The organism is Roseovarius indicus, from assembly GCF_008728195.1.
GTDB classification, from domain to species: domain Bacteria; phylum Pseudomonadota; class Alphaproteobacteria; order Rhodobacterales; family Rhodobacteraceae; genus Roseovarius; species Roseovarius indicus.
The window spans coordinates 2,748,018-2,858,483 of record NZ_CP031598.1; the positions used below are offsets into that span (position 1 = coordinate 2,748,018).

Consider the following 110,466-nt stretch of genomic DNA (forward strand, 5'->3'; position numbering starts at 1 on the left):
GATCGGGCAGGGGCTCGACCGGATGGGCGGTGGCGTTGCCGAAGGGGTCGAACCGGCCCCGGGCGAGCTGGAAGCCCTGCAACAGGAGCTTGAGGAAGAGCGCATCGCCAACGGGCAGCTGCGCGAACGCACCAAGAAGCTGCAGGTCCGCCGGCAACGGCTGGAGGGAGAGCTTCAATCCGCCCGCGAGAACATCGCCGAGCAACTTCGGGAATTCGACGCCGAGCTGCAGGGGCTGCGCGAGGCGAACGAGAGCCTGCGCGAGATCAACAGCAAGCTGCGCGAGGCCAACGAGGCCGGCGTAGGTGACCCCGACCTGATCAACAGGGCGCTGCAGGCCGAGCTGGAAGGTCTGCGCGCGACCCGCGCCGCGGACCGGGCCGAGACGACGCTGGTCTATTCCGAGCTGTTCGATGCCGTCGAAAACGTGCGCGTCGCGCATAACCAGGAGGATTGACCATGCCCGAGATCGAGGTCGAGATCGGCGGCCGCACCTTCGAGGTCGCCTGCCAGGAAGGCGAGGAGCATTACCTCAAGTTCGCCGCGAAGATGCTGGACGAGGAGGCGTCGGTTCTGACGTCGCAGATCGGACGCATTCCCGAGGCGCGGATGCTGCTGATGGCGGGGCTGATGCTGGCGGACAAGACCGCCGGGATGCAGGACAAGCTGCGCGAGGCGGAAGACAAGCTGATGGAGAAGGACGCCGAGCTGGACCAGATGCGCAACGCGCAGGCCGAGCCGAAGCGGGTCGAGGTGCCGGTGCTTCCCGATAACGTGACCGACGCCATGGCCGAACTGGCCGCCCGCGCCGAGGCGCTGGCCGACCAGGTCGAAGGCGGGGCCGGAGACTGGGAAGAGGAAGAGGAAAACGCCTGACGTCCCTCTTCCCGGGCGGCGCGGGCGTTACTTCATGCGCAGCGCGCCGTCGATCCGGATCACGTCGCCGTTCAGGTAATCGCATTCCACGATGAACCGCGCCAGCGCGGCGTATTCCGCCGGGTCGCCCAGGCGGCGCGGGCAGGTGACGTCGGCGGCAAGCTGGTCCTGAACCTCCTGCGGGAGGCCGCGCAGCATCGGCGTCAGCATCAGGCCCGGCGCGATGGCCATCACGCGGATGCCCTCGCGCGCGAGGTCGCGCGCCATGGGCAGCGACAGCCCGACGATCCCGCCTTTCGAGGCCGCATAGGCCGCCTGACCCTTCTGGCCCTCGAAGGCGGCGATGGAGGCGGTGTTGATGATGACGCCGCGCAGCCCGTCGTCGGAGGGGTCTTCCATGGCCATCTCGGCGGCGGCCACGCGGGCGACGTTGAAGCTGCCGACGAGGTTGATGTTGATGGTCTGCTGGAAGGTGCCAAGGTCGTGCGGGCCGTCCTTGCCGAGCGTCTTGGCCGCCGGCGCGATGCCCGCACAGTTGACGGCACAGGTGATCTTGCCCATCGCCGTCTTGGCGGCGGCAACCGCGGCCTTGACGGATTCTTCGTCGGTGACGTCAGTCTTGACGAAGGTCGCGCCGATCTCGTCCGCCACGGCGGTGCCGCGCTCTTCGTCGCGGTCGAACAGGGTGACCTGGGCGCCGAGCTCGCGGAAATGGCGCGCGGTGGCTTCTCCGAGGCCCGAGGCGCCTCCGGTGATGATGGCTGCGGTGTCTTCGATGCGCATTGGCGGCTCTCCTGTCAGGAAATGAACATGCGTTCAGATAACCCGCCTGGCGGGTGGTGTCAAAGTATCAGAAATTGCGCCGCACCCAGGGGGCCGAGGCCATCAGCCAGACCACCGTCATCAGGATGCGGAAGATATGGTGCAGGGTCACGAAGGCGGGGTTGGCCTGAAGGCTGAGCGCGACGAGCGACATCTCGGTCACCCCGCCCGGTGCGAAGCTGATCAGGAGCACGTCGAGCGGCTCCTCGACGAATTGTACCACGCCCACGGCGAAGACCATGGCCAGCGCCAGCATGCCGCCCACCGAAAGCAGGGACAGGCCCGCGCCACGCAGGATCAGCCCGCGCGAGAGGCCGGTGAACCGCATGCCGAGGGCGCAACCGACGACGATCTGCGCGATGTTGACCAGCCAGATGGGGATATCGACATGAAAGATGCCGGTGACGGAAAGAATGGCCGCCGCGGCCATCGGCCCGGTCAGCTGGGCCGCGGGGAAGCGCATGAGCTTGCCGCCGAAATACCCGGCCGCCCCGGCCATGACGATGAAGGGCAGATCGGTCCAGGGCACGTCGTCGCGCGCCAGCGTCACGCCGCCCGCGCTGCCCACGGGCTCGCCCAGCCAGAGCGAGAGGCCTATGGGCAGGGCGGTGACGACGATGATCACGCGCAGGAACTGTTGCAGGGTCAGGCGGGCGACGTTGCCGCCCGCCGCCTCGCCCAGGGCGAGCGACTCGTAAAGCCCGCCGGGCGAGCTGGAATAGAAGGCGGTGACGCGGTCATAGCCGCCGAGAATGCGGAAGACCCAGAAGTTGTAGACGAGGCACACGCCGATGAAGAGCGCCAGGGCGGTGAAGGTCACCGCGAATTCGGGAGCGGAGGCGAAAAGCTCGGGCGTGACCTGTGCGCCGATCATCAGGCCGATCACGCCGATGAAGACCTGCCGCAGGCGGTGGGAGAAGGCGTATCCCTCGGGCAGGTGGTGCGGCAGGGCCGTCGCGATCAGGGCGCAGATCACCAGCGGCCCGATCAGGTACGGCAGCGGCAGGCCGAAGAGCGATGCCCCCCAGCCGGTCAGCGCGCCAAGACAGATGAGGCCGAAGGTGACAAAGATGTGCGCCATGGTCACCATCAACCACCGGAACGCGGGAGGTGCAAGCGGCTGTCGACAGGTTCAGGGAATCCAGACCGGATCGTGCCGGGTCAGCCGGTCGAACGCCTGGGCATGCAGCGCCGGGGTGGCGGCCGCGAGAATGGCGCCTTCGGAGGCCAGCGTCAGGGGGCGCCCTTCCCAGTCGGTGATGGTGCCGCCAGCCTGTTCCACGACCGGCACAACGGCACAGATGTCATGGGGGTCGAGATCGGGCCCGTTGAGGCAGAGGTCGATCTGGCCCCGGGCCAGAGCGCCGTAGGCCAGGCAGCCGCCGTCATAGACCGTCATGCGCGCCGCCTGGGCAATGGCGTCGGCGGGCTCGCGCATCTCTTCAGGGAAGGAGGCGGGGTTGGCGATGGCGACCGTGGCCTGTGACAGGGCGGTGGTCTGGCGTGCCGCGATGGCCGTGCCGTTGAGCGTGACGCCGAGGCCTTCGGCCGCGGCATAACGGGCCCCGGCGAGGGGCTGGTCGATGATCCCCAGCACGGGCCGGCCCCGGTGGCAGAGCGCGATCAGCACGCCGAAATTCATCAGCCGCGCACCGAACTGCCGTGTGCCGTCGATCGGGTCGATGACCCAGACGAATTCGCGGTCGAGCGCCGCGCCGCCGAATTCCTCGCCGAGGATGCCGTGGTCGGGGTGGCGGGACTCCAAAACCTCGCGCAGGCGGGTCTCGATACGGGTATCGGCCTCGGTCAGGGCCGAGCCGTCGGCTTTGAAATCTGTCACGGCCGGGCCGAACCAGACCTCGCGCGCGATGGCCCCGGCGATGTCGGCGAGGTGATGCGCGGTGTCCAGGCAGGTGTCGAGCGGCGGCGCGCTCATTTCCACGCGAATTCCGGCTGATCGAAATGGGCGACGCGGGTGGCGAGCCCGCGCATGGCAACCTCGCGGAACTGGTAGAGCACGGCCGCCGTGGGCGCGTACATTGTGTGGCCGAGCGTGGGAAAGAACGCCGACAGGACCGGATGCTCGCTGTGCGGGCGCAGGTCGAGCAGGGGGATCTTGTCGCTGTCGACCTCGCGGAGGGGCAGGGTGTGAACCTCGGCCACTTCCGACGGGTCGGGCGTCATGCCCGAGATATCCTCGCACCAGAAGACATGCGGGATCATGGCGAAGCCGGAGCGCGTGGGATAATCGTCGAGCCGGCCGATGAGGTCGGTTTCGGCGATGTCGAGGCCAAGCTCTTCCTGCGTTTCGCGGATCGCGGCCTGAAGGGGCGTTTCACCCGGGTCGAGGCGGCCGCCGGGCAGGGCGTATTGCCCGCCATGTCTGTTCAGCCGGGGCGGGCGCAGGGTGACCAGCACGCCGGCCTCTCCGGGCGGTTCGGCCGGGGCGACGATGATGGCGACGGAGGCGAGCCGCAGATCGCCGGTGCGGGCGCTGGCCTGGGTGAAGCGGGCGAGGTGGGTCTCCATGTCTGACCGAAGCGCCCGGGTGAAGGCGTAATCGGGCTCTGTCGGCATGTCTGTCATTGGCTGCTTTTCCTGTTGGCTTCCGCATAGTGGAACAGGTCTGCCCGCCGGTGTCGAGCCTATAGGCCGGACTGGCGGATCACACGAACCAGGTCGGGCCGCCCGGCGCTTCGCCATGCTGAAGCCAGAGGTTGAGGGCAGGGTGGTCATGCGTGGTCAGGGCATGGGGTTCGGACGGGCCGTGGGTGATCGGCGTGCCGGGGGTGGCACGGGTGTCGGTATCCGTGGTCGCCTGCCAGAAGACCGCGCGGCTGTCGCTTACGGGCAGGTAGATCTCGTCGGCGAGATGGGCGTGCGGCGGGTAGGCGACGTGCGGCCCGAGCAGGTTGCAGCCGACGAGGGCCCCGTCGCTGCGGGCGATGACGGCGTGCGCGAACCTGTCCTTGAGGATCGGATGAGAAGGGTAGTCGGCGGTCCATGACAGGTGATGGACGAGGGCGGTCAGGCGGTCGGCGATCGCGGCGATGGACCCGGTGGCCGGGCAGAGGGCTATGGCGGCAGGCAGATGGGCGCAGGCGGGCGCGGGTGTGAAGACCTGCGGCGTGGCGTGCCAGCGTTGCGCTTCGAGAGCGGCTACGAGATCGGGGTGGCTGGATCGGAGAAGGCGCAGGATAAGGAACAGAAGGTCTTTGCCAGGGTCAACTGTCATGGGGGTTCCACATTGGCCGTTGGGGTGCCGCTCGGGCGTCGAAAGCCGACGCATCAGCGCCCTTTGTCCGGCACACCATCCTGCGTCGTCAACATGTTGTAGGGGGGAAGTGGCGGACCGAGGAGGATTCGAACCCCCGACCCCCTGATTCGTAGTCAGGTACTCTATCCAGCTGAGCTATCGGTCCGTGGAGACGAGCATCTAGACGGTGCGGGAAGTCATTGCAAGGGGGTGCGTTACAAAATTGTCAGGCGGATTTCGGGGCGTGGGGCAGGCGGATCTCGAAGGTCGTGCCGGTCTCGTCGGTGCGGGTCAGCGCGAGATCGCCGCCATGGCCGCGCACCAGTTCCTGTGCGATCGACAGGCCAAGCCCGGTGCCGCCCTTGGTGGCCCCGCCATGGAAGGGCTGGAACAGGTGCTCGCGCGCCTTGGGCGGCAGGCCAGGGCCGGTATCGGTGACGGTGATGAGACAGGCGCCGTCCTCGTCATAGGCGGCGATTCCGATCTCGCCGGGCTTGCCGGTGTCGATGATCGCCTGCCGCGCATTGCGCACGAGGTTCGACAGCACCCGGTGCAGCTGTTCGCCATCGGCCCGCACGGTAAGGCGCGACGGCACGTCGGCCGAGAAGCTGATTCCCGACTCGCCCACCGCGAGGCGTTCGCTTTCGATGACATCGTTCACGAGGTTGTCGAGGTCGATGTCTTCCAGCTTGGGCGCCGGTTCCTCGGCCCGGCCGTAGGCGAGGGTGGACTCGCACAGGTGCACCGCGCGGGTGATCGAGTTCACCAGCTTGGGTGCCATGCGCTTGACCTTGGGGTCGTCGCTCATCTCGATCCGGTCGGTGAAAAGCTGGGCCGAGGTCAGGATGTTGCGCAAATCGTGGCTGACCTTGGCCACCGCACCGCCAAGCTGGGCCAGCCGCTCGCGCTGTTTCAGCGCATGGGTCAGCTGGGTCTGCAGCGTCTGCAGCGCCTCTTCGGCCTCGCGCAGCTCGGTGACACCGGCGGAGGGGGCGATGATCTGGCGCGCGTCCTCGGGGGCGGCGGCATAGGATTGCATGTGGCCCACCACCCGGCGGATGGGTTTGACCAGCAGGCCGCGCACCGCGAGGAACAGAAGCGAGGCGGTGAAGACCGAGATCACCGCGGACAGCAGCAGGATTCGCAGGCCATAATCGATCATGGCGCTGCGCAGGGGCTCGGATTCGAGCGTGACCTCGATCAGCAGGCCGGCCATCTGCGACGGCTCGCCGATCACGCGGATCACCCGCGGCGTCGGGTCGGCCAGCGCGGCGAGCGCATCGCCGATCAGCTCGAACGGAGCCGGGTTGCGCAGGTCATAGGTGGCATAGATCGGCGAGGGGATGGGCGAGCTCAGCACCAGCTGCCGGGCCGCATCGCGCCGCAGCACCACGTTGAAGACGCCTGCGTTGAGCAGCAGCTCCTCCTGAAGTTCGTCGGTGATATCCTCGTTCGCCAGCAGCGCCAGCGAGGCGATCTGCGCCCGCTCCAGCCGGGACATCAGGAAATCCTCGCGGAACCGGGCGACGGACGGCACGAAGATCAGGATCTCCGCCAGCATGACGAAGATCGCCGTCAGTACAAGGAAACGCCCCGATAGGGTCTTGAAAAACCGCATATGCCGTCCGGTTCAGGGGAGCCAGCGCTGCACCAGCCCCACGATTTTCTTCACCAAAGGATTATCAAACAGTCGCGGAGAGAAATAGGCCCCGGCGCCAGCTTTGTTGATCTCGCCAAGAGTGGGGTAGGGCGCGACCATCCCGGCGATCTGGCTCATTTTCAGCTTGTTGGCAATGGCAAGCGCCCAGAGGCCGATCTGCTCGCCCGCCTGCGCGCCCACGATCGACGCCCCGACCGGCCGGCCGCGCACCACCATCACCTTGAGAAAGCCCGTGGTCTTGCGCTCGGCGATGGCGCGGTCGTTGCCGGCATAGTCGACGCGGAACACCTCGAGATTGCCGCCATGGGCCTTGCGGGCCTCGGCCTCGGACAGCCCGACCTGCGCAAGCTCGGGGTCGGTATAGGTGGCGTGGGGGATATGGGTGGTCCTGGCTTTCGAGGGGATCCCGAACAGGATCGACCGGATGACGACGTTGGCGTGGTAGCTGGCCACGTGGGTGAATTGCAGCCCGCCCGCGACGTCGCCGATGGCATAGACCCGGCGGTTGGTGGTTCTCAGTGCGCTGTCGGTCTTGATGCCGCGCTTGGTGGTCTCGATACCGGCAGTGTCGAGCGCGAGACGGTCGATATTGGGCTTGCGGCCCACGGCCAGCAAAAGGTGCGAGCCCTTGAAGCTGCGGCCATCCTCGGTTTTCACCTCGATGGCGCCGGCTTTGCCGCCGATCTCCGAGGCCTGCGCGTCTTCGGCGATCTCGACGCCCTCGTCGCGCAACTGGTCAAGGACGATGGCGGCAAGCTCGGGGTCGTCCTGCCCCATGGCCTTCGCGCCTTCGATCACGGTGACCTTGCAGCCCAGCCGCACATGCGCCTGCGCCATTTCCATGCCGATCGGCCCGCCGCCGATGATCAGCAGGTGCTCGGGCTTCTCGCGCCGGTCGAAGAGGGTTTCGTTGGTGTCGTAAGGCACCGTGTCGAGCCCCGGAATGGGCGGCACCAGCGGCGAGGAGCCGGTGGCGATGACGATCCGGCGGGGCTTGATGATCGTGTCGCCGGCTTTCACCTCCCGGTCCGAGATGAACGTGCCGTAGTCCCGGATCACCGTGACGCCGAGCTTCTCGAAGCGCTCCTGGCTGTCATGGGGTTCGATCGTGGCGATGGCATGGGCCACGTGCTCCATCGCGGCGGCATAGTCGACCTTGGGGGTGACGCTGGCCACGCCGAAAGGCTCGGAATGCGCCTGTTGATAGGCCGCCTTGGCGCTGGCGATGAGGGCTTTCGAGGGGACGCAGCCGAAATTCAGGCAGTCGCCCCCCATTTCGTGGCCTTCGAGCAGAACCACTGAGGCGCCCATCTGCACGGCCCCCGACGCCATGACAAGGCCGCCGGACCCGGCGCCGATGACAAGAAGGTCGGGCGTCAAGCGCTTGGTTTCAGACATCTTTCTTCCCTCGTATCGTTTTTATGATTATGGGCAGTGCCGCCAGAACACACAGGCCGAGGATCGGCCCGATCACCTGCGGCTCCCACAGAAGCGAGAGATCGGGGCTTTCGCCGCGGTCGAACACCTCGCCGACCCCCACGCCGATCCATGTGAAGACCAGTGCACCGGGGATGATCCCCAGCACGGTGGTATAGACGAAATTCACGAACCGCACCCCCACCAGCGCCGGCAGCAGGTTGGCCACGAAGAACGGCACCACCGGCACGAGGCGCATCAGGAACAGCACGCTGACCTCGTTGTCGTGAAGGCCCGTCTTGATCTTCTTCAGCGTGCCTTCGGAGGTTTCGATCTTCTGCGCCAGCATCCGGCCCAGCCCCCAGCGCGCGGCGAGGAAGATGGCGACGGCGCCAAGGCTGGCGGCGGTGACGTTGAACACGGTGCCGAGCGCCAGCCCGAAGAGAAACCCGCCGGTGACCGAAGCCACCGCCGCCCCGGGCAGCGAGAAGGCGACGATTCCCACGTAGACCGCCATGAAAGCCAGCGCGAGGCCGGTGAAATTGGCGTCGCGGAACGCCAGCAGTGCCTCGCGGTGCTCGCGCAGGGTGTCGAAACTGAGCAAATCGCCCAACGTGAAATACCCGATCACCGCCGCTACCGCGATGACCGCAAGCGGAATATGACGCGAGAGGGGCCGCCGGGCCCCCTGGCTGACCTGTTCCATATCCTTGTCCGGTTTGATGTGCGTTACCCTTTTCCTGTATCCTAGATGCGCGATGGCGGCCGCGCGCGAAAGAGGCATCACGCGGGGGTGATCCCGGGTGAGGGAAATCCGGGCGCTTCCCGTGCAAATGCCGGAAAAACCGGGTTTTTGTAACAGCCGGGCACGCAGAGTCGCGCTTTTTGTTGCAAAACCGCCCGGGCGGGTTTGACTTGGCTCCGATGCCCGACTATAGACCGGGCTTCGAAGCATTCCCCGGGCTGCGCCGATTCCGGCTGACGGCCCCGCAAGACCGGAGACCGGAGCGATGAAACGCACCTTTCAACCCTCGAACCTGGTTCGCAAGCGCCGGCACGGCTTCCGTGCGCGCATGGCCACCAAAGCGGGCCGCAAGATCCTGAACGCGCGCCGCGCCCGTGGCCGCAAGTCGCTGAGCGCGTAAGCCTCAGCCTTCAGGTTCACGAGATCATGGCACCGCCGGAGGCCCCCGTCGACACAACGGGGAATTCGCCCCCGGCGGTGTCTCTTTGCGTCCAGCGTCTGCGCAAGCGGCCCGATTTCCTGGCCCTGAACCGCGCCCGTCGTCAGGGCACCGGCACCATGCTGGTGCAGGGGCGCGACCGGGGCGATGGCGATGCCACGGTGCGCGTGGGCTTCACCTGTTCCAAGAAGGTCGGCAACGCCGTGGCCCGCAACCGGGCCAAGCGGCGCCTGCGCGAGGTGGCGCGGCTTCTGCTGCCCGAGCACGGGCGGCCCGGTTGGGATTACGCGCTGATCGGGCGGGCGGAGGTGACGGCGTCGCGCGATTTCCAGGACCTGCAGCGCGATTTCCTCTATGCGCTGCGCAAGCTGCACGGGCCCGCATGAGCCCGTTTGCCTATATTCTCTCTCTGCCGGTCAAGGCGTACCGGCTGGTGTTTTCCCCATGGGTGGGCTGGCATTGCCGCTATCAGCCGACCTGCAGCGCCTATGCGTTGGAGGCCCTGGAAAAGCACGGAGCGATCAAGGGCGGCTGGCTCGCGCTGCGGCGGATTGCGCGGTGCAACCGGTGGGGCAGGTGCGGCTATGACCCGGTGCCCGAGCGGCGGAACCGAATTCTTTGAAAGAATTCGGGACGTTTTCTTTTCAAGAAAACGGCGCCGCGCCGGACGGTTGACCATGGCACCATCCGGAAAATTGAAATTTTCCGGGCCGTTTTCTTCAAAGAAAACGGGCGCGTAGATAGCTTGGCCTCAACCGGTGGAGGCTTTCGGTTCGGCATGGCCAATCGTCCTCGGCTCGGGACAGGCGTGCCGGGCACATTCCAGCTCCAGCGTACAATGCCCGATCCCGAACGCATCCGATAGCATCGCACGACAACGCTCCTTGATGGCGTCAGCCTGAGACCATTGCCCCTCGAGGATGATGACATGGCAGTCGAGCGCCGGTTGATGCTCCTGCATCTGCCAGAGATGCACATGATGGACATCGCTCACCCCCTCGACCTTCCGGATATGATCGATCACCGCCTCTGTCTCGATCCCCGGCGGGCTGCCCAGCATCAGAACCCGGATCACGCCGCCGATCTCGGCCAGAGAATGCCACAGGATATAAGCCGCGATCAGCAGGGTGACCGCCGGGTCGATCAGCCGCCAGTCGTAGAGCAAGATCAGCGTGCCCGCCACGATCACCGCGACGGAGCCCATCGCGTCGGCCAGGTTGTGCAGAAAGGCCGCCCGGATATTGGCGCTGTCCTTCGACATGGCATAGGTCAGCAAAGCGGTGACCGCATCGACGACAAGCGCGATGCCCGCGATGATGACGATCAGCCAGCCATCGACCGGCTGCGGGTCGAAGAAGCGGAACGCGGCCTCGTAGGCCAGGTAGAGACCGATCATGATCAGCGTGGTATAGTTGATCAGCGCCGCCACCATCTCGGCCCGGCCATAGCCGAAGGTCATCGCCGCATCCGCCGGCCGCCGTGCGATCTTGCGCGCGACGAAGGCGATGATGAGCGAGATGGCGTCGGAGAAATTGTGCAGCGCGTCGGCAATCAAGGCGAGGCTGCCGGCGAAGATACCGCCGATGACCTGCGCCAGTGTCAGGCCGAGGTTGACGGCGATGGCCCAGAAGACGCGGGCATCGCCGGCCTCGGGGTCGACATGGTGATGGTGGTGGTGGCCGTGATTGTGGTGATGACCGGACATCGCGGACGGATCCTTTCGGCCGGAAAACTTTCACACTCCCCCGGGGAGTGCAATGAGCGGACGCGGGCGGGTCTAGCCTTGCGCCCGGGCGTGGAAGATGAAGCCAAGCAGGTTCAGCAGCACCTGCGCCGCGAGAATCGAGGTGCCGCCCGTCGGGTCATAGTCCGGCGCCACCTCGACAAGGTCGATGCCCACCACCTCGTGCCGTTGCGCCACCTGCTGCAGGATCTCCAGCACGTCGTAATAGAGAAACCCGCCATGGCTGGGCGTGCCCGTGCCCGGCGCGATCGAGGGGCAGAAGGCGTCGATATCGAGGGTGATGTAAACGCGGGCGCCCTCCGGGATGCGGTTCGCCGTCGCCTCGGGCCCCAGCTTGCGGACCTGCCGCACCGACAGGATGTCCGATCCCATGGCGCGGGCGTCTTCATAGCCTTCCTTCGCCGTGGAACTCACGTTGCGGATGCCGATCTGGGTGAGGCCGGTGACATAGGCCTTCTCGGCCGCACGGCGCATCGGGTTGCCGTGACCGAAGCGGACGCCGTGACGCTCGTCGACGAAATCGAGATGGGCGTCGATCTGAAGGATGTGGATATCGCCCTGATCGTCGAAGGCGTTGATGCAGGGGATATTGACTGAATGATCGCCGCCGATCACCACCGGCAAAGCGCCCGCCTTGAGGATCGCCCGCACGCCCGCCTCGATATTGGCGTGGCTCTTCATCGTATCGGTATGCACGATATCGGCGTCGCCGATATCGACGATCCGCACGTCGCCGGGCAGGTAGGTCACGTCGTCCTCGTGGTCATAGGCCCCGGCATGGCCGAAGCTGAACAGCGTCGAGGCCTCGCGCACGCCCCTTGGCCCGAACCGTGCTCCCGCCCGCCATTGCGTGCCGAAATCGAAGGGCGCGCCGAGAATGGCGGCATCGGCCTCGATCGCCGTCCAATCGGCCACGTAGGGCCGCTTGCCGAAGGTGGAAATCCCCACGAAGGGCAGGTCGAGCCGCCCCGCCTCGTAACCGTGTGTCGTCATGTTGCTGTCCCCGTGAACGTGGCGTGTCCGGTCAGGGTGGCGGCAAATCCGGCCCCCGGCAAGGGCGGACGGCACGGCGCCCGCTGCAACCCGGCCTTGTCCCGGCGCCGACGAATTGGCCTTTCACCTTCCAGCGATCCATGCAATAGGGAAGCGCCAAACGATCCCGGCCATGGAGACCCCCAATGGAGATTCGTGAGGCGCTGACCTTCGATGACGTTCTGCTCGTACCCGCCAAGTCCAGCGTGCTGCCCAGCACCGCCGACACCCGGACGCGCGTCACCAAGTCGATCCACCTGAACATTCCGCTGCTGAGCTCGGCCATGGATACCGTGACCGAATCGCGCATGGCGATCACCATGGCGCAGGCCGGGGGCATCGGGGTGATCCACCGCAACCTGACCGTCGAGGAGCAATCGCGCGAAGTCCGGCGGGTGAAGCGGTTCGAATCCGGCATCGTCTACAACCCGGTGACGCTGACCCCGAACCAGACGCTGGCCGATGCCAAGGCCCTGACCGAGCGCTACGGCTTCACCGGCTTCCCGGTGGTCGACGAGAAACGCCGGGTCGTGGGCATCGTCACCAACCGCGACATGCGCTTTGCCACTTCCGACGACACACCGGTGCACGTGATGATGACCTCGGACGACCTGGCCATCCTGCGCGAGCCAGCCGACCGGGAAGAAGCCAAGAACCTGATGCGCGCCCGCCGGATCGAGAAGCTTCTCGTCACCGACAAGGATGGCAAGCTGACCGGGCTTCTGACGCTGAAGGATACCGAACAGGCCGTTCTGAACCCCACCGCCTGCAAGGATGACCTCGGCCGCCTGCGCTGTGCCGCGGCCTCGACCGTGGGCGATGCCGGGTTTGAACGCTCGGCCGCGCTGGTCGATGCCGGGGTCGACATGATCGTGATCGACACCGCGCATGGCCATTCCGAGGGCGTGGCCCAGGCCGTGGAACGGGCCAAGAGCCTGTCGAACGAGGTGCAGATCGTCGCCGGCAACGTGGCGACCGGAGAGGCCACCCGCGCGCTGATCGACGCGGGCGCGGATGCCATCAAGGTCGGCATCGGCCCGGGCAGCATCTGCACCACGCGGATGGTCGCGGGCGTGGGCGTGCCCCAGCTGACCGCGATCATGGATTGCGTCGCCGCGGCCAACGGCACCCCGATCATCGCCGATGGCGGTATCAAGTTCTCGGGCGATTTCGCCAAGGCCATCGCCGCCGGCGCCTCCTGCGCCATGGTGGGCTCGATGCTGGCGGGCACCGATGAAAGCCCGGGCGAGGTGATCCTCTACCAGGGGCGCACCTTCAAGGCCTATCGCGGAATGGGCAGCCTTGGCGCCATGGCCCGCGGCAGCGCCGACCGCTATTTCCAGAAGGATGCCGCCAGCGACAAGCTGGTCCCGGAAGGGATCGAGGGGCAGGTGGCCTACAAGGGCACCGCTTCGGCCGTCGTGCACCAGCTGGTGGGTGGCCTGCGCGCGGCGATGGGGTACACCGGCTGCGCCACGGTCGAGGAGATGCGGAGCAACTGCAACTTCGTCCGCATCACCGGCGCCGGGCTGAAGGAGAGCCATGTGCACGACGTGCAGATTACCCGGGAAAGCCCGAACTATCGGATCGGGTAAACACATATTTTCCAAAGTGTTGTGCGACGTTTCTAAGGTAACGATATGACCCCCGGCGCCCGCGTTGCGGCGGCAATCGAGATTCTCGACCAGGTGCTTGACGGCCAGCCCGCCGAGCAAAGCCTGACGCGATGGGCGCGCGGCGCACGCTATGCCGGCTCCAAGGATAGGGCCGCCGTGCGCGACCACGTCTTCCAGGCGCTGCGCTGCCTGCGGTCATTCGCTTGTCTCGGTGGCGCCCGCACCGGGCGGGGGCTGATGATCGGCGCGCTGAGGGACGAGGGTGCAGACCCGGATACGGTGTTCACCGGCGAAGGACATGCCCCGACGCCCCTGAGCGACGCGGAACGCACCGCCGGATCGGCGCCGGAGTCGGAGGGCGACCGGCTCGACCTGCCTGACTGGCTGGTCACGGCCTTCGGCGCGTCGCTGGGCGAAGCGGCGGAGCCGGCTGCCCTGGCGCTCCGGGCCCGGGCCCCGATCACGCTCCGGGTCAATCAAAGCCTGAAGAACAGGTCACAAGCTATTGCAATGCTTTCAGAAGATGGCATACAGGCAACTCCCCTCGACATTGCCAGCACGGCCCTGATCGTGCATGACGGCGCCCGCCGGATCAACGGCTCCACGGCCTATCGCGACGGGTTTGTCGAGTTGCAGGACGGCAGCAGCCAGGCCGCGATGGAGGCGCTGGACATGCCGGACGGTGCCAGGGTGCTCGACTACTGCGCGGGTGGCGGCGGCAAGATCCTCGCCCTCGCGGCCCGGCAATCCGGCACGTGGTTTGCCCACGACGCCGACCCCCGGCGGATGAAGGATCTGCCTGCCCGGGCCGAAAGGGCAGGCTGCACCGTCAGTTGCCTTTCCACCCCGGATACCGTGGCGCAGGCGCCCTATCATCTCGTTCTGTGCGATGTGCCCTGTTCCGGCAGCGGTACATGGCGGCGCGCGCCAGAAGCCAAGTGGCGCCTGACGCCCGAGCGGCTCGCGGAACTGACGGGCCTTCAGGCCGCAATCCTGTCGGAGGCCGCGACGCTGGTACGTCCGGGCGGTGTTCTGGCCTATACGACCTGCTCCGTCCTGGCCTGCGAGAATGCGGACGTGATCGCGGAATTCCTTTCGAATTCAGAATGCTGGACACTGGAGTTCGACCGCTCATGGCCGATTTCCGATGACGGTGACGGCTTCTATCTGGCCCATCTTCGCAAGCCCGCGTGACAGGTGGCGCAACCTTGACGTGTGAGCCGCTCTGTCGTTAAGTCAAGTTTAAGTATTTTGCGAAAAACAGAAGAGGACACTGTTTTTCTTGCGGGGCTGAAACTTGCACTTCGACACGGCCGACGGGCCCACCACGCATCGCGCTGCCGCCCAGCTTCGCCCCAGGGGCAAGGCCATTCTCGGGGCAGCGCTGCTCTTTGCCGCGGCGGGTCTTCTGGTGGGCGGCGGGCTGGTGCAGCTGACATTCATCCTGACCGCGGTGCTGCTTGCGCTGGTGTCGGCATGTATCGGGGTCGTGGCGCAGCGCGCCGATCGGGCGGTCCGCTCGTCCGTGCGGCAGATCTCCGATCTTGCCGGGCACGACCCGATGCCGGTGGCACTCACCGGTCCCGACCTGGTTCTGCTCTACGCCAACGACGCGGCAACGAGCTGCTTCGGCGGCGAGGGGCAAACCACGCTGACCGGGCTGATCGACGCGGAAATCGCCAATGTCTCGGCCTTTCTGTTCGAAATGGAGCGGGATGCGCGCACGCGCGGATCGGCCCGGCGCGAGGTCTTGCGGCCCGACGGCCGGCTTTCGGTCACCGCGCTTCGCACGGGTCCCGGGCTCTGCCTCTGGCGCATCGACCTCGAGACAGGCGGTCAAGGGCAGGCCGCGCTGGCCGGGGCTGTGCCTGTCATCCATCTCGGGCCGGATGACGAGGTTCTTTCGGCCAATGCGGCGGCCCATGCGCTGCTGGGTGCACATGTGGACAAGGTTGACCGGTTCTGCCCCCGCGCACAGCTTCGCACGGGGCATATCAACGAAATCGTTACGGAAAGCGGCACGACGGACTGCCTGGCGGCCGACTGGCCACGCGACGATGGCTCGCGCGACGTCTACCTCTTCCCGGCGACCGGCCCGGCGGAAAAGGCGCCCGATGGCTGGGCGTTCTTCGATTCGCTGCCCGTACCGCTCCTCAAGCTCTCGCGTGACGGGCGGCTGCTGATGTCGAACCGGCCGTCGCGCGCCCTTCTCGGCATCGATAGCGGAGAAGGGCGGCGCCTGACCGATGTCCTGGAAAGCCCGGGCCGGCCGTTGCCCGACTGGCTCGACGATGCGGCGGCGGGCCGCGGCACGGTGCAGGCCGAGATTGTCCGGGTCCGTCGCGAAGATCGCGAAGTGTTCGTGCAGGTGGCACTGACGCCGGCGGTGGATAACGGCGAGTCGGTCCTGATCGCGGTGCTGCATGACGCGACCAAGTTCAAATCCCTCGAAGCGCAATTCGTGCAAAGCCAGAAAATGCAGGCGATTGGCCAGCTTGCCGGTGGCGTGGCGCATGATTTCAACAACCTCCTCACCGCGATTTCCGGGCATTGCGACCTGCTTCTCCTGCGCCACGATCAGGATGACGGCGATTATGCCGATCTCGTGCAGATCAGCCAGAATGCCAACCGTGCCGCGGCGCTGGTCAGTCAGCTGTTGGCCTATTCCCGGAAGCAGACCCTGCGCCCCAAGATCATGGACCTGCGCGAGATCCTGTCCGACCTGACGCACCTGCTCAACCGGCTGGTGGGGGAGAGGGTGACGCTCGAGGTGATCCACGACCCCGATCTGTGGGCGGTGCGGGCCGACAAGCGTCAGCTCGAGCAGGTGCTGATGAACCTCGTGGTCAATGCCCGCGATGCGATGCCGGATGGCGGCGACATCATCATCAGGACCTGCAATCGCGTCCTGAAAGAGCCGCTCAAGCGCGACCGCGCCGTGGTTGCGCCGGGCCGTTACGTGGGCGTCACGGTGGAGGATTGCGGAAACGGCATCGCGGCCGATCACCTCGGCAAGGTGTTCGACCCGTTTTTCACCACCAAGCGCCCCGGCGACGGCACCGGGCTGGGCCTTTCGACGGTCTACGGAATCATGAAACAGACCGGCGGGTTCATCTTCGTCGACAGCACGCCGGGCGAGGGGACACGCTTCATGATGCTCTTCCCGGCCCATGACGTTCTGGTGCAGAAATCACTGCCCGTCGAAATTCCCGGACTGCGCGAGCCCCGGGGGCAGGGCATGGTTCTTCTGGTCGAGGACGAGGCGCCAGTGCGGGCCTTCGCGAGCCGGGCGCTCAAGATGCGGGGCTTCACGGTGATCGAGGCCGACTCCGCCGAAACCGCGCTTGAACTGCTGAAAGACGAAAGCCTGCATATCGACGTCTTCGTCACGGATGTGATCATGCCGGGCATGGACGGGCCGACATGGGTGCGGGAGGCGCTCACGGCGCGCCCGGAGACGCAAGTCGTCTTCATCTCGGGTTACGCGCCCGAGACCTTTGCCGATACCCAGACCGAGATTCCGCACTCGGTCTTTCTGCCGAAGCCGTTCTCTCTGTCCGAACTCACGGAAACCGTTCAGACGCAGATGCGCGCCTGAAACGTCGGTCCTTCATGACAGCGGGGGCGGTGGCGTGTAGGCGCCATTCTCACCGATGCTGTCATAGAGGTCGAATTCGCCTGCGCATTTCCGGCGGAGCTTTTCGGCGGTACCGGCTGACAGCTCCAAAGCCATGGCCGGCGAGGCATTCCGGCGATCGGTCTCGATCACGGCTCCCAGCCGCTCTTCGAGGAAACGCCGCAGCCCGGCCTGGTCTTCGTAGCGGAACAGATGCGTCGCCGCCGTTCCATTGCGCTGGGGTTCCAGGAATTTCGCCTGCGAGCCGACATTTGCAAACGCCGGCGGGTTACCCTTGGCATAGGCCTGCACGAAGTCGTCGAAGCTGATCCCCTGGGTGCTGGTCGGCCGCCCGGCAAGAAAGTCGCGCTGCCGGTAGCGGTACCAGCTGCCAAGCCAGTCGACGGGTTCGCGCATCACCGCCAGAACCGTGAGCCCTTCGCCCACGAATTTCTCGAGCATCGGGCGGAAGAACCGATTGTAACGAAAGACCGGCGCGTGCTTCAGTTCGGGCGGATCGCGGACCATCATGGTCGCCAATGGCTCGAGCGCGGCCTGCCAGGCGGTCGTCCCGGTTTTCGGAACCGACAGGAAGACAAGCTTTTCCCGTGCAAAAACAAGCATTTTTCCGCTTTTTCCCCGCATTCCACCAAGTGATCGAGACTTGTAAACTACTTCTTAACCTCATTGGACAAAAGTCGATTTGACAACAATTTTCTTGATATGTTCTGCTTTTGTCTGCATAACGGCGAGAACAAGAGGTGAACGAAGGCAGCGATTGCCGCCCGGAACAGGGTGTGAAATAAGGATGAAAACCACATGGCAACGGCAGATCTTTTGACGATGGATTCCAAGAAGAACGCGGACAAGCAGAAAGCCCTCGACAGCGCGCTGGCACAGATCGAACGCCAGTTCGGCAAGGGCTCGATCATGAAGCTCGGCGCCGACAACCCGGTGCAGGACATCGAGTCGACCTCCACGGGCTCGCTCGGCCTCGACATCGCGCTCGGCATCGGCGGCCTGCCGAAAGGGCGGATCGTCGAGATCTACGGGCCGGAAAGCTCGGGGAAAACCACGCTGACCCTGCATTGCGTGGCCGAGGAACAGAAAAAGGGCGGCGTCTGTGCCTTCGTCGATGCGGAGCACGCGCTCGACCCGATCTACGCCAGGAAGCTGGGCGTCGACCTCGACGAACTGCTGATTTCGCAGCCCGACACAGGCGAGCAATCGCTGGAAATCGTCGACACGCTGGTGCGCTCGGGGGCGGTCAGCATGGTCGTTGTCGATTCGGTGGCCGCCCTGACCCCGAAGTCGGAACTTGAAGGCGACATGGGCGACAGCAGCGTCGGTGTGCAGGCCCGCCTGATGAGCCAGGCGATGCGCAAGCTGACCGGCTCGATCAGCCGCTCGAAATGCACCGTCATCTTCATCAACCAGATCCGCATGAAGATCGGCGTGATGTTCGGCTCGCCCGAAACCACCACGGGCGGCAACGCGCTGAAATTCTACAGCTCGGTCCGGATGGATATCCGCCGCATCGGCTCGGTCAAGGACCGTGACGAGGTGGTTGGCAACCAGACCCGGGTGAAAGTGGTCAAGAACAAGGTGGCACCGCCGTTCAAGCAGGTGGAATTCGACATCATGTATGGCGAAGGCATTTCGAAAACCGGCGAGTTGCTCGACCTTGGCGTCAAGGCCGGCGTGGTCGAGAAGTCGGGCAGCTGGTTCAGCTACGGCGACGAGCGGATCGGCCAGGGCCGCGAAAACGCCAAGAACTTCCTCAAGGAAAACAAGCAGATCGCGCTTGATATCGAGGACAAGATTCGCGCCGCTCATGGGCTCGACTTCGATATGTCGGCCGCCGATGACGATGACGGCAGCGGCGCCTCGGACGACATTCTCGAAGCCTGATTTTCCGCAAACCGCGGGGCAGGGGCCCGGGCCATCATGGCCCGGGCCCTTTTGTCATGACCGCTAGCTGTGGACATGGGGTTGGCGCACGGCTAAATCAGCGGGACGCCCGCGAAAATCCGCCACCGGAAGAGACCCCGATGCCGACGCTCAACGAAATCCGATCCACCTTCCTGAACTTCTTCGAGCGCAACGATCACCAGATCGTGCCCAGCTCGCCGCTCGTGCCGCGCAACGACCCGACGCTGATGTTCACCAATTCCGGCATGGTTCAGTTCAAGAACCTGTTCACCGGGGTCGAACACCGCGACTACAGCCGCGCCTCGACCTCCCAGAAATGCGTGCGCGCCGGGGGCAAGCACAACGACCTCGACAATGTGGGCTATACCGCGCGGCACCACACGTTCTTCGAGATGCTGGGGAATTTCAGCTTCGGCGACTATTTCAAGGAACAGGCGATTCCCTACGCCTGGGACCTGCTGACCAAGGATTTCGGTCTCGACAAGGAGAAGCTGCTCGTCACCATCTACCATACCGATGACGAGGCGGCGGAGATCTGGAAGAAATACGCGGGCCTGCCGGATGACAGGATCATCCGGATCGCCACGGATGACAATTTCTGGTCGATGGGCGCCACCGGCCCCTGCGGCCCCTGCACCGAGATCTTCTATGACCACGGGCCCGAGATTTGGGGCGGCCCCCCGGGCAGCCCGGAGGAAGACGGCGACCGGTTCATCGAGATCTGGAACCTCGTCTTCATGCAGAACGAGCGTTTCGAAGACGGCACCATGCGCGAGCTCGACATGCAGTCGATCGACACCGGCATGGGGCTGGAACGGATCGGCGCGCTTCTGCAGGGCAAGCACGACAATTATGACACCGACCTGATGCGCAGCCTGATCGAGGCCTCGGCCAACATCACCGACGGCGCGCCCGATGGCCCCGGTAACGTGCATCACCGGGTGATCGCCGACCACCTGCGCTCGACCTCCTTCCTGATCGCCGACGGCGTGATGCCCTCGAACGAGGGGCGCGGCTACGTGCTGCGCAGGATCATGCGGCGGGCGATGCGGCACGCGCACCTGCTGGGTGCCAAGGATCCGGTGATGTTCCGCCTGGTGCCCAACCTGGTGGGCCTGATGGGGCAGGCCTTCCCGGAACTGGGCCGCGCGCAGGCGCTCATCGAGGAGACGCTGAAGCTGGAGGAAACCCGCTTCAAGCAGACGCTCGACCGCGGCCTCAGCCTGCTCGATGCCGAGTTGAAGGGGCTGCCCGAAGGCCAGAACCTGCCCGGCGAAACGGCGTTCAAGCTTTACGACACGTTCGGCTTCCCGCTCGACCTGACGCAGGATGCCCTGCGCGAGATGGGCCGCGCGGTCGATATCGACGGGTTCGACGCCGCCATGGCCGAGCAGAAGGCCAAGGCCCGCGCCGCGTGGTCCGGTTCGGGCGAGGCCGCGGATTCCACCGTCTGGTTCGACATCGCCGAAGAGAAGGGCACGACCGATTTCCTCGGCTACGACACCGAGTTGGCCGAGGCCCAGATCATGGCCGTGGTGAAAGACGGCGACCGGGTCGACACCGCCAAGGCGGGCGACACCGTGCAATTCGTCCTGAACCAGACGCCGTTCTACGCCGAGGCCGGCGGGCAGGTGGGGGACACCGGCACGCTGGAAACCGACAGCGGCACCGCCCGGATCACCGACACGAAAAAGGTGGCCGGCGTCTTCATCCATTTCGGCGAAGTGACCAAGGGCGAGATCGCCAACGCGCAGGCCGCGAAACTCGAGGTCGACCACGCCCGCCGCACCAGCATCCGCGCCAACCACTCGGCCACGCACCTTCTGCACGAGGCGCTGCGCAAGGCGTTGGGCGACCAAGTGGCCCAACGCGGCAGTCTAAACGCGCCCGACCGACTGCGCTTTGACTTCAGCCATGCCAAGGGGCTCACGGCCGAGGAACTGGCGCAGGTCGAGACGGAAGTGAACAGCTTCATCCGCCAGAATTCACCCGTCGAAACCCGGATCATGACGCCGGACGACGCCCGCGAGATCGGCGCACAGGCGCTCTTCGGCGAGAAATACGGCGACGAGGTGCGCGTGGTGTCGATGGGCACCGAGGATGGCTCGGGCAAGGGGCTCGACGGGCAGACCTATTCGATCGAGCTGTGCGGTGGCACCCATGTGCGCCAAACCGGCGATATCGGCGTCTTCGTCACCATCGCCGAAGGCGCGTCGAGCGCCGGCGTGCGGCGGATCGAGGCCCTCACTGGTGCGGACGCGTTCCGCTACCTGTCGGAACAGGATCACCGGCTGGCCGCCGTCGCCTCCGAGCTGAAATCACGGCCCGAGGATACGGTCGACCGGGTGCGCGCGCTGCTCGATGAGCGCAAGGCGCTGACGGCCGAAGTCGCCCAGTTGCGGCGCGAGCTTGCCATGGGCGGCGGCGCGTCGAAAGGCGAGGGGGCCGAGGCCAAGGATGTGGGCGGGGTCAAATTCCTCGCTCAGGTGCTCAACGGCGTGTCGGGCAAGGACCTGCCGCCGCTCATCGACGAGATGAAGGCGCGGCTGGGTTCGGGCGCGGTGCTGCTGATCGCCGATGCGGGCGGCAAGGCTGCCGTCGCCGCCGGGGTCACGCCGGACTTGACGGATCGCGTCTCGGCGGTTGATCTGGTCAAGGCGGCAGTGCCGCATCTGGGCGGAAAGGGTGGCGGTGGCCGCCCCGACATGGCCCAGGGCGGCGGCAAGGACGTGGAAAACGCCCAGTCCGCGATCGAGGCGGCCGAGCAGGTGCTGACCGGCTGAAGGAGACATCCATGAGCGCCTATCTGATCGCACGGATCACCGTGACCGACCCCGACGACTATCAGGCCTATGCCAGCCAGACGGTGGCCCTGGCCGAGAAATTCGGGGGCGCTTTCTGGTGAAGGGCGGCGCGCAGGAGGGGCTCGAGGGGAACTGCCCCGACCGGCATGTCATCATCGAATTCCCCGACCGGGCGACCGCGCTGGACTGGTACAATTCCGACGCCTATCAGCGCATCCTGCCCATCGCGCTGTCGAGCAGCGAGCGCGATATCGTCGTTGTCGACGGAATATGACCAGGACCACAGGAGAGAAACAATGCCCGCACTCTGGATCGCCCACGTAAACGTCACCGACGAGGAAGCCTATGGCAAATACGCCAAGCTCGCCGGCCCCGCGATCGAAAAGCACGGCGGGTACTTCATTGCCCGAGGCGGGCGGTATGTGCAGCTCGAGGGCAATGACCGGCCGCGCAACGTGGTGGCGAAATTTCCCTCCGTCGAGGCCGCAGAGGCGTGCTATCACTCTCCCGAATACCAGGAGGCGCTCGACCATGCGCGCGACGCCTCGGAACGCGATCTTCTGATCGTCGAGACGAGCGAATAACGGCCCCTGCGGCCGCTGTTGGCAGGGTTCAGCCGACGGCCGCCGCCACCCCCTTGCAATTGACACATGATTTCCGGGATCAGCCAGTGATTCGCCGATCGTTCACGGTATCGGCGATAAACCCCTGAAAATTATTGGTTTGTTTCCAGAATACAAACAGTAAGCATTTCAAACACTTATCCAAGTGTGGCCGAAATATGGCGAAAACGCCACAATTTCGCCGCATTTGGAAAGGGTAGGCGAAAATTTCGGCGACTCGGTGCAAAATAGGTGCTCGCACCTGTGCGAGAAATTGCCGACGTGCGGTACAAAAGTTCTACTGCTAACCCTTAGGGAGACTTTTACAATGAAGACTATGTTTACTGTTGCTGCCACCGCGATGCTTTTCGCTGCCCCCGCGGTTGCATGGGAAGGGAAGAAGGTCGCGTGCTATGACAAGCACTGGGTGCCCGCCACGTATTACACCACCAAGCATCTCGAGATGGACGCCAAGTACCAGTGGGAGCATGTCGACGGCCAGTACGTGAAAGTGTACTACCCGCCGGTCTACATGGAAAAAACCCACCTGAAGAAAGCCGGCCATTACGTGCTGCGCAAGGCGCCCTGCAACTAAGCTTTCGCCATATCCAATCCGAAGAAAGGCCCGGGCGTACGACCGGGCCTTTTTAGTTTTCCGAAGATTGTTTCCGATCCCGGCACGAAGCCGGCCCTGGAAAGCGCAGGGGCAGGCCGTGCGGCTAGGCTGTCTTCGACTGGCGCTTGCGCTCATGCGGGTCAAGATACCGCTTGCGCAGGCGCAGGGCGTTCGGCGTCACCTCGACCAGCTCGTCATCGTTGATATAGGCGATTGCCTCTTCGAGGCTGAACTGGATATGCGGCGTCAGGCGCACGGCATCGTCGGTCCCCGAGGCCCGCACGTTGGTCAGCTTCTTGCCCTTCAGCGGGTTCACCTCGAGATCGTTCTCGCGGCTGTGCTCGCCGATGATCATGCCCTGGTAGATCTTCTCCTGCGGGCCGATGAACATGCGGCCGCGATCCTCGAGGTTCCACAGCGCATAGGCCACCGCGTCACCCGATTCCATCGAGATCAGCACGCCCGCCCGGCGGCCGGGGATCGGCCCCTTGTGCGGGGTCCAGCCGTGGAAGACGCGGTTCAGAACGCCGGTGCCGCGCGTGTCGGTCAGGAACTCGCCGTGATACCCGATCAACCCGCGCGAGGGCACGTGGGCCACGATCCGGGTCTTGCCGGTGCCGGCGGGTTTCATCTCGGTCATCTCGCCCTTGCGCGCGCCGGTGATCTTCTCGATCACCGCGCCGGAATAGTCGTCGTCGACATCGATGGTGACTTCTTCCACCGGTTCCAGCGTCTGGCCGTTCTCGTCCTCGCGCATCAGCACGCGGGGCCGCGAGATCGACAGCTCGAACCCCTCGCGGCGCATGTTCTCGATCAGCACGCCCATCTGCAATTCGCCGCGGCCCGACACGTCGAACGCCTCGCCGCCGGGCGTGTCTGTCACGCGGATGGCGACGTTCTGCTCGGCTTCCTTCATCAGCCGTTCGCGGATGACGCGCGATTGCACCTTCTTGCCGTCACGGCCCGCCAGCGGCGAGTCGTTGATGCCGAAGGTGACAGAGATGGTCGGCGGGTCGATCGGCTGGGCAGAGAGCGGCTCGTCCACGGCCAGCGCACAGATCGTGTCGGCCACGGTTGCCTTCGACATGCCCGCCAGCGTGACGATATCGCCCGCCTGCGCCTCGGGGATGTCCTGCAGGGTCAGGCCGCGGAAGGCCTGGATCTTGGTCACGCGGAACTGTTCGATCTTCTGGCCGATGCGCGACAGGGCCTGAACGGTCGCACCGACCTTCAGATGACCCGATTCGACCCGACCGGTCAGGATACGGCCCACGAACGGGTCGGAACCCAGCGTGGTGGCCAGCATGCGGAAATCCTCGTCCGCGCGCTTGAGCTGCTTCGGCGCGGGCACATGGTTCACGATCAGGTCGAACATCGCCGACAGGTCCTTGCGCGGCCCGTCGAGCTCGTGATCGGCCCAGCCGGAGCGCCCGCTGGCATACATGTGCGGGAAATCCAGCTGGTCTTCATTGGCGTCGAGATTGGCGAAAAGGTCGAAACACTCGTCGAGCGCGCGGTCGGGCTCGGCATCGGGCTTGTCGACCTTGTTGAGCACCACGATCGGGCGCAGCCCCAGCGCAAGTGCCTTCGACGTCACGAATTTCGTCTGCGGCATCGGGCCTTCGGCGGCATCTACCAACAGGACGACACCGTCGACCATGCTGAGAATCCGCTCGACCTCACCGCCGAAATCGGCGTGGCCGGGCGTGTCGACGATGTTGATCCGCGTGCCTTTCCATTCGACGCTCGTCGCCTTGGCAAGGATGGTGATCCCCCGCTCGCGTTCGAGGTCGTTGCTGTCCATGGCGCGCTCGGCCACGGCCTGGTTGGCGCGAAAGGCGCCGGATTGCTTCAGCAATTCGTCGACAAGCGTGGTCTTGCCGTGGTCCACGTGTGCGATGATCGCGATGTTGCGCAGGTCCATTCGGGTGTCCTTGGGATGTTTGCGCGGGGCTTAACCGTGGTTCCGGCGAATGGCCAGAGGGAAAGCGCGGACAACCGCCGAGGGGTGACGCAAAAACCGCGGCAAAGGCAGAAGCGTGGGCCCGAGGGCGCGGATTTGGGCACCGCTGCCGATCTTGAACCGGGCCAGGCCGGGGGTGGTAGCGGTGTCGACCGTGCCAAGGTCGAGCCGCGAGAAGCCCCGGTCGGCCAGCCAGTTCGAGGCGGTCCACAAGAGCAGGTGATGGGCCGAGGCGTCACGACCCGCGGCGCCGGACCAGCCGACATGATAGGTCGCCACCGGCGCGTGCAGCAGGAAAACCATGAAGGCCACGACTTCGCCGTTCAGGTGAGCCGTGAAAATGCGGGTGGCATGCCGGTACTGCCCGGCCCATTCGCGCAGGAAGGCCGGGGGCAGGGCGGTATAGCCCCGCCGCTTCCGTTGCGCCGCCTCCTTCGCCAGAAGCGCGGCATCCGCATCGCCGTTCACCGGCCGCTGGCGGATCGTCAGCCCCGCCGCCTGTGCCTTGCGCAGCCGGTTGCGCCATTTGCCGTGCTGGCGGGCCATCCGGCCCTCGGCGGACAGGGTCAGGTCGATCTCGGCCACGCTCGGCGCTGTCATCAGGGCCGTTGCGCGCATCCAGCCGGCCTCGGCCACCGTGTCGGGCTGAACCAGTGCCAGGCCCGGCAAGCACGTCGCGATCTTTGCCAGGGCATCGCGGCGGGCGGCTTCGGCGACCCAGGGCATCCAGACCGGCCCGCGCCCGACCCAGGCCAGCCGCAGCGGGCCCATGCGCCGGTAAAGAACCTGCACGCGCCCGACCTCGCCGCCGCCGGTGCACAGGCGGTACGTCTTCACCCCAGCGCCCAAGCCGCGCACCGTTTGCCCGTAATACGGATGTTGTTGCAGCGCGCAGGGCAGGGCGGGCCAGTCGCCCGCATGGGTCATTTCGAGTCGCATCGGGGATATTAACCGCCCGATTACCTAAGGCGTGGTTAACTGCGCGCCATGAAAGAGAGAAAACACACCGTTCTGGGCCATGCCGCGCCACCGCCGCGCCCCACGCTCATTGCGGCGCTGCTCTTGGCCGCGCTGCTGAGCTGCGTCTTCCTGGCCCCGCTCGGACTCGTTCAGCTGTGGCTCAACTAGAAAGGGCCGCGCATCGCACGGCCCTTTTGAAAAGCTTCCTGGTCTGACAGCTCAGAACGGGATCTCGTCGTCGTAATCGCGCGACGGGCCGGGCGACGAAGGCTGCCCCCCCTGTGACGGGCCGCTGTCATAGCCGCTCCCGTAATCGCTGCCGCCGCCACCGTAATTGCCGCCCTGGCTGCCACCGCCGCCATCGCGACCGTCAAGCATCACCAGCGTGCCGTCGAACCCTTGCAGGACAACCTCGGTCGAATACCGGTCCTGGCCGGACTGGTCCTGCCATTTGCGTGTCTGCAGCTTGCCTTCCAGGTAGACCTTCGAGCCCTTGCGCAGATATTGCTCGCACACCCGTACAAGACCTTCCTGGAAGATCGCCACGCTGTGCCATTCCGTCCGCTCGCGGCGCTCGCCGGTGTTGCGGTCTTTCCACTGCTCCGAAGTCGCCACGCGCAGGTTGCACACCTTGCCGCCGTTCTGGAACGTGCGCACCTCGGGGTCGCGGCCCAGGTTGCCGATAATGATTACCTTGTTGACCGATCCGGCCATCGCGCCCTCCTGCGTTGCATCTCGTGTTCTGCTGGTTACACCATCGCAGAAGGGTGAAGGAAAGCCTAAAATTCTAAACAAATGACGGGAATCCGCCTGTTCCGGCCGCTCATGCCATGCCGATCTGGAAATCCCCGACAGAATCCGTATTATGCCCCCATTATTTGACCTGGGGACAAATTGGGGACAGTGACGGGGATGCGCACATACACGACGGTTATGCTATGCGCGGCGTTGTCATTTCCGGCAGCGGCGCAGGCCGATATTTTCGGCAGCAAGGGAAAGAAGAACTTCAGCAACCAGACCAAGGTGCTCGATAACCGGGCCAGCCAGCAATACAAGGCGTCGGTCCGGTTGCAGCCCACGCAGGTGGTGACACCGACGAAATGGGGCACGGCCAAGGCCTATGACGGCCGCTACAAGGGGCAGTTTCTCGACATGGCGAAATCGGCGGCGCTGCGCCACGGCGTGCCGGCCGACCTCTTCCTGCGGCTGGTGCAGCAGGAATCGGGCTGGAACGCCAAGGCGCTCTCGCACAAGGGTGCCATCGGTCTGGCCCAGCTGATGCCGGGCACGGCGGCGGTGCTGGGCGTCGACCCGCATGACCCCTACCAGAACCTCGATGGCGGCGCGCGCTACCTCGCGCAGCAATACCGCGCCTTCCGCTCGTGGCGGCTGGCGCTGGCGGCCTACAATGCCGGGCCGAAGGCGGTCGAGAAATACGGCGGCGTACCGCCCTACAAGGAAACCACGAATTACGTGAAGGTGATCTGGGGCAGCTGAGGCGCTCGTCACCACAAACAGCCCCGGTCCGCACGGTCCGGGGCTTTTTCATGCCCTATTCCGCGAAGCCGATCTTGTAGAGATGGATCTCGTGCGCCGGGTGTTTCTCGGCGTTCACAAGCTGCCCGTTGTGATGGCTGAAAAGCGCCCGCCAGAAGGGTTGGATGATCACCCCATCATCGCGCAGCAATGTCTCGATCTTCTCCATCACCGCCCGCCGCTCGCCCGCATCGGCGATCGACATCGCCTCGTCGAGCAGCGCGTCGAACTCGGGGTTGGCATAGCCGGTCTCGTTCCACACCGCCCCCGAGCGATAGGCCAGCGCCAGAACCTGCACGTCCAGCGGTCGGTGATTCCATTGCGTCGCCGAGAACGGGTAATCCTTCCAGTTGTCCCAGAAGATCGACCCGGGCAGGATCGTCCGCCGTACGCCAAGGCCCGCATCCCGCAAGAGCGCCGCCACCGCGTCGCCTGTGTTGCGCTGCCACTCGTCGTCGATGGTGATGAGCTCGTGCTCGAAGCCGGCCATCTCCAGCTCGCGCATCTGCGCCAGCGCGGCGGCCGGGTCATACTCCGCCGGGCCGATATCGGCATAGGCGGGGTGAATCGGGCTGACATGGTGGTTCGCGGCCACCGTGCCGCGCCCGCCATAGCCCAGCTCCAGACAGATCGCGTTGTCCACTGCCAGCGCCAGCGCCCGGCGCACCGCCGCGTCCTCGTAAGGCCGTTGCCCGTCGACCTCGGCCTGCTGGTTGCCGCGGATCACCGTCGTCGCGGCCGTCTCGGTGCGGGTCCGTGTCCAGCCCAGCCCGTCCATCACGTCAACGAAATCGCCCACTGTTTCATAGAGCAGGTCGACCTCGCCCTCGCGCGCGGCCCTGACCCAGCTCGCCGGGTCGGTGCCATAGTCATGAAACTCAACCCGGTCGACATACGGCCCGCCGAACACCTCGGTTCCCCACCACGCATGGTCGGTGTTCCGCTCGAGGATGCAGCTTTCGTTCGGCGTCAGGCTCACCGGCCGGAACGGGCCTGTGCCGATCCCGTGCGCGAAAGGGTCGCCGCCCTCGTAGCTCTCATGCACCACCGCCGCCGGGTAATCCGAGAAGTTGGCGATGATCGCGATATCCGGCGCGCTGAGCGACAGCTCGACCGTGTGATCGCCGGTCACCGTCACCGCACCCTCGCGCGGCTGGCCGGTCTCGGTGTCGATCAGACCCGCCAGCCGGCCTGCCATTGAATTGCCCGGCAGCGAGGTATCGCACCACCGGGCAATGTTGCGCGCCACGTCCTCGGCGGTAAACGCATCCCCGTTGTTCCAGCGCACGCCCTGCCGGACGTTCAGGATGTAGCCGGTGGCGTCGTCATTCACCTCCCAGCTTTCCAGAAGCATCCCCCGGAAGGATCCGTCGCCCTCGTATTCCACGAGATATTCGAGAAAGCCGCGCGTCTGGTTGCCAAGCTCGCTCCAGTCGTAAAGCCTGGGGTCCTTCATCTCCCGCACGCTCTGCTGGATGCGCAGCGTGCCGCCCTGCGCGATCTGCGCGGCGGCGGCCGAGGGCAGGGCAAACCCGCCAAGCGCACAGGCGGCGGCGGTGCTGGCCCCGAGGCCGGTGACACGGGCCAGGAACTCCCGCCGCCCGATCAGCCCGGCACGCAACTCCCGCGCCAACCCCTCGGCCGCAGGATGCACGGGGGGTTCGGCACGTTTGGTCAGCGACATGGGACACACCTGCAGTGGGAACGGGAAAAAGCCTTCCCTTGATTACATAGAACCCCGGCGGATTGTGCAAGCTTTCCGGCGCTTCGTCTCAGGTGTCCGGCGTTTTCATCGAGGCCGGACGGCGCGAGGGCATCGGCGCCTCTTCCTGTTTCGGCTCGGGCGCAGGGGCGGGGGCGGGCGCAGGCTCGGCCTTGCGCGGCTGGGGCGGCGTGGGCGCCGGTGCCGCGGGAGAGGCCGCCGCCCGGCTCGGCGCAGCGACACGGCTCGGCGGCGGTACCGGCCGCGTCGGCGTCGCCGGGCCGGTGGGCGCCTTTTCGCCCTTCCTGGCCTTGCGCAGCGCCGTCGGCGACATGCCGGTATGCTGCAGCACGAAACGCGAGAAATAGGCCGCGCTGCGGAACCCCAGCATCGCCGCCACCCGGTTGGCCGGATGATCCGTGTTCTCCAGCAGGTCGCGCACCGCGTGCACCGTCCGCCGTGTCAGCAGCTCCGACGCGGTCATCCCCGCGCTCGCCCGGCAGGCCCGGGTCAGGTGCGTGGGCGTCACCCCAAGCGTGCGGGCATAATCCGACATCGGCTTGCCGGTGCTGTAATCCCGCTCGACCAGCGCCGAATAGGCCATCACCAGCCGTTGCGCGGCGGTGAAATCCGGCGGGTCGTCCGGCTGGTCGATGATCGCCCGCCTCAGCCACACCGTCAGCAGCGAGGCATGCGCCATCATCGCCTCGTCGGCGAAGGGGCGCGCGTTGTTCTGTTCGCGCTGCATGGTTTCGAGGATCGTGGTCAGCTCGGCCTGCGCCAGCACGTCGCGAATCCGCAGCAGCACCGGCTGGTCGGGCATCAGCACCGCGCTGCGGGGCGGGATGGTACAGACCGTGCCGAAGCCCTGCTTGCCCATTTCCAGCGCGAAAAGCGTGTGTGCCGGAACGCACAGCGCCGAATGCACGCTCAGACCGCGCAGAACACCTTCGACAAGGCACCGGCCTTGCCCCCGGGTGACCCAGATCAGCGCATGATGGTCGTTGGAGTGGGGCAATTCCGCCCGCCACGTGCCCGCGCCGGCCCACTGGGCGATGCTCATGATCTGTGCGTGCTTCGTCAATTGCGGGCCTGCCTTCCGCGACCTGTCGCCTTTGTGACAGTTTTCACGAGGTAGCGGCGTATTAAAAGGAAAAAATGTCCGAATTCCTACATGTTGCCGGCGGAAAGGCGCTGCCAGCCCCTCATCCGGGCACGAAACCACGTGCGTTGCCGTTTCGCGAACTGGCGTGTGCCGACGATCGCCGCCTCGCGCGCCTGGGCGAGCGATATTTCGCCGTTGAGATGGGCGATCAGCTCGGGCGCGCCGATGGCCTTGGCCGACAGGTGTGCCGGGTTCCAACCGGGCAGATTCGCCCTTGCCTCGTCCAGCGCGCCGGCCTCCAGCATCTGGTCGAACCGCCGCTCGATCCGCGGATTGAGCCAGTCTTTCGGCGCATCCACCACCAGACGGGCGCAGGCCTCGGGCGGCAGAAGGGGCGGCGGCGTGTCGTCCTGCCACGCGGCGATGCCGCGCCCGGTGGCGCGCTGCACCTCCCACGCGCGCTGCACCCGCATCGGGTTCATCTGGTCGATCCGCGACAGCGTCTCGTCATCCAGATCGGCCAGCAGGGCGGCCAGCCCGCCGGCCTCCAGCCGCGCGGTCGCCTCGGCCCGCACCTCCGACGGCGTCGCCGGGATCTCGGCCAGCCCCTCGGTCAGCGCGGTAAAGTAAAGCCCCGTGCCCCCCACGACGATCGGCCGCGCCTCGCCCTGAAAAATCCCGGCCACATCGCGCAGCCAGTCCCCCACCGAATAGGTCGCGTCATGGGCCACGTGCCCGTAAAGACGATGCGGCGCGCGCGCCTCTTCCGCGGGCGAGGGGCGCGCCGTCAGCACGCGCCAGTTGTCATAGACCTGAATCGCATCCGCATTCACGATCGCACCGCCCCGCGTCTCGGCAATCTCCAGCGCCAGCGCCGATTTTCCCGACGCCGTCGGCCCGGCGATCAGCACCGGCATTTCTGCGGGAATATCGGGGGGTTGCATCATCGAAGGGCAGGGGGCTCGCGGGCTCGTGGCCTCCCGGCGGGGCGCATTTGCGCTTTATCCGCGGGAAAGCGGGTTTCTTGGATTGAACCTGCCCGCCTTTTCCGACATTTTGCGCGCGATTGCCAGCCCGGCGCAGACGGAGCCCCAGCCAATGCCTGACTCAGAACCCCACAAGACCGCCTTTCGCCGTGTCCTTCTGAAGATTTCCGGCGAAGCGTTGATGGGGGATCAGGGATACGGGCTGCACCCGCCGACGGTCGAGCGCATCGCGCAGGAAGTCAAATCGGTGCACGACATGGGCGTCGAGGTCTGCATGGTGATCGGCGGCGGCAACATCTTCCGCGGGCTCCAGGGCTCGGCGCAGGGGATGGAACGGACCACGGCCGATTACATGGGCATGCTCGCCACCGTCATGAACGCGCTCGCCATGCAAAGCGCGCTCGAGGGGCTCGGCGTCTTCTGCCGCGTCATCTCGGCCATCCGGATGGACGAGGTGGCGGAACCCTACATTCGCCGCCGCGCCGTGCGCCACCTCGAGAAGAAGCGCGTCTGCATCTTCGCCGCCGGCACCGGCAACCCCTATTTCACCACCGACACCGCGGCCACCCTGCGCGCCAGCGAAATGGCCTGCGAGGCCATCTTCAAGGGCACCAAGGTCGATGGCGTCTATGACAAGGACCCGGTCAAGCACGATGACGCGGTCCGTTTCGACAACGTCTCCTATGACGAAGTGCTGGCCAAGCACCTCAAGGTGATGGATGCCAGCGCCATCGCGCTCGCCCGCGACAACAACCTGCCCATCATCGTCTTCTCTCTCGACGATCCGGGCGGCTTCCAGAGCATCCTGTCGGGCAAGGGCACCTATACAACGGTGCACGCCTGAGGATAAAAGGGGTCGCAAGACCAAGGACCGCAAGTAAGGATATCCACGATATGGCGGATGATTTCGAGCTCGATACAAAGGATCTGGAACGCCGGATGGACGGGGCGATGGCCTCGCTCAGAACCGAGTTCGCCTCGCTCAGAACCGGCCGCGCCTCGGCCAGCATGCTCGAGCCCGTTCAGGTCGAGGCCTATGGCCAGATGACCCCGATCAACCAGGTCGGCACGGTGAACGTGCCCGAACCCCGAATGGTGACGATCAACGTCTGGGACAAGTCTCTCGTCAACAAGGTCGAGAAGGCGATCCGCGAAAGCGGGCTGGGCATCAACCCCCAGATGAACGGCACCATCATCATGCTGCCGATCCCCGAGCTGAACGAGGAACGCCGCAAGGAGCTGGGCAAGGTCGCCGGCCAATATGCCGAACACGCCCGCGTCGCGGTGCGCAACGTCCGCCGCGACGGAATGGACCAGATCAAGAAGGCCAAGGCCGACGGCATGTCGGAAGACGACCAGAAATTCTGGGAAGCCGAGGTGCAGGAGCTGACCAACCAGTATATCGCGGCGGTCGACGAGGCGCTCGAGACCAAACAAGCCGAGATCATGCAGGTCTGATATGGCAAAGGCACGCGACACGCGGAACAACGACGCCCCGAACGGCCCCCGCCATGTCGCGATCATCATGGACGGCAACGGCCGCTGGGCACAGGCCCGTGGCCGGCCGCGGCTCTTCGGGCACCATGCCGGCGCCCGGCGGGTGCGCGAGATCGTCACCGCTTGCCCCGACCTGGGCGTCAAGTACCTGACGATCTTCGCCTTCTCGACCGAGAACTGGAAGCGCACCCAGACCGAGGTGGCCGGGCTCATGAGCCTCTTCCGCCGCTACATCATGAAAGAGATGCAGGAGTTCGTGAAAGAGAACGTCCGCGTCCGCTTCATCGGTGACCGGCCCCGGCTCGACGCCAAGCTGCGCGCCCTGATGGACGAGGCCGAGGCGATGACCAGCCACTGCACCGGCACCAACCTGACCATCGCGCTCAACTACGGCGGCCGCGACGAGGTGTCCCGCGCCACGAAACGGCTGGCCGCCGACGTCGCCTCGGGTCGGCTCAAGCCCGACGACGTGGATGAAGAAACGCTGCCAAAGTACCTTGATACCTACGTTTTGCCCGATCCCGACCTGGTGATCCGCACCAGCGGCGAGGCCCGGATTTCCAACTTCCTGCTCTGGCAGTCGGCCTATGCCGAATATGAATTCATCGACACGCTCTGGCCCGACTTCACCAAGGACGTCTTCACCGAACTGCTGAAGGGCTACGGCGCCCGCGACCGGCGCTTCGGGGCCGTCACGGCATGAGCGACGCGCGGCAGTGGCATGACCTCGTGCCGCGCGTTCTGTCGGGCGTGGCGATCGGCATTGCCGGCACCCTCGCGATCTGGATCGGCGGCTGGGTCTTCACCATCGTGGCCTGCATCACCTGTGGCCTGATGGCCTGGGAAAGCGCCCGCATGTTCGACGCGCCCGCCCCGATGCAGGATGGCGCGCTGGCGGGCGGCGCGCTTGTCCTCGCGGCCGTTCTGCCCGCCTTCGCCCTCCCGCTCATCGCCGCCTCGGGCGTCGTCACCGCGGCACGGGCCGGGCGCGACAAGCCGCTCTGCTTCGGCTTCCACATCTGGATCCTGCTGGCCTGCTTCGCTCTCATTGTTCTGCGCGGTCAGGCCGGGCTGTCGGCTATCCTGTGGCTCGTCGCGGTGGTCGTGGCCACCGATGTCGCCGGCTATTTCGCCGGGCGCAGCCTGGGCGGGCCGAAATTCTGGCCCTCGATCAGCCCCAAGAAGACATGGAGCGGCACCGTCGCGGGCTGGGTCGCCGCCGCCATCGTCGGCGCGCTCTTCGCCGGGCCCACCGGGGCAGGGGCCGCGCTCGTTCTCGTATCCGTCCTTGTCTCCTTCGCCGGCCAGATCGGCGATATCGCCGAAAGCGCGGTCAAGCGGCGCACCGGCATCAAGGACAGCTCCAACCTCATTCCCGGCCACGGCGGCGTGCTCGACCGGTTCGACGCGCTGCTCGGCGCATCTGCCGTGGCCATCCTGCTTTGGACCTTCAACGTGTTTTCTCAGGGCGCATGAAACGCATTTCGATTCTCGGGTCGACCGGCTCGATCGGCCAGAACACCATAGACCTCGTCCGCCGCGACCCGGCGGCGTTCCAGGTCGTGGCCCTGACCGGCGGGCAGAACATCGACCAGCTGGCCCGCGACGCGAAGGAGCTCAAGGCCGAGGTCGCTGTCACCGCCGACGACGCACGCCTCGACGACCTGCGCACCGCCCTGAAAGGCACGAAGATCGAGGCCGCCGCCGGGGCCGAGGCGCTGATCGAGGCCGCGCAACGCCCGGCGCATTGGGTGATGTCGGCCATCGTCGGCTCGGCCGGCCTGCGCCCGGGCCTGGCCGCGCTGGAACAGGGCGCGACGCTCGCGCTCGCCAACAAGGAGTCGCTCGTCGCCGCCGGGCCGCTGGTCATGAAGACCGCCCGCACCAACGGCGCCCGCATCCTGCCCGTCGACAGCGAACACTCCGCCATCTTCCAGGCCCTCCGGGGCGAGGATTCGGCCGCCGTCACCCGCATCATCATCACCGCCAGCGGCGGTGCCTTCCGCGACTGGCCGCTCGAGGATCTCGAGCGCGCCACCCCCGAACAGGCCGCCACGCACCCCAACTGGGACATGGGCCAGCGCATCACCATCGACAGCGCCTCGATGTTCAACAAGGCGCTGGAAATGATTGAAGCGAGAGAGTTTTTCGGCTTCGCCCCCAACCAGATCGAGGTGCTGATCCACCCCGAATCCCTCGTGCACGCCATGGTCGCCTATTGCGACGGCGGGATCATCGCCCATGTCGGCCCGCACGACATGCGCCACGCCATCGGCCACGCCATGTACTGGCCCGAACGCTACCCGCTGCCGGTCGAGCAACTGAACCTCGCGGCCGTCGGCCAGCTCAACTTCCACGAGCCCGACCTGCGCCGCTACCCCGTCCTGCGGCTGGCGCGCGAGGTGATGGACGAGCGCGGCTTCTCCGGCGCCATCTTCAACGCCGCCAAGGAACGGGCGCTCGACCACTTCATCGCTGGACATATCGGATTCTGCGATATGTGTGACATAGTCGAAGAGGTGCTTGCCCGGCTGTCGTCAGAGGACAGTCTCAATTCCGCCGGTTTCACGCTTGAAACCGTTCTCGAGGCAGACCAACTCGCAAGAGCCCGCGCCGATGACGTGGTGAAGGAAAGAACAAGGTAGGAGCAGCGCGTGGACCCGATGGCAATCATCCCCCAGTTCGGCGGAGTTTTCATGACCGTGGTGGCGTTCATCGTCGCCCTTTCGATCATCGTGGCGATCCACGAATACGGCCATTACATCGTCGGGCGCTGGTGCGGGATCAAGGCCGAGGTCTTCTCGCTGGGCTTCGGCCCGGTGATCTGGTCGCGCGTCGACAAGCACGGCACCCGCTGGCAATTCGCGGCGCTGCCCTTCGGCGGCTACGTCAAGTTCATGGGCGACGCCAACGCCGCCAGCGGCACCGCCAGCGACGACTACGACACCATGAACGCCGAGCAGAAACGCCATACCATGCTGGGCGCGCCGCTCTGGGCGCGGGCGGCCACCGTGGCCGCAGGCCCGGTCTTCAACTTCGTCCTGTCGATCGTCGTCTTCTCCGCCGTGATGATGGCCCAGGGCAAGGTCGCCGAACCGCTCACCGTGGGCGAGCTGACCGACCTGCCGGTCGAGGGCATCACCCTGCAACCCGGCGACGAGCTGGTTCGAATCGAGGGGCAGGCGGTGCCCACCCGCGAAGACGAAGGCAGCGACGAGTTCGAGGACTTCATCGATGCCCTGCCGAAGGAGGCGCTGCTCGACTACGAGGTCCGCCGCGATGGCGAGCTGATCACGGTGCAGGGCCCGTACCCGATGCCGCCCCACGTGGTGCAGCTTTCTCCGCAATCCGCGGCCTACGACATCGACATGAAACAGGGCGATGTGATCACCGCCGTCGAAGATCAGCCGATCGTGGCTTTTTCGCAACTCAAGGACATCGTCGAATCGTCCGAGGGCCGCGTGCTTCAGCTTGACGTCTGGCGCGATGGCGAGATGCTCGAGTTCGCCCTCGCGCCGCGCCGCGTGGACGAGCCGCAGGAAGAGGGCGGCTTCAAGACCGAGTGGCGCATCGGCATCGCCGGCGGCCTGGCCTTCGAACCCGCGACCGAGCGGCTCGGCCCGGTGGCGGCCTTCGGCAACGGCGTGTCGCAGGTCGGGCGCGTGATCGCGGGCTCGGTCTCGGGGCTCTACCACATGGTCACCGGCGCCATCAGCAGCTGCAACATGTCCGGCCCGCTCGGCATCGCCGAGGTCTCGGGCGCGATGGCAAGCCAGGGCATCTCGAACTACATCTGGTTCATCGCGGTCCTGTCGACCGCCGTCGGCCTGCTCAACCTGTTCCCGATTCCCGTGCTCGATGGCGGTCACCTGGTTTTCTATGCATATGAGGCGGTTGCGGGCCGGCCGCCGAGCGACAAGGTGCTGCGCGTCATCATGACGGTCGGCCTTGTCTTCGTGCTCTCGGTCATGGCCTTCGCGCTCGGCAACGACATCTTCTGCCCCTGACGCAACGGCAGGCAGGGCCGCCACGGATTCGCCATATTCCGGTACGGATTCGCGTCACATTGGGCGGGCAATGTGCAGCCGAACTGAACGCAGGGCAGGACCATGCAACAACTCGTCAGCGGATACCGCGGGATCAGCCTTCTGGTGAACGTCAACTGGGACCGGATTCTCTATCTGGCCACGATTGCCGTCGCGCTGCTCGCAGGGGCCTTCGTCGGCTCCCTCTGAGCGACCCCGCCACGCACCGGAAAGGTGCCGTGCAACACCCCGATTCCAATCATTTTCACGGCTCTTGACAGGGCCGTGCTCTCGCGTGGGTTGCCCTTGGGTGGGGCGCTTCTTGTCTGCCGTCGCGGGACATACACAAAATCTGCCCACACGCGCTTTGACAAGCCCAATGAGAGAGGTTACTGACATCTCTATACTGGGATGTCTGACTGGGTTTGCAAATGAATGTCTTGATCGCGTTGCGAGACGTGCAGAAAGCACGCTTTTCTTTTAAGAGCTTCGTGGCACAGAGTCTGATCGTTTTCGCGGTCGTTCTGGCCTGTTTCGCGGCTCCGCGTGACGCCTCCGCGCAAACGTACCGCTTCACCGACGTGACGATCGAAGGCAATCAGCGCATCGAGCCGGGCACGATCCTGACCTATGCGGGCATCGCCCGGGGCCAGACCGTGTCGGCCGGGCAGCTCAACGAAGCCTACCAGCGCATTCTCGACAGCGGCCTGTTCGAAACCGTCGAGATCGAGCCGCGCGGCAGCCGGCTGGTCATCAAGGTCCGCGAATACCCGACGATCAACCGGATCGCCTTCGAGGGGAACCGCAAGATCAAGGACGACGACCTTTCCGGCCTCGTCGAAAGCAAATCCCGTCAGGTGTTCAGCCCCAGCACGGCCGAGCGTGACGCCGCCTCGATCTCCGAGGCCTACGTACAGAACGGCCGCGTGGCCGCCCGCGTGACCCCCAAGATCATCCGCCGCAGCGAGAACCGCGTCGACCTCGTCTTCGAGATCTTCGAGGGCCGCGGCATCGAGATCCAGCGTGTCAGCTTCGTCGGCAACAAGGTCTACTCCGACCGCCGCCTGCGCCGCGTCGTCGGCAGCAAGCAGGCCGGCCTGCTGCGCGCCATCATCAACCGCGACACCTTCGTCGAGGACCGTCTCGAATTCGACGAGCAGGTCCTGACCGACTTCTACCAGTCGCGCGGCTATGTCGACTTCCGCGTCACCGGCACCAACGCCGAGCTGGCCCGCGAGCGCGACGCCTATTTCGTAACCTTCAACATCCAGGAAGGGCAGCAGTTCCGCTTCGGCCGCATCACCACCACCAGCGAAGTGCCCGAGGCCACCCCGGCCCACTTCCAGAACGTGCTGCGCATCAAGCCGGGCGTCGTCTATTCGCCCTCGCTGGTCGAGAACTCCATCGCCCGGATGGAACGCCTCGCCATCAAGAAGGGCATCGACTTCCTGCGCGTCGAACCCCGCATCACCCGCAACGACCGTGACCTGACGCTCGATGTCGAGTTCCAGCTGGTCCGCGGCCCGCGCGTCTTCGTCGAGCGGATCGATATCGAGGGCAACACCACCACCCTCGACCGCGTCATCCGCCGCCAGTTCGACACCGTCGAGGGCGACCCGTTCAACCCGCGCCAGATTCGCGAAACGGCCGAGCGCATCCGTGCCCTGGGTTACTTCAGCGATGCCGACGTGAACGCCCGCGAAGGCTCGCGCCCCGATCAGGTCGTCGTCGATGTCGATGTCGAGGAAACCACCACCGGCTCGCTGACCTTCGGCGGCAGCTATTCGACCGACGCCGGTCTCGGCATCTCGGTCGGCTTCCGCGAGCGCAACTTCCTCGGCCGGGGCCAGACCCTCGCGGCCAACCTCTCGCTGTCCGGCAACACGTCGAACTACGCGATCAACTTCATCGAACCGGCCTTCCTCGGCCGTGACGTGGCCTTCGCCTTCTCGTCCTCCTATGTCGAGACCGACGGCGACAACAGCCTCTACGACACCACCTACGCCAACCTCCGGCCCGGCATCACCTTCCCGGTGGCCGAGCGCTCGCGGCTGACGCTGTACTACAGCGGCTCCTACTCGGATCAGGGCAACTACGCCGGCGCCTCGCCGACGCTTGCGGCCGAAGCGGCCCTGGGCGGCCAGTTCGCCAGCGCCGTGGGTTACCGCTACGTGTTCGACAGCCGCGACAACGGCCTCAACCCCAATGCCGGTGTCCTGATCGACACGGGCATGGAATTCGGCGGCCTCGGCGGCGATCAGGACTACGTGAAATCGACCTTGCGCGTCGTCGGCGAAACCCGCGTCCTGAACGAGGAAGTCACCCTGCGCGGCATCCTCGAAGCGGGCTCCATCGACTTCAAGGGCAGCACCCGCGGCCGCGCCGTCGACCGGTTCACCCAGAAGGTCATCCGCGGTTTCGAGCCCAACGGCATGGGCCCGGTTCAGGCCGGCGAACATCTCGGCGGCAACCTCTTTGCCGCGGCCAAGTTCGAGGCGGAATTCCCGCTGGGTCTCCCGGCCGAATTCGGCATCACCGGCGGCGCCTTCTACGACATCGGCTCGATCTGGAACGTCGACACGATCGTGCCCCCGGTGGCACAGTCGGTCGGGTTCGAGGCCCGCCACGTGATCGGCCTGTCGCTGTTCTGGGAATCGCCCTTCGGCCCGATCCGGATGGACTTCTCGAAAGCCCTCCAGAAAGAGCCGGGCGACATCGAGCGCCAGTTCGACTTCTCGGTCAGAACGGACTTCTGAACTTGACCTGCCTGCGCGGCCTTGCAATTGCGGCTGTAGCTCTGATCTGCCTCGGACCGCCACAGGCGCAGGCACAGGACGTGGGTGTCGTCCAGAACGACATCCTCGTCCTCGATCCCGAGCGTCTCTTCGAACAGACCGAGCTGGGCCAGCGCATGGTGGCCGACCACCAGGCCGAGCGCGAGAAACTCGCCGCCCGCAACCGCAAGCTCGAGGCCGAGCTGGAAGCCGAGGAAAAACGCCTGACCGAGCTGCGCGCCGAAACCTCGCCCGAGGAATTCCGCGACCTCGCCGACGCCTTCGACGCCAAGGTCCAGGAAATCCGCCGCGACAGCGAACGCCGCGTGGTCGACCTCGAACGCGACCGCGAGCGCCTGCCGCTGCAATTCCTGCGCGCCGTCGAACCGATCGTGACCGAGGTCATGCGCGAGGCCGGCGGCGTGGTGGTGCTCGACGCACGCACCGTGCTCTTCCGGTCGGAAAGCATCGACGTGACCGACACCGCCATCACCCGGATCGACCGCGCCCTCGGCGACGGCCGCCCCGGCAGCGACAGCGCGCCCGAGACCACGCCCGAGCCCGGCGCCGACAGCGGCAGCGAATAACCCCCGCGCTTGCCCAGACCGGTCGCGCTTGATAGGGAAACCGCACGCGACCTACCGAAAGGACAGACGATGACCGAGCCGCTGACAACCGCGGATATCAACATGATCCAGCGGCTGATTCCGCATCGCTACCCGTTCCTGCTCGTCGACAAGGTCGTGGACATGAACGGCTATCAATCGGCCCGTGGCATCAAGAACGTCACCATGAACGAGCCCCATTTCCAGGGCCACTTCCCGCAGAAGCCCATCATGCCCGGCGTCACCATGGTCGAGGCGATGGCCCAGACCGCGGCCGTCATGGTCGGTGCCCATCTCGGCCTGCAGGACAAGAACGTCCTGATCTATTTCATGTCGATCGAAAGCTGCAAGTTCCGCCGCATGGTCGAACCCGGCGACGTGCTGGCGCTCGACATCGAAACCCTGCGCGGCCGCCCCGGCGGCAAGGTCTGGAAGTTCCGCGGCAAGGCCTCGGTCGAGGGGGACATGGCCTGCGAGGCCGAGTTCACCGCCATGGTCGACATGCCCAAGGAGTGACCCGCATGAGCGAACGCGGTGAAACCGAGGTCCACCCGAGCGCGGTGGTCGAACCCGGCGCCCAGCTGGGGCAGGGGTGCCAGGTCGGCCCCTTCTGCCATGTCGGACCGGACGCGAAGCTGGGCGATGGCGTCATCCTGAAAAGCCACGTCGTCATCAGCGGCGACACCGAGGTCGGCGAAGACTCCACCCTTTTCCCCTTCGCCTGCATCGGCGAGATCCCCCAGGATCTCAAGTTCCGCGGCGAGAAGACCAGGCTGGTCATCGGCGCCCGCAACCGCATCCGCGAACACGTGACCATGAACACCGGCACCGAGGGCGGCGGCGGCATCACCCGTGTCGGCGATGACGGGCTTTTCATGGCCGGCTGCCACGTGGCCCATGACGTGCAGGTCGGCAACCGGGTCATCATCGTCAACAACGCCGCGCTGGCCGGCCATTGCCTGATCGAGGACGACGTGATCATCGGCGGCCTCTCCGGCGTCCACCAATGGGTGCGCATCGGGCAGGGGGCCATCATCGGCGCCGTCACCATGGTCACCAACGACGTCATCCCCCACGGCCTCGTTCAGGCGCCAAGGGGCGAGCTTGACGGGCTCAACCTCGTCGGCCTCAAGCGCCGCGGCGTCGCCCGCTCCGACATCACCGCGCTCCGTGCCGCCTTCCAGATGCTGGCCCAGGGCGAGGGCAGCTTCCAGGAACGCGCCCGCCGCCTCGGCGACGAGACCGAAAGCGACTATGTCCGCCAGATCGTGAACTTCATCACCGCCGGCTCCGACCGCTCCTTCCTGACCCCGGGCTCGATCTGACCATGTCCGGAAAGCTTGCCATCCTTGCCTGCGCCGGCGCGCTGCCCGTGGCCATTGCCCGCGCCAACCCCGACGCCATGATCATCACGCTCGAGGGCATCCCGAGCGAGCTGGAAGGGCAATCCCACCGCCACCGCCTCGAACAGATCGGCACGCTCTTCGCCGCGATGAAAGAGGCGGGCGTCGACCGCATGGTCTTCGCCGGCTCCCTCGTGCGCCCCGCGCTCGACCCCTCGGCCTTCGACGCCGAGATGGCGGCGCTGGCCCCGCGCCTGATGGCGGCGCTGCAAATGGGCGACGATGGCCTCTTGCGAACCGTGATCGAGGTCTTCGAGGAACAGGGCTTCTCCGTCGTCGGCGCCCACCAGGTTCTGCCCTCGCTCACCGCCGAGGCGGGCCTGCATGTCGGCCCCGATCCCGACGAGACGACTAAGGCCGATATCACCCGCGCCACCGAAATCCTGCAAGGCATCGCGCCGCTCGACGTGGGGCAGGGCTGCGTCGTCGCCGGTGGCCAGTGCCTCGGCATCGAAACCGTCCAGGGCACCGACGCGCTGCTGCAATTCGTGGCCGGCACTCCCCCGCAGTTCCGCCGCGACTATCGCGGCGTGCTGGTCAAGGCCGCCAAGGCCGGGCAGGACCTGCGCATCGACATGCCCACCATCGGCCCCCGCACCATCGAGTCCGCCGCAGGCGCCGGGCTTGCGGGCCTCGTCATCGAGGCCGAAAAGGTCATGATCCTAGACCGCGACACCACACTTCAGGCCGCCCGCGACAGCGGCCTCTTCCTTCTCGCAGCGGATATCTAGATGCGCATCTTCCTCATCGCGGGCGAGGCCTCGGGCGACCGGCTCGGCGCCGCGCTCATGGCCGGGCTGAAACAGCTTTCCGCCGATGTCGAGTTCATCGGCATCGGCGGCCCGATGATGGCGGGCGAAGGGTTCAACTCGATCTTCCCGATGGACGACCTCAGCGTGCACGGGCTGGTCGAGGTGCTCAAGCAATACCCCCACCTCCGCCGCCGCCTGCACGAGGCCGCCGATGCGGTGCTCGCCGCGAATCCCGACGTGCTGATCACCATCGACAGCCCCGATTTCTGCCTCCGCGTCACCAAGATCGTGAAGGCGAAAAGCTCCATCAGAACAGTGCATTACGTGGCGCCCTCCGTGTGGGCCTGGCGCCCCAAGCGCGCCCAACGCATGGCCAGCCACATCGACCAGGTGCTCGCCCTCCTGCCGTTCGAGCCGCCCTACATGGAAGCCGCCGGGATGGAGTGCGATTTCGTCGGCCACCCGGTCGTCAGCGAACCACAGGCCACCCCCGGCCAGATCGCCGCCTTCCGGGAAAACCGCGGCCTCGGCGACGCGCCGCTCCTCATGGTCCTTCCCGGCTCCCGCCGCAGCGAGGTGGCCCAGCTCGCGCCCATCTTCGGCGAGGCGCTGCGCGAGGTCTGCCGTGCGCGCCCCGACCTGCGCATCGTCGTCCCGGCCACCGAGGCCCGCGCCGACCAGATCCGCGAGCTCACCGCCGACTGGCCCGGCGAGCCGCTCGTCATCGCACCCGATGGCCGCAGCTCCCAGGTCTATACCATTGAAAAGGCGGCTGCTTTCGGCGCCGCCGACCGCGCGCTCGCAGCCTCCGGCACGGTCTCGCTCGAACTGGCCGCGGCCGGCACGCCGATGCTCATCGCCTATGACGTTCACCCGATCAGCCGGATGATCCTGCAACGCATGCTGAAGATCGACACGCTGACTTTGGTCAATCTCGTCACCGACACCCGCGCCGTGCCCGAACTCAACGGCGCCCGGTGCCGACCAGAGCTTATCGCCCCCAAGCTATTGGAATTGCTCGACGATCCCGGCGACCAACCCGACGCGATGAAGCTCACCATGGAACGCCTCGGCAAAGACGGCGAGGCCCCCGGCCTCCGCGCCGCGAAGGCCGTGCTGAAGCACCTTCAGTAGAACCGCAGCCGCTGCCCCACGCCCATGTCCTTCGCCTTGGCCAGCATCGCATGCCCCAGCGCGATATCCGACAGCGACAGTCCACGATGCCAGAAGAGGATCGTCTCCTCGGCACTCTCGCGCCCCGGCTTCACCCCGGCCACGATCTGTCCCAACTCCGCATGCAGCGTCTCCGCCGTCAGCTTGCCCTGATCGACGTGTTCGCGCAGCGCGCCGAACACCCCATGCGCCTGGCCCCAGTCATCCATCACTACCTTGTCCATGATATCCGTCAGGTTCAGCTCCACCGCCGACATGGTGCCATACGGCACCACCAGCGCGCCGGGCTTGATCCACTCGGTCTTCAGAAGCGGCTGCGGTTCCGACAGGCGTGACGCTTCCACAACGATATCAGCATCTTGCAGGCAGGACTTCCAGTCATTCGTCACGGTGATCTCGCGCCCCAGGTCGGCCCGCAACTGCTCCGCAAACGCCTCCTGGCTCTCCGGCCGCCGCGAATGCACCCGCACCTCCTCGAAATCGAAGAGGTGACACAGCAGCCGCACGTTCCAATAAGCCGTCCCGCGCGCCCCGATATGGCCCAGCACCTTCGGCTTCTCCGGCGCCAGGTACTTGGCCCCCAGCGCGGTGATCGCCCCGGTGCGCATCTCGGTAATCCCCGTCGCGTCGATCAGCGCCTTGGGCGCCCCCATCCGCGGGTCGAACAGCGTCAACAGCCCGTATTCCGAGGGCCGCCCCGATTTGTAGTTGTCGACGAAATCGCCCACCACCTTGGTCCCGGCGCTGTCGATCTCGCCACCAATCCAGCCGCGCAGCACGTTGAAATGCCCCTCGACCCCGGCCCGCGGCCGGATATGCATCCGCGGCTCGATCGACGTCTCGCCCTTGCCCTGCATCCTCAGCGAATCCTCGATCGCCGACAGGATCTCGGCATCGGTGAACCCCAGCGCCTCGATATCGAAGCGGTTCAGGTAATCGAGGTAAACGGGCGGCGTGGAGGCAGGGGAACTCATGAGGCAGGGCCTTTTATTATGTATGGACAAAAAGACACTGGCAGCGGCGGCCCGCCGCGGCAACCCGGAAATGCACAGTTTTCCCGTCCGGCGCGCCGAATGCCTATTCGCCGCGCTCCTGCAACGTGATCCAGACGGTTTTGTCGGTATAAGCCCACCGATCCCGCGCATCGGCCACCCCGGCCGACACCATGGCCGCCGCAACCCCGGCCAGCGATGGTCCGATCACGATCGTCCCGCTGAGCCCCGGATACATCACGCCCTCGGCCATGTAATCCTCGCTCAGGCACCGCACCTGCATCGGCGAGGCGCGGCCCCGCGTGATCGGAAACGCCACCTTCGCCGGCGTCACCAGCGTCGCCTTCAACTCCTTCGATTCCAGGACGCAGGTCACCCCGTCTTCCTGCCGGATGAAGCTGCCCTCGGCATCGGTCACCTGCGTTCGGAAGGGCTTGGTCGTGGTCGTGGCGATGAACGCCGGGTCGACGCCGGGCTTCAGCGCAAACTGCACCGGTTCAGAGGAGATATCGGCGCCACAGGCGGTCAGAACCAGGGCAAAGGGCAGGCAGGCAAGAAAGCGGATGCGCACGGAAAACACCTATCAGGAAAGTATCTATGTGAGACTTTCCCTTGTAAGCTGTTCTTCATGTCCGGCAAGCGCGGCGGCGTCTCGGGCCCGGCTAACGTCACGGAACCCTCTCAGCCCCGCCAGATCCACCCGCCGCCCAGGATACGGCTGCCGCCCGTCTCGTAGAACACGCAGGCCTGGCCCGGCGACACGCCTTCCTCGGCGGTCAGCAGCTCCACCTCCGCTTCCGTCTCAGAGAGCGGCCGGATGATCGCCTCCCGCGGCGGCCGGGTCGAGCGGACCTTGACCGACACATGCCATTCGTCCCGCGACGTGAACGCCTCGTCCCCCAGCCAGTTGATCTCGCGCACCGGCACCACGCGGGTCGCCAGCATCTCCTTCGGCCCCACGATCACCTGCTTGGCGTCCACATCGAGCTTCACCACGTACAAAGGCTCCGACAGCCCGCCGATACCCAAGCCCCGGCGCTGCCCGATCGTATAATGAATCACGCCCTCATGCTCGCCCAGCACCCGGCCATCCACATGCACGATCTGCCCCGGCTCGGCCGCACCGGGCCGCAGCTTCTCGATGACGGACGCGTAATTCCCGTTCGGCACGAAGCAGATATCCTGGCTGTCCGGCTTGTCCGCCACCGCCAGCCCGTACCGCGCCGCGAGCTTCCGCGTCGCATCCTTCGAGGGCAGGTGCCCCAGCGGGAAACGCAGATACTCGAGCTGGTCCGGCGTAGTCGAGAACAGAAAATAGCTCTGGTCGCGGTTCGCATCCTCGGCGCAATGCAGCTCCGCCCCGGCATCGCCGAGCTTGCGCTGGATGTAATGCCCCGTCGCCATGCAATCGGCATCGAGGTCCTTCGCCGTCTCCAGCAGGTCCTTGAACTTCACCCGTTCATTGCAGCGGATGCACGGCACCGGCGTCGCCCCGGCAAGATAGCTGTCGGCAAACTCGTCGATCACCGCGTCCTTGAAGATGTTCTCGTAATCCAGAACGTAATGCGGAAAGCCCATCTCCTCGGCCACCCGGCGGGCGTCGTGAATGTCGACCCCGGCACAGCACGCGCCCTTCTTCGCCAGCGCCGCCCCGTGGTCATACAATTGCAGCGTCACACCGACCACGTCATAGCCTTCCTCGGCCAGCATCGCCGCCACGACCGATGAATCCACGCCGCCCGACATCGCCACGACGACGCGCGTGTCGGCAGGGGCCTTGGGCAGGCCCAGCGAATTCAATTCAGTGTCGAGCGCCATGTCTCTCTCCGGTCCGGTTCCGCGGAATATAGGAAAATGCAACACACTCTCAAGTCCCGGTTTCACCGCGCGTTAAGCGGCTGCGGCAACACTCCGGCCCATGAAAGGTAAGGGTGAGAGTGATGTATCTGAAGAAAGTGCCGGGGCCAAGGGCCGTGAAACTGCCTGATGGAACGATGATGACACGGGCCGACCTGCCGCCGCCCGACACGCGCCGCTGGGTCGCCTCGCGCAAGCACGCGGTGGTGCGCGGCGTCCTTCACGGCCTGCTGAGCCGCGAGGAGGCCCTCGCGCGCTATGGTCTCAGCCAGGAAGAATTCCTCGAATGGGAGAGCGCGCTTTCGACCCATGGCGAGGCCGGTCTGAAAGCGACAAATCGTCTTTCGGGGCACAAAGCCGTGGACAACCAAAAGTAGAGACCGGTACTATTTCATTCTCGGTAACCTGTAGTTAACCATTCTTAGTCACTACTCGTCTCCGGAAAAGAAGTTATTACGGAGACCGTCATGCGTGTGCTGTTGGTGGAAGACGACCCGACCACGTCGAAGAGTATCGAATTGATGCTCACCCACGCCAATCTCAACGTCTACACGACCGATCTTGGCGAAGAGGGCATCGACCTCGCCAAGCTCTACGATTATGACCTGATCCTCCTCGATCTCGGCCTGCCCGACATGGACGGGCACGACGTGCTGCGACAGCTGCGCATGGCCCGTGTCGACACGCCGATCCTGATCCTGACGGGCGCCGACGACACCGAAAGCAAGATCAAGGGCTTCGGATTCGGCGCCGACGATTACCTGACGAAACCCTTTCACCGCGAGGAACTCGTGGCGCGCATCCACGCCATCATCCGCCGCTCCAAGGGGCATTCGCAATCGGTCATCCGCACCGGCAAGGTCAACGTCAACCTCGACGCCAAGACGGTCGAAGTCGAAGGCAAGACGGTGCATCTCACCGGCAAGGAATACCAGATGCTCGAGCTTCTGAGCCTGCGCAAGGGCACGACGCTCACCAAGGAAATGTTCCTCAACCACCTCTATGGCGGCATGGACGAGCCCGAGCTCAAGATCATCGACGTGTTCATCTGCAAACTTCGCAAGAAACTGGCCGAGGCGACGGGCGGGGCCAACTATATCGAGACGGTCTGGGGCAGGGGCTACGTGCTCCGCGATCCCGATCCCGCCTCCGACGGGGACAGGCCGATCGCCATAGGCGCCTGACCTCTCTGGACGCGCCCGCCGCGTCGCCCTATCACTTGCATCGAAAGTCCGGGGCGCGCGGGTTGGCCGGCCGCGCCCCATGCATGCGGAGGGGCAGAATGGCGCAGAAACCCGAGGTCGACGACCTGAGCGAGGAACAGGCCACGAAAGAACTGGCCGACCTGGCGCAGCAACTGGCCGAGGCGAACACCGCCTACCACACCGAAGACGCGCCCCGCATCAGCGATGCGGAATATGACGCCCTCAAGGCCCGCAATGCGGCCATCGAAGACCGTTTCCCCCATCTCAAACGCGCCGACAGCCCGTCAGACCAGGTCGGCGCCGCGCCCTCCGAAGCCTTCGCCAAGGTCACCCACGCGGTGCGCATGCTCAGCCTCGGCAACGCCTTCGACGACGCCGACATCACCGAATTCGACACCCGCATCCGCCGCTACCTCGGCCTCGGCGACGACGCGAAACTCACCTACACCGCCGAGCCCAAGATCGACGGGCTCAGCCTTTCGCTGCGCTACGAGTCCGGCAAGCTCGTGCAGGCCGCCACCCGCGGCGACGGCGCGGTGGGCGAGAACGTCACCGCCAACGCCCGCACCATCGACGACATCCCCGTCAAGATCGACGGCGCCCCCGACGTGCTCGAAATCCGCGGCGAGGTCTACATGAGCCACGCCGATTTCGAGGCGCTCAACGCGCGGCAGGCCGAAAGGTCTGACAAGCAATTCGCCAACCCCCGCAACGCCGCCGCCGGCTCCCTCCGCCAGCTCGACTCCTCCATCACCCGCAGCCGCCCGCTGCGCTTCTTCGCCTATGCCTGGGGCGAGGTCAGCGAACCGCTCGCCGACACCCAGATGGCCGCCATCAACCGGCTCTCCGACCTCGGCTTCCAGACCAATCCGCTCACCGAACTCTGCGACGGGCCATCCGAAATGCTCGTCCAATACGCCAAGATCGAGCAACTCCGCGCCGAGCTCGGCTACGATATCGACGGCGTCGTCTACAAAATCGACGACCTCGCCCTGCAGAGCCGCCTCGGCTTCCGCAGCACCACCCCCCGCTGGGCCATCGCCCATAAATTCCCCGCCGAGCTCGCCTGGACCCGGCTTGAGGCCATCGACATCCAGGTCGGCCGCACCGGCGCCCTCAGCCCCGTCGCCCGCCTGACCCCCGTCACCGTCGGCGGCGTCGTCGTCTCCAACGCCACGCTCCATAACGAGGATTACATCGCCGGCCGCGACAGCAAGGGCAACGAAATCCGCGGCGGCAAGGATATCCGCGAAGGCGACTGGGTGCAGGTCTACCGCGCCGGCGACGTCATCCCGAAAGTCGCCGATGTCGACCTCTCGAAACGCCCCGACGACGCGCAACCCTATACCTTCCCCGAAACCTGCCCCGAATGCGGCTCCGAGGCCATCCGCGAGGAAGGCGACGCCGTCCGCCGCTGCACCGGCGGCCTCATCTGCCCGGCGCAAGCGGTTGAAAAACTGAAACATTTCGTCTCCCGCGCCGCCTTCGACATCGAAGGGCTCGGCGCCAAACAGGTCGAACAATTCTACCGCGACGGCTGGATCAAGGAACCCGCCGACATCTTCACACTGGAAGAGCGCTACGGCTCGGGCCCACGCCAACTCAAGAACCGCGAAGGCTGGGGTGAGAAAAGCGCGAAGAACCTCTTCGAAGCCATTGAAGAAAAACGAAACATCCCCTTCGGCCGCCTCCTCTTCGCCTTGGGCATCCGCCATGTCGGCGAACAGGCCAGCAACCTTCTCGCCCGCTTCTACGGCAATTGGGACGATTTCACCGCCGCCATGGACAGCGCCGCCGATTGCGACGGCCCCGAATGGGAACGCCTCCTCGGCATAGACGGGGTGGGCGAGGTCATGGCGCGCTCCCTCGTCACCGCCTTCGCGCAGGACAACGAGCGCGACAGCATCGACCGCCTGACCCGACACCTCACCGTCGAGGAAACCGCCCGCCCGGCAACGGAGGGCAGCCCCGTCGCCGGCAAGACCATCGTCTTCACCGGCACGCTCGAGAAAATGACCCGGGCCGAGGCCAAGGCCCGCGCCGAGGCCTTGGGCGCCAAGGTCTCGGGCAGCGTCAGCGCGAAAACCGACCTCGTCGTCGCGGGCCCCGGTGCCGGCAGCAAGGGCAAGAAAGCCGAGGAACTGGGCGTCGAGATCATCGACGAAGACGGCTGGCTCGACCTCGTAGGCGCCTCATGAGCACCCGCCCTCCCATCCTTTTCCCGCTCTTCGCCGAGCTGGAAACCCTGGAAGGGGTCGGCCCCAAGACCGCCAAGACCCTCGCCGCGATCGACATCACCCGCCCCCGCGACGTGCTCTTCACGCTGCCTTATTCCGGCATCGACCGCCGCCGCCGCGAAACGGTGCAGGGCGCCAACTACCCCGAAACCGTCACCGTCGAGGTCACCGTCGGCGACCACCGCGCGCCCCAGCGCCGCGGCGGCCCGTACCGCGTCAATGTCGAGGACGCCGCAACCAGTTTCCAGCTCGTCTTCTTCCACGCCCGCGACGACTACCTCCGCCGCATCCTGCCCACCGGCCAGCGTGTCGTGGTCTCCGGCAAGGTCGAGCTGTTCGACGGCATGGCCCAGATGGTTCACCCCGACCACATCCTGCCGCCGAACGAGGCCGGCGACATCCCCGATTTCGAGCCGGTCTACCCGCTCACCGCCGGCGTCACCCAGAAAACCATGGGCAAGGCCGCCCATTCCGCCGTCACCCGCGCGCCCGAGCTGCCCGAATGGATCGACCCGGCGCAAAAGGCCAGCGCCGGCTGGCCCGACTGGCACGAGGCCATCGCCCGCGCCCACGCGCCCAAGGACATGGCCGATCTCAGCCCCTCCGACGCCCCCCGCGAACGCCTCGCCTATGACGAGTTCATGGCCCATCAGCTCACCCTCGGCCTCGCCCGCGCCAAGCTGCGCCGCACCAAGGGCCGGGCCACCGTCGGCACCGGCAAACTCCAGGCCAAGGTGCTCGACGCGCTGCCCTACACCCCCACCGGCGCCCAGACCCGCGCCATCGCCGAAATCGCCGCCGACATGGCCCAGGACCGGCGGATGAACCGCCTCCTGCAAGGCGACGTGGGCGCCGGCAAGACCCTCGTCGCGCTGAAAGCCCTGCTCATCGCGGTCGAGGCGGGCGGGCAGGGGGTGATGATGGCCCCCACCGAAATCCTCGCCCGCCAGCATCTCGAAGGGCTCACCCCATTGGCCGAGGCCGCGGGCGTCGTCATCGAAATCCTCACCGGCCGCGACAAGGGGGCCGAGCGCCGCCGCAAGCTCGCCGCCCTCAAGGCCGGCGATATCCAGATCCTCGTCGGCACCCATGCCGTCTTCCAGAAAGACGTGGAATTCCAGGATCTTCGCCTCGCCATCGTCGACGAACAGCACCGCTTCGGTGTCCGCCAGCGCCTTGAACTCGGCCGCAAGGGGGCCCAGGCCGACGTGCTGGTGATGACTGCCACGCCCATCCCCCGCAGCCTGTCGCTCGCGCAATACGGCGATATGGATGTCTCGATCCTCGACGAGAAACCGCCGGGCCGCAAACCCATCACCACCGCGCTGGTCAGCCAGGGCCGTATGGACGAGGTCGTCGACTACCTCCGCCGCGCCATCGCCGAGGGGCGACAGGCCTACTGGGTCTGCCCGCTGGTCGAGGAAAGCGAACTCATCGACCTCTCCAGCGCGGGCGAGCGGTTCAAACGCCTCCGCGCCGCGCTTGGCGAGGGCGTCGTCGGCCTCGTCCACGGCCAGATGCCCCCCGAGGAGAAGGATGCCGCCATGGCCGCCTTCCAGCGGGGCGACACCTCCGTTCTCGTCTCCACCACCGTGATCGAGGTGGGGGTCGACGTGCCCAACGCCTCGATCATGGTGATCGAACGCGCCGAAAGCTTCGGCCTCGCGCAACTCCACCAGCTCCGCGGCCGGGTCGGGCGGGGCGAGGCCGCCTCGACCTGTCTGCTCATGTACCAGCCGCCGCTTTCCGAAACCGGCGAAAAACGCCTCACCACCATGCGCGAAACCGAAGACGGGTTCCGCATCGCCGAGGTCGATCTCGAAATGCGCGGCGCCGGCGACCTGATCGGCACCGCCCAATCCGGCCTGCCACGCTTCCGCATCGCCGACCTCGAAGGGCAGGCGGCCCTGATGGCGGTGGCCCAGTCCGACGCCCGCAAGCTGCTCAACGACGACCCCGACCTGACAGGCGCCCGGGGGCAGGCGGCCCGCATCCTCCTGTGGCTGATGGAACAGGACCAGGCGATCCGCCTCATCAGCGTCGGGTAAGACTTATCCACAGGCAGGAACGGAAAAGGAACAAAAAGTTTCGTTCCATACCAAAGCCTTACCCGCATTTATCCACAGATGTTCCGGTATGTTCTCATAAAGTTCTTTACAAACCCTTTCCAAAATGAGAACAAATAAGCAACAAAGCCACACCGGAAAGGAGCCACCCAATGCTCAGCCAGTTCAAGACAGCCGCCTACCGCTCCCGCGACACGCTTATCGGCGATCTCGTCGGCGGCGCGGCCCTGATGGTCACGCTTCTGGGCGGTCTCTACCTTCCGGGGCTTCTGTAACTCTTCTGCCTGCGACGTTCCTGGCCTGTCGCGCTATCCGCATCGCCTGTCCCCATAGTTTCGATGCGCCGCGCCTGATCACTGTCCCCGGGGGTCCTGCCTCCCCCCAGATCACCGGACAGGCCGCAACCGGAACCGAGCTTCCTTCCGCCGCCGCTTGACCCCCAAGCGTGCGGCGGTTTTTTTATGTCAGGGCAAAGGGTTGCGCGTCAATCTTCCGTCTTGGAAGGCCGGTGAATCCACACCGGCACGATGAAGCAGATGCACGCGATCAGGAAGGCAAGGCTGGCAATCAGCCCCACCGTGTCGCCCGCCGTCCAGGTCGTCCAGGTGAAGGCAATCGCCGACACGGTGAACAGGATCCAGCCGGTGAAATTGAAGGTCCAGACAGTGCGGGGGGCCATGGCAGTCAGTCAGGTCTTGTCGTGAAAGTCAGGCGCAGGAACTCGACGCCTGCGCCGTCTCCAGCGCCTCCACCGTCGCCTCGAGCGTCAACATGATCGACGCATGCCGGTTCTTGTAATCCTGCGCCGGGCGCAGAACCTCCAGCCCGTCGAACGGAGCAGGGGGCGTCGGCCCGTCCTGCTTGAGCATCGCCTTGAGCGCATCGCGCGCCTCGGTCACCTGCTGCAGGTCACAGCCGATGATATGCGCGCCCACGATACTGGCAGAAGCCTGCCCCAGCGCACAGGCCTTCACCTCGGCCGCGTAATCGGTGATCTTCGTGCCGTCGGTCTTGATATCGACCGTCACGGTCGACCCGCACAGCGGCGCCCGGCGTTTCACCGTCGCATCCGGATCTTCCAGCCGGCCATGATGCGGAATATCCGCCGCCAGCTCCAGAATCCGGGCCGAGTACAATTTGATCAGGTCGGTTTCGCCGCTCATGGCTTTCCCTTTCCGCGTTCCCCCCATAGATAGAGGCGCATGAGGCAGACGGAAAGGGTTTTCCGACATGGCATTCGACGCAAAGACGCTGAAATTCAACGATGACGGCCTGTTACCGGCCATCGCACAAGACGCCGAGACCGGCGAGGTGCTGATGCTCGCCTGGATGAACGCCGAAGCGGTCGAGCGCACCCTCGACACCGGCCGCGTCACCTATTGGAGCCGCTCGCGCCAGTCCTTCTGGGTCAAGGGCGAAACCAGCGGCCACGTCCAGGAACTGGCGGAGCTTCGCGTCGATTGCGACCGCGACTGCATCCTCGTCCGGGTCCACCAATACGGGCCCGCCTGCCACACCAACCGGCGCACCTGCTTCTACACCGCCATCGAAGACGGCGAAGAGGTCGAGCTGATGACGCCGATGGTCGGCTGATCAGCCGGCGTGCGTGCGGTGCCGCTCGGCGGCCGCGGCAATCACGTCTTCCTTCAGCGTGAACCCCAGCCCCGGCTTGGCCTCCAATGCCAGCCGGCCCTTCTTGGGCGCTAGGTCGGGCGCCTCGACGATATCCTCGGCCAGCAGCTGCCACATGATCTGGTTGCCGTCGTCGAGGTTCGGAATGGCGCGCGCCGCGTGATGCTCGGCACAGGTGGTGATGCCCGTCGTCATCGAGGAGTGGATGCACAACGGCACCCCCGCCGCCTCGGCCACCGCCGCCGCCTTCATCAGCGGCCGCAAGCCCCCGATTTCGCGCGGCCCCACGGCAATCATGTCGGCCCGATGCACGGCGGCCGCCGTATAGACCTCCTGCAACGTAAACACGCTCTGATCCGCCCCGATCGCGATGGGAGAGCGCGCCGCCACATGCGCCAGCGCCGCCTGAGAGGTGCTGGCGGTCGGCTGCTCGATATACTCGATGTCATAGGGGGCCAGCCGCGCGATCATCCGCAGCGCCACCGACTGATCCCATGCCTCGTTCGCATCGAGCCGCAGCCGGGCCTCCGGCGCCACCTCCCGCACGGCACGCACCGCGGCCATGTCATGCTCGGCCCCAACACCCACCTTCAGGTACAATATCGGCTGTCCCTCGGCCACCGCGGCGGCGGCATCCTCGGCCAGCGCCTCGGGCGTCTTGCCTTGCAGGAAGTGGAAATACCCCACGTCTTTGCGCACCGCCCCGCCAAGCAGATCCCACACCGGCCGGCCCAGAACCTTGCCCTGCGCATCCAGCGCGGCCGTCTCAAGAGCGTTCCGCAACTGGTTGAAATATCTCGGCATATTGCCACCGAACACAAGGAAATGCGCGCGATAGGCGTCCTGCAACCCCTCGGCGATATCGAACACCGACCGCCCCACCAGGCCCCGGCCCAGCTTCTCCAGCACGATCTTCTGCGCATCGGCATCCGGCGCGGCGGGCGTCTCGCCATAGCCCACCGTGCCATCCTCGCAGGTCATGGTGATCAGGTTGATGGTGAACGCATCCTCGACCCCCTGCGACCAGATGTAGGGCTGGCGCAACGGAAGGCGCAACGGGGTGGCGGTAACGGAAGAGACAAGGGCCATGGGGCGCATCCTGAAGCAAAGGAATTTCGCCGCAGGCTAGGCCGCGCACGTCGCCCCCGAAAGCCCGAAAACGCGCAGACCTGTCGGGTTTGCGACAAAACGAGTCGCTAGTTGCTCGTCACCAGCCGCAGATGCGGCGGGCCCCGCTTCACGGGAACGGGCCGCGGCGCCGGCTCGGGCCGCCTCACCTCGACCGGGCCGCCATCCACCGGCGCCACCCGCATGCGGGCCACATCGAACCGCCGCGGCACACGGCCCGGCCGGCCATCGGCCACCAGGCAGCCGATCGCCCGGCTCACGTCGCCAAGGTCGCTGCGCAGCGGCAGCAACAGCATCCGGCCCGTCAGCTTGGGCTGACCGAAACCCGAGGCCGACACCAGGTCAAGCTGCACCGTCGCCGGCTCTTCGAACAGCCGCGCCAGCGCCCCGGCAAAAGCCTCGCGCCCCTCGGGGTTGATGAAACTGCTCACCGGCATACCCCGCACATCCATGCCCATCAGCTCGGCCAGGTTCGCCCCGGCCACCCGGAACCGCGCCAGCCCCGGCGCGATCCGCTCCAGGATGAACGTATCCGACAGCAACCCCTCGATTCGCCTCGGGTCGATATCGGCCCGCTTCGGCACGGTCCGCCCGTCCTGCAGGCCCAACCAGTATGCAAGCAGCTTCCTCGTATCCCGACCGTCGCCAGGGCGGCTCGCCGAAAGCTCGATCACGTCGTCGGATGTGTCTGTCTCGTCACTCATCGTCTTGCCCTCTTGCGGGTCTTCGCCCAGCTATGACCGGTGCGGCGCTGGCATGATGGCTTGCGTATGCATACGATTTTACATGATTTCCCCGAGAAGGCGCCTGAAATATTAATAAATGGTTAACGCTTTCCGGGGCCCGGCAACGTTTCGCTGCCCCGCCGCCGCGCTTGCCCTCGTCCAAGCGAATGGCTAGGACGAACCCGGAAACGCGCCCGGCAGGGGCATGGCAGGAGGACCCGCGTGCTCAGATCAATGACGGCTTTCGCTGCGGCCAAGGGCGCGCAGGACGGCTTTTCCTGGACATGGGAAATGCGCAGCGTCAACGGCAAGGGGCTCGACCTGCGCCTGCGCGTGCCCGACTGGGTCGACGGGCTCGAAGCGGGGCTGCGCGCCCGCGCGGGCAAGGCCCTCGGGCGCGGCAATGTCAGCCTCAACCTCCGGCTCGTGCGCGACGACGGGGCAGGGGCGCTCGCCGTCAACGCGGCCCAGCTCGAAGATGTGCTCACCGCCATGGCCGAGGTGGAAAACCGGGCGATGGCCCGCGGCGTCACCCTGGCCCCGGCCACGGCGGCCGATCTCCTCGGCCTGCGTGGCGTGCTCGACACCGGCGCGGGCGAGGACGACACCACCGCCCTCTGCAAGACGCTGCTGGCCGATTTCGAAACCGTCCTCGCCGCCTTCCTCGACATGCGCGCGACCGAAGGCCGGGCACTCGCGGCCGTCCTCACCGCCCAGCTCGACGATATCGAACGGCTCACCGACGCGGCCGCGCAAGCCGCCGAGGCCCGCAAACCGGAAATGGAACAGGCCTTCAAAGCCGCGCTCGCCCGCGTCATGGAAACGGCGGACACCGCCGACGAGGCCCGCATCGCCCAGGAAATGGCGCTGATCGCGGTCAAGGCCGACGTCACCGAGGAACTCGACCGCCTGCGCGCCCATGTCGCCGCCGCCCGCGACCTCCTCGCCGCCGGCAGCCCGGTGGGCCGCAAGCTCGATTTCCTGTCGCAGGAATTCAACCGCGAGGCCAACACGCTGTGTTCCAAGGCGCAGAACAAGGCGCTCACCGCCACGGGGCTCGAACTCAAGACCGTGATCGACCAGATGCGCGAGCAGGTGCAGAATGTCGAATGACGGCCCGCAACCGCACATGTCGGATGTGAGTATTTTCAGAACAATGAAAGGGCAGGGTGCACATGGCTGAACGGCGCGGGCTTCTGATCATCCTGTCCTCGCCCTCTGGCGCGGGCAAATCCACCCTGTCGCGGCGCCTGCGCGACTGGGACGACACGATCTCCTTCTCGGTCTCCGCCACCACCCGCACCCCGCGCGAGGGCGAGGTCGACGGGCAGGATTACCACTTCATGACCGAGACCAATTTCAAGCGCGCGGTCAACGCCGGCCAGATGCTCGAACATGCCCACGTCTTCGGCAATTTCTACGGCTCGCCGCGCGGGCCCGTCGAAGAGGCCATAGGGCAGGGGCGCGACGTGCTCTTCGACATCGACTGGCAGGGCGCCCAGCAGATCCAGAACTCGGCCCTCGGCCAGCATACGCTCTCGATCTTCATCCTGCCCCCCTCCATCGCCGAGCTGCGCGCCCGCCTCGTCAAGCGCGGCCAGGACGCGCCCGACGTGGTCGCCAAGCGGATGCAGAAAAGCTGGGACGAGATCAGCCACTGGGGCGAATACAGCTACGTGCTCATCAACGACGATCTCGACGCCACCGACGAAAAGCTCAAGAGCATCGTCACGGCGGCCCGGCTCAAGCGCATCCAGCAGCCGGGCCTCAACGCCCATGTGCAGAAACTCCAACAGGAATTCGAGGACAACACATGACCATCTATTCGCTCGACGGCCACACCCCGCAACTGGCAGATGACACCTGGGTCGCCCCCGATGCCAACCTGATCGGGCAGGTGATCCTCGAGGAAGGCGCCTCCGTCTGGTTCGGCGCCACGCTCCGCGGCGACAACGAGCCCATCACCATCGGCCGCGGCTCGAACGTGCAGGAAAACTGCGTCATGCATACCGACATGGGCTACCCCCTGACCGTGGGCGAGAACTGCACCATCGGCCACAAGGTCATGCTGCATGGCTGCACGCTCGGTAACAACACCCTCATCGGCATGGGCGCCACCATCCTCAACGGCGCGAAGATCGGCAACAACTGCCTGATCGGCGCCGGCGCGCTGGTGACCGAGGGCAAGGAAATCCCCGATGGCAGCCTCGTCATGGGCGCGCCGGGCAAGGTCGTCCGCCAGCTCGACGACAAGGCCCTCGAAGCGGTCACCTACGGCGCGGTCCACTACCAGGAAAACATGCGCCGCTACCGCGACGGTCTCAAGGAAGTCTGACGGGGGCAGCGACAGGCGATGAACGCCGACAACATCTCGTCGCTCCTGGGCGCCATCCCGCTCCCCTCGGTCCTGATCGGCCGGGGCGAGCGCATCCTCGGCGCCAATGACCGCGCGCTTCAGCTGCTGGGGCCGACCATCACCGGCCGCCACTTCATCACCGCCCTGCGCCAGCCCGCCATCCTCGACGCGATCGAGGCCTGCCTGCGCGACAGCCAGCCGCGCACCACCCGCTACCTCTCCTCCGACGGCACCCAGGACACCACCTTCGTCGTCACCTGCTCGGCGGTCGACACCGAGGCCGGCCGCGGCGTGCTGGTCTGCTTCGAGGATGTCACACACATGGAGCAGGCCGGCCAGATGCGCCGCGACTTCGTCGCCAATGTCAGCCACGAACTCCGCAGCCCCCTGACGGCGCTGCTGGGCTTCATCGAAACCCTGCGCGGCCCCGCCAAAGGCGACGCGGCGGCCTCCGAACGCTTTCTCGGCACCATGCAGGACGAGGCCCAGCGGATGGAACGGCTCGTCCGCGACCTCCTCTCGCTCAGCCGGGTCGAGGAACAGGAACGCGTCCGCCCCACCGACCCGGTCGACCTCTGCCGCCTGATCGGCAGCGTCCGCCACGCCCTCACGCCGGTCGCCGAGGAAAACGGCGTTACCCTCACCACCGACCTGCCGGAAACCCCGATCATCGTGCCCGGTGACACCGACCAGCTTCAGCAGGTGATCACCAACCTGACCGAGAACGCCATCAAGTATGGCGGGCAGGGCAAGACGGTGCATGTCTCCCTGACCACCACCGAGCAGGAGCCGCTGGTGCGCGGGCCCGCCGCCGTCATCTCGGTGCGCGACGATGGGCCGGGCATCGACCCGGTCCACATCCCCCGCCTGACCGAACGCTTCTACCGCGTCGACAGCCACCGCTCGCGCGCCATGGGCGGCACCGGGCTCGGCCTCGCCATCGTCAAGCACATCGTCGGCCGCCACCGCGGCCGCCTGCGAATCGAATCGCGCCCCGGCGAGGGCAGCGATTTCCGGGTCGTCCTGCCGCGTGACCACGCGCAACAGCCGCGCTGAGCCCGATCTGAAAAGGCCGACCCCGCGTCAGTACGGCGAATTTCCCTAACAACTTCTGAACCGTCATAAAACCGTTACAAACCTGTAACAAAAGCGTCGCGGGCGGGGTCTAGCAGAACGCCCAAGGCCATCTGCTGTTGTGGCCTCGCAAACCGAAATCAGGAGCTATCTATGTCCTTTGTGAAACTGACCGCCTCCTCGCTGGCGATCGCTGCCGTTTCCGCCACCGCTGCCGCCGCACGTGACAACGTGCAGGTCGCCGGGTCCTCGACCGTTCTGCCGTATGCCTCGATCGTCGCCGAACTCTTCGGCGAAAACACCGACTTCCCGACCCCGGTCGTGGAATCGGGCGGCTCGTCGGCCGGCCTCAAGCGCTTCTGCGAAGGCGTGGGCGAAAACACCATCGACGTCGCCAACGCCTCGCGCGCCATCCGCGAAAAGGAAATCAAGGCCTGCGCCGAAAACGGCGTCACCGACATCATCGAAGTCCGCATCGGCTATGACGGCATCGTCTTCGCCAGCCAGCAGTCGGGCCCCGAATTCACCGCGTTCGAGCCTTCCGACATCTTCAACGCCATCGGCGCCAAGGTCATGGTTGACGGCAAAGTCGTCGACAACCCGCACACCAACTGGGCCGACTTCAACAGCGATCTGCCCGACGCCGAGATCGCCATGTTCATCCCGGGCACCAAGCACGGCACCCGCGAAGTCTTCGAAGACAAGGTCCTCCTGAAGGGCTGCGAAGACACCGGCGCCATGAAAGCCATGATGGATGGCGGCATGAACGAGGACGACGCCGAGGATGCCTGCCTCGACGTGCGCACCGACGGCAAATCGGTCGACATCGACGGTGACTACACCGAAACCCTCGCCCGCATCGACGCCAACACCAACGGCATCGGCGTGTTCGGCCTGGCGTTCTACGAGAACAACACCGACAAGCTCAAAGTTGCCACCATGGGCGGCATCTCGCCCTCGACCGAGACCATCGCCTCGGGCGAATACCCGGTCTCGCGCCCGCTGTTCTTCTACGTGAAGAAAGCCCATATCGGCGTGATCCCCGGCCTGAAAGAATACGCCCAGTTCTTCGTCGCCGACGAGATCGCCGGCCCGGGCGGCCCGCTCTCCAACTACGGCCTCGTCGCCGATCCGGAACTGGCCGACACCCAGGCCGTGGTCGAAGAAGAAAAGACCATGGGCGGCAGCATGTAATCAGGCTCTGCCTGACCTGGGGGCGGCGCATTTCGCCGCCCCCCGAACCTCTTTTAGACCCTTTTCAGAGACAAGAAGGATGGGGGGCACATGCCTTTACTCTGGCTCATCTTGATCGTGCTTGCGATCGCGGTGGCGGGCTACGTTCTGGGCCGGCAGCGCGCCGTCGCCAGCGCCGGGGGCGACAGCCGCCAGCTGCACTCGCTGCCATCCTATTACGGCTCGAACGTCGCGCTGAAGGCCATCGTTCCGGCCTTCCTGCTGCTGATCGCCTGGCTGCTGATCCAGCCGCTCTACGTCAACAACGCGGTCTCGGGGATGATCCCCGAAAACTCGGTCAGGGAAGGCTCATCGCTCGGGCTGGTCATGGCCGAGGTGCGCCGCGCCGCCGACGGGCTCGACGTCATCGTGGGGCAGGGCATGATCACCGAGGATTACGCCCGCAGCGACGAGGCAGACCCCGCCCAGATCGGCGAGCAGCTCCGCGAAGCCGGGCAGGTCGTCACCTCCGAGCTCACCCAGCCCATTCTGCGCGCCGCGCAAAGCTACCGGGTGATGAACGCCACCGGCAACACGATCATGACCGTCGCGGTGCTGATCCTGTCGGTGCTGGGCTTCCTCTACGGCCTCAAGGAAAGCCAGGCCGACTTCCGCGCCCGCAACGTGGTGGAACATGGCGTTCGCGCCATCCTCGTCGGCGCGGCCTCCATCGCCATCCTGACCACCGTCGGCATCGTCCTGTCGCTCGTCTTCAACACCATCGAGTTCTTCCGCCTCTACCCGGCCGCCGATTTCTTCTTCGGCCTCAACTGGGCGCCCAGCTTCTCGGGCCGCGGCGGCAGCTCCGAACTCGGCGTTCTGCCGCTCCTCTGGGGCACGTTCTACATCTCCATCGTGGCGCTCGCCGTGGCGGTCCCCATCGGCCTCTTCGCCGCCATCTATCTCTCGGAATACGCCAGCCCGCGCGTCCGCGCCTTCGCCAAGCCGATGCTCGAGGTTCTGGCTGGCATCCCCACCATCGTCTACGGCCTCTTCGCCCTGCTGACGGTCGGCCCGCTGCTGCTGAAATTCTTCGGCGATGACGGGCTGGGCTGGATGCAGGCCGGCACCGCGGTGATGACGGCGGGGCTCGTCATGGGCATCATGCTCATCCCCTTCGTCTCCTCGCTCAGCGATGACATCATCAACTCGGTCCCGCAGGCCATGCGCGACGGCTCCTACGGCCTCGGCGCCACCAAGTCGGAAACCATCCGCCAGGTGGTGCTGCCGGCGGCACTGCCGGGCATCGTCGGCGCCATCCTTCTGGCCGCCTCGCGCGCCATCGGCGAGACCATGATCGTGGTGCTCGGGGCAGGGGCCGCGGCCCGGCTCTCGCTCAACCCCTTCGAGGCGATGACCACCGTCACCGCCAAGATCGTCAGCCAGCTCACCGGCGACGCCGACTTCGCCTCTCCCGAGGCGCTCGTCGCCTTCGCCCTCGGCATGACGCTCTTCGTCATCACGCTCTGCCTCAACATCTTCGCGCTCTACATCGTGCGCAAATACCGGGAGCAATACGAATGACCGACGCGACCCTGAACGGCGACGGCGCCGGCAAGAGCAACTCGCTCACCGCCCGGGATGCCCGTACCAAACGCCGCAACGCCGCCGAGAAGCGCTTCCAGGCCTACGGCATGATCGCCATCGGCATCGGCCTCTTCTTCCTCGTCGTGCTGGCGATCGCCATCGTCCGCTCCGGCGCCCCGGCCTTCACCAAGACGGTGGTCGACGTCGAATTCACCCTCTCGCAAGAGGAAATCGACAGCGCCGAAAGCGAGCTCTTCAAGACCAAGGCCTACCAGGACCTGTTCATTTCCAAGCTCGAAGCCCAGCTCAACGAACGCGGCCTCGAGGTGGATTTCGACGCCGACGCCATCGAGCGCCTGCTCGGCAAGACCGGCGGCACGATCCGCGAATACTACCAGGGCAATTCGAACATGATCGGCGAACCGGTCCGCTTCGAACTCGCCGCCTCCTCGCGCGTCGACGGCTATTTCAACGGCCGCGTGACCCGCGAAGGCATGCAGGACAGCCGCTTCCTGATGAAGACCGATCTCGACATCGTCGACGCGCTGCACGAGGCCGGCATCATGAAGTCCGCCTTCAACTGGACCTTCATCACCGGTACCGACTCCGGCGTCGACAACCCCGGCGGGGCCGGCATCGGCGCCTCAGTGGTGGGCTCGTTCTTCATGATGCTGGTGGTGCTGGCACTGTCGCTGCCCATCGGCGTCGCGGCCTCGATCTACCTCGAGGAATTCGCCCCCCAGAACAAGTTCACCGACCTGATCGAGGTGAACATCTCCAACCTCGCCGCGGTGCCCTCGATCGTCTTCGGCATCCTCGGCCTCGCGGTCTTCATCCAGTTCATGCACCTGCCGCAATCGGCCCCGCTGGTGGGCGGCCTGGTGCTGACCCTGATGACCCTGCCGACGATCATCATCTCGACCCGCGCCTCGCTCAAGGCGGTCCCGCCGTCCATCCGCGACGCGGCTCTCGGCGTCGGCGCCTCCAAGATGCAGGCGGTGTTCCACCACGTCCTGCCGCTGGCCATGCCGGGGATCCTGACGGGCACCATCATCGGCCTCGCCCAGGCCCTGGGCGAAACCGCGCCGCTCCTGCTGATCGGCATGGTGGGCTTCGTCGCCCGCGGCTATCCCGAGGGCATCGTGTCGGGCTTCACCGACCCGAACTCGGCCATGCCGGCCCAGATCTACACCTGGGCGGCCCGCGCCGACGTGGCCTTCTACGAAAAGGCCTGGGGCGGGATCATCATCCTCCTGATCTTCCTGCTCACGATGAACATTCTCGCCATCATTCTGCGCCGCCGCTTCGAGCGCCGCTGGTAATCAAGGACAGACCTCATGTATGACACCCCAAATACGGAGAGAACCGTGACCAAGAACGAAACCAAGTTCTCCGCCCGCAAGGTGCAGGTCTATTACGGCGACACCCACGCCATCAAGGACGTGGATGTCGATATCGAGGACAAGACCGTCACGGCCTTCATCGGTCCGTCGGGCTGCGGCAAATCCACCTTCCTGCGCTGCCTGAACCGGATGAACGACACCATCGACGTCTGCCGCGTCGAGGGCGACATCCTGCTCGACGGCCAGGACATCTACGACAAGAAGGTCGACCCGGTGCAGCTGCGCGCCAAGGTGGGCATGGTGTTCCAGAAGCCCAACCCGTTCCCCAAGTCGATCTACGACAACATCGCCTACGGCCCCCGCATCCACGGGCTCGCCAAGAACAAGGCCGACCTCGACGAGATCGTCGAGAAGTCGCTCCGCCGCGGCGCCATCTGGAACGAGGTCAAGGACAGGCTTCACGCCCCCGGCACCGGCCTCTCCGGCGGCCAGCAACAGCGCCTCTGCATCGCCCGCGCCGTGGCGACCGAGCCCGAAGTGCTGCTGATGGACGAGCCCTGCTCGGCCCTCGACCCCATCGCCACCAGCCAGGTCGAGGAACTCATCGACGAGCTGCGCACCAACTACTCGGTCATCATCGTCACCCACTCGATGCAGCAGGCCGCCCGCGTCAGCCAGAAGACGGCATTCTTCCACCTCGGAAATCTGGTAGAATTCGGCGAGACCGGCCAGATCTTCACCAACCCCCAGGACGAGCGGACGGAAAGCTACATCACCGGCCGTATCGGGTAAGGAGCAGACATGATCGATACACATATCGCCTCGGCCTTCGACCGGGATCTCGAAACGATCCAGGCGCTGATCATGAAGATGGGCGGTCTGGTCGAAGACGCCATCCTCAAGGCCGCCACCTCGCTCGAAACCCGCGACGAGGAGCTCGCCGAGGAGGTGCGCGACAACGACCGCGCCATCGACGAGCTCGAGGAACAGATCAACGAGGAAGCCGCCCGCATCATCGCCATCCGCCAGCCGGCGGCGGTCGACCTGCGCGTGATCCTCTGCGTCATGAAGATCGCCGCCAATCTCGAGCGCATCGGCGACTACGCCAAGAACATGGCCAAGCGCACCACCGTGCTCAGCCAGATGGCCCAGATCCACGGCGCCACCGCCTCGATCCGCCGCATGGCGAAAGAGGTCGAGCGCATGCTCAAGGACGTGCTCGACGCCTTCGTCCAGCGCGATGCCGCCACCGCCAACGCGGTCATCCACCGCGATGAAGACGTCGACCAGATGTACAATGCGCTCTTCCGCGAATTCCTCACCTTCATGATGGAAGACCCGCGCAACATCACCGCCTGCATGCATCTGCATTTCATCGCCAAGAACACCGAGCGGATGGGCGACCATGCCACCAACATCGCCGAACAGGTCATCTACCTGGTGACCGGCGAAGTTCCCGACGACAAACGCCCCAAGGATGACCGCACCTCGACCGATCCCAATGTCGCACCGGCATGAGGCAGTGAACAGGACCCGAAAAGATGGCCTCTGAACAACCCAGCGTTCTTCTGGTCGAAGACGAACCCGCACAGCGCGAAGTGCTGGCCTACAACCTCGAAGCCGACGGCTTCGCCGTCACCCGCGCCGAGAACGGCGAGGAGGCGCTGATGCTCGTCGACGAGGCGGCGCCCGACATCATCCTGCTCGACTGGATGCTGCCGAACGTCTCCGGCATCGAGGTTTGCCGCCAGCTGAAAACCCGCGCCTCCACCCGCGGCGTGCCGATCATCATGATCTCGGCCCGCTCGGAAGAGGTCGACCGTGTCCGCGGGCTCGAGACCGGCGCCGACGATTATGTCGTCAAACCCTACTCGGTCATCGAACTGATGGCCCGCGTGCGCGCGCAACTGCGCCGCACGCGGCCCTCGACCGTGGGCGAGCGGCTGGAATACGAGGATATCCTGCTCGATTCAGAGACCCACCGCGTCACCCGCGACGGCAACCTCCTGAAGCTGGGGCCGACGGAATTCCGCCTGCTGTCGACTTTCATGGAGAAGCCGGGCCGGGTCTGGAGCCGCGAGCAACTGCTCGACCGCGTCTGGGGCCGCGACATCTATGTCGACACCCGCACCGTCGACGTCCATATCGGTCGCCTGCGCAAGGCGCTCTGCCAGCACGGCGGCCAGGATCCCCTGCGCACGGTCCGCGGGGCAGGCTACGCCCTCGGCTGACCGGCCCCGAATTCTTCAAAAGAATTCGGACCGAAATCTTTTCAAGATTTCGGCACCCTTTGCGCACAGACCCCAACCCGATTTCTTGAAAAGAAATCGGATCGAAATCTTTTCAAGATTTCGCACCTTATCCGAGCCCGGAGCACCGCTTTACAGTGAAAAAATCCGACACACTGAAAGCCACCATGCCCCACCGCGCCACCGTGACCTTCCATACCCATGCCAAGACCAAGGCGAGTTTGAAAGAACGCCCTCTCGGCAACGAGACCCTCGTACACTGCCCTGCCGAGGAAGAGGCGGTCATCGCCTCCGTCAAACGCGGACAGGAAGACGCAAGGGCAGGGCGGGTCCACAACACCGACGCCGCCCGCCGGCGCGTGCCCCCCTCCGCCCCGTAATCCTCACCGCGGCAGCCGCTCGTCATCCTCGGTCTGCGTCGCCAGCCAGTCGCGGAACTTGAGCAGCGCCCGGTCGCCCGATTTCTCGACTGGCCAGACAAGGTGATACGCCCCGGGCGAGGGGGTGGGCCCGCCCCAGGCCTTGCATAAACGTCCCGTCGCAAGATCCTGTTCTGCAAGGTAATCCGGCAACAGCGCCACCCCCAGACCGTGCAGCGCCGCCTGCGTGATCGTGGAAAACTGGTCATAGATCTGCCCCGTCACCTGCGCCGCCTCGACGCCGTGCTCGGCAAACCACGCCGCCCACGCCTCGGGCCGCGTCTCGATATGCAGAAGCGGCAACCGCAACAGATCCTCCGCCCGTTGGGGATGTGACCCCGCCAAAACCTCCGGCGCACACACCGCCACCACCGCCTCCGGTCTGAGCTTCATCGATGCCGCCCCGGGCCAGTCCGCTTTCCCGAAATGTATCGCCGCATCAAAGGGTTCCGAGGCAAAGTTGAACGGCCGCAACCGCGTTGTAAGGTTGATCGTCACCTCCGGATGCCGCCTTGCGAAATCCGACAGCCTTGGCACCAGCCAGCGCATCCCGAAGGTCGGCAAGATCGCCAGGTCCAAGCTCCCGCCCGTCGGGTTCACCGTCAGCCGGAGCGACGCCTGCGTGATCTTCTGCAACGCCCCGCGAATGTCGCTGGCGTAATGCGCGGCCTCGGGCGTCAGCACCACCCGGCGCCCCTGGCGGATCACCAGCGGCACACCCAACTGCTCCTCCAGCGCCTGCAATTGCCGGCTCACCGCGCCCTGCGTCAGGTTCAGATCCTCCGCCGCCGCCGTGACGCTGCCCAGCCGGTCCAGCGCCTCCAGCGCGCGCAGCGCGGCGGTCGAGGGCAGAAAACGGCGCGGGGCAGGGGGCATATATGCGATTCACTCATATATTGATGCGGAATACTCGCTGTTTCTTACCCCGATCCTGCGATACATTACAATTAAGTTGAGAAACACGCATAAGGAGCCCGCCATGAGCCTCGACGCCCCCAAGATCCGCGCCAAGGACAAGCCCAACCTTTCCAGCTTCGACTGGGAAGACCCGTTCTACCTCACCAAGCAGCTGGAAGAAGACGAACGGATGATCGCCGAAAGCGGCCGTACCTTCGCGCAGGAGGTCCTCCAGCCCCGCGTCATGGAGGCCTTCGAGAACGAAACCGTCGATCCGGGCATCTTCCGCGAAATGGGCGAAATGGGCCTGCTGGGCACCACCATCCCCGAGGAATATGGCGGGCTCGGCGCCGGATACGTCAGCTACGGCCTCGTCGCCCGCGAAATCGAACGCGTCGACAGCGGCTACCGCTCGATGATGTCGGTGCAATCCAGCCTCGTCATGTACCCGATCTACGCCTACGGCACCGAGGAACAGCGCCAGAAATACCTCCCCGGCCTCGCCTCGGGCGAACTCATCGGCTGTTTCGGCCTGACCGAACCCGACGCCGGCTCCGACCCGGCGGGCATGAAGACCCGCGCCGTCAAAACCGAGGGCGGCTACCGCCTGACCGGCACCAAGATGTGGATCTCGAACAGCCCCATCGCCGACGTCTTCGTCGTCTGGGCCAAGTCCGAGGCGCATGACGGCAAGATCCGCGGTTTCGTCCTCGAAAAGGGCATGAAGGGGCTGTCGGCCCCGAAAATCGAGAAGAAACTCTCGCTCCGCGCCTCCGTCACCGGTGAAATCGTCATGGAAGGCGTCGAGGTTGGCGAAGACGCGCTCCTGCCCAACGTGGAAGGGCTCAAGGGCCCCTTCGGCTGTCTCAACCGCGCCCGCTATGGCATCGCCTGGGGCGTCATGGGCTCGGCCGAGTTCTGCTGGCACGCCGCCCGCCAATACGGGCTCGACCGCCAGCAATTCGGCCGCCCGCTCGCCAACACCCAGCTCTTCCAGAAGAAACTGGCCGACATGCAGACCGAAATCACCCTCGGCCTGCAGGCCGCCCTCCGCGTCGGCCGCCTGATGGACGAGGCCAGCGCCGCCCCCGAGATGATCTCGCTCATCAAGCGCAACAACTGCGGCAAGGCGCTCGACATCGCCCGCCAGGCCCGCGACATGCATGGCGGCAACGGCATCTCGGGCGAGTTCCACGTCATCCGCCACGCGGTCAACCTCGAGACGGTGAACACCTACGAGGGCACCCATGATGTGCACGCTCTCATCCTCGGGCGCGCCCAGACCGGCCTCCAGGCGTTCTTCTGATCTAAACAACACCTTTTACACCGCTGAAAACGCATGGAATTCCAGTTCCGTGCGTTTTCGCACATTCTATTCGCCATTTCACCCAATACCCACGCGCCCGCGCGCGCCCTAAATCCCGATGACCAACAGGATCAGGGGGCGCCGTCATGGCCCACACAGCAGACGCCATATTCACCCAAGGCAGCCTCATGCGGCATGTCTCGGCCATGTCCTTCACCACCTCCATCGGCCTGATGGCGATCTTCGCCGTCGACCTGATCGACATCCTCTTCATCTCCATGCTGGGCTACGAACCCCTCGCGGCGGCGGCCGGTTATGCCAGCGCGCTGATGTTCTTCGCCAGCGCCATCAATATCGGCCTCTCCATCGCCGCCGGCGCGCTGGTCTCGCGCTCGATCGGCGCGGACCGCGTGGAAGAGGGCAGGGAATACGCCACCTCGGTTGCGGTTTTCTCCGTGATTACAGGCATCTTGCTGCCGCTCTTCATGCTGCCGAACCTGTCCTTCCTGCTGGGCCTCGTCGGCGCCACGGGCGAGGCGGCGCGGCTCGCGGAATCCTATCTCTGGATCATCCTGCCCACGACCATGTTCTCGGGCCTGTCGATGACCGCCGTCGCCGTCATCCGCGCCCATGGCGACGGGCGCACCGCCATGTACCCCTCGCTCGCCGGCGCCGGCGTCAACGCGGTGATGGACCCGATCCTGATCTTCTCCCTCGGCCTCGGCCTCGAAGGCGCGGCCTGGGCCACCGTCCTGGCACGCTTCGCCACCATGGTCTGGGCCATGTACCCGGCAATCCTCCGCTTCGACGGCTTCGCCAAACCGCGCCTCGAAACCGTCATCCGCGACTGGTCAGAGGCCACGCGCATCGCCATTCCCGCCGTGCTCGCCACCATCGCCACGCCCGTGGGCTCGGCCATCGTCACCCGTGAAATGGCCAAGTACGGCACCGAGGCGGTGGTCGGCATGGCCATCATCAGCCGCATGATCCCGGTGGTCTTCGCGGTCGTCATGGCGCTCTCGGGCGCCATCGGGCCGATCATCGGGCAGAATTTCGGGGCAGGGCGCCTCGACCGGGTCCGCGAAACCTTCCTCGACGGGCTCGTCTTCGTCGCGGTCTACGTGGTCGCCGTCGCGGCCTTGCTCTTCCTCCTGCGCGACCCGATCGCAGACCTTTTCGGTGCCACCGGCCAGGCCCGCGCGCTGCTCTATCTCTTCTGTGGCCCGCTGGCGCTCGCATCCTTCTTCAACGGCGCGATCTTCGTCGCCAACGCCACGTTCAACAACCTCGGCCATCCGGGCTATTCCACCTGGGTCAACTGGGGCCGGCACACGCTGGGCACATGGCCGCTGGCGGTTCTGGGCGGCATGCATTTCGGCGCCGAGGGCGTTCTCATCGGCCAGGCGCTCGGCGGCGTGATCTTTGCCGCCATCGCCACCTGGGTCAGCCTGCGCACCATTAGGAACCCGACCGACACACCGGTCTTCGCGCATTTCCTGTACCAACCGCTGCGGATGCAGGTCATGTGCCACCGCTGCTGCCGATAGGCGGGGCGCTCGGGGCGGCCCAGTGTCGTCCCGCTCTACCTCCATCCATTTGGCGCATAATAAGTATTATGTTAAGTTTAACGGACTTCAATCTCCGAACAAGTTTTGAAAGTTTTCGACCATTGGCGGAACTATTACAAAAAGCGGTTCATCTTCTGTAATGCCAAACTTTGCTCGGACTTCTTCCCACTTCGCAAAACTAAACTCAGACGGTGTTAAGTCACCAGCATAAGCCATTGCTTTTATGTCTATCCCCGCGTCCTGGACTGCCTGTTCGACGCGACTCAAGTCTCGCCGAATATATGCAATCTCCGTGATTTGCGTGGATGACTCTGTTTCGAGATTACCAATAGCACCCCGAATTTGAGAAAGTTCTGAATTGGTTGTCTGCAAGCTTTCGTTTATTTGCGAAAGTGTACTTTGGGTGGCATCCGCGCTTTGCTTGTCCGCCTCCATCATAGCTCGCAGCGTCGTTTCAATGCTGTTTGTGTTAGCTTTCACTACATAATCGGCGACTTTGAACGATATGCCCCATGCTATTAGTCCCGTCAAAAGCGTACTTACGACCAAGCGGACAAGCCAAATTCCCCAAGACACTTCCTTCATTGAAGTACTTCCTCTCTAGGCGCATTCTCTGCCTATTGGTAATATTCACCTACATATCGTGCATTCAAAACAAAATAGAGCGTTTTACATCAGAGCGCTTGGTTTATACTTCGTCAATGGTCGTTCATCGAAGCGCGTACTAGTAGCGCTCATGACAAGTATTCATTGCAGCGTTGTTTCGCCGACCACCCAAGCATCAATTCCATCGTCCCCCATCCTAGGCACCGCCCTAACAAACACCACCAGACCGGGCAACTTCGCCACACCTTTCGCGCGTACTGCCACGTACCGCACGTGATCCCTCGACAGCTTTCCCGTCTTCCGCTTTAAATACGCCGAAGATTGGATGCATAATCAATGACTTCGTTGCTAATACTCAACGGCCCGAACCTCAACCTGCTGGGACAGCGGCAACCGCACGTCTATGGCGCCACCACCCTTGCCGAGATCGAAGCCATCTGCCGCGCCAAGGCGCAGGCCATGGGGCTCGGTCTCGACTTCGCGCAAAGCAATTCCGAAGGCGCGCTGGTCGATGCGATCCACGCCGCCAAGGGAACCCATGACGGCATCATCCTCAACGCCGGCGCCTATACCCACACCTCCATCGCCCTGATGGACGCGATCAGCTCGGTCGAGCTGCCCGCCATCGAGCTGCATCTCTCGAACGTCCACGCCCGCGAGGAATTTCGCCACGTCTCCTATATCGCGCGGGTCGCCGTCGGCGTGATCTGCGGCTTCGGCCCGGCCGGCTACGAGCTGGCGATCGACGCCATGGCCCGCCACCTGGAGGCGCGAAAATGATTCCGGCGGACGAGCTGAACGCACTGATCACCGCGCACAGCATCGAAACCCTCTGGGACAGGCACACGCGCCACATGGCCGAATACGGGTTCGACCGGCTGATCTATGGCTTCACCCGCTACATGACGCCCAATTCGCTGGGCGATCCCGATGATTTCATCCTGCTCAGCAACCACGACCCGGCCTACATGGACAGGTTCATCGGCGAAGGCCTCTATTTCCACGCCCCCATGGTTCGCTGGGCGCTGGAAAACGACGGCGCGCGCTCGTGGTCGCTGCTGCAGGACATGATCGAGATCGGCGCGCTCACCGCCGACGAACGCAAGGTGATCGAGTTCAATCGCTCCATGGGCGTCGTCGCGGGCTATTCGATCAGCTTCAAGCCGGTCTCGAGCCGCGCCAAGGGCGCCATCGCGCTCACCGCCCGCCAGGGCATGACACAGGCGGAGGTCGAAGAGATCTGGGCCCAGCACGGCGAAGACATCCTGCTGCTCAACAACCTCACGCATCTGCGTATCATGACCCTGCCCTATACCGGCCCCGCCCGCACGCTCACCAGCCGCCAGCGCGAAGTGCTCGAATGGGTCGGCGACGGCAAGACGGTCCAGGACACCGCGGTGATCATGGGGCTGACGCCGCCAACGGTGGAAAAACACCTCCGGCTGGCCCGCCAGGCCCTCAATGTCGAGACCACGGCCCAGGCGGTTCTGAAAGCGGCCTTCCAGAACCAGATCTTTGTCCTTGAACGATAATTTCGTACGCTAACGAACAGTTTTTACCATATGGTAAGGAATTCCGTACTTTCGTGACGTGACGTAACATAGCAATGTGTCCGTGTTCCGTGAGTGGTGGCTTAAAGCCTGGAACGTGAGATCGGAAATCCCTTGCGATTACAGGGCTCTTCGGTCTCCCGGTTTATCGCCGGATGCCGGCTGTCGCGCTTTTTTGTTCGGGCGTGCAGCCGGCGCTTTCCTTTCGCAGATCATCCCCATGTGACGCGGCGGGGCCAAGGCGGCGCTGTGCTTACCCCATAGGCCAGCGCCGCTTAATCTTCCTGCACAAGCCCCCTGCCCCTGCAAACCGGCTGTCCGAAACATGAAAAGGGCGCCATAAGGCGCCCTGATCAAACAACTTTTCCGGATCGGAAGGCTCAGCCGCCAGCCGCCGTCTTGGCGACTTCCGCGGCGAAATCCTCGTCCTTCTTCTCGATGCCTTCGCCCACTTCCAGGCGCACGTAACCGACGATCTCGGCCCCGGCTTCCTTGGCGGCCTGCGCGACGGTCAGGTCGGGGTTGATCACGAAGGCCTGGCCCAGAAGCGTGACCTCGGCCATGAACTTGCGCATCCGGCCTTCGATCATCTTCTCGATCACCTGCTCCGGCTTGCCGGATTCGCGGGCGATATCGATCTGGATCTGGCGTTCCTTCTCCACGATCGCCGGGTCGAGCGAGGCTTCGTCAAGCGCGGCCGGGTTGGTGGCGGCGATGTGCATCGCGACCTGGCGGCCGAACGCCTCGTCCCCGCCGTTCAGCGCGACCAGCACGCCGATCTTGCCCATGCCGTCGGTGGCGGCATTGTGGATGTACGAAACGACGGTCTGGCCGTCGACCTTGGCCATCCGGCGCACCGACATGTTCTCGCCGATGGTGGCGACCTTGTCGGTGATCACGTCGTTGACCTTCTTGCCGCCCATGTCGGCCTCTTTCAGTGCCTCCACGTCCGACACGGTCAGCGCCACGCCGGCAATGTCCGACACCATCTTCTGGAAGTCGGCGTTCTTGGCGACGAAGTCGGTTTCCGAGTTCACCTCGACAGCCACGCCCGTGCCACCGTCGACCTTGACGGCGACGAGGCCCTCGGCCGCGGTGCGGCCCGATTTCTTGGCGGCTTTCGCCAGGCCCTTGGTGCGCAGCCAGTCAACGGCGGCGTCCATGTCGCCATCGGTCTCGGTCAGCGCCTTCTTCGCGTCCATCATGCCTGCGCCCGTCGAATCGCGCAGTTCTTTCACCATCGCTGCAGTGATAGCCATCTTGGCTCTCCTCAAATCTTCAGATCGTGTGGCGGCGGACTACCCCGCCGCCCGTGTCAGTTTCGTGAAAGCGGATCAGCTTTCGGCCTTCTCTTCGGCCTCTTTCTTGACCTCTTCGGCCGACTCGATGTCGAGCGGCGCGCCCTTGGCGACGGAATCGTCATGCGCGGTCTCTTCGCTCACATCGCCGGTCTCGACGCCGGTCGACTCGGGCCGGGAAACCTCTTCCTCGACCGGGGCCTCTTCCATGGCGCCGATATCGACACCGGCGGCGCCCATCTGCGCCGACATGCCGTCGAGCGCGGCCCGCGAAACCAGGTCGCAGTACAGCGAGATGGCGCGCGCGGCGTCGTCGTTGCCGGGGATGATGTAATCGATGCCGTCGGGCGAGCAGTTTGTGTCGACCACGGCCACGACCGGGATACCCAGCTTCTTGGCCTCGGCAATCGCCAGCGCTTCCTTCTTGACGTCGATGACGAACAGCAGGTCGGGTAGGCCGCCCATTTCACGGATACCGCCCAGCGACGCCTGCAGTTTCTCCTGCTCGCGCTCCATGCCAAGGCGTTCCTTCTTGGTCATGCCCTCGGCCCCGCTGCCCAGAACCTCGTCGATATGCGCCAGGCGCTGGATCGACTTGGAAACGGTCTGCCAGTTGGTCAGCGTGCCGCCCAGCCAGCGGTGGTTCATGTAATACTGCGCGCATTTCTCGGCGGCTTCCGCCACCGGGGCGCTGGCCTGGCGCTTGGTGCCGACGAACAGCACGCGGCCGTTCTTGGCAACGGTTTCGCGGATCACGTTCAGCGCCGCGTCGAGCATCGGAACCGATTGCGTCAGGTCGATGATGTGGATGCCGTTGCGCGCGCCATAGATGAACTCGCCCATGCGGGGGTTCCAGCGCTGCGTCTGGTGGCCGAAGTGAACGCCAGCTTCCAGCAGCTGACGCATGGAGAACTCGGGAAGAGCCATGGTCTTTTTCCTTTCCGGTTTACGCCTCGGCACGGGATGAGAAGCGGGATGCTTCAACCGGTGGACCGCCGGGGATGTCTCCCCCGATCAGCCCGCCCATGCCTGCGGGATTGAATGGCGCGCATATAAACGGGCTTTCCGTACAGCGCAAGCCCTTACATGAAAGACGTGATCGCGCCCGGCCCCGCGCCAGCCCCCTCCCGCGGCCGCCCCGCTTTCTTTGCCATAAACCGTACCAAACATGCTACCGTGACCCTCGCCAGCGCCTGCCAGCCAAAGGACAGCCCGATGCCCTTTCCGAAATTCTTCGCCGACCTGCCCGAACTCGACGCGCCCTTCGACCCGGCCGCCGTCACCGCCCGCGCCATCGCCGGGCCCGAGGCGCTGGCGGTCTTCTTCGAAATCCACCAGGACACCAGCATCGCGCCGCACAGCCACGGCGACCAGTGGGGCATGGTGATCGACGGCGAACTGCACCTGAAGCTCGAGGGCGAGCCGCGCATCTTCCACCCCGGCGAAAGCTACGACATCCCCGCCGGCACGGTGCACAGCGCCTTCATCCCCGCCGGCACGCGCCTCCTCGACGTCTTCGCCGAACCCGACCGCTACAAGGTCAAGCGCGGCTGACCGGCCCGCGCCCGAAATCTTCAAAAGATTTCGGCCCGCTTTCTTTCAAAGAAAGCGCCCCCGCCCCCGTCAGCAGCGGTCCACACCCTCCGGCGCCACGCCCGCCAGCTCCGGCACCGCCTCGGCCAGCGGCGCGTTCAGCTCCGCACTGCCCACCGGCGCATAGAACCACTCCGTCTCGGTCCAGAACACCAGCCAGATGCCACAGCCGCCCATCTCCAGCCCCGGCTCCGTCACCTCGTCCTCGGCCTCGCTGCGCACCAGCCCCCAGTGCCACGGGTCCGCCGCCCCGTAGTCGATATCGTCCACATGCCCGAACTCGAACCCCGAAAGCTCGAACGGGTCCGCGCGCTCCGCATCGGTCAGAACCTCGCGCAAGGCCGGTTCCGTCATCTCCATCCGCGCCGCATAGGCCGCCAGCAAGGCGGGCGGCACATGCTCCAGCCGTTCCTCCCGCCGCTCCCGCAACTGCCGCGACTGCACCAGCCAGTCCATCCGCACCCCCGCCATGCCGCCCGCCCCGGGGTCGACCGACAGGTTCAGGAACTCCGAGATCACCTCGCTCCGCCGCGCCTCGCCGCTCTGGCCGATCAGCCAGCTTTCCGGCAGGTTCGCCGCCAGCCCGGCCGCCGCGAGCAGGGCAAGAAGATAGTAGCGGTATTTCCGCAGAAGCTGTTTCACGCGCGTGGCTCCGAACATCCGATACATCCCCGTATCCACCAGCGGCCCGCCCGCCTCAAGCCCCGCCGTCGACACCGACAAAATACCGACGTTATACCGACGTGAAACCGACACCGGGCTTCGGCCCCGTTTCAACGCTTTCCCCAGCGTCGCGCCCCCTGCCCCGGAATCCGCCTTGCACCCGGCCGACCGACACGCAACATGGGGCCCATGACAGATATCCTCTGCATCGGCTCCGTCCTGTGGGACGTGATCGGCCGCTCCGCCAGCGTCATGCGGCAGGGCTCCGACGTGCCGGGCCGTATCACCCGGATCCCGGGCGGCGTCGCGCTCAACATCGCCATGACGCTCCTGCGTTTCGGCCTCCGCCCCGTGCTCCTCAGCGCCGTCGGCCGCGACCGGCAGGGCGAGGAACTCCTCGCCCGCTGCACCGCGATGGGCATGGAAACCGCCCATGTCTACCGATCCGCCGACCTGCCCACCGATCGCTACATGGCCGTCGAGGGCGCCAACGGCCTCATCGCCGCCATCGCCGACGCCCACACGCTCGAAGCCGCCGGCGCCCGCATCCTCGAGCCCCTGCGCGACGGGCGCTTGGCCCAGGAAAACAAGCCCTTCTCCGGCCCCGTGGCGCTTGACGGCAACCTCACGCCCGAGCTTCTGGCCGAGATCGCCCAAAGCCCCCTTCTCGCCACGGCCGACCTCCGCGTCGCCCCCGCCTCGCCGGGCAAGGCCGAGCGCCTCCTGCCCTTCCTCCAGCACGCGCGCGGCACGCTCTACGTCAACCTCGAAGAGGCCGGCCTCCTCTGCCAGCAGCCCTTCGCCACCTCGACCGAGGCCGCCCACGGCCTCCTCAAACGCGGCGCCCGCCGGGCCATCGTCACCGATGGCGGCAACCCCGCCGCCGACGGTCTGAACGGCGACGTGATCACCGGCCAGCCCCGCCAGGTGCTCGTCACCCGCGTCACCGGCGCGGGCGACACGTTCATGGCCGCCCATATCGCCGCCGAAACCTCCGGCGCCGACCGCCCCTCAGCCCTCACCCGCGCCCTCGAGGCCGCCGCCCACCACGTATCCGGAGACACCAAGCTTTGACCGACATCACCCAATCGCCCGAAGTCTCCACCGCACTGGCCGAGGGCGCCCCCGTCGTGGCCCTCGAAAGCACCATCATCACCCACGGCATGCCCTGGCCCGACAACCTGTCAACCGCCTGGAAAGTCGAGGAAAAGGTCCGGGAAACCGGCGCCGTTCCGGCCACCATCGCCGTCCTGAACGGCACACTGCATATCGGCCTCAGCGAAACCGAACTCGAAGCCCTGGCAAAGGCGAAAGACGTGGCCAAACTCTCCCGCGCCGACCTTGCCGTCTGCATGGCCCGCGGCGGCACCGGCGCCACCACCGTCGCCGCCACCATGATCGCCGCCCGCCTCGCCGGCATCGCGACCTTCGCCACCGGCGGCATCGGCGGCGTCCATCGCGGCGCCGAACACAGCTTCGACATCTCCGCCGACCTTCAGGAACTGGCGCAAACCGACACCACCGTCGTCTGCGCCGGCGCCAAGGCCATCCTCGACCTGCCGAAAACGCTGGAAGTGCTCGAAACACTCGGCGTGCCGGTCATCGCCTACGGGCAGGATAGCTTCCCCGCCTTCTGGTCGCGCACCTCCCCCCTGCCCGCGCCCCTGCGCCTCGACACGCCGGCCGACATCGCCCGCTCCCACATCGCCCGCGCCGCAATCGGCCTGCCCGGCGGCCAGCTCATCGCCAACCCCATCCCCCGCGAGGTCGAAATCCCCCCGGCCGAGATCGAACCCATCATCGCCCGCGCCACGCAGGAGGCCGCCGCCCAGGGCATCACCGGCAAGGCCGTCACGCCCTTCCTGCTCGACCGCATCTTCGATCTCACCGCCGGCCGGTCCCTGACCGCCAATATCGCGCTTGTGCTCAATAATGCGGCCCTCGCCGGCGCCATTGCCACCGAAATCGCCAAACAGCTGGCCGCATACTCCGGTTTGGAAAGCCCATTGTGGCCCAACGCAGAAAGCCTTAATTAACCTCTGTCCACCTGCGGCAGAATACATGAAATGAACACGCCCTTCGACGACGACACCCCCAAACGCCCCGGCCTCTTCGCCGGGCTCCGGGCCAGCTTCCTCACCGGTATCGTCGTGATCGCGCCGGTGGGCCTCACCATCTGGCTGATCTGGACCCTGATGGGCTGGGTCGACAGCTTCGTGCTGCCGCTCGTGCCCTACAACATGCGCCCCGAGAACTATATCGGCATCAACCTGCGCGGCGTGGGCGTCATCATCTTCCTGCTCTTCACCATCATCGTCGGCTGGATCGCCAAGGGCCTGATCGGCAAGTCTCTGATTCGCTTCGCGGAATCCCTGGTCGACCGGATGCCGGTGGTGCGCTCCATCTACTCGGGCGTGAAACAGATCGCCGAAACCGTCTTCGCCCAGTCCGAGCGCAGCTTCGAAAAGGCCTGCCTGATCCAGTACCCGCGCAAGGGCATCTGGGCCATCGGCTTCATCTCGATCCCCGCCAAGGGCGAGATCACCACCAAGGCCGAAACCGGCGGCGAGCTCCTGTCGATCTTCGTGCCGACTACACCCAACCCGACCTCGGGCTTCCTGCTGTTCTTCCCCAAGGAAGACGTGATCGAACTCGACATGACGATCGAGGACGCGGCCAAGCTGGTGATCTCGGCCGGGCTCGTCTACCCCAACATGCCCGTACCGGGGCAGGAGACCACCCCGAAGCGCAACCGCGCCGCCTGAGCCTCAGCTATAGGCATCGGCCAGGTCGACCGTGCCGCGCGCACCGATATCGTCCCGGTGCTGCGCCAGGAACCCGTCCGCCGCCTGGCGCCCGGCCTCCTTCAGCCGCCCCAGGGTCAGCGGCGTCGGCATCATCTTGGTCGCCACCGACATCTCTCGCATCAGCTTGTCATCGGCGATCATGTGCACGAAGACCCGCTTCAGCGCGCTCTCGCCCACCGCCCCGTCCTCGATCAGGCGCTGCGCGAAATTGATCGCCCTGAGCTCGCGCAGAAGCGAGCTGTTGAAACTGATCTCGTTGATCCGGTTCTGAATTTCCTGCGGCGACCGCGGCACTTCCGGCCGGTCGAGCGGGTTGATGTTGACGATCATGATATCGGCCGGCAATTCAGACCGGAACAGCGGGAACAGCGCCGGGTTGCCGGTATACCCGCCATCCCAGTAATGCGCCCCGTCGATCTCGACCGCCTGAAAGAGCGTCGGCAGACAGGCCGAGGCGAGCAGGCTCTCGGGGCTGATATCATCACCCGAAAACACCCGGATCTTGCCGGAATGCACGTTGGTCGCGCTCACGAACAGGCTTGGGCCTTCGGCGGCGCAGACCTTGTCGAAGGCAAACTCCCGCGCCACCCGGTCCAGCGGGTTGCGGTAGAACGGCCCATAGGCATAGGGCGAGACGACCCGCGTCATCGCATCCGCCACCATGAATTGCGGCGAGGCTTCCAGCACCGAGGCCACCTGCCCGGGAATAAGCGGGTTGCCCGCCATCCAGGCGGGCAGCCGCAGATCCTTCAGCGCCCCCATCTGCCGCCACAGCCAGTCGAGGCTCGCGCGCGCGCCCTCGCGCCCGTTCTCCAGCCACCCGGCCTTGAACGCCGCGCCATTCAGCGCCCCCGCCGAGGTGCCGGTGATCGCCGCCACCTCGATGTCTTCCTCGTCGAGCAGCCGGTCGAGCACGCCCCAGGTAAAGGCGCCATGCGCGCCCCCGCCCTGAAGGGCAAGGTTGATCCGCTTGGTCATTGGTTACCCCCAAATGGCTCGGCAGGCCCTTGCGGGCCTGCTCGCGACGGTCCGTATGGCCGCCTCAGAGCGCCGTCCAGCCGCCATCCACGCTGATCGTGGTGCCCGTCACCTGCGCCGCCGCGTCCGAGCACAGGTAAAGCGCGGTGCCACCGATCTGCTCGACCGTGGCGAACTCCTTCGAGGGCTGGCGCTGCAGCATGACGGTCTTGATCACCTCTTCCCGGCCCATGTCATATTCCTTCATGGTATCGGGGATCTGCGCCTCGACCAGCGGCGTCAGAACGTAACCCGGGCAGATCGCATTGGCCGTGATCGGCTCTTCCGCCGTCTCAAGCGCCGTGACCTTGGTCAGACCCACGACCCCGTGCTTGGCCGCCACATAGGCCGACTTGTAGGGGCTCGCCGTCAGACCGTGCGCCGAGGCGATGTTGACCACCCGGCCCCAGCCCGCCTCGCGCATCATCGGCAGCGCGGCGGCCGTGGTATGAAAGGCCGAGCTCATGTTGATCGCGATGATCGCGTTCCATTTCTCGATCGGGAAATCGGGGATCGGCGCGACATGCTGGATGCCTGCGTTATTCACCAGGATATCGCAACGCCCGGCCTCCTCGACCAGCTTGCGGCAGGCCGCGGCATCCGACATATCCGCCTGGATATACCGCACGTTCACGCCGAATTCCTCGGCCATGTCACTGGCCAGCTTGTGATCTTCCTCGTTATCGGTGAACGAGTTCAGCACCACGTCGGCCCCGGCCTTCGCCAGCTCCCGCGCGACACCCAGCCCGATCCCCGAATTCGACCCCGTGACGATTGCTGTCTTGCCCGAAACTGACATGGTTTTCCCTCCGGATAGGCGTTTGAATGCATCTGTTCTGCAGAGATAGGCCTGCTGCCCGGACCCTGCCATGCTGCAACTGCAAAATAAACGCGATAATCATCGGATCGCCCGGAATTCACAGTTTTGTTGATTTCACCGTGTTTAAGCGGCAGGACAAATACAACGCGACTGACGAAGAGGGTGTGATGAACGACTACGATCACGACGCAGGCCCGGCCGACTGGCTGGCCGCCGAACTGGCCGACACGCTGGATGAGGATTTCGAGCTGGAAATATCCGAACCGGCCCTGTCCATGGAAATCCGCCGGATCTACCGCGAGGCGCACCCGCCCTCGCTCGAACGGAAGGATTACTTCGTCAAGCTGCTCACCCTGCAATCCGAGCTGATCAAGCTGCAGGACTGGGTCCAGGCCACCGGCGAAAAGATCGTCGTCATCTTCGAAGGCCGCGACAGCGCCGGCAAGGGCGGCGTCATCAAGCGCATCACCCAGCGCCTCAACCCCCGTATCGTCCGCGTCGTGGCCCTGCCCGCCCCCTCCGACCGGGAAAAGTCGCAATGGTACTTCCAGCGCTACGTCCCCCACCTGCCCGGCGCCGGCGAGATCGTGCTCTTCGACCGCTCCTGGTACAACCGCGCCGGCGTCGAGCGCGTCATGGGCTTCGCCTCCGAGGACCAGGTCGAGGATTTCTTCCACGACGTTCCCGAGTTCGAGCGCATGCTCGTCCGCTCCGGCATAAGGCTGGTGAAATACTGGTTCTCCATCACCGACGAGGAACAGCAGCTCCGCTTCCTCATGCGCATCCACGACCCGATGAAACAGTGGAAGCTCTCGCCCATGGACCTGCAGAGCCGCGTGAAGTGGGAGGCCTACACCAAGGCCAAGGAAGAGATGCTCGAGCGCACCAACATCCCCGAGGCGCCCTGGTACATCGTCCAGGGCAACGACAAGAAGCGCGCCCGCCTCAACTGCATCGACCATCTTCTCGGCCTCATCCCCTACGAGCCCGTCGAACACGAAGACGTGACCTTGCCGGACCGGGTCTACAATTCCGATTACGAACGCCGCGTGCTACCCGACGACCTGTACGTTCCACAGAAATACTGACCGGCCCGGCACGGGGCGGAAAGGTCGGGGGCGCTTCGGCGCCCCTTTGTCATTGGGGGAAAGCCATTTGCCTCGACCTGCGGCCAAAAAAAACGCCGGCACGAAGCCGGCGTTAAGTTATTGAGGCAGGTTTCATACAGGCAAGAAACCTATCGAGCAGTGACTCCTTTATAAGCAATCTGGCGCCACGATCCAAGCTAAAAGTTTGATAATACGAGAATCCGTCATTACGGTCCGCGCCAACCATACAACGACACAACGGGATTGTTGCCTAAATGAGATCAGAATTTTTCAGGCACGCCCGGCTCTGCGTCGCCGGAATCACCCTCGCCCTGATGGCCTCCACGGCCTACGCAGAGCCCGCGCATGGCATAGCTATGTATGGCGATCCGGCCCTTCCCCCTGATTTTGTGTCCCTCCCCTACGCCAACCCCGACGCCCCGAAAGGCGGCGAGGTGGTGACCGGCAACGTGGGCACCTTCGACACCCTCAACCCGTTCACCCTCAAGGGCGAGGCGCCGTGGCAATTGCGCTTCCTCACGCATGAATCCTTGATGGGCCGATCCTACGACGAACCCTTCACCCTGTACGGCCTTCTGGCCGAATCGGTGGAAACCGGCCCGAATCGCGAATGGGTGGAATTTACCTTGCGCGAGGATGCCCGATTCTCCGACGGCACCCCGGTGACGGTCGAAGATGTCATATGGTCCTACAAAACGATCGGCGAGGAAGGCCACCCCCGCTACCGGTCCTTCTGGTCCCAGGTGGGCGAGATCGAGGCCACCGGCCCCCGCTCCGTCCGCCTCACCTTCACCACCGAAGACCGCGAACTCGCCCTCCTGGCGGGCCTCCGCCCGATCCTCAAGAAATCGCAATGGGACGACCTCGATTTCGCCGCCGCCCGGCTCGAAGACGTCCCCATCGGCTCCGGCCCCTACATCGTCGACAGCTACGAGATCGGCCGCCACGTCACGCTGCGCCGCAACCCCGATTATTGGGGCGCGGATGTCCCCTTCCGCCGCGGCACCAGCAATTTCGACGAGATCCGCATCGAGTATTACGGCGACAACACCGTGTTGCAGGAAGCCTTCAAGGCCCAGGCCCTCTCCTATCTCCGCGAATTCAATGCCGAACGCTGGGCCACCCAGTACGACTTCCCTGCCGTCGAAAGCGGCGAGATCGTCCTCACCGAAATCCCGCACAACAAACCATCCGGCATCACCGGCTTCGTCTTCAACACCCGCCGCCCCCCGCTGGATGACTGGCGCGTGCGCGAGGCCCTGATTCTCGCCTTCAATTTCGAATACGTGAACGACACGCTGACCGGCGGCCGCCAGCCGCGCATCACCTCCTATTTCTCCAACTCCGAGCTGGCCATGCAGCAAGGCCCGGCCGAGGGCCGCGTCCGCGAACTGCTGGAACCCTTCGCCGACACCCTGCCCCCCGGCACGCTCGAGGGCTACACCCTCCCCGAAAGCGACGGCACCAAGCGCAACCGGGGCAACATCCGCAAGGCGATGAAACTCCTCAACGACGCCGGCTGGACCGTCGACCAGGGCGTGCTCAAGAACGCCGAGGGCCGCCCGCTGGTACTCCGCGTGCTCCTGCGGCAAGACGCGCTTCTCAGCCAGGTCCAGACCTACATGGAAATCTACAAGCAGGCGCTGGAACGGCTCGGCATCGGCTTGCAGATCGAAACCATCGACAACGCCCAGTACCTCGCCCGCGAGGGCACCTACGATTTCGACATCACCTTCATGCGCCGCGACCTCTCGCTCTCGCCCGGCAACGAACAGCGCCTCTACTGGGGCTCGGACACCGCCGACCAGGAAGGCGGGCGCAACCTGATGGGCATGCGCTCCGAAGCCGCCGACGCGATGATCGACGAAATGCTCTCCACCCGCTCCCGCGAAGGCTTCGTCGCCGCCGTGCGCGCGCTCGACCGGGTGTTGATTTCAGGTCGCTATGTCATTCCCGTGCATCAATATTCCGTCGGACGGATTGCCCATTTGAAGGAATTGAGTTATCCACAGGATCACCTTCCGGTCTACGGAGATGGAATATGGTTCCTCCCCGAAGTCTGGTGGTACGAGGCAGAAGACCGATAACAGGCATAACAAGAAACCACGAGGGTGGACCCATGAAGAGGCTGATTGCTTTGGCGCTGATCGCTGTGGCCGTATCCGGCTGTGCAACGGTTGACGGTGTTGGCCGGGATATTTCGGGCGCGGCACGCGGCGTTCAAAGCTGGTTCTGAAACCAGTGTCATGTAGCTGTTACATGCTTCCGCTAGGGCGCGAGGCATGAATATACTCGTCCTCTGCACCGGCAATTCCGCCCGGTCGATCCTGCTTGAAAGCATCCTGAACACCGAAAGCGTCGGTCGCGTCCGCGCCTTTTCCGCGGGCTCGCAGCCGGCCGGCCAGGTGCATCCGCAATCCCTCAAGTTGCTCGAGGAAAAGGGTCACGACATCACCCACGCCCGCTCCAAAAGCTGGGACGAGTTCGCCGCCGACGATGCGCCGTTGATGGATATCGTCATCACCGTCTGCGGCTCTGCGGCGGAAGAAACCTGCCCGGTCTGGCCCGGTGCCCCGGTCCGCTCCCATTGGGGCATCGAAGACCCCGCCAGGGCGCCCGAGTCCGAGTGGGAAACCGCCTTCAACGAGGCCTATGACAAGCTCGAACGCCGCGCGCTCGCGCTCCTCGACATGAATTTCGAGACGATGGAACAGGGCGAGTTGAAAGCCACGCTCGACCGCATCGGCCAGATGGACTGACCGCGCCGCTGTTGCGCGCGCCTCAACATCTCGTGGCCGCCCCCACCGACCGCCACATTAACACCCGGGGTTACAGACCCGCGCACCGACGCGATACCGACAAAATACCGACGTGATACCGACGTTGGAATCCCTGCAAAATAACGCTGTTAACCAGATTCGGCCGATCACGCCCGCGGCGTCACCTTCAACCAGATCCCGTCCTTCCCCCGCACCGTCAGATGCGCCACCGGCATCGCCGGTCGTTCCGGGATGGCTTCAAACCGGAAGGCCCTCACCAGCAAAGACAGGATCAGCGGCCCCTCGATCATCGCGAACCCGGCCCCTGTACACACCCTCTGCCCCGCCGAAAACGGCATATAGGCATGACGCAAACACTCTTTCCCGTTCTCCGTCGCGAACCTTGCCGGGTCGAACTCGTCCGGCCTCTCCCAAAGCCGCTCATGCCGCTGCAAATGCCACGGGCTCAGCACGATCTGGCTGCCCTTCGGCACGTCCCGATCCCGGAAATGCTCGGGGCACGCAGCCTCCCGCACCATCATCGGCACCGGCGGGTAAAGCCTTAGAGTCTCACGGAAAATATCCCTCGCCACCCTGAGCTTGCCCATATCCGCAAACCCCGGCGCCCCCTCGCCATAGACGGCCTCCGCCTCCGCTGCCAGCCGCTCCTGCCAGTCGGGATAAAGCGCCAGCAAATACAGCGCCCAGGCCAGCGCCGAAGCGCTCGTCTCATGCCCCGCCAGGAAGAAAATCGCCACCTGGTCGACCATCTCTTCCGTATCGAACCGCTCCCCCGTCTGGGGGTCGGCCGTGGTCATGATCTTCGTCGCCAGATCGTCCGGCGCCTCGCCCCGCTCGATCTCCCCCATCCGCTCGCTGGTCAACTGCGTGATCAGCCGCCGGATCTTGGCCGCCGTCGCCTTCGTCTTCCTCCGGTGAAACCGCGGAAACCACCGCGGCAAAGGGATCAGCGCCCCAAGGTTCAGGACCGGCTGGCTCCGCTGATGCTCCTTGAACTCGGCAAAAACCTCCCTCGCCACCGCATGCTCGATGGGGATCGAGAACAGCGTGCGGAAGATCACGTCGGCCGCCGCGTGGCTCGTTTCCTCTTCGATTTCAAGGGGTTCTCCATCGGCCCTCATCCGCACCCGTTCGACCGCGCCCTGCCCCGCCTCCAACATCGCGGCATAGGTATCGCGCAACCGCCCGCCCTCGAAAGACGGGTCGATGATCCGCCGCTGCCGCTTCCATGTCTCGCCATTGGTCACGAACACCGAGTTCCCCAACAGCGGCTTCAGCCCCTCGCGAATACGGTCAGACTTGGGAAAATCGTCGGGCCGTTCCTTCAGGATCAGGTCGACCAACTCCGGCTGATTGCACAGGAACGACCGGAAGAACGGCGTCCGGTATTCCGCCATCCACGCGCGATAAAGCCGCGCCGGCTGCGCAGACAGAATATCCTGCCGAAACAACTGCATATACCGCCGAAGCGACACCGCACCCTCCCGCGCGGGGGGCTTGGGCGGCAGGGTCATGCCGCGGTGCTCGTGTATTTCGAGGCAGGCGTGTCGATCAGGCTGGGCGACGGCGGCCGATCCTCGAAGCGCTCCGACAGGGTCAGCGGCCCGGCGGTGATGCGGAAGTAATCGTAATCCCCCGGCAGGTCGAAAGCGCAAAGGTATTGAAAATGCAGCCTAAAAAACCGCCAGCGCATCGCCTTCCACCGCTCCGGGCTCAGCGTCTGCGTGAACGCCGCCGACAGGATCAGCGGCCACCGCTTACCCTCCTCCGGCGCCACGCCAGAGACGGCCACCGGATCGCACAGCGCAAAGGCACAGCCATCGCCGGGCGCCGTCACGTCGACCCAGGTCAGTTCGTTGCGCGTGCAAAGATACGCCAGATCGCGCCGTAACCTCTTGGCATCCGGCAGAAATGACACCATCGGCACCACCTGCCCAAGCGACAGGAACGACAGCGTCGGCCCATTCGCCGGCACGTATCCCAGCCGGATCAGATCAGCCAACACCGACACCGCCAGATGCGCGCCCGAGGAATGGCCCACGACCAGCACCTCGTCCACATCCGTCTTCAGCGCATCGGCGATCTCGGCGGTGAACTTCGCCATCCGCGTCTCAAGCTCCGGCGGCTCCGCCCCGCGATACCGGGCGGAATAGGCATAGTCATGCATCAGATAATAGGCGAAAAATTTGTTGTCCTTCCGCCGGAACCATTCCAGCGCAAACGGCACCACGATCAGCCCCGCCCAGAACAGCCAGGGATGCACATAGGTCGCCAGCAGCGTGCCCAAGCCCCAGGCCAGCAAGAGCGCGATTACCAGCTGCACCAGCAGGAACCCCACCGGGTAAAGCGCCGCGATTACCGGCCCCTTGCGCAACCGCATGAGCCGCCCAAGAGCGCCTGAGGCGATATAGACCCACGCGGTGCGGAACAGCAGCAGGTAGGTGCCCACGATCCCCCGCTCCATGCTGTCGCGCACGATATCGGACCAGACCAGAACGTCGAACTCGGCATCGACCGTGGCATCCTCCATCTCGCCACGCACACTCCAGCCATAGCGCTTCTTGCCGCGCTTGCCGTGAAGCTCGATGGCATAACCCGAAATCTCCGCCTGTTCCGCGCCCTCTTTCCGATAGAGCTCGCGATAGCGACGGGGATGGATCGGGTCATAGCCCGGGATGTAGAAAACGCGCCGGCGGCGCACGGTTTGCTGGGGCAAGCTGCTCATACCTCACCTCTGTTGGGTAATAGCCTAACGCAGCATTTGGGCAAGAGTAAGACCTAACCGAGGGTGGCGAGTGCCGGGAATGTCTCGAGCAGCCAGAAGGAGAAGGCGGAAAAGCCGCCCGTCAGCATCAGAAGACCGATCGTCCAGAGCAGTAGGCCCATGACCCGCTCGATCTGTTCCATGTGCCGCTTCATCCACGTCATCAGCCCGCCAAGCTTCGGCAGGAAGGCCGCAACCAGCAGGAACGGCACGCCCAGCCCCACGGCATAGACCGCCAGAAGCGCGGTGCCCCGCGTGACAGAGCCTTCGGAGGCCGCCAGCGACAGGATCGCCCCCAGCTGCGGCCCGATGCAGGGCGTCCAGCCGAACGCAAAGGCCAGCCCCAGCACGTAGGCCCCGAAAGACGAACCGCCCCGGTCGCCCACATCCATCCGCGCCTCGCGGTCGAGAAAGCCGATCCGGTAGACGCCGACGAAATGCGCCCCGAAAATCATCACGACAACGCCCGCCAAGGTATTGAAATAGCCTTGATATTGCAGGAACACCATGCCCGCCGCCGACGCCGCGAAGCCCAGCAGAAGGAACACGGTCGACAGGCCCAGCACGAAGAACAGCGCCGGCACGACAGCCCGCGAGCGCGGGTTTCCCGCGGCCGAAAGGTCGTTCACCGTGATCCCGCTCATATAGGCCAGGTAGGGCGGCACAACGGGCAGCACGCAGGGGCTGAGGAACGAGATGATCCCCGCGACCAGCGCCACGGCCATGGCCGGAAGAAGGGCCGCGTCGATGATTTCGATTCCGAACATGGCGCTCACATAGACCATTCCCGGGGCCGGGTCACGTGGCCTTGTGTCACAACCCTGTAGACTTGCCGTGATGCGTGGATTATCCCGCGCCCATGGATGCCGATCTCACCCTCGACGCACGCGGATTGCTCTGCCCCTTGCCGGTTCTCAAGCTGCGCAAGCGCCTGAAGTCGCTGGAGATTGGCCAGGTGCTCGAGCTTTGGGCCGACGACCCGGCAGCGGTAATCGACGTGCAGCACTACTGCACCGAATCCGGCCACGACTTCCTCGGGATGGACGAGCAGGACGGGTACACCGCCTACCGGGTGCGCAAGGCGGGCTGACACCACCCGGAAAAGAAAAATCCCGGCCGCCTGGGCCGGGATCCTCTGTCTTTCAATCTCGAAGCTTATCGCCCGATCGACCACCAACCGCGGCGCTTGGGCTTGTCGCTTTCTTCCTCGGCCGGCTCGGCCGATGCGTTGGCCGGTTCCGGCTCGCGTTTCGGCTCGGGCGCACTCTCGGGCTCTGCCGGGGCCGGCGCGGGTTCTGCCGCCTGTTCCGGTTCCGGTGCCGGCGCGGGCTCCTCCGCCGTCGCTGCTGCGCTCTCTGCAACAGCCTCGGGCTTAGGTGCCGTCTCGGTTTCCGGTTCGGGCGCCGGCTCTGCCTTCTTGGAGCGCGACCGGCTCGCCCGTTTCGGGGCAGGCTTCGCAGGCTTTTCCTCGGCAGCGATCTCTACCGCTTCCGGCTTGGCCTCTTCAGCAGGCGCTTCGGCAGCGGGCTCTTCCGTCTTGGCCTCTGCGGTGTCCTCTGATGTTTCTTCGGCCTTCGCCTTCGACTTCGAAGAGCTGCGCGGCTTGCGGGTCCGCTTGGGCTTTTCGGCCTTTTCGGTGTCCTCGCCCGAGACCTCTGCGGTCACGGCCTCGTCCGGCTTGCTCTCGCTTGCCTTTTCTGCATCCGCCTCGGCATCGGCCTCGGGTTTGGCCCCGTCTTCCGAGCCAGTCCCGCTCTCCGACGACCCGTCCTCGTTGTTCTGGCCCTCGCCATTGGCCGAGCCCTCGCCGTTCCCCGAACGCGATTTCGACCGGCGACGCCGACGACGCCGGCGCTTCTTCGGCTTGCCGTCATCATCTCCCCCGCCGGAGGTGGTGGTCTCATCCGACGACGCGTCCGAAGACGTTTCTTCCTCGTCCGGGATCTCTGCCTCGACCTCCTCCATCAGCGAGCTGTCGACCGACACAACCGGTGCGGCCTCCGGCACGTGGCGGGTGGCGGTCTTGAACTTGTCGATGCTGAAATCAGGGCTGATCAGAACCGGGTCGCCCTCGATCCGGACAGACAGGCCATAGCGCCCCTCGATCTGGGCGACGTGCTCGCGCTTCTGGTTCATCAGGAAGTTGGCGATACCCACCGGGCATTTCACCAGCACTTCGCGCGACCGGCGGCGCACGCCTTCCTCCTCGATCTGGCGCAGGATCGACAGGGCAAGGTTGTCATCCGACCGGATGAGCCCCGTGCCGTGACAGGCCGGACAGGCCTGCGTCGTCGCCTCGATCATGCCGGGGCGCAGGCGCTGGCGGCTCATCTCCAGCAGGCCGAAACCCGAGATGCGACCCACCTGGATGCGCGCGCGGTCGGATTTCAGCTTATCCTTCAGCTTCTTCTCGACGGCGTTGTTGTTCTTGCGCTCGTCCATGTCGATGAAGTCGATCACGATCAGACCGGCCAGATCGCGCAGGCGCAGCTGGCGGGCCACCTCCTCGGCGGCCTCGAGGTTGGTCTTGGTCGCGGTCTCCTCGATCGAGCCTTCCTTGGTGGCCCGGCCCGAGTTCACGTCGATCGCCACAAGCGCCTCGGTCACGCCGATCACGATGTAGCCGCCCGACTTGAGCTGGACGGTCGGGTTGAACATCGAGCTGAGGTAGCTTTCCACCTGGTAGCGGGCGAACAGCGGCATCGGGTCGATGTAATGTTTCACGTTCTTGGCGTGGGACGGCATGATCATCTTCATGAAGTCCTTGGCCACGCGATACCCCGCCTCGCCCTCGACCATCACCTCGTCGATCTCACGGTTATAGAGGTCGCGGATCGAGCGTTTGATCAGGTTGCCTTCCTCGTAGATCTTCGCCGGCGCGATGGATTTCAGCGTCAGTTCGCGGATCTGCTCCCACAGGCGTTGCAGGTATTCATAGTCGCGCTTGATCTCCGACTTGGTGCGCTTGGCGCCCGCGGTGCGGATGATCAGGCCTGCGCCGGTCGGCACGTCGATCTCGGTTGCGATCTCTTTCAGCTTCTTGCGGTCGGCGGCGTTGGTGATCTTGCGCGAGATGCCGCCGCCACGGGCGGTGTTGGGCATCAGCACGCAGTAGCGGCCGGCGAGCGACAGGTAGGTGGTCAGCGCGGCACCCTTGTTGCCGCGCTCTTCCTTGACGACCTGCACCAGCAGGATCTGACGGACCTTGATGACTTCCTGGATCTTGTAGCGGCGCGGCCGGGGCTTGCGCGGCGCGCGGATGTCGTCGGTGTCGTCGTCATCGGCGACCGACTCGATCGTGTCGTCCTTGGCGGCGGCGTCCGACCGCTTCGACGACGACCGGCCCTTGCCGGACCCGTTGCCGTTGTTCTCGTGGGAATGTTCGTCGTGTCCGTGATCCTCGTGACCGTGATCGTCGTGACCATTGTCATCGCTGGATGCGCTATCGCCCTCGGCGGTCTGATCCTCCGACGTTGCGGCGCCGGCGTCCTTCGCGTCCTGCGCACCGGCATCGTCCGCCGGTTCCTCGACCGGAGTTTCGGCCACGGTTTCCATCGGCGACAGGCCTTCGCCGTCGCCGCTGTCCTCGGCCGCTTCATCCAGTTCGATCGTCTCCATCCCCGAGATATCCTCGGAGGAGGTCACCGCATCGTCGGATTTCGCCTTCGCGGCTTTCGAGCGCGACGACGACCGGCGCGAAGATTTCTTCGGCTTCTCGTCGTCATCCTCGCGGGCGCGCTGCTGTTCGGCATAGGCGCGCTCTTCCTCGAGCAGCGCCTCGCGGTCGGCCACGGGGATCTGGTAGTAGTCCGGGTGGATTTCCGAAAAGGCAAGGAAACCGTGCCGGTTTCCGCCATAATCCACGAAGGCCGCCTGAAGTGACGGCTCGACCCGTGTTACCTTTGCGAGATAGATGTTGCCGGCGAGCTGCCGTTTGTTTTCGGACTCAAAGTCAAATTCCTCGACCTTGTTTCCGTCGACCACCACGACGCGGGTCTCTTCCGCGTGGGTGGCATCGATGAGCATTTTCTTTGCCATTTTTCAATTCTCGGCCGCGATCGGCCAGCCAGCCCGATTGGGCCGAAGATTGCTCTTCTGGCCCTCGGCGCGGCGGCTTTCAGCGGAACTTGTCTGGGGGCGAGTATGGACGCGTGGACCATGGCACCGGGTCTGGTACCCATGCACTTGGCCTGTTCTGGTCTCGCGCGCCTCATCGCGTTTCTTCTACTCCGGCGCCCCTCTGAGGCGCCAATTCGGGGCCGGCACGACCCGAAACAGACGGTGTGCTGGCATACGGGTGGCCCATGCGTGGCGGGCCCAATCGGTCTGTCCAGAGGAGCGGAATTTTCTTCCTGCCAGAATCTGATACAGCGAAACTCTTGGCCTTCGGTTTCGTAAGTCGAAAGCCTTCGGTTACCCTAATGCCTTACCGGGGCGAAAGACAATGGCAAAATGCCCTGCCCCCGCCCCGGGCCACCATCAGAGATAGTCGGAACGTTGCAGGCCGTACTTGGCCATCTTTTCGTTCAGCGTCCGGCGCGGCAGGCACAATTCATCCATCACCGAGGCGATCGAGCCCTTGTGCCGGCGCATGGTGTTGTCGATCAGCATCCGTTCGAACGCCTCGACATATTCCTTGAGCGGCTTGCCTTCCGTGGTCATCACCGGCTGCATGTCCTGGTGGTCCGACATCAGCAGCGAGGCGATGGTGCCGCTGCCGCGCCGCGCCTGCAGAACGGCGCGCTCGGCCACGTTGATCAGCTGGCGCACATTGCCGGGCCACGGCGCCTGCAACAGTTGGGCGGCTTCCTGGGCGGAAACCTGCGGGGCGTCACAGCCGTAGTCCTCGGCGAACTGGTCCGAGAAGCGCGTGAAGAGCGTCAGGATGTCCTCGCCCCGCTGGCGCAGCGGTGGCACGGTGATGCGCAGGCTGGCGAGGCGATAGAACAGGTCGGGCCGCAGCGCGTCTTCACAGGTACGGTCCTGTTCCTGAAGGTTGCAGATGGCCACGATCCGGGTTTCCGGCGGCGCGCCCTCGTCGTTGATGAAGGTAAGAAGCTTGGCCTGAGCCGCATCGCTCAGCGACTCGATATCCTCCAGCACCAGCGTGCCGCCGCGGGCCTCTTCGACGGCGGGCAGTTGGTTGTCCTCGGGGTTCATCGGCCCGAAGAGCCGCTTGACCAGCGCGTCCTCTTCCAGCGCCGCACAGGAGATCAGCACGAATTTCTTGCCGGCGCGCGCCCCCACCGCGTGCAGGGCATGCGCCACCAGCGTCTTGCCGGTGCCGGTCTCGCCCTCGATCAGCACGTGGTTGTCGGCCTGGCCGAGGTCGAGAATGTCTTCCTTCAGCCGCTCCATCACAGGGCTCTGGCCGATCAGCTTCTTCATCAGCTGGCCGCCATCCGACAACTCGCGGCGCAGGGCGCGCGAGTCGAGCGTCATTCGCCGGGCGTTGGCGGCCTTCTTGGCCAGCTCGTTCATACGGTCGGGGTTGAACGGCTTCTCGAGGAAATCGAACGCCCCGATGCGCATCGCTTCGACCGCCATCGGTACGTCGCCGTGCCCGGTGATCATGATCACGGGAAGGCTCGAATCCGTGCCCATCAGCTTTTTCAGGAACTGCATCCCGTCCATGCCGGGCATCTTGATATCGGTCACCACGATCCCCGGGTAATCGGGGCCGAGGACCTTCAGCGCCTCCTCGGCCGACGGAAAGGCCTCGGTGTCATAACCGGACAGGGCCAGCCACTGGCTGATCGACTGGCGCATGTCCTTTTCGTCGTCGATGATCGCGATCTTCATGGCGCTTGGCATCTTGTTCTTCTCCGCTGCCAATTATTCTGCGGCCGGCCGTTTGGCCGTCTGCGTGTCTTCAGGTAAGATAGGAAGCTGCATCTCAAATACAGCCCCGCCCGATGCGGCGTTGCGCGCCGTCAGGCGGCCGCCCAAGTCGTTCACGATGCCCGAGGAAATGGCAAGGCCCAGCCCGACCCCCTCGCCCGGCTGCTTGGTCGTGTAGAAGGGCTCGAACAGGTTCTCGATATTCTCGATCCCGATACCGTTGTCTCGCACCGTCAGCACCGCCGTCTCGCCCGCCGCGAGCAGGATGTCGATCGCCGCGTCGGGCACGGTGCGCGTGGCGTCCAGCGCGTTGCGCAGCAGGTTGATCATCACCTGCTCGATCCGGACCCGGTCGCCCATCACCATGACCGGCCCGTCGGGCAATGTGCGGGTGATCTTGACCTGCCGCTGGCGCAGCTGCGGCTCCATCATCGCGAGCGCGGAATTGAGCGCATCGGCCATGTTAACAGGGGCAAGTTCATCCCCGCTCTGCCGGGCATAGGACTTCAGCTGGCGGGTGATCGCGCCCATCCGTTCGATCAGGTCGTCGATCCTCTGGAACGAGGAAAGCGCCTCTTCCGGGCGGTTCCTGTTGAGCAGCAGGCGCGCCCCGGCGAGGTAGGTTTTCATCGCCGCCAGAGGCTGGTTCAGCTCGTGGCTGACCGCCGCCGACATCTCGCCCAACGCGGCCAGTTTCGAGCTTTGCGCAAGGGTCTGTTCGGCCACCGCAAGGTTTTCCTGAACCCGCTGCCGTTCGGCGATTTCCCGCTGCAACCGCATGTTCAATGCGCGAAGCTCCGCCGACTCCTGCTGGAAGACCGCCATCCGGACGGTCGCCTTGCGGTTCAGGAAATAGAAGGCCAGCGCCAGCAGGATGGCGAAGCACATGATTTCCAGCGCGAGGAAGCCGTTCACCTTTTCCCGGACGCTGGCATAGGTCGTGAAACTGGCGATCCGCCAGCCACGGAACGCCACGCGCCCGCCCACGCGCATCACTGCCTCGCCCTGCACATAGGCATCGGGCGGCAGCGTGTTCCAGTCGGCGGTGGCCTGCAGCGCCCGCTGAATGGCGCTCGAGGGCGGCTCCTTGGCCAAAGCCTCGGCCTCTGTCAGCCCGCGCCAGCGCGGCTCGGTCGCCAGGATGATGCGGCCCTCGCTGTCGGTCACGAGCACCGCGTCGGATATCCCGGCCCAGGCGCGTTCGTACTTGCCCAGGCCCACTTCGACGAGGATCACCCCGGCCAGCCCGGCCTGTGTTTCCACCCGGCGCGAATAGAAGAAACGGAACCGGCCCGCATCGTCGCGCAAGATGTTGAAAATGTTGTCCTTCGATCGCGTCGCCTCGATAAACACCGGCGACTCGCGGTAGGATTGCCCGATCGATTCCCGGTCGGTCGACGCCACCACCCGGCCATCCTTGCCCAGAAGCGTGAGCGACGCGGCCGAAATCTCCTCGTTGAACGAGATAAGCCGTTGCGAGGATTGCGAGAAATCGGCGCTGGCCAGTGCCGAGATCAGCGTCGGATCGCGCGACAACAGTTGCGGCACGATGGCGTTCTGCCGGAGCTCGCTCAGAAGGTTACCGCTGTAGAGCACCAGCCGCAGCTCGGCCCTGTTGCGCGTCGTCTCGGTAAAGCGGTCGGTCAGCAGGCTGTTCGTCACCGCCACGGTCGACACCGCCAGAACCACAAGTACGACAAGCGCCAGCCGCGCGCGCCAGCTCAGCGTGCGCAACCGCCCCGCGGGGCGTTCCGGGGGCTCTGTGTCAGGTGACGATGCCATGGGCGTCAGAATACGCCGCCGCAGGCGACGCAACAAGGCCTCACGCGGTCTGCAACTGGTCGACGAGGGTGTTGAACAGGATGCGGCCCTCGGTGTTGCCATGCACCGGGTCGGCCATCCGCTCCGGATGGGGCATCATACCGAGCACGCGGCGGTTCTCCGACAGGATGCCGGCGATGTCCTGAAGCGAACCGTTGGGGTTCTTCACATAGCGGAAGGCCACGCGGTTCTCGTCGTTCAGTTTCTTCAGCGTATCCTCGTCGGCATAGTAGTTGCCGTCGTGATGCGCGATGGGGATGGTGATCGTGTCGCCTTCGCCGTAACCCGCGGTATAGGCGCTGTCGGCCGTTTCCACTTTCAGATCAACGGCTTTGCAGACATACTTCAGCCCGCCATTGCGCAGCAGAACGCCCGGCAGAAGTCCGGTTTCCGTCAGCACCTGGAAACCGTTGCAAATGCCCAGGACATACCCGCCCTTCTCGGCATGGGCGATCACCGACTGGCAGATCGGCGAATTCGCCGCGATGGCCCCGCAGCGCAGGTAGTCGCCAAACGAAAACCCGCCCGGCACGCCGATCACGTCGATGCCCGAGGGCAGCGACGTATCCTTGTGCCAGACCATCGACACCTTGGCACCCGCCTTCTCGAAGGCCACCGCCATGTCGCGGTCACAGTTGGAGCCGGGGAAGACGATGACGGCGGCGTGCATCAGGAAATCTCCACCGAATAGCTTTCGATCACCGTGTTGGCGAGCAGCTTCTCGCACATCTGGTTGACGGTTTCCTCGGCCTTGGCCTTGTCCGTCTCGGCAAGGTCGAGCTCGATCACCTTGCCCTGCCGCACGCCCTCGACCCCGTCGAAGCCCAACGACCCAAGCGCGTGGCGCACCGCCTCGCCCTGCGGGTCGAGAACCCCGGTTTTCAGCATCACATGCACACGTGCCTTCATGGGCCTTGCCTCTCTTCTGCTCTGTCCGGCGCCGCGGCGCCCGTGCCTATGCCCCGGGGGGCTCAGTTGATCAGGTGCGGCTTGGTCATCGGCGTCGATGCCTTGGGCATGACCCCCAGCCGCTTGGCCACTTCCGAATAGGCATCCGTCAGGCTGCCCAGGTCGCGGCGGAACACGTCCTTGTCGAGCTTCTGGCCGGTCTCGATGTCCCACAGCCGGCAGCTGTCGGGCGAGATCTCGTCAGCGACGATCAGGCGCATGAAATCGCCCTCGTAGACCCGGCCGATCTCGATCTTGAAATCGATCAGCTTGATGCCGACGCCATACATCACGCCGGCGAGAAAATCGTTGACCCGCAGCGCGAGGCTCAGGATATCGTCCATGTCCTGCTGGGTGGCCCAGCCGAAGGCGGCGATATGTTCCTCGGTGACAAGCGGATCGCCCAGCTTGTCGTTCTTGAGGCAGTATTCCACGATCGGACGCGGCAGTTGCGTGCCTTCGTCCATCCCCAGCCGCTTGGCCATCGAGCCGGCGGCATAGTTGCGCACGATCACCTCGAGCGGAATGATCTCGCAGGCGCGGACCAGCTGCTCGCGCATGTTGAGCCGTTTCATGAAGTGGTTCGGGATGCCGACATTCGTCAGTCCGGTCATGAAATACTCGCTCAGCATGTTGTTGAGCACGCCCTTGCCTTCGATCACGTCCTTCTTTTCGGCGTTGAAGGCGGTGGCGTCATCCTTGAAGTATTGCACGATGGTGCCCGGTTCCGGCCCTTCGTACAGGGTTTTGGCCTTGCCTTCGTAGATTTTCTTGCGACGCGCCATGCTGACTCCAGATACTGCAGGTGCCGGGCGACTCCCCGTCCTGCCTTTGCGCTCTCCATAAGGCATGGGGCACCCTGCCGCAAGACGCAGGCGGCAACGGGGCCGCGGCGCCCTGCCCTCTTGCGGAACGCAGCCCCTGAGGGCATACCGGGGGAAACCGAAACGCTGTGCTTGGGAGCGGCCACATGACCACATTCGACGATCGCGAAAACGCCTTCGAAAACAAGTTCGCCCATGACGAGGAGATGAAGTTCAAGGCCGAGATGCGCCGGAACAAGCTTCTGGGCCTGTGGGCGGCAGAACTTTTGGGCAAGACCGGCGATGACGCCAATGCCTATGCCGTGGAGGTGGTGAAATCGGATTTCGAGGAAGCCGGCCACGAGGACGTCGTGCGCAAGGTCGCGGGCGACCTTGGCGATCTCGCCGATGCCGACACCATCCGCGGCAAGATGGACGAACTGCTCAAGATCGCCAAGGACCAGGTGATGAAAGAGGCCTAAGCCCCTGATCCGAGGGTTCTTAGGGGCGTTTCCGTTCAAGCGGAAGCGCCCCTTTTCATTGGCCCCGGCTCAAGATCGACATGAGCGTTTTGCATTTGCGCGCAGGCGCAGAACATGACACACCAAACCGCACGCTTTTCACAGGATAACCGATGACCAACGCCCTCTCCCGCATGATGGAAACCCGCGATTGGATTCTGGCCGACGGCGCCACCGGAACCAACCTTTTCAACATGGGCCTCAGCTCGGGCGACGCCCCCGAGATGTGGAACGAAGAGCATCCCGACCGCATCGAGAAGCTCTACACCATGGCGGTGGACGCGGGCAGCGACCTGTTCCTGACCAACTCCTTCGGCGGCAACGCCTCGCGGCTCAAGCTGCACGGGGCTGAAAAGCGGGCGCGCGAGTTGTCGCGTATCTCGGCCGAGATCGGCCGCGAGGTGGCCGACCGGCGCGATCGTCCGGTCATCGTCGCCGGTTCCGTGGGGCCCACGGGCGAGATCATGGCGCCCATGGGCTCTCTCACCCACGAACTGGCCGTCGAGATCTTCCACGAACAGGCCGACGGGCTGAAGGAAGGCGGGGCTGACGTACTGTGGCTCGAGACCATTTCGGCGCCCGAGGAATACAAGGCCGCGGCCGAGGCGTTCCGCCTGGCCGACATGCCCTGGTGCGGCACGATGAGCTTCGACACCGCCGGCCGCACGATGATGGGCCTGACCTCGGCCGACATGGCCGACATGGTCGAGAAGCTCGACACCCCGCCGCTGGCCTATGGTGCCAATTGCGGCGTGGGCGCCTCCGACCTGATGCGCACCGTGCTGGGCTTCGTGGCGCAGGGCACCGGGCGTCCGATCATTGCCAAGGGCAACGCGGGCATTCCCAAGTATGTCGACGGGCACATCCATTACGACGGCACGCCGGAGCTGATGGCCGAATACGCCGTCCTGGCCCGGGATGCCGGCGCCACGATCATCGGCGGCTGCTGCGGCACCATGCCCGAGCACCTGTCGAAGATGCGCGAGGCGCTGGAGACCCGCGAGCGCGGCGAACGGCCGACGCTCGACCAGATCACCGAGGCGCTTGGCGCGTTCTCCTCGGCCGTCGACGGCACCGAAGAGGACAGCGATCAGCAATCCGCCCGCAGGGGCCGCGGCGGGCGGCGCCGCCGGGGCTGACAGGCCCTCAGAGGCCGAACACCTCTGCCATGACCCGACGGTCTTCGCGCGCCTTTTCCACGACCCAGTCGCGGAAGGCGCGCTGGACCGGGCCGAAGCGCTGACCATCTATCCAGATGAGCTTGTGCTCGTAAGCCCCGGGGAAAACGGATCTTTGCCCGAACGGCATGATCAACGTGCCGCGCGCCAGGGAGGCGAAGATCTCGGACAGCCCGCCCAGCACCAGGCCGACACCGGAATGCGCCAGCCGCACGCCGCTTCCGGTGAGGGCATAGCGCGGCTGCGTCTCCTGCGAGATGTCCACCGGCACGCCCATCTCCTGTCCCCAGCGCGACCATCCGGCCCAGTCCGGGTCGGTCGTGGGCACGTCGATATGAACCAGGGGAACGCCACTGACATCCATCGCTCCCTCGCCCAGCCCGTAGCGCGCGGCGAAGTCCGGCGTGCAGACCGGCACCACACCGCTGGGCAAAAGCGGAATGCCGGCCAGATCGCCGGTGATCTCGCCCATGTAGCGAATGGCGAAATGCAGATCCGCACCGTGCAGATCGACCACGTCCCAGGTTGTGTTCAGGATCAGGTCGATCTGACCCAACCGCGGAAAAAGGTCGGGCAGATGCCGGGGCAGCCAGGTTTCCGCAAAGGTTTGCGTGACCGAAACCGCGACGCGGTTCCCCGGCGGCTCGAACGTCAGCGCCTTCTGGGCGCGGGCCAGCGCCGTCATTGCCTCGGTCAGCCGGTCCGCCACGGCAACCAGATCCGGGGTCGGTCTGAGGCCACCGGGCGTTCGGGTGAACAGGACCCGGCCCAGACGGTCTTCAAGCCCTCGCACCTGGGCCGTGACCGCCGCCCGCGTGACGCCGAGATCGTCTGCCGCCGCCGCGATGCCGCCGAGGCGATGCACGGCCTCGACCGCCCGCCATCCGTTGAGATGCGAAAGCCGCATGACACCTCCCGACAAGCATTTCTTGTCAGGATAGCAGAAAGCCTGACGTGATTTCCGGAAAACTTGGGTGTTCAATCGGCAGGCGACTAGAAATCCTGAAGGAGGACGTCACATGCAAGCCTATCTCATCGAACGCGATATTCCCGGCGTCGGGTCCATGACGTCGGAAGAGCTGTGCGGCGCGGCCGCCACTTCGAACACGGCCCTGAGCCAGCTGGCCCCGAAGGTTCAGTGGCAACATTCCTACGTGACCGGCGACAAGACCTTTTGCATCTACCTTGCCGAAGACGAGGCCGCGATCCACGAACACGCCAAGCTGAGCGGCTTCCCGGCCACCAAGGTCACCCCGATCACCGGCCGGATCGATCCGACGACCGCGAACCGCTGAGCCGGCCGCCCCTCCCGCCCGGGGCCGCGTCAGAACAGGTCAAGCTGTTCGGCGCGGCCCGGTACGCGAAACAGGTCGCGGCGCAGCGGCGGCAGGCGCCTGTCGAGCCCCAGCCGCCGCGCCGCCACCCGGAACCGCGCCGCGATCATCTCGGCATGGGCCCCCTCGCCCCGCATGCGCCGGCCCCATTCCGGATCGTACTCCTTGCCGCCATGCATGCCCCGCACCAGCCCCATGACCCGCGCCGCCCGGTCGGGGAAATGCGTCTCCAGCCACTCCTTGAAGAGCGGCGACACCTCCAGCGGCAGGCGCAGCATGACCCAGCTCGCGGCCTCGGCGCCCGCGTCCTTCCCGGCCTGAAGCAGCGCCTCGATCTCGTGATCGTTGATCGCCGGCACGATGGGCGAGGTCATGATCCTGACCGAGATGCCGGCTTGGCTCAGCCGTTCCATCACCTGCAGGCGCCGCTTGGGCGACGGCGCCCGGGGTTCCATCTTGCGCGACAGGCCGGCATCGAGCGTCGTCACGGATAGCCCGACGCGCACCAGCCCGCGGGCGGCCATGTCCGACAGTATGTCGATGTCGCGTTCGATCAGCGTGCCCTTGGTCACGATCCCCACCGGGTGATTGAACTCGCTCAGCACCTGCAGGCAGTCGCGCATGATACCGTGAGCCTTTTCAATCGGTTGGTAAGGGTCGGTGTTGGTGCCGATGGCAATGGTTTCCGGGCTGTAGCGCTTGCTCGACAGCTCCTTCGCCAGCACCTCCGGCGCCTCGGGCCGCGCGACCAGCCGGGTCTCGAAATCGAGCCCCGCCGACAGGCCCAGCCACGCATGGCTCGGCCGGGCGAAACAGTAGATGCAGCCATGCTCGCACCCCCTGTACGGGTTGATCGACCGGTCGAAGGGAAGATCGGGCGAGCGGTTGTAGGTGATCATCCGGCGGGGCGTTTCTGTGCTCACCTGCGTGCGCAGCGCGGTTTCCTCCGGCGCGACATCCCAGCCGTCCTCTTCGAAAACGCGGCCGTGCCGCTCGTACCGGCCGGCCGCATTGCTCTGCGCCCCGCGCCCGGCGCGCCTGAGTCTCGGGTCAACTGTATCCGACATGCTGTCATCCATACCCCATAAATGGAACATTAAGAGAACATTTGCAATAAACCCATGCACGACAGCGGGTTCATCCGGCGACTCGGCAGGCGAAATCGCGTGATACGTCGGAAGCGATGCGGCCAATGTCGTAATTCGGAAAGTGCGCCTGCGGCAAATTGACGATAGGTTCGCCACAACCCCACGCGCGCGGCGCACCGGAATGCAAGGAAATGCTCATGTCCGATGAAGAAGACGACATCATCCTTTCGGAACTGGACGACGAAGAACTTGTCCAGCAGATGTTCGACGACCTCTATGATGGTCTGAAGGAAGAGATCGAGGAAGGGGTCAACATTCTTCTCGAGCGCGGCTGGCAGCCCTACCAGGTGCTGACCGAGGCGCTGGTCGGCGGCATGACCATCGTCGGCAAGGATTTCCGCGACGGTATCCTGTTCGTGCCCGAGGTGCTTCTGGCGGCCAACGCGATGAAGGGCGGCATGGCCATCCTCAAGCCGCTGCTGGCCGAAACCGGCGCACCCCGCGTCGGCAAGATGGTCATCGGCACCGTCAAGGGCGACATCCACGACATCGGCAAGAACCTCGTCTCGATGATGATGGAAGGTGCCGGCTTCGAAGTGGTCGACCTCGGGATCAACAACCCGGTCGAGAACTATCTCGAAGCGCTGGAAACCGAGCAGCCCGACATTCTCGGCATGTCGGCCCTGCTGACCACCACCATGCCCTACATGAAGGTCGTGATCGACACGATGGTGGAACAGGGCGTGCGCGATGATTACATCGTGCTCGTGGGCGGCGCGCCGCTGAACGAGGAATTCGGCAAGGCGATCGGCGCCGACGCCTATTGCCGTGACGCGGCCGTGGCGGTGGAAACCGCCAAGACCTTCGTCAGCCGCAAGCACAACCAGGGCGCCACGGGCTGAACCGCCGCCTGATCGGTATTCGGAACGGCCCGCCTGACTGTGCGGGCCGTTTCTTGTTGGGATGACGTGATGACCGACCTGCCAAGCGACACCACCCTGACCGAGCGCGGCTTTGCCGAGCCCGCGAAGGGCCGCATCCTGCTGATTGCCTGCGGCGCGCTGGCGCGGGAGATCCTGGCGCTGAAACGCGCCAATGGCTGGGATCACATGGTCCTGCAATGCCTGCCCGCCAAGTACCACCTCTACCCCGACAAGATCACGCAGGCCGTCGAAGAGACCGTGCGCGAGAACCGCGGTGCCTTTGACGACATCTTCGTCGTCTACGCCGATTGCGGCACCGGCGGGCTGCTACAGGCCAAATGCGCCGAGCTGGGCGTCGAGATGGTCGCGGGCCCGCATTGCTATTCCTTCTTCGAAGGCAACGACACCTTCGCCGCCCGCGACGAGATCACCGCCTTCTACCTCACCGATTTCCTGGTGAAGCAGTTCGACGCCTTCGTGTGGAAGCCCATGGGCCTCGACCGTCACCCCGAACTGCGGGACATGATCTTCGGCAATTACACCAAGCTGGTTTATCAAGCCCAGGTTAACGACCCGGCGCTTGAAGCGAAGGCGCGCGATTGTGCCGCGCGACTCGGGCTGGACTACGAATACCGCTTCACCGGTTACGGAGATCTTAAGACCGCGCTCGCAGCCCGGGCCTGACCTGCCGCTTCTTCTTGGTCCAAGTATCCCGGGGGTGAGCGGGCTTCTCGGGAACTCTCCAGTGGAGAGGTCCGCCCGTGAACGGGCGGAGCCCAGGGAATTGGCCCGCAGGGCCAAGAGGGGCAGCGCCCCTCCCTGCGCTCAGGCCGCCTCGGCCGCGACGCTGCGGATACGCTCCACCATTGCCCGTAGACCGTTGGAGCGTTGCGAGGACAGGTGATCGTTCAGCCCCAGCCGCGCCAGCTCGCCCTGGGCGTCGACCTTCGGCACCTCCTGCACGGGCAAGCCGTTATAGAGCGCCTTCAGCACCGCGATCAGCCCGCGCACGATCATCGCGTCGCTTTCGCCCTCGAAACTGAAGGTGTCGTTCTCGATCCGGGGGTGCAGCCAGACCTGGCTCGCGCAGCCGTCGACCTTGGTCGCCGGCACCTTCAGCGCGTCGTCGAGCGGGTCCATCGCCTTGCCCCGGTCGATCACGTAACGATAGCGGTCTTCCCAGTCTTCGAGAAACTCGAAATCCTCGACGATCTCTTCAAATGCCTCGGTGGCCAAGGGTCCTGTCCTTTTTCCTTTCGCCCCCAGACACCTAGGCGCGGATTTGCGGCACGTCCAGCCCCAAGGGCGCTTTTCAAGGCCCGTCATTTGCGGTAACAGGCGGAAAGCCAAGGAAAGGTTATCGCGCATGCGCTTCACTGTTGTCGCCCTCATCCTTTCGACCCTGCTTCTGTCGGCCTGCGGCGGGGGCCTGCGTGACTCGCGGTTGAACCCGGCCAACTGGTTCGGTCGCAGCACCTCTGTCGAGACCGCACCGGGCACCGTCCGCACCGCCGATGGCCGCGTGCAGGAGGTAAACCCGCTGATCGGCGAGCGCGGCCAGTCACAGCTGATCGCCGCCAACCGCCAGGTGACGACCGAGCGCAGCGGCCTCTTCGGGGGCAAGAAGGAAGAGATCTATCGCGGCACGCTGATCAGCCAGGTAACCGACCTCAACATCGAGCCCACCGCGACGGGCGCCATCGTGCGGGCCGTGGGTGTGACCACGCGCCAAGGCGCCTATGACGTGCGCCTGCTGCCGCTTTACGAGGGCGAGCCCGTCGACGGTGTGATCACCTATGAATTCCTGGCGATGCAGCCGATCAACACGCCGCAGGGCCCCGAGCACACCCGCCGGATCCAGGCCGCGCAGCCGCTGAGTTTCGGCGAGCTCGAGGCCGTCAAGACCATCCGGGTGATCGCCAAGCGCAACACGCGGCAGAGCGCGCGGCGCTGAGGCGCTTCAGGACCACGAGATATCCGAGACTTGAAGAAACAGGGCGCAGCGATCTATCGTTGCGCCCTGTTCCTTTGATTGTCCGATGCGAACCCGGCTGACCTTAGAGGTCGACCGTCACGATCGACTTGCCCTTGGCGGCCAGCGCCACCTTGCCTTCGCACAGGCGCATCGCGTCGCGGCCGAAGACCTCGTTTCGCCAGCCCTTGAGCGCGGGCACGTCCCGCTCGCCGCCCGAGATGGCATCGAGATCCGCGGCACTGGCGATCAGTTTCGAGGCGACGCCGAATTCCTCGGTCTTGGCCTTGAGCAGCACGCGCAGCAAATCGGCCAGCGCCGGGTTCACCTGCAGCTTCTCGCGCGAGCGGTCGGGCTTGGGCACCTCGTCATTGGGCGTGTCGAGCCCGTCTTTCACCGCCGCGAGGATGCCGTCGGCGATATCGCCCTTGCGGGCCTCGCGCAGCAGGAGTCGCGAGCGCGACAGGTCGTTCAGCGAGCCCGGCTTGGTCGAGGCCAGCTCGACCAGCGCATCGTCCTTGAAGACACGGCTGCGCGGCACGTTGCGGGTCTGGGCGTAATCCTCGCGGAACCGGGCCAGTTCGCGCACGATGGCCAGAAACCGGCCCGAGGCGTTGCGGGTCTTCACCCGTTTCCACGCATCCTCGGGGCGGATGATGTAGGTTTCGGGATCCTTGAGGATCTCCATCTCCTCGGCGACCCATTTCTCGCGGCCCGTCTCGGCCAGCTTGGCGGCGAGGTATTCGTAGATGTCTCGCAGGTGCGTCACGTCGGCCACGGCATAGGTGCGCTGGGCGTCGGTCAGCGGGCGGCGCGACCAGTCGGTGAAGCGCGAGGTCTTGTCGAGCGACTGCCGGGCGATCCGGCGCACGAGGGTCTCATAGCCCACCTGCTCGCCGAAGCCGCAGACCATGGCCGCGACCTGCGTGTCGAAGAGCGGTTCGGGGATCAGCCCGGCATCGACATGGAAGATTTCCAGGTCCTGCCGCGCGGCATGGAAGACCTTGACCACCGACGTGTCGCGGAACAGTTCATACAGCGGCTCGAGCGAGAGGTCGCCGGCAATCGGGTCGACCAGAACGGCATCGTCCGGCCCGCGCGTGGGGAGTGCCAGCTGGACGAGGCACAGTTTGGAATAGTAGCTGCGCTCGCGCAGGAACTCGGTATCGACGGTCACGTAATCGCACTCGGCCGCGCGGGCGCAGAACGCCGCGAGATCTTCGGTCGTGGTGATGGTCGTGATCCGCGAAAGGGTTTTTTCGTTTGCCATACTGCCTCTTCGCCCTCCGTCGGTCCGGTATATGACAGCAGATCGGCAATGAAAAGGCGATGGTTGAAATCATCTCGGGCCTGTCCGCCCCCGGCGCCTGCCGCTTTTTCGGGCAGGCTGTGAAGGGCGCCGCCGGCTCAGTCGCGGGTGTCGATCAACAGCGGGTCGCGGTCACCTGACGCGAAGCGGCGCAGGACGGCCGGGTAGAGGATATGTTCCTGTTTCAGCACCCGTGCGGCCAGCGTGTCGGGGGTGTCACCGGGGAGGATCGGCACCGTCGCCTGCCCCAGCAAGGGCCCGGCATCGAGGTCGGGAATGACCTCGTGCACGGTGCAGCCGGCCTCGGTATCGCCGGCGTCAAGGGCGCGGGCATGGGTGTTGAGGCCGGGATATTTCGGCAAGAGAGAGGGGTGGATATTGAGCATGCGCCCCTGCCACGGGCGGACGAAGCCTTCGGTCAGGATGCGCATGAAGCCGGCAAGGCAGAGGATCTCGGCATCAGCCTTTTCCAGTTCCGCCTGCAGCGCCGCCTCGAAGGCCGGGCGGTCGCCCTTGAAGGGGCGGTGATCGACCACGGCGGTTGGCACGCCGCGCGCCTCGGCCTTGGCAAGCCCCCCGGCCTCGGCCGAGTTCGCCAGCACGAGACAGGGTCGCGCCGGGTGGTCGCCGGTCATGCTGTCGAGCAGCGCCACCATGTTCGAGCCGCCGCCGGAAATCAGGATGGCGACGCGTTTGGTCAAAGGAGCGCGCCGGTGTAGCGGATGCCCTGCCCTTCGCTCACCTGGCCGAGCGTGTGAACGGTTTCGCCGGCCTCTTCCAGCAGCGACGTCAGCGCCCCGGCCCGGTCGGCCTCGACCACGAGGATCATGCCGATGCCGCAGTTGAAGGTCTTCAGCATCTCGGCTTCCGCCATACCGCCGGTCTCGGACAACCATTTGAAAACGCCGGGCAATTCCCATGCGTCCAGATCGATTTCGGCTCCCAGGTCGTCGGGGAGGACGCGGGGCAGGTTCTCGGTCAGACCGCCGCCGGTGATGTGGGCGAGCGCGTGGACGCCGCCCGCGCGGACCGCTTCGAGGGCCTGGCGGACATAGAGGCGCGTGGGGGCCAGAAGGGCCGCACCGAGAGTGCCGTCGGACCAGGGGCAATCGGATTCCCAGCCGAGGCCCGAGATCTCGACCAGCTTGCGCACGAGGCTGTAGCCGTTGGAATGAACGCCGCTGCTGCCGAGGCCCAGCAGCACGTCACCCGCCTGCACACCCGCCGGCAGGTCGGCGCCACGTTCCATCGCGCCCACGGCGAACCCGGCGAGGTCGAAATCGCCCGCCTCGTACATGCCCGGCATCTCGGCCGTCTCGCCGCCGATCAGGGCACAGCCCGATTGCGCGCAGCCCTCGGCGATGCCTTCGATGATCCGCGCGGCGGTTTCGGTCTCGAGCTTACCGGTGGCGAAATAATCGAGGAAAAACAGGGGCTCGGCGCCCTGGCAGACAAGGTCGTTCACGCACATGGCGACAAGGTCGATGCCGATGGTCTCGACATTCCCGGTGTCGATGGCGATGCGCAGCTTGGTGCCGACGCCGTCGGTGGCGGCCACGAGAATGGGGTCGTCGTACCCTGCCCCCTTGAGGTCGAAAAGCGCGCCGAACCCGCCCAATCCGGCCATCACGCCGGGGCGCGCGGTGCGCTTGGCGGCGGGCTTGATCCGCTCGACGAGGGCATTGCCCGCGTCGATATCCACGCCTGCCTCGGCATAGGTGATGCCGTTCTTGCCCTTGCTCATCGTCAGACCTCTCGCCGCTTGGTGGCGCCGGGTTAGCTTAAACGAAACACGGAGGGAAGTGCCTTGCGGGGCCTCGGGGGGAGAATCGGGCTTAACCTGATGAAATGGAGGCAAAACCGGGTGTCGGTATCACGTCGGTATAACGTCGGTATTACGTCGGTGCATTTTTCGGTGGGATGGCAGGGTTAACGCGGCGTGCGGTGGGTGGCACCTGCCAAAGCCGGACCGCCCCCTGCTTAGTCTTGACGCCCTCCCCGCCCTTGCCTACGAGGGAGAACAGGTCGGGCCTGTAGCTCAATTGGTTAGAGCAGAGCGCTCATAACGCTTTGGTTGGGGGTTCGAGTCCCTCCGGGCCTACCAAATCCGATCCGTTTCAGGCTGGCCCAGCAGACCACGCGTCAGCGCCGGTGCCGTGGGCCGGAGTTGACCGGAAGTTTCGTCGACATATCTTCACGTTGGACGAAACACAGGCTAGTATTTCAACCTATAAGTGTTGCCCGCCCTCGCGACAGCGGCGCGCGACGCCCTGTTTGTACGAAGTGGACTTGATCATGAAACAGCTTGCCCGCCCCCTGATCCTGGCCTGCGCCGCCGCGCTGACCGCACAGCCGGCCCTTGCCGACCTGCCCCAGCGCAAGGGGTACATCCCCGCGACCGAGCAGCACCAGGCGATCATCGACTGCCAGTACGAGCGCGGCCTGCGCGGGGCGCCGAAGATCCAGGCGACCTACGTGGCCTACCCCTGGGGCGGGGACAGCGTGCTTCGGATCCTGCCGCATGGCAGCGTGGGCGCCGCGGATGCCGCGTGGATCAATGCCTGTGCCGACGCGCGGCTTGGCCGGGCCAGCGCGCCCGTGCAGGTCAGGCGCGTAAAGAAGAGCAAAGGGGTCTGCCCGAGCTATGCGTCGGTGCTTTACGGTGGGACCGCCTATTGCGTGGGCAAGTGAGGCCGGCAATCCCCACCCGCACATCACAGGTACGCTAGCGCACGGCTCTTTACTGGACGCCCCCCACCCTTTCCGCTATCGCAACCGGCACAATCTCCGCGCCAGCCGGGCGTTTTTTCAGCAAGCGGATTACAGGGGTGAAATACAGGTCTGAGATCGACGGCTTGCGGGCCGTGGCCGTGGTGCCGGTCATCCTGTTTCATGCCGGTTTCCAGGCGCTGCCGGGCGGGTTCGTGGGCGTCGACGTGTTCTTCGTCATCTCCGGCTACCTGATCACCACCATCCTGCTCGAGGACCGGCGCAAGGGGACCTATTCGCTGGCCAAGTTCTACGAGCGGCGGGCAAGGCGCATTCTGCCGGCGCTGTTCCTCGTGATGGTCGCCTGCATTCCCTTCGCGCTGTTGTGGATGCCGCCCTACGAGTTGCAGACCTTCGCCCGCAGCATGGCGTTCGCGTCGTTCTTCGTGTCGAACTTTCATTTCCTCGAGAACGTGCGGGGGTATTTCACCGCCGCGAACGAGTATCAGCCGTTGCTGCACACCTGGAGCCTGGGGGTGGAGGAGCAGTTCTACCTGGTATTCCCGCTGCTTCTGGGGCTGGTGCTCAAGGGCGGAAAACGGGTGGCGTTCGGCGCCATCGTGGTGCTGGCGGTGCTGTCGCTGATCACGGCGGAATGGGGGTGGCGGAACCATCCGGCGGCGAATTTCTATTTCACGCCTTCGAGGTTCTGGGAACTGATGGCGGGGGCGCTCTGCGCGCTGTGGCTGATCGACCGGGAGGTGACGGGGCGCAACATGCCCGCGGCGCTGGGCCTGCTGATGATCGCGACGGCGGCGGTTGTCTACGGGCCGGGCACGCCGTTTCCCTCGGCCTACACGTTGTTGCCGGTCATGGGCACGGTGCTGGTGATCCTCTTTGCCGCGCCGGGCACGGCTGCGGGGCGCGCGCTGTCGCTGGGGCCGGTGGTGGGGATCGGGCTGGTGAGCTATTCCGCCTATCTCTGGCACCAGCCGCTTTTCGCCTTTGCCCGCATTCACAGCCTCGAGCCGCCCTCGGACGGGGTGATGATGGCGCTGACGGGGCTGAGCTTCGTGCTGGCGGCGCTGACGTGGCGCTTTGTCGAGCGGCCGTTCCGGACCCGGCCGCCGCGGATCCTGCCGGTGCGCAAGCGGCTTTTGTGGGTGAGCGGCGGGGCGACGGTGCTGTTCTTCGCCATCGGCATGGCCGGGTTCATGGGCGAAGGCTTTCCGGCGCGGCTGGACCTGCGGGGCGACTCGCCCCTGAGGGCGGCACTCGATTCGCTTGACGAGCGGCCGCGCTACGAGACCTGTTCGGAGCTGGCGCAGACGACCCGCGCGGGCGACGTGTTCTGCACCGCCTTTGCGCCGGAGGGGGCTGAGGAGAGCATCGCGGTGATCGGCGACAGCTATGCGATCTCCCTGCTGCCGGCCCTCGAGACGGTGGCGGGCGAGCGGCCCGTGCGGGTGCTGGCGGGCACGCATCCGGGCTGTCCGCCGATCCTCGGCGTCTATACCTCGCGCAGCCGCAAGGACGAGCTGGCCTGTCACGGCTACACGGAAAAGCTGGCCCAGGCGCTGAAGGCCGAGGGGGTTTCGGCGGTGTTCCTGGTGGGGCGGTGGACGCTTTACACCGGCCCCGTCTATGCCGGGGCGAACCCGCGCTATTTCCTGGCCGAGGAGTTGAACGGAAACCGGGGCGACATGGCACAATCGCGCGCGGTGTTCGAGGCGGCGGTCGACCGGACGGTGGCGTTCTACCGCGAATTCGGGGCGGAGGTGTTCCTTGTCACCGAGGTGCCCGAGCAGAAGGTGACGCCCAAGCTGCTGCTGGAAAAGCTGATCCTGACGGGGCATGGCGCCGATGCCGAGGTGGATACGCTGATCGCCAACACTTTCGTCAATGCGCGCGACAACGATGCCATCCAGCGCTACGTGCTCGACGTGTTCCGTGCGCGCGAGGCCGAGGGCGTGCACGTGGTGGACCTGCCCCTGCCCTTCATGATCGAAGGGCGGTATGTCTGGTTCCTCGACGGGCGGCCGCTGTATCATGACAGCGGGCATATCTCGCTTGAGGGCGCGCGCGGGTTGCGGGGGTATATCCGCGATATCGTACAGTCGGAACTCGCGCCGACGGGCGGTTAAGCCGGCCGGATCACGCGGTTTTTTCGGGGTCGGCGGTTGATCGAACGGGGCCTCCCCTGTTATCCTGAGTCTCCATTAGACATTTTTTAACGCATTTTCAGAATAAGGTATGTGTCATGAGTAAGAGCTTGATCACGGGGGCAATCTGCCTTCTTTTCGCAGGTGTTTTCGGCGTGTCGCCGGCGGTGGCCGACCCGCTGCCCTCCGAATGGCAGGCCGAGCGGAACGCCGGCAATCACCTTACCGACAAGGTCTGCAAGGGCAGCAACGCCGCCACGCGGGAGTTCTGGACGAAGGTCTCGGAAGGCGACCCGGTGCTGATGAACAACGTCAATTGGCTGCGCAGCAACTGCGGGCTTTCGGAGGTGATCGCGGGCGAAGACGCGTGGGAGTATATGCGCAAGTCGGCCGATCTGGGCTATCCGATCGCGCAGAAGAACCTCGGGCTGGAGATGCTGACAAGTGGCAAATATGGCGTCGGGAAGAACCCGGAGCGCGGGGCCGAGCTGATGGAGGCCGCCGCGCGGGGCGGCTACGGGGTGGCCGCCGTGGAACTGGCGGAATTCTACATCGACGGCGACGTGCTGCCGCGCGATATTGCCAAGGCACGAGAGCTCTTCGAGATCGCGCAGCGCGAGAACATGAAGGGCGACCAGTTCCGGATCGTGAGGGCCAAGCTCAACCGCATTGCCAAGAAGGAGGCGGAGAGCGGCGCCACGGTGACCCAGGCGTCAGCGAGTGCCGGAACGGGGCGCGATGAGGCGGCGGCGGAGAAGGTCTTTGCCGAGTTGAAGGAGCAGTTCGGCGAGGGGTTCGGGGCCGGGACCGGATACCTGGAAAAGGCCGGGGTGTATTACTTCCACCATTGCAGCGCGACCTCCTTCGGCAAGCTGGCGGTCTTCCGGCTGCAGGGCAATGGCGAGGCGCAGGTCTGGAGCGACGAGAAGGCCTGTGTCAACGGCGTCGACGAGACCGACCTGAACGGCGATGGCGAGCCCGAAATCCGGTATTACACGCAGGGCGGCGGATCGGGCACCTATACCGCGATGGTGAACTTCCTGCACTGGCCGGAGGGCGAGACGGAGCCGAAGAAGGGGCTGGAATACAAAACCTATTCCTATTCGTGGTGGGACGGGCTTTATTCGAAATACGGTTATGACGACGGGGTGGCGAGCCTTTTGGTCACCACCACCGGCGAGCTGGTCGAGGGGCCGAGCTGCAAGTGGGGCGAATACTGCCCGAGCTGGCCCACGGACGCGGAGTGCCGCGCGGCGATCCGCTGCCCGATGGTGGTGGAGAAATCGCTCTACGTGGGCGGCGAGGACGAGCCCTACCCCGATGAGCTGCGCGGCGACCGGGCGTGGGAGCGGTTCGTGCAGGATGTCTATGAAGGCACC

At 65.3% G+C, this 110,466-nt stretch carries 113 protein-coding genes, 2 tRNA genes and 1 pseudogene (2 of these 116 running past the window's edge); 68 read left to right on the top strand and 48 right to left on the bottom strand.

Translation table 11 applies throughout. The features are described from left to right. Both RIdsm_RS12985 and RIdsm_RS12990 read left to right on the top strand, forming a co-directional pair. Positions 1-457, top strand: the 3' portion of a protein-coding gene (locus RIdsm_RS12985) for a hypothetical protein (protein WP_057815572.1). Its footprint begins 50 nt before the window's first position; the window shows 457 of its 507 coding nt (coding positions 51-507); the start codon falls outside the window, past its left edge; its stop codon occupies positions 455-457. Positions 458-459: 2 nt separating this feature from the next. Further along, complete coding sequence (locus RIdsm_RS12990) at positions 460-876, top strand: cell division protein ZapA (protein ID WP_057815570.1); 417 nt, start codon at positions 460-462, stop codon at positions 874-876. Between the two features lie 27 nt (positions 877-903). Here RIdsm_RS12990 and RIdsm_RS12995 read toward each other — a convergent pair whose 3' ends face one another. The 9 genes from RIdsm_RS12995 to RIdsm_RS13035 all read right to left on the bottom strand — a co-directional run bounded on the left by RIdsm_RS12995 (position 904) and on the right by RIdsm_RS13035 (position 8,736). Next, positions 904-1,659, bottom strand: coding sequence for an SDR family NAD(P)-dependent oxidoreductase (locus tag RIdsm_RS12995; protein ID WP_057815569.1), 756 nt, complete (start codon positions 1,657-1,659; stop codon positions 904-906). Positions 1,660-1,726: 67 nt separating this feature from the next. Then, positions 1,727-2,779, bottom strand: a complete 1,053-nt coding sequence (locus tag RIdsm_RS13000) for an AbrB family transcriptional regulator (RefSeq protein WP_057815704.1) — start codon at positions 2,777-2,779, stop codon at positions 1,727-1,729. A gap of 51 nt (positions 2,780-2,830) precedes the next feature. Then, positions 2,831-3,634: an inositol monophosphatase family protein gene (locus tag RIdsm_RS13005; RefSeq protein ID WP_057815567.1), complete on the bottom strand. Its 804-nt coding sequence runs from the start codon at positions 3,632-3,634 to the stop codon at positions 2,831-2,833. After that, on the bottom strand, positions 3,631-4,284 hold the full coding sequence (locus RIdsm_RS13010; protein ID WP_057815565.1) for an NUDIX hydrolase: 654 nt from the start codon (positions 4,282-4,284) through the stop codon (positions 3,631-3,633). Before RIdsm_RS13010 ends, RIdsm_RS13005 begins: the two co-directional genes overlap by 4 nt. Before the next feature lie 79 nt (positions 4,285-4,363). Continuing rightward, the gene (locus RIdsm_RS13015) at positions 4,364-4,933 is read right to left on the bottom strand and encodes a dimethylsulfonioproprionate lyase family protein (protein ID WP_074939753.1); all 570 of its coding nucleotides are present in this window, start codon (positions 4,931-4,933) and stop codon (positions 4,364-4,366) included. A gap of 110 nt (positions 4,934-5,043) precedes the next feature. After that, a tRNA-Arg gene (locus RIdsm_RS13020) sits at positions 5,044-5,120 on the bottom strand. Positions 5,121-5,180: 60 nt separating this feature from the next. Further along, positions 5,181-6,572: a sensor histidine kinase gene (locus RIdsm_RS13025; RefSeq protein WP_057815561.1), complete on the bottom strand. Its 1,392-nt coding sequence runs from the start codon at positions 6,570-6,572 to the stop codon at positions 5,181-5,183. Positions 6,573-6,584: 12 nt separating this feature from the next. Further along, complete coding sequence (locus tag RIdsm_RS13030) at positions 6,585-8,012, bottom strand: dihydrolipoyl dehydrogenase family protein (protein ID WP_057815557.1); 1,428 nt, start codon at positions 8,010-8,012, stop codon at positions 6,585-6,587. Continuing rightward, positions 8,005-8,736, bottom strand: a complete 732-nt coding sequence (locus RIdsm_RS13035; protein ID WP_057815555.1) for a TVP38/TMEM64 family protein — start codon at positions 8,734-8,736, stop codon at positions 8,005-8,007. Before RIdsm_RS13035 ends, RIdsm_RS13030 begins: the two co-directional genes overlap by 8 nt. A 304-nt stretch (positions 8,737-9,040) precedes the next feature. Here RIdsm_RS13035 and rpmH point away from each other — a divergent pair, with 304 nt between their 5' ends. Genes rpmH through yidD form a run of 3 tightly spaced genes read left to right on the top strand, consistent with a single transcriptional unit; the run spans position 9,041 to position 9,836 of the window. After that, positions 9,041-9,175: a 50S ribosomal protein L34 gene (gene rpmH / locus RIdsm_RS13040; protein WP_012177012.1), complete on the top strand. Its 135-nt coding sequence runs from the start codon at positions 9,041-9,043 to the stop codon at positions 9,173-9,175. A gap of 26 nt (positions 9,176-9,201) precedes the next feature. Next, positions 9,202-9,600 carry a ribonuclease P protein component gene (rnpA, locus tag RIdsm_RS13045; protein WP_057815553.1) on the top strand — a complete coding sequence of 133 codons (399 nt, stop codon included), beginning with the start codon at positions 9,202-9,204 and terminating at the stop codon, positions 9,598-9,600. Further along, the gene (gene yidD / locus RIdsm_RS13050; protein WP_057815551.1) at positions 9,597-9,836 is read left to right on the top strand and encodes a membrane protein insertion efficiency factor YidD; all 240 of its coding nucleotides are present in this window, start codon (positions 9,597-9,599) and stop codon (positions 9,834-9,836) included. Before rnpA ends, yidD begins: the two co-directional genes overlap by 4 nt. Positions 9,837-9,965: 129 nt before the next feature. Here yidD and RIdsm_RS13055 read toward each other — a convergent pair whose 3' ends face one another. Further along, the gene (locus tag RIdsm_RS13055) at positions 9,966-10,919 is read right to left on the bottom strand and encodes a cation diffusion facilitator family transporter (protein WP_057815549.1); all 954 of its coding nucleotides are present in this window, start codon (positions 10,917-10,919) and stop codon (positions 9,966-9,968) included. A gap of 72 nt (positions 10,920-10,991) precedes the next feature. Then, the gene (gene speB / locus RIdsm_RS13060; RefSeq protein WP_057815547.1) at positions 10,992-11,951 is read right to left on the bottom strand and encodes an agmatinase; all 960 of its coding nucleotides are present in this window, start codon (positions 11,949-11,951) and stop codon (positions 10,992-10,994) included. A 185-nt stretch (positions 11,952-12,136) separates the two neighbouring features. On the opposite strand from speB, the gene guaB reads away from it, so the two are divergent. From guaB to RIdsm_RS13075, 3 genes are all read left to right on the top strand, one after another. Beyond that, positions 12,137-13,585 (top strand): IMP dehydrogenase, encoded by a 1,449-nt coding sequence (guaB, locus tag RIdsm_RS13065; protein ID WP_057815545.1) that lies wholly within the window; start codon positions 12,137-12,139, stop codon positions 13,583-13,585. Positions 13,586-13,630: 45 nt separating this feature from the next. Continuing rightward, the gene (locus RIdsm_RS13070; RefSeq protein WP_057815544.1) at positions 13,631-14,800 is read left to right on the top strand and encodes an RsmB/NOP family class I SAM-dependent RNA methyltransferase; all 1,170 of its coding nucleotides are present in this window, start codon (positions 13,631-13,633) and stop codon (positions 14,798-14,800) included. A gap of 103 nt (positions 14,801-14,903) precedes the next feature. Beyond that, the gene (locus RIdsm_RS13075) at positions 14,904-17,204 is read left to right on the top strand and encodes a PAS domain-containing hybrid sensor histidine kinase/response regulator (RefSeq protein ID WP_057815543.1); all 2,301 of its coding nucleotides are present in this window, start codon (positions 14,904-14,906) and stop codon (positions 17,202-17,204) included. 12 nt (positions 17,205-17,216) lie between these two features. Here RIdsm_RS13075 and RIdsm_RS13080 read toward each other — a convergent pair whose 3' ends face one another. Next, positions 17,217-17,846, bottom strand: a complete 630-nt coding sequence (locus tag RIdsm_RS13080) for a sulfotransferase family 2 domain-containing protein (RefSeq protein WP_057815542.1) — start codon at positions 17,844-17,846, stop codon at positions 17,217-17,219. Positions 17,847-18,041: 195 nt separating this feature from the next. Here RIdsm_RS13080 and recA point away from each other — a divergent pair, with 195 nt between their 5' ends. The 5 genes and pseudogenes from recA (at position 18,042) to RIdsm_RS13105 (ending at position 23,155) form a co-directional block, all read left to right on the top strand. Continuing rightward, entirely contained in the window at positions 18,042-19,133 is a 1,092-nt protein-coding gene (recA, locus tag RIdsm_RS13085) for a recombinase RecA (protein ID WP_057815541.1), read from the top strand. Positions 19,134-19,273: 140 nt separating this feature from the next. After that, positions 19,274-21,937: an alanine--tRNA ligase gene (alaS, locus tag RIdsm_RS13090; RefSeq protein ID WP_057815540.1), complete on the top strand. Its 2,664-nt coding sequence runs from the start codon at positions 19,274-19,276 to the stop codon at positions 21,935-21,937. A gap of 11 nt (positions 21,938-21,948) precedes the next feature. After that, positions 21,949-22,232 (top strand): annotated as a pseudogene (locus tag RIdsm_RS13095) (DUF1330 domain-containing protein). A 22-nt stretch (positions 22,233-22,254) separates the two neighbouring features. Then, entirely contained in the window at positions 22,255-22,542 is a 288-nt protein-coding gene (locus RIdsm_RS13100; RefSeq protein ID WP_057815539.1) for a DUF1330 domain-containing protein, read from the top strand. A gap of 346 nt (positions 22,543-22,888) precedes the next feature. Beyond that, the gene (locus RIdsm_RS13105) at positions 22,889-23,155 is read left to right on the top strand and encodes a hypothetical protein (protein WP_057815538.1); all 267 of its coding nucleotides are present in this window, start codon (positions 22,889-22,891) and stop codon (positions 23,153-23,155) included. A 124-nt stretch (positions 23,156-23,279) separates the two neighbouring features. Here the strand turns inward: RIdsm_RS13105 and typA are convergent, their stop codons facing one another. Together typA and RIdsm_RS13115 are read right to left on the bottom strand one after the other, a co-directional pair. Beyond that, positions 23,280-25,100, bottom strand: a complete 1,821-nt coding sequence (gene typA, locus RIdsm_RS13110; RefSeq protein ID WP_057815537.1) for a translational GTPase TypA — start codon at positions 25,098-25,100, stop codon at positions 23,280-23,282. Positions 25,101-25,130: 30 nt separating this feature from the next. After that, positions 25,131-26,078 (bottom strand): GNAT family N-acetyltransferase, encoded by a 948-nt coding sequence (locus RIdsm_RS13115; protein ID WP_082647356.1) that lies wholly within the window; start codon positions 26,076-26,078, stop codon positions 25,131-25,133. A 48-nt stretch (positions 26,079-26,126) separates the two neighbouring features. Between RIdsm_RS13115 and RIdsm_RS30150 the strand changes: the two genes are divergently transcribed. Next, entirely contained in the window at positions 26,127-26,267 is a 141-nt protein-coding gene (locus tag RIdsm_RS30150) for a hypothetical protein (protein ID WP_160325842.1), read from the top strand. A gap of 51 nt (positions 26,268-26,318) precedes the next feature. On the opposite strand, the gene ssb is transcribed toward RIdsm_RS30150, so the two are convergent. Beyond that, the gene (ssb, locus tag RIdsm_RS13120) at positions 26,319-26,813 is read right to left on the bottom strand and encodes a single-stranded DNA-binding protein (protein ID WP_057815535.1); all 495 of its coding nucleotides are present in this window, start codon (positions 26,811-26,813) and stop codon (positions 26,319-26,321) included. Between the two features lie 198 nt (positions 26,814-27,011). Here ssb and RIdsm_RS13125 point away from each other — a divergent pair, with 198 nt between their 5' ends. Next, positions 27,012-27,596 (top strand): lytic transglycosylase domain-containing protein, encoded by a 585-nt coding sequence (locus RIdsm_RS13125; RefSeq protein WP_057815533.1) that lies wholly within the window; start codon positions 27,012-27,014, stop codon positions 27,594-27,596. Positions 27,597-27,651: 55 nt separating this feature from the next. On the opposite strand, the gene RIdsm_RS13130 is transcribed toward RIdsm_RS13125, so the two are convergent. From RIdsm_RS13130 to miaA, 3 genes are all read right to left on the bottom strand, one after another. After that, complete coding sequence (locus RIdsm_RS13130; RefSeq protein ID WP_057815532.1) at positions 27,652-29,319, bottom strand: ABC transporter substrate-binding protein; 1,668 nt, start codon at positions 29,317-29,319, stop codon at positions 27,652-27,654. Between the two features lie 88 nt (positions 29,320-29,407). Next, entirely contained in the window at positions 29,408-30,400 is a 993-nt protein-coding gene (locus RIdsm_RS13135) for an AraC family transcriptional regulator (protein ID WP_082647368.1), read from the bottom strand. A 107-nt stretch (positions 30,401-30,507) separates the two neighbouring features. Further along, the gene (miaA, locus tag RIdsm_RS13140) at positions 30,508-31,389 is read right to left on the bottom strand and encodes a tRNA (adenosine(37)-N6)-dimethylallyltransferase MiaA (RefSeq protein WP_057815531.1); all 882 of its coding nucleotides are present in this window, start codon (positions 31,387-31,389) and stop codon (positions 30,508-30,510) included. Between the two features lie 151 nt (positions 31,390-31,540). On the opposite strand from miaA, the gene pyrH reads away from it, so the two are divergent. The 13 genes from pyrH (at position 31,541) to lpxB (ending at position 43,618) form a co-directional block, all read left to right on the top strand. Next, entirely contained in the window at positions 31,541-32,272 is a 732-nt protein-coding gene (gene pyrH / locus RIdsm_RS13145) for a UMP kinase (RefSeq protein ID WP_082647367.1), read from the top strand. A gap of 50 nt (positions 32,273-32,322) precedes the next feature. Then, positions 32,323-32,886: a ribosome recycling factor gene (gene frr / locus RIdsm_RS13150; RefSeq protein ID WP_057815530.1), complete on the top strand. Its 564-nt coding sequence runs from the start codon at positions 32,323-32,325 to the stop codon at positions 32,884-32,886. 1 nt (position 32,887) lies between these two features. After that, positions 32,888-33,628 carry an isoprenyl transferase gene (locus tag RIdsm_RS13155; RefSeq protein WP_057815529.1) on the top strand — a complete coding sequence of 247 codons (741 nt, stop codon included), beginning with the start codon at positions 32,888-32,890 and terminating at the stop codon, positions 33,626-33,628. Further along, positions 33,625-34,401, top strand: a complete 777-nt coding sequence (locus tag RIdsm_RS13160; protein WP_057815528.1) for a phosphatidate cytidylyltransferase — start codon at positions 33,625-33,627, stop codon at positions 34,399-34,401. Before RIdsm_RS13155 ends, RIdsm_RS13160 begins: the two co-directional genes overlap by 4 nt. Then, positions 34,398-35,570 carry a 1-deoxy-D-xylulose-5-phosphate reductoisomerase gene (gene dxr, locus RIdsm_RS13165; RefSeq protein ID WP_057815527.1) on the top strand — a complete coding sequence of 391 codons (1,173 nt, stop codon included), beginning with the start codon at positions 34,398-34,400 and terminating at the stop codon, positions 35,568-35,570. The genes RIdsm_RS13160 and dxr overlap by 4 nt, the downstream gene beginning before the upstream one ends. An 18-nt stretch (positions 35,571-35,588) precedes the next feature. Continuing rightward, positions 35,589-36,932: an RIP metalloprotease RseP gene (gene rseP, locus RIdsm_RS13170; RefSeq protein ID WP_177228372.1), complete on the top strand. Its 1,344-nt coding sequence runs from the start codon at positions 35,589-35,591 to the stop codon at positions 36,930-36,932. A 102-nt stretch (positions 36,933-37,034) separates the two neighbouring features. Beyond that, the gene (locus RIdsm_RS30730; protein ID WP_268793841.1) at positions 37,035-37,160 is read left to right on the top strand and encodes a hypothetical protein; all 126 of its coding nucleotides are present in this window, start codon (positions 37,035-37,037) and stop codon (positions 37,158-37,160) included. A 281-nt stretch (positions 37,161-37,441) separates the two neighbouring features. After that, positions 37,442-39,706, top strand: coding sequence for an outer membrane protein assembly factor BamA (gene bamA, locus RIdsm_RS13175; protein WP_235607876.1), 2,265 nt, complete (start codon positions 37,442-37,444; stop codon positions 39,704-39,706). A gap of 2 nt (positions 39,707-39,708) precedes the next feature. Then, positions 39,709-40,311, top strand: coding sequence for an OmpH/Skp family outer membrane protein (locus RIdsm_RS13180; protein ID WP_160325841.1), 603 nt, complete (start codon positions 39,709-39,711; stop codon positions 40,309-40,311). Positions 40,312-40,380: 69 nt separating this feature from the next. Continuing rightward, positions 40,381-40,845: a 3-hydroxyacyl-ACP dehydratase FabZ gene (fabZ, locus tag RIdsm_RS13185; RefSeq protein ID WP_057815521.1), complete on the top strand. Its 465-nt coding sequence runs from the start codon at positions 40,381-40,383 to the stop codon at positions 40,843-40,845. Positions 40,846-40,850: 5 nt separating this feature from the next. Next, entirely contained in the window at positions 40,851-41,654 is an 804-nt protein-coding gene (gene lpxA, locus RIdsm_RS13190) for an acyl-ACP--UDP-N-acetylglucosamine O-acyltransferase (RefSeq protein ID WP_057815519.1), read from the top strand. Between the two features lie 2 nt (positions 41,655-41,656). Next, positions 41,657-42,463 carry an LpxI family protein gene (locus RIdsm_RS13195; protein ID WP_057815517.1) on the top strand — a complete coding sequence of 269 codons (807 nt, stop codon included), beginning with the start codon at positions 41,657-41,659 and terminating at the stop codon, positions 42,461-42,463. Beyond that, positions 42,464-43,618, top strand: coding sequence for a lipid-A-disaccharide synthase (gene lpxB, locus RIdsm_RS13200; RefSeq protein ID WP_057815515.1), 1,155 nt, complete (start codon positions 42,464-42,466; stop codon positions 43,616-43,618). Here lpxB and RIdsm_RS13205 read toward each other — a convergent pair. From RIdsm_RS13205 to mnmA, 3 genes are all read right to left on the bottom strand, one after another. Then, the gene (locus RIdsm_RS13205) at positions 43,612-44,631 is read right to left on the bottom strand and encodes an ornithine cyclodeaminase family protein (protein ID WP_057815514.1); all 1,020 of its coding nucleotides are present in this window, start codon (positions 44,629-44,631) and stop codon (positions 43,612-43,614) included. The genes lpxB and RIdsm_RS13205 overlap by 7 nt on opposite strands. Before the next feature lie 103 nt (positions 44,632-44,734). Next, positions 44,735-45,220, bottom strand: coding sequence for a hypothetical protein (locus RIdsm_RS13210; protein WP_143100332.1), 486 nt, complete (start codon positions 45,218-45,220; stop codon positions 44,735-44,737). A gap of 110 nt (positions 45,221-45,330) precedes the next feature. Further along, positions 45,331-46,467 (bottom strand): tRNA 2-thiouridine(34) synthase MnmA, encoded by a 1,137-nt coding sequence (gene mnmA / locus RIdsm_RS13215; protein ID WP_057815510.1) that lies wholly within the window; start codon positions 46,465-46,467, stop codon positions 45,331-45,333. 122 nt (positions 46,468-46,589) lie between these two features. Between mnmA and sciP the strand changes: the two genes are divergently transcribed. From sciP to RIdsm_RS30735, 5 genes are all read left to right on the top strand, one after another. Further along, positions 46,590-46,883: a CtrA inhibitor SciP gene (gene sciP / locus RIdsm_RS13220; protein ID WP_057815508.1), complete on the top strand. Its 294-nt coding sequence runs from the start codon at positions 46,590-46,592 to the stop codon at positions 46,881-46,883. 90 nt (positions 46,884-46,973) lie between these two features. Then, entirely contained in the window at positions 46,974-47,690 is a 717-nt protein-coding gene (gene ctrA, locus RIdsm_RS13225; protein ID WP_057815505.1) for a response regulator transcription factor CtrA, read from the top strand. Between the two features lie 98 nt (positions 47,691-47,788). Further along, complete coding sequence (gene ligA, locus RIdsm_RS13230; RefSeq protein WP_057815503.1) at positions 47,789-49,909, top strand: NAD-dependent DNA ligase LigA; 2,121 nt, start codon at positions 47,789-47,791, stop codon at positions 49,907-49,909. Next, positions 49,906-51,996: an ATP-dependent DNA helicase RecG gene (gene recG / locus RIdsm_RS13235; RefSeq protein WP_057815501.1), complete on the top strand. Its 2,091-nt coding sequence runs from the start codon at positions 49,906-49,908 to the stop codon at positions 51,994-51,996. Before ligA ends, recG begins: the two co-directional genes overlap by 4 nt. Before the next feature lie 170 nt (positions 51,997-52,166). Further along, positions 52,167-52,289 carry a hypothetical protein gene (locus RIdsm_RS30735; protein ID WP_268793840.1) on the top strand — a complete coding sequence of 41 codons (123 nt, stop codon included), beginning with the start codon at positions 52,167-52,169 and terminating at the stop codon, positions 52,287-52,289. A gap of 209 nt (positions 52,290-52,498) precedes the next feature. Here the strand turns inward: RIdsm_RS30735 and RIdsm_RS13240 are convergent, their stop codons facing one another. Continuing rightward, on the bottom strand, positions 52,499-52,693 hold the full coding sequence (locus RIdsm_RS13240; protein ID WP_057815499.1) for a hypothetical protein: 195 nt from the start codon (positions 52,691-52,693) through the stop codon (positions 52,499-52,501). A gap of 28 nt (positions 52,694-52,721) precedes the next feature. Beyond that, positions 52,722-53,177 (bottom strand): iron-sulfur cluster assembly scaffold protein, encoded by a 456-nt coding sequence (locus tag RIdsm_RS13245; RefSeq protein WP_057815497.1) that lies wholly within the window; start codon positions 53,175-53,177, stop codon positions 52,722-52,724. Between the two features lie 67 nt (positions 53,178-53,244). Here RIdsm_RS13245 and hisI point away from each other — a divergent pair, with 67 nt between their 5' ends. Continuing rightward, positions 53,245-53,607, top strand: coding sequence for a phosphoribosyl-AMP cyclohydrolase (gene hisI, locus RIdsm_RS13250; RefSeq protein WP_057815495.1), 363 nt, complete (start codon positions 53,245-53,247; stop codon positions 53,605-53,607). On the opposite strand, the gene RIdsm_RS13255 is transcribed toward hisI, so the two are convergent. Continuing rightward, positions 53,608-54,735, bottom strand: a complete 1,128-nt coding sequence (locus RIdsm_RS13255; RefSeq protein ID WP_057815493.1) for a mandelate racemase/muconate lactonizing enzyme family protein — start codon at positions 54,733-54,735, stop codon at positions 53,608-53,610. It abuts the gene before it with no gap. 107 nt (positions 54,736-54,842) lie between these two features. Beyond that, the gene (locus RIdsm_RS13260; protein ID WP_057815491.1) at positions 54,843-55,478 is read right to left on the bottom strand and encodes a PAS domain-containing protein; all 636 of its coding nucleotides are present in this window, start codon (positions 55,476-55,478) and stop codon (positions 54,843-54,845) included. 255 nt (positions 55,479-55,733) lie between these two features. On the opposite strand from RIdsm_RS13260, the gene RIdsm_RS13265 reads away from it, so the two are divergent. The 11 genes from RIdsm_RS13265 (at position 55,734) to RIdsm_RS13315 (ending at position 65,661) form a co-directional block, all read left to right on the top strand. Continuing rightward, positions 55,734-56,612, top strand: a complete 879-nt coding sequence (locus RIdsm_RS13265; protein ID WP_057815489.1) for a YicC/YloC family endoribonuclease — start codon at positions 55,734-55,736, stop codon at positions 56,610-56,612. A gap of 62 nt (positions 56,613-56,674) precedes the next feature. Then, complete coding sequence (gmk, locus tag RIdsm_RS13270) at positions 56,675-57,316, top strand: guanylate kinase (protein WP_057815487.1); 642 nt, start codon at positions 56,675-56,677, stop codon at positions 57,314-57,316. Beyond that, complete coding sequence (locus RIdsm_RS13275; protein ID WP_057815485.1) at positions 57,313-57,834, top strand: gamma carbonic anhydrase family protein; 522 nt, start codon at positions 57,313-57,315, stop codon at positions 57,832-57,834. Before gmk ends, RIdsm_RS13275 begins: the two co-directional genes overlap by 4 nt. Positions 57,835-57,852: 18 nt before the next feature. Next, a complete protein-coding gene (locus tag RIdsm_RS13280) occupies positions 57,853-58,911 on the top strand; it encodes a sensor histidine kinase (RefSeq protein ID WP_057815484.1) in 1,059 nt (352 codons plus the stop codon). A 171-nt stretch (positions 58,912-59,082) separates the two neighbouring features. Next, a complete protein-coding gene (locus RIdsm_RS13285; protein ID WP_057815482.1) occupies positions 59,083-60,123 on the top strand; it encodes a substrate-binding domain-containing protein in 1,041 nt (346 codons plus the stop codon). Between the two features lie 90 nt (positions 60,124-60,213). Further along, positions 60,214-61,686, top strand: a complete 1,473-nt coding sequence (gene pstC / locus RIdsm_RS13290) for a phosphate ABC transporter permease subunit PstC (protein ID WP_057815480.1) — start codon at positions 60,214-60,216, stop codon at positions 61,684-61,686. Further along, entirely contained in the window at positions 61,683-63,011 is a 1,329-nt protein-coding gene (pstA, locus tag RIdsm_RS13295; protein ID WP_057815479.1) for a phosphate ABC transporter permease PstA, read from the top strand. Before pstC ends, pstA begins: the two co-directional genes overlap by 4 nt. A 15-nt stretch (positions 63,012-63,026) precedes the next feature. Further along, entirely contained in the window at positions 63,027-63,824 is a 798-nt protein-coding gene (pstB, locus tag RIdsm_RS13300) for a phosphate ABC transporter ATP-binding protein PstB (RefSeq protein ID WP_057815478.1), read from the top strand. A gap of 9 nt (positions 63,825-63,833) precedes the next feature. Then, a complete protein-coding gene (gene phoU / locus RIdsm_RS13305; RefSeq protein WP_057815477.1) occupies positions 63,834-64,550 on the top strand; it encodes a phosphate signaling complex protein PhoU in 717 nt (238 codons plus the stop codon). 23 nt (positions 64,551-64,573) lie between these two features. Beyond that, positions 64,574-65,263: a phosphate regulon transcriptional regulator PhoB gene (gene phoB, locus RIdsm_RS13310; RefSeq protein ID WP_057815475.1), complete on the top strand. Its 690-nt coding sequence runs from the start codon at positions 64,574-64,576 to the stop codon at positions 65,261-65,263. A gap of 185 nt (positions 65,264-65,448) precedes the next feature. Next, a complete protein-coding gene (locus RIdsm_RS13315; protein WP_057815474.1) occupies positions 65,449-65,661 on the top strand; it encodes a hypothetical protein in 213 nt (70 codons plus the stop codon). A 3-nt stretch (positions 65,662-65,664) separates the two neighbouring features. Here the strand turns inward: RIdsm_RS13315 and RIdsm_RS13320 are convergent, their stop codons facing one another. Then, complete coding sequence (locus tag RIdsm_RS13320) at positions 65,665-66,576, bottom strand: LysR family transcriptional regulator (protein ID WP_057815473.1); 912 nt, start codon at positions 66,574-66,576, stop codon at positions 65,665-65,667. A gap of 103 nt (positions 66,577-66,679) precedes the next feature. On the opposite strand from RIdsm_RS13320, the gene RIdsm_RS13325 reads away from it, so the two are divergent. Together RIdsm_RS13325 and RIdsm_RS13330 are read left to right on the top strand one after the other, a co-directional pair. After that, positions 66,680-67,903 carry an acyl-CoA dehydrogenase gene (locus RIdsm_RS13325; protein ID WP_057815471.1) on the top strand — a complete coding sequence of 408 codons (1,224 nt, stop codon included), beginning with the start codon at positions 66,680-66,682 and terminating at the stop codon, positions 67,901-67,903. A gap of 146 nt (positions 67,904-68,049) precedes the next feature. Continuing rightward, positions 68,050-69,450 (top strand): MATE family efflux transporter, encoded by a 1,401-nt coding sequence (locus tag RIdsm_RS13330; RefSeq protein ID WP_057815470.1) that lies wholly within the window; start codon positions 68,050-68,052, stop codon positions 69,448-69,450. An 87-nt stretch (positions 69,451-69,537) separates the two neighbouring features. On the opposite strand, the gene RIdsm_RS13335 is transcribed toward RIdsm_RS13330, so the two are convergent. After that, on the bottom strand, positions 69,538-70,056 hold the full coding sequence (locus tag RIdsm_RS13335; protein ID WP_057815469.1) for a hypothetical protein: 519 nt from the start codon (positions 70,054-70,056) through the stop codon (positions 69,538-69,540). 357 nt (positions 70,057-70,413) lie between these two features. On the opposite strand from RIdsm_RS13335, the gene aroQ reads away from it, so the two are divergent. Continuing rightward, positions 70,414-70,857: a type II 3-dehydroquinate dehydratase gene (gene aroQ / locus RIdsm_RS13340; RefSeq protein WP_057815468.1), complete on the top strand. Its 444-nt coding sequence runs from the start codon at positions 70,414-70,416 to the stop codon at positions 70,855-70,857. Next, on the top strand, positions 70,854-71,609 hold the full coding sequence (locus RIdsm_RS13345; RefSeq protein ID WP_057815466.1) for a LuxR family transcriptional regulator: 756 nt from the start codon (positions 70,854-70,856) through the stop codon (positions 71,607-71,609). Before aroQ ends, RIdsm_RS13345 begins: the two co-directional genes overlap by 4 nt. Before the next feature lie 398 nt (positions 71,610-72,007). On the opposite strand, the gene tsf is transcribed toward RIdsm_RS13345, so the two are convergent. Then, the gene (gene tsf / locus RIdsm_RS13350) at positions 72,008-72,886 is read right to left on the bottom strand and encodes a translation elongation factor Ts (protein ID WP_057815463.1); all 879 of its coding nucleotides are present in this window, start codon (positions 72,884-72,886) and stop codon (positions 72,008-72,010) included. 75 nt (positions 72,887-72,961) lie between these two features. Then, positions 72,962-73,852, bottom strand: coding sequence for a 30S ribosomal protein S2 (gene rpsB / locus RIdsm_RS13355; RefSeq protein WP_057815460.1), 891 nt, complete (start codon positions 73,850-73,852; stop codon positions 72,962-72,964). A gap of 249 nt (positions 73,853-74,101) precedes the next feature. On the opposite strand from rpsB, the gene RIdsm_RS13360 reads away from it, so the two are divergent. Continuing rightward, entirely contained in the window at positions 74,102-74,479 is a 378-nt protein-coding gene (locus RIdsm_RS13360) for a cupin domain-containing protein (RefSeq protein ID WP_235607872.1), read from the top strand. 69 nt (positions 74,480-74,548) lie between these two features. On the opposite strand, the gene RIdsm_RS13365 is transcribed toward RIdsm_RS13360, so the two are convergent. Next, entirely contained in the window at positions 74,549-75,274 is a 726-nt protein-coding gene (locus RIdsm_RS13365) for a hypothetical protein (protein ID WP_160325840.1), read from the bottom strand. Positions 75,275-75,361: 87 nt separating this feature from the next. On the opposite strand from RIdsm_RS13365, the gene RIdsm_RS13370 reads away from it, so the two are divergent. The 3 genes from RIdsm_RS13370 to RIdsm_RS13380 are packed head-to-tail and all read left to right on the top strand — an operon-like array spanning position 75,362 to position 77,946. Next, a complete protein-coding gene (locus RIdsm_RS13370) occupies positions 75,362-76,255 on the top strand; it encodes a PfkB family carbohydrate kinase (protein WP_057815453.1) in 894 nt (297 codons plus the stop codon). Then, entirely contained in the window at positions 76,252-77,217 is a 966-nt protein-coding gene (locus RIdsm_RS13375) for a pseudouridine-5'-phosphate glycosidase (RefSeq protein ID WP_057815451.1), read from the top strand. Before RIdsm_RS13370 ends, RIdsm_RS13375 begins: the two co-directional genes overlap by 4 nt. Before the next feature lie 30 nt (positions 77,218-77,247). After that, positions 77,248-77,946: a DUF502 domain-containing protein gene (locus tag RIdsm_RS13380; RefSeq protein WP_057815449.1), complete on the top strand. Its 699-nt coding sequence runs from the start codon at positions 77,248-77,250 to the stop codon at positions 77,944-77,946. A 3-nt stretch (positions 77,947-77,949) separates the two neighbouring features. On the opposite strand, the gene RIdsm_RS13385 is transcribed toward RIdsm_RS13380, so the two are convergent. Beyond that, positions 77,950-78,966: a patatin-like phospholipase family protein gene (locus RIdsm_RS13385; RefSeq protein ID WP_057815447.1), complete on the bottom strand. Its 1,017-nt coding sequence runs from the start codon at positions 78,964-78,966 to the stop codon at positions 77,950-77,952. Positions 78,967-79,030: 64 nt separating this feature from the next. After that, complete coding sequence (locus RIdsm_RS13390) at positions 79,031-79,804, bottom strand: 3-hydroxybutyrate dehydrogenase (RefSeq protein ID WP_057815444.1); 774 nt, start codon at positions 79,802-79,804, stop codon at positions 79,031-79,033. 188 nt (positions 79,805-79,992) lie between these two features. On the opposite strand from RIdsm_RS13390, the gene ppk2 reads away from it, so the two are divergent. The 4 genes from ppk2 (at position 79,993) to RIdsm_RS13410 (ending at position 83,693) form a co-directional block, all read left to right on the top strand. Beyond that, a complete protein-coding gene (ppk2, locus tag RIdsm_RS13395) occupies positions 79,993-80,913 on the top strand; it encodes a polyphosphate kinase 2 (RefSeq protein WP_057815442.1) in 921 nt (306 codons plus the stop codon). Positions 80,914-81,188: 275 nt separating this feature from the next. Beyond that, positions 81,189-83,021 (top strand): extracellular solute-binding protein, encoded by a 1,833-nt coding sequence (locus tag RIdsm_RS13400; protein WP_057815440.1) that lies wholly within the window; start codon positions 81,189-81,191, stop codon positions 83,019-83,021. 32 nt (positions 83,022-83,053) lie between these two features. Continuing rightward, the gene (locus tag RIdsm_RS13405; protein WP_177228371.1) at positions 83,054-83,170 is read left to right on the top strand and encodes a lipoprotein; all 117 of its coding nucleotides are present in this window, start codon (positions 83,054-83,056) and stop codon (positions 83,168-83,170) included. A gap of 46 nt (positions 83,171-83,216) precedes the next feature. Beyond that, positions 83,217-83,693 carry an arsenate reductase ArsC gene (locus RIdsm_RS13410; RefSeq protein WP_057815437.1) on the top strand — a complete coding sequence of 159 codons (477 nt, stop codon included), beginning with the start codon at positions 83,217-83,219 and terminating at the stop codon, positions 83,691-83,693. Between the two features lie 167 nt (positions 83,694-83,860). Here RIdsm_RS13410 and RIdsm_RS13415 read toward each other — a convergent pair whose 3' ends face one another. Genes RIdsm_RS13415 through RIdsm_RS13425 form a run of 3 tightly spaced genes read right to left on the bottom strand, consistent with a single transcriptional unit; the run spans position 83,861 to position 87,245 of the window. Further along, positions 83,861-85,228 (bottom strand): cytochrome P450, encoded by a 1,368-nt coding sequence (locus RIdsm_RS13415; protein ID WP_057815435.1) that lies wholly within the window; start codon positions 85,226-85,228, stop codon positions 83,861-83,863. Continuing rightward, on the bottom strand, positions 85,225-86,439 hold the full coding sequence (locus RIdsm_RS13420) for a hypothetical protein (RefSeq protein WP_057815432.1): 1,215 nt from the start codon (positions 86,437-86,439) through the stop codon (positions 85,225-85,227). The genes RIdsm_RS13415 and RIdsm_RS13420 overlap by 4 nt, the downstream gene beginning before the upstream one ends. A gap of 53 nt (positions 86,440-86,492) precedes the next feature. Continuing rightward, a complete protein-coding gene (locus RIdsm_RS13425) occupies positions 86,493-87,245 on the bottom strand; it encodes a cytochrome c biogenesis CcdA family protein (protein ID WP_057815699.1) in 753 nt (250 codons plus the stop codon). Between the two features lie 92 nt (positions 87,246-87,337). Between RIdsm_RS13425 and RIdsm_RS13430 the strand changes: the two genes are divergently transcribed. Next, positions 87,338-87,568, top strand: coding sequence for a sulfurtransferase TusA family protein (locus RIdsm_RS13430; protein WP_057815697.1), 231 nt, complete (start codon positions 87,338-87,340; stop codon positions 87,566-87,568). Positions 87,569-87,633: 65 nt separating this feature from the next. On the opposite strand, the gene RIdsm_RS13435 is transcribed toward RIdsm_RS13430, so the two are convergent. From RIdsm_RS13435 to purC, 6 genes are all read right to left on the bottom strand, one after another. Continuing rightward, a complete protein-coding gene (locus RIdsm_RS13435) occupies positions 87,634-90,516 on the bottom strand; it encodes an Rne/Rng family ribonuclease (RefSeq protein WP_057815430.1) in 2,883 nt (960 codons plus the stop codon). A gap of 441 nt (positions 90,517-90,957) precedes the next feature. Then, positions 90,958-92,292 (bottom strand): sigma-54-dependent transcriptional regulator, encoded by a 1,335-nt coding sequence (locus tag RIdsm_RS13440; protein WP_057815695.1) that lies wholly within the window; start codon positions 92,290-92,292, stop codon positions 90,958-90,960. A gap of 21 nt (positions 92,293-92,313) precedes the next feature. Next, positions 92,314-94,101: a sensor histidine kinase gene (locus RIdsm_RS13445; RefSeq protein WP_057815428.1), complete on the bottom strand. Its 1,788-nt coding sequence runs from the start codon at positions 94,099-94,101 to the stop codon at positions 92,314-92,316. A gap of 40 nt (positions 94,102-94,141) precedes the next feature. After that, on the bottom strand, positions 94,142-94,810 hold the full coding sequence (gene purQ, locus RIdsm_RS13450; protein WP_057815426.1) for a phosphoribosylformylglycinamidine synthase subunit PurQ: 669 nt from the start codon (positions 94,808-94,810) through the stop codon (positions 94,142-94,144). Next, the gene (purS, locus tag RIdsm_RS13455; RefSeq protein WP_057815424.1) at positions 94,810-95,049 is read right to left on the bottom strand and encodes a phosphoribosylformylglycinamidine synthase subunit PurS; all 240 of its coding nucleotides are present in this window, start codon (positions 95,047-95,049) and stop codon (positions 94,810-94,812) included. Before purS ends, purQ begins: the two co-directional genes overlap by 1 nt. 62 nt (positions 95,050-95,111) lie before the next feature. Continuing rightward, positions 95,112-95,873: a phosphoribosylaminoimidazolesuccinocarboxamide synthase gene (gene purC / locus RIdsm_RS13460; protein ID WP_057815422.1), complete on the bottom strand. Its 762-nt coding sequence runs from the start codon at positions 95,871-95,873 to the stop codon at positions 95,112-95,114. 185 nt (positions 95,874-96,058) lie between these two features. On the opposite strand from purC, the gene RIdsm_RS13465 reads away from it, so the two are divergent. Continuing rightward, the gene (locus tag RIdsm_RS13465; RefSeq protein ID WP_057815420.1) at positions 96,059-96,373 is read left to right on the top strand and encodes a DUF1476 domain-containing protein; all 315 of its coding nucleotides are present in this window, start codon (positions 96,059-96,061) and stop codon (positions 96,371-96,373) included. A gap of 152 nt (positions 96,374-96,525) precedes the next feature. Next, positions 96,526-97,551, top strand: coding sequence for a betaine--homocysteine S-methyltransferase (gene bmt / locus RIdsm_RS13470; protein ID WP_057815418.1), 1,026 nt, complete (start codon positions 96,526-96,528; stop codon positions 97,549-97,551). 7 nt (positions 97,552-97,558) lie between these two features. Here bmt and RIdsm_RS13475 read toward each other — a convergent pair whose 3' ends face one another. Further along, a complete protein-coding gene (locus RIdsm_RS13475; protein ID WP_057815416.1) occupies positions 97,559-98,497 on the bottom strand; it encodes a LysR family transcriptional regulator in 939 nt (312 codons plus the stop codon). 112 nt (positions 98,498-98,609) lie between these two features. Here RIdsm_RS13475 and RIdsm_RS13480 point away from each other — a divergent pair, with 112 nt between their 5' ends. Next, positions 98,610-98,885: a DUF4242 domain-containing protein gene (locus tag RIdsm_RS13480; RefSeq protein ID WP_057815415.1), complete on the top strand. Its 276-nt coding sequence runs from the start codon at positions 98,610-98,612 to the stop codon at positions 98,883-98,885. Between the two features lie 29 nt (positions 98,886-98,914). On the opposite strand, the gene RIdsm_RS13485 is transcribed toward RIdsm_RS13480, so the two are convergent. Together RIdsm_RS13485 and RIdsm_RS30380 are read right to left on the bottom strand one after the other, a co-directional pair. After that, a complete protein-coding gene (locus tag RIdsm_RS13485) occupies positions 98,915-100,003 on the bottom strand; it encodes a PA0069 family radical SAM protein (protein WP_244955829.1) in 1,089 nt (362 codons plus the stop codon). A 58-nt stretch (positions 100,004-100,061) separates the two neighbouring features. Then, positions 100,062-100,211 (bottom strand): hypothetical protein, encoded by a 150-nt coding sequence (locus tag RIdsm_RS30380; protein WP_177228370.1) that lies wholly within the window; start codon positions 100,209-100,211, stop codon positions 100,062-100,064. Here RIdsm_RS30380 and RIdsm_RS13490 point away from each other — a divergent pair. Both RIdsm_RS13490 and RIdsm_RS13495 read left to right on the top strand, forming a co-directional pair. After that, positions 100,210-100,914, top strand: coding sequence for a corrinoid protein (locus tag RIdsm_RS13490; RefSeq protein WP_057815413.1), 705 nt, complete (start codon positions 100,210-100,212; stop codon positions 100,912-100,914). The two genes, RIdsm_RS30380 and RIdsm_RS13490, sit on opposite strands and share 2 nt — an antisense overlap. Before the next feature lie 69 nt (positions 100,915-100,983). Then, the gene (locus RIdsm_RS13495) at positions 100,984-101,619 is read left to right on the top strand and encodes a DUF1638 domain-containing protein (protein WP_057815411.1); all 636 of its coding nucleotides are present in this window, start codon (positions 100,984-100,986) and stop codon (positions 101,617-101,619) included. 141 nt (positions 101,620-101,760) lie between these two features. Here RIdsm_RS13495 and RIdsm_RS13500 read toward each other — a convergent pair whose 3' ends face one another. Further along, a complete protein-coding gene (locus tag RIdsm_RS13500; protein WP_057815409.1) occupies positions 101,761-102,171 on the bottom strand; it encodes a SufE family protein in 411 nt (136 codons plus the stop codon). 130 nt (positions 102,172-102,301) lie between these two features. Here RIdsm_RS13500 and RIdsm_RS13505 point away from each other — a divergent pair, with 130 nt between their 5' ends. Continuing rightward, positions 102,302-102,889, top strand: a complete 588-nt coding sequence (locus RIdsm_RS13505; protein ID WP_057815407.1) for a hypothetical protein — start codon at positions 102,302-102,304, stop codon at positions 102,887-102,889. Positions 102,890-102,992: 103 nt separating this feature from the next. On the opposite strand, the gene rnd is transcribed toward RIdsm_RS13505, so the two are convergent. From rnd to purM, 3 genes are all read right to left on the bottom strand, one after another. Next, positions 102,993-104,150 carry a ribonuclease D gene (gene rnd / locus RIdsm_RS13510; protein ID WP_057815692.1) on the bottom strand — a complete coding sequence of 386 codons (1,158 nt, stop codon included), beginning with the start codon at positions 104,148-104,150 and terminating at the stop codon, positions 102,993-102,995. A 164-nt stretch (positions 104,151-104,314) separates the two neighbouring features. Beyond that, the gene (gene purN / locus RIdsm_RS13515) at positions 104,315-104,872 is read right to left on the bottom strand and encodes a phosphoribosylglycinamide formyltransferase (RefSeq protein WP_057815689.1); all 558 of its coding nucleotides are present in this window, start codon (positions 104,870-104,872) and stop codon (positions 104,315-104,317) included. Between the two features lie 41 nt (positions 104,873-104,913). Next, on the bottom strand, positions 104,914-105,960 hold the full coding sequence (purM, locus tag RIdsm_RS13520) for a phosphoribosylformylglycinamidine cyclo-ligase (RefSeq protein WP_057815406.1): 1,047 nt from the start codon (positions 105,958-105,960) through the stop codon (positions 104,914-104,916). A gap of 283 nt (positions 105,961-106,243) precedes the next feature. Here purM and RIdsm_RS13525 point away from each other — a divergent pair. The 4 genes from RIdsm_RS13525 to RIdsm_RS13540 all read left to right on the top strand — a co-directional run. Beyond that, positions 106,244-106,320 (top strand) — tRNA-Ile (locus RIdsm_RS13525). 191 nt (positions 106,321-106,511) lie between these two features. Further along, positions 106,512-106,907: a hypothetical protein gene (locus tag RIdsm_RS13530; RefSeq protein ID WP_057815404.1), complete on the top strand. Its 396-nt coding sequence runs from the start codon at positions 106,512-106,514 to the stop codon at positions 106,905-106,907. A 137-nt stretch (positions 106,908-107,044) separates the two neighbouring features. Next, positions 107,045-109,069, top strand: coding sequence for an acyltransferase family protein (locus tag RIdsm_RS13535; protein ID WP_074939738.1), 2,025 nt, complete (start codon positions 107,045-107,047; stop codon positions 109,067-109,069). Between the two features lie 116 nt (positions 109,070-109,185). Continuing rightward, positions 109,186-110,466 carry the 5' portion of a tetratricopeptide repeat protein gene (locus tag RIdsm_RS13540; protein ID WP_143100328.1) on the top strand. It continues 150 nt past the right edge of the window, so 1,281 of the gene's 1,431 nt are visible here — the first part of the coding sequence; the start codon lies at positions 109,186-109,188; the stop codon falls past the right edge of the window.

Bases quoted from the DNA above. Each gene is read 5' to 3' on its own strand.
- lpxB (WP_057815515.1), top strand. From the start codon at position 42,464: ATGCGCATCTTCCTCATCGCGGGCGAGGCCTCGGGCGACCGGCTCGGC.
- RIdsm_RS30150 (WP_160325842.1), top strand. From the start codon at position 26,127: ATGAAAGAGAGAAAACACACCGTTCTGGGCCATGCCGCGCCACCGCCG.
- pstC (WP_057815480.1), top strand. From the start codon at position 60,214: ATGCCTTTACTCTGGCTCATCTTGATCGTGCTTGCGATCGCGGTGGCG.
- RIdsm_RS13465 (WP_057815420.1), top strand. From the start codon at position 96,059: ATGACCACATTCGACGATCGCGAAAACGCCTTCGAAAACAAGTTCGCC.
- RIdsm_RS13160 (WP_057815528.1), top strand. From the start codon at position 33,625: ATGAGCGACGCGCGGCAGTGGCATGACCTCGTGCCGCGCGTTCTGTCG.
- lpxA (WP_057815519.1), top strand. From the start codon at position 40,851: ATGAGCGAACGCGGTGAAACCGAGGTCCACCCGAGCGCGGTGGTCGAA.
- purS (WP_057815424.1), bottom strand. From the start codon at position 95,049: ATGAAGGCACGTGTGCATGTGATGCTGAAAACCGGGGTTCTCGACCCG.
- RIdsm_RS13405 (WP_177228371.1), top strand. From the start codon at position 83,054: ATGAAGAGGCTGATTGCTTTGGCGCTGATCGCTGTGGCCGTATCCGGC.
- ppk2 (WP_057815442.1), top strand. From the start codon at position 79,993: ATGAACGACTACGATCACGACGCAGGCCCGGCCGACTGGCTGGCCGCC.
- RIdsm_RS13330 (WP_057815470.1), top strand. From the start codon at position 68,050: ATGGCCCACACAGCAGACGCCATATTCACCCAAGGCAGCCTCATGCGG.
- purM (WP_057815406.1), bottom strand. From the start codon at position 105,960: ATGAGCAAGGGCAAGAACGGCATCACCTATGCCGAGGCAGGCGTGGAT.
- RIdsm_RS30380 (WP_177228370.1), bottom strand. From the start codon at position 100,211: ATGAGCATTTCCTTGCATTCCGGTGCGCCGCGCGCGTGGGGTTGTGGC.
- phoB (WP_057815475.1), top strand. From the start codon at position 64,574: ATGGCCTCTGAACAACCCAGCGTTCTTCTGGTCGAAGACGAACCCGCA.
- mnmA (WP_057815510.1), bottom strand. From the start codon at position 46,467: ATGGCGCTCGACACTGAATTGAATTCGCTGGGCCTGCCCAAGGCCCCT.
- RIdsm_RS13245 (WP_057815497.1), bottom strand. From the start codon at position 53,177: ATGAGCGGCGAAACCGACCTGATCAAATTGTACTCGGCCCGGATTCTG.
- RIdsm_RS13025 (WP_057815561.1), bottom strand. From the start codon at position 6,572: ATGCGGTTTTTCAAGACCCTATCGGGGCGTTTCCTTGTACTGACGGCG.
- RIdsm_RS13345 (WP_057815466.1), top strand. From the start codon at position 70,854: ATGATTCCGGCGGACGAGCTGAACGCACTGATCACCGCGCACAGCATC.
- RIdsm_RS13035 (WP_057815555.1), bottom strand. From the start codon at position 8,736: ATGGAACAGGTCAGCCAGGGGGCCCGGCGGCCCCTCTCGCGTCATATT.
- pstB (WP_057815478.1), top strand. From the start codon at position 63,027: ATGTATGACACCCCAAATACGGAGAGAACCGTGACCAAGAACGAAACC.
- RIdsm_RS13265 (WP_057815489.1), top strand. From the start codon at position 55,734: ATGACGGCTTTCGCTGCGGCCAAGGGCGCGCAGGACGGCTTTTCCTGG.
- RIdsm_RS13445 (WP_057815428.1), bottom strand. From the start codon at position 94,101: ATGGCATCGTCACCTGACACAGAGCCCCCGGAACGCCCCGCGGGGCGG.
- RIdsm_RS13105 (WP_057815538.1), top strand. From the start codon at position 22,889: ATGAAGACTATGTTTACTGTTGCTGCCACCGCGATGCTTTTCGCTGCC.
- RIdsm_RS13055 (WP_057815549.1), bottom strand. From the start codon at position 10,919: ATGTCCGGTCATCACCACAATCACGGCCACCACCACCATCACCATGTC.
- RIdsm_RS13100 (WP_057815539.1), top strand. From the start codon at position 22,255: ATGCCCGCACTCTGGATCGCCCACGTAAACGTCACCGACGAGGAAGCC.
- RIdsm_RS13115 (WP_082647356.1), bottom strand. From the start codon at position 26,078: ATGCGACTCGAAATGACCCATGCGGGCGACTGGCCCGCCCTGCCCTGC.
- RIdsm_RS13435 (WP_057815430.1), bottom strand. From the start codon at position 90,516: ATGGCAAAGAAAATGCTCATCGATGCCACCCACGCGGAAGAGACCCGC.
- recG (WP_057815501.1), top strand. From the start codon at position 49,906: ATGAGCACCCGCCCTCCCATCCTTTTCCCGCTCTTCGCCGAGCTGGAA.
- RIdsm_RS13015 (WP_074939753.1), bottom strand. From the start codon at position 4,933: ATGACAGTTGACCCTGGCAAAGACCTTCTGTTCCTTATCCTGCGCCTT.
- RIdsm_RS13420 (WP_057815432.1), bottom strand. From the start codon at position 86,439: ATGAGCAGCTTGCCCCAGCAAACCGTGCGCCGCCGGCGCGTTTTCTAC.
- guaB (WP_057815545.1), top strand. From the start codon at position 12,137: ATGGAGATTCGTGAGGCGCTGACCTTCGATGACGTTCTGCTCGTACCC.
- alaS (WP_057815540.1), top strand. From the start codon at position 19,274: ATGCCGACGCTCAACGAAATCCGATCCACCTTCCTGAACTTCTTCGAG.
- RIdsm_RS13070 (WP_057815544.1), top strand. From the start codon at position 13,631: ATGACCCCCGGCGCCCGCGTTGCGGCGGCAATCGAGATTCTCGACCAG.
- RIdsm_RS13010 (WP_057815565.1), bottom strand. From the start codon at position 4,284: ATGACAGACATGCCGACAGAGCCCGATTACGCCTTCACCCGGGCGCTT.
- RIdsm_RS13410 (WP_057815437.1), top strand. From the start codon at position 83,217: ATGAATATACTCGTCCTCTGCACCGGCAATTCCGCCCGGTCGATCCTG.
- tsf (WP_057815463.1), bottom strand. From the start codon at position 72,886: ATGGCTATCACTGCAGCGATGGTGAAAGAACTGCGCGATTCGACGGGC.
- RIdsm_RS13315 (WP_057815474.1), top strand. From the start codon at position 65,449: ATGCCCCACCGCGCCACCGTGACCTTCCATACCCATGCCAAGACCAAG.
- sciP (WP_057815508.1), top strand. From the start codon at position 46,590: ATGTATCTGAAGAAAGTGCCGGGGCCAAGGGCCGTGAAACTGCCTGAT.
- RIdsm_RS13275 (WP_057815485.1), top strand. From the start codon at position 57,313: ATGACCATCTATTCGCTCGACGGCCACACCCCGCAACTGGCAGATGAC.
- RIdsm_RS13280 (WP_057815484.1), top strand. From the start codon at position 57,853: ATGAACGCCGACAACATCTCGTCGCTCCTGGGCGCCATCCCGCTCCCC.
- RIdsm_RS13485 (WP_244955829.1), bottom strand. From the start codon at position 100,003: ATGGATGACAGCATGTCGGATACAGTTGACCCGAGACTCAGGCGCGCC.
- RIdsm_RS13385 (WP_057815447.1), bottom strand. From the start codon at position 78,966: ATGACCAAGCGGATCAACCTTGCCCTTCAGGGCGGGGGCGCGCATGGC.
- RIdsm_RS13195 (WP_057815517.1), top strand. From the start codon at position 41,657: ATGTCCGGAAAGCTTGCCATCCTTGCCTGCGCCGGCGCGCTGCCCGTG.
- RIdsm_RS13480 (WP_057815415.1), top strand. From the start codon at position 98,610: ATGCAAGCCTATCTCATCGAACGCGATATTCCCGGCGTCGGGTCCATG.
- RIdsm_RS13505 (WP_057815407.1), top strand. From the start codon at position 102,302: ATGCGCTTCACTGTTGTCGCCCTCATCCTTTCGACCCTGCTTCTGTCG.
- dxr (WP_057815527.1), top strand. From the start codon at position 34,398: ATGAAACGCATTTCGATTCTCGGGTCGACCGGCTCGATCGGCCAGAAC.
- RIdsm_RS13155 (WP_057815529.1), top strand. From the start codon at position 32,888: ATGGCAAAGGCACGCGACACGCGGAACAACGACGCCCCGAACGGCCCC.
- RIdsm_RS13475 (WP_057815416.1), bottom strand. From the start codon at position 98,497: ATGCGGCTTTCGCATCTCAACGGATGGCGGGCGGTCGAGGCCGTGCAT.
- purQ (WP_057815426.1), bottom strand. From the start codon at position 94,810: ATGCACGCCGCCGTCATCGTCTTCCCCGGCTCCAACTGTGACCGCGAC.
- RIdsm_RS13415 (WP_057815435.1), bottom strand. From the start codon at position 85,228: ATGACCCTGCCGCCCAAGCCCCCCGCGCGGGAGGGTGCGGTGTCGCTT.
- ctrA (WP_057815505.1), top strand. From the start codon at position 46,974: ATGCGTGTGCTGTTGGTGGAAGACGACCCGACCACGTCGAAGAGTATC.
- rpmH (WP_012177012.1), top strand. From the start codon at position 9,041: ATGAAACGCACCTTTCAACCCTCGAACCTGGTTCGCAAGCGCCGGCAC.
- RIdsm_RS13240 (WP_057815499.1), bottom strand. From the start codon at position 52,693: ATGGCCCCCCGCACTGTCTGGACCTTCAATTTCACCGGCTGGATCCTG.
- phoU (WP_057815477.1), top strand. From the start codon at position 63,834: ATGATCGATACACATATCGCCTCGGCCTTCGACCGGGATCTCGAAACG.
- RIdsm_RS13335 (WP_057815469.1), bottom strand. From the start codon at position 70,056: ATGAAGGAAGTGTCTTGGGGAATTTGGCTTGTCCGCTTGGTCGTAAGT.
- purN (WP_057815689.1), bottom strand. From the start codon at position 104,872: ATGGTGGCGCTGCTCGACAGCATGACCGGCGACCACCCGGCGCGACCC.
- RIdsm_RS13325 (WP_057815471.1), top strand. From the start codon at position 66,680: ATGAGCCTCGACGCCCCCAAGATCCGCGCCAAGGACAAGCCCAACCTT.
- frr (WP_057815530.1), top strand. From the start codon at position 32,323: ATGGCGGATGATTTCGAGCTCGATACAAAGGATCTGGAACGCCGGATG.
- RIdsm_RS12995 (WP_057815569.1), bottom strand. From the start codon at position 1,659: ATGCGCATCGAAGACACCGCAGCCATCATCACCGGAGGCGCCTCGGGC.
- RIdsm_RS13530 (WP_057815404.1), top strand. From the start codon at position 106,512: ATGAAACAGCTTGCCCGCCCCCTGATCCTGGCCTGCGCCGCCGCGCTG.
- RIdsm_RS30735 (WP_268793840.1), top strand. From the start codon at position 52,167: ATGCTCAGCCAGTTCAAGACAGCCGCCTACCGCTCCCGCGACACGCTT.
- RIdsm_RS13005 (WP_057815567.1), bottom strand. From the start codon at position 3,634: ATGAGCGCGCCGCCGCTCGACACCTGCCTGGACACCGCGCATCACCTC.
- rnpA (WP_057815553.1), top strand. From the start codon at position 9,202: ATGGCACCGCCGGAGGCCCCCGTCGACACAACGGGGAATTCGCCCCCG.
- RIdsm_RS30730 (WP_268793841.1), top strand. From the start codon at position 37,035: ATGCAACAACTCGTCAGCGGATACCGCGGGATCAGCCTTCTGGTGAAC.
- purC (WP_057815422.1), bottom strand. From the start codon at position 95,873: ATGGCGCGTCGCAAGAAAATCTACGAAGGCAAGGCCAAAACCCTGTAC.
- pyrH (WP_082647367.1), top strand. From the start codon at position 31,541: ATGCCTGACTCAGAACCCCACAAGACCGCCTTTCGCCGTGTCCTTCTG.
- RIdsm_RS13380 (WP_057815449.1), top strand. From the start codon at position 77,248: ATGAACACGCCCTTCGACGACGACACCCCCAAACGCCCCGGCCTCTTC.
- RIdsm_RS12990 (WP_057815570.1), top strand. From the start codon at position 460: ATGCCCGAGATCGAGGTCGAGATCGGCGGCCGCACCTTCGAGGTCGCC.
- RIdsm_RS13495 (WP_057815411.1), top strand. From the start codon at position 100,984: ATGACCGACCTGCCAAGCGACACCACCCTGACCGAGCGCGGCTTTGCC.
- hisI (WP_057815495.1), top strand. From the start codon at position 53,245: ATGGCATTCGACGCAAAGACGCTGAAATTCAACGATGACGGCCTGTTA.
- RIdsm_RS13125 (WP_057815533.1), top strand. From the start codon at position 27,012: ATGCGCACATACACGACGGTTATGCTATGCGCGGCGTTGTCATTTCCG.
- yidD (WP_057815551.1), top strand. From the start codon at position 9,597: ATGAGCCCGTTTGCCTATATTCTCTCTCTGCCGGTCAAGGCGTACCGG.
- fabZ (WP_057815521.1), top strand. From the start codon at position 40,381: ATGACCGAGCCGCTGACAACCGCGGATATCAACATGATCCAGCGGCTG.
- rpsB (WP_057815460.1), bottom strand. From the start codon at position 73,852: ATGGCTCTTCCCGAGTTCTCCATGCGTCAGCTGCTGGAAGCTGGCGTT.
- ligA (WP_057815503.1), top strand. From the start codon at position 47,789: ATGGCGCAGAAACCCGAGGTCGACGACCTGAGCGAGGAACAGGCCACG.
- RIdsm_RS13135 (WP_082647368.1), bottom strand. From the start codon at position 30,400: ATGAGCATCGCCCAGTGGGCCGGCGCGGGCACGTGGCGGGCGGAATTG.
- RIdsm_RS13430 (WP_057815697.1), top strand. From the start codon at position 87,338: ATGGATGCCGATCTCACCCTCGACGCACGCGGATTGCTCTGCCCCTTG.
- RIdsm_RS13205 (WP_057815514.1), bottom strand. From the start codon at position 44,631: ATGAGTTCCCCTGCCTCCACGCCGCCCGTTTACCTCGATTACCTGAAC.
- typA (WP_057815537.1), bottom strand. From the start codon at position 25,100: ATGGACCTGCGCAACATCGCGATCATCGCACACGTGGACCACGGCAAG.
- RIdsm_RS13370 (WP_057815453.1), top strand. From the start codon at position 75,362: ATGGGGCCCATGACAGATATCCTCTGCATCGGCTCCGTCCTGTGGGAC.
- RIdsm_RS13490 (WP_057815413.1), top strand. From the start codon at position 100,210: ATGTCCGATGAAGAAGACGACATCATCCTTTCGGAACTGGACGACGAA.
- RIdsm_RS13030 (WP_057815557.1), bottom strand. From the start codon at position 8,012: ATGTCTGAAACCAAGCGCTTGACGCCCGACCTTCTTGTCATCGGCGCC.
- RIdsm_RS13390 (WP_057815444.1), bottom strand. From the start codon at position 79,804: ATGTCAGTTTCGGGCAAGACAGCAATCGTCACGGGGTCGAATTCGGGG.
- RIdsm_RS13260 (WP_057815491.1), bottom strand. From the start codon at position 55,478: ATGAGTGACGAGACAGACACATCCGACGACGTGATCGAGCTTTCGGCG.
- bmt (WP_057815418.1), top strand. From the start codon at position 96,526: ATGACCAACGCCCTCTCCCGCATGATGGAAACCCGCGATTGGATTCTG.
- speB (WP_057815547.1), bottom strand. From the start codon at position 11,951: ATGACGACACACGGTTACGAGGCGGGGCGGCTCGACCTGCCCTTCGTG.
- RIdsm_RS13320 (WP_057815473.1), bottom strand. From the start codon at position 66,576: ATGCCCCCTGCCCCGCGCCGTTTTCTGCCCTCGACCGCCGCGCTGCGC.
- ssb (WP_057815535.1), bottom strand. From the start codon at position 26,813: ATGGCCGGATCGGTCAACAAGGTAATCATTATCGGCAACCTGGGCCGC.
- aroQ (WP_057815468.1), top strand. From the start codon at position 70,414: ATGACTTCGTTGCTAATACTCAACGGCCCGAACCTCAACCTGCTGGGA.
- RIdsm_RS13285 (WP_057815482.1), top strand. From the start codon at position 59,083: ATGTCCTTTGTGAAACTGACCGCCTCCTCGCTGGCGATCGCTGCCGTT.
- RIdsm_RS13000 (WP_057815704.1), bottom strand. From the start codon at position 2,779: ATGGCGCACATCTTTGTCACCTTCGGCCTCATCTGTCTTGGCGCGCTG.
- gmk (WP_057815487.1), top strand. From the start codon at position 56,675: ATGGCTGAACGGCGCGGGCTTCTGATCATCCTGTCCTCGCCCTCTGGC.
- miaA (WP_057815531.1), bottom strand. From the start codon at position 31,389: ATGATGCAACCCCCCGATATTCCCGCAGAAATGCCGGTGCTGATCGCC.
- RIdsm_RS13255 (WP_057815493.1), bottom strand. From the start codon at position 54,735: ATGGCCCTTGTCTCTTCCGTTACCGCCACCCCGTTGCGCCTTCCGTTG.
- RIdsm_RS13425 (WP_057815699.1), bottom strand. From the start codon at position 87,245: ATGTTCGGAATCGAAATCATCGACGCGGCCCTTCTTCCGGCCATGGCC.
- RIdsm_RS13080 (WP_057815542.1), bottom strand. From the start codon at position 17,846: ATGCTTGTTTTTGCACGGGAAAAGCTTGTCTTCCTGTCGGTTCCGAAA.
- rseP (WP_177228372.1), top strand. From the start codon at position 35,589: ATGGCAATCATCCCCCAGTTCGGCGGAGTTTTCATGACCGTGGTGGCG.
- RIdsm_RS13130 (WP_057815532.1), bottom strand. From the start codon at position 29,319: ATGTCGCTGACCAAACGTGCCGAACCCCCCGTGCATCCTGCGGCCGAG.
- RIdsm_RS13440 (WP_057815695.1), bottom strand. From the start codon at position 92,292: ATGCCAAGCGCCATGAAGATCGCGATCATCGACGACGAAAAGGACATG.
- pstA (WP_057815479.1), top strand. From the start codon at position 61,683: ATGACCGACGCGACCCTGAACGGCGACGGCGCCGGCAAGAGCAACTCG.
- recA (WP_057815541.1), top strand. From the start codon at position 18,042: ATGGCAACGGCAGATCTTTTGACGATGGATTCCAAGAAGAACGCGGAC.
- RIdsm_RS13400 (WP_057815440.1), top strand. From the start codon at position 81,189: ATGAGATCAGAATTTTTCAGGCACGCCCGGCTCTGCGTCGCCGGAATC.